Source organism: Photobacterium carnosum, from assembly GCF_002849605.1.
Taxonomy (GTDB): Bacteria; Pseudomonadota; Gammaproteobacteria; order Enterobacterales; family Vibrionaceae; genus Photobacterium; species Photobacterium carnosum.
Window position 1 is genome coordinate 1 of the sequence record NZ_NPIB01000018.1, and the last position, 92,540, is coordinate 92,540.

Genomic DNA, 92,540 nt, shown 5'->3' on the forward strand with positions numbered 1-92,540 from the left:
TATATATTGCAGCATTACAACACTAAGCGGGGCCATAGTTATAACAACTATTTACCGCCAGTGGTGATGGAAGCAGCCGCTTAATTTAAACACCTATAAAGGTGTACAGTTTTACTTGACCACTTCACTCAGCCCAATAGCCGTCATCTCGGAAGTTGAGGCACGAGGCTATCCGTGATCTACTAAACGCGTAATCGAGCCTCAAAGACATCAATTAAACACATTAAATTTCGCAGATAAACATAAACACTACAACATATGGACAGGTAGATCTCCTATCGCCCTCACTGACATTAACTGTATGGAATGACGATAATCAGCCTTGATATAGCATAATGATTATCTATTTTTTAAAGAAAAAGTTATGGGTGTCCTATGTTCTTCAACTGATCCAATATGCCTTTATGTTAGCAGGGCAACTGACGTTGCCCTCACAACAAAAAGTTGTCCGTTTAACGGCACAACCCTTTTGTCCATGCTGTCAGCATGTCATGCAATTGGCGGGGATTTTTCGACCCAGATAAAAACGTAAAAAAATAAGGATAATGGCATTAACGCGTAATAATTAAAGAGGATCTAATTATAAATCAATGAATTAAATTAATTGGTTCACGCCAAGGATAACGCTCGACTTCTTTTCAGCATCACCCTTCATGACATTCACAATATTTACTTATATAAGGTTTGCTAGGGCTTGTCCAACACTTGAAGAGGTGTCGGCTGCGCGACACATATCCTTATTTGTTATATTTTTTTTACTGGGTGTTCATACTTTTCGTTTACATGTTTTTGATAATATCTAGATAATTTATAGGTCAGTTGATGAACATTGTAGATACAAGGAGCCCATGCTTCCATATCGGTGTTACCCAACTGTGCTAAACTTTGCAGTTGAGGGGATGTTATACTAAATGAGCAGTTTCTAATCTCATTAAGTACTTTGACTAAACCAGTGTCAACATATGGAAGATATCTCATTACCTCATCAATACTCTTCAAAGCAAAAGTCCAATTGTTATAACACTGATACCCAAAATCTCTTTGAAAAATCTGGGTTCCACCATTGTGGAATTGTTTTTGTATGAGTTTAGGGTTAAATGACTTACAAGCTTCCTTAAATTCCGCTTCTGTAAAGTTTGCAATATCAAACATCTTTTGACTTTCAATATGAATGTTATGAACTATAGAGTGGATTCTAGAAATAACAGAAGCCACATGCCTTTCTAACTCTGGAGATAGATCATTTTTCTTTTGTTGTTCGGGAAGATAGACAACAATTATATAAAAAATACAACTAACTAGAATACCAATCGACAAGTTAAACACTATACTGTTTCCAGATAACGAGTTAACAAACATAGGTTCAAGGAAAGTACCACTGAGACAGTTTAAAATTGGCTCATTAGCTGCCACTAAAATTAAAAGGAATGAAACAACCATTGCCAATGCAAATAAATATTTAGATAAATTTCTCATAACTCACTCAAAAAAATATAACAACTTATTATATTAACAACTTGCCCGAATTTGTTCTTTGAGCATGCGCCCGTATTTATCTCGCAATAATATAAAAACATTATAAATCAGATACTTTTTTACCTATAAATCCTGATAGTAATCACAAAATCGGGCACTACCATCTAGTTTCCAATTTTTCTACTAACAAGAACATAGGACAGCCATATCTTTACTTTATAAATTCAATACGCTGTGAGTAAATTCTCTATATCCCTCTCAATAATTCTCGATTAGAAATGACAGTAGGCAGATAAAAAATTATGGGTGTCCAGCTTTACTGGGTTCTTATTGGCGTCTTTAAGGCTCAAGCGCGCAATGATTAGATCACGGATAGCTCGTACCTTACTTCCGAGATGACGAATAATAAACCGTGTTATTTTTCAACAGAGCGTAATAACAAGTGATAGGAAATCTAATGATTTAAAAAATGGTCAGCTAATTATTAGGATTGATATAAATTTGAGTTTCAATAAATATACGCCCGACTTTACTTCGTATAGATTACAACTTAACCATTCAGTCAAAAGTGTAACTAAATAGCCTTATTATTTTAATTTTTTGCGAGCTAGGATACAAAACACCACTACTAATCGTTGTCTAATCTCACCCTATAAAAATATTTTAATAATCATACGATTGTATAGCTAGCGAAGATAGATATGAACAATATAACGATAGCACCATCACAAGCTACAATAGCATTAACAACAGATTTGCTTGTTGCTCAAGTAAACGCTGAACTGACCTTACACCCTCTTGATTTAGTCAAAATAAAAGGCTCATATTCACAATTTTTTGCTTATTTTCATGCCAAATTAGCACCGTCTATTGATGGTTGGGTTGATATGGTGAACCGCGATAAGACTACTTTGACAAACCTGAATAGTGACTATGGCTATTTTGCTTTTGCGCATTACCTCGCACGCCAGTATGATCCTACACGCTGGTCAGAAGAAGTGATGGTGATGACAAAGGGATTTATTAATATCACCGAGAATGAAATATCATTTAATACTATTAATATTTATCATATTTACGATTATCTGGTAACTGAATTACTGGATATTAATGATTTAAAACACCAGTTACGGCATTTATTGATTACCGATAATATTAACTATTTATACCGAAATACTCCGCCTTGTATCCACAGATATGCTATTAATGATTCAAAAAATATAACAAAACGTATTCAGCAGAATATCTGTTTCTTATTCATGTTATATATCAAGACAATCGCAACAACGACACAAACAATGATTAACAGTAAATAAACACTGATATCAATCTCCACATCATTCCTGATTTTGAATATTAATGAATGATGTGGTGATAGTAATCAATAACAGTCTTAACGGGGTTATCTTACAGTAGCTGTCTTAGTTTATGTTCAACTAATGGATCGTTAGGAACCAGTTGCTGCGCCATCTCTAGCAATTGAATCGCATCTTGTGGGTGATCATCTTGATGTTTCAAGGCAATATCAATCAAAGGTTGTACATCAATTTGAGCTTGATGCTCTTGTACATGCGCTTCTTTTTCATCAATCAAAATATTATGCGCTTTACTCAATAACCCTAATCGGTGCTCTGAATATGCATTGGCCTTACTTAGGCTTTGATAATAATCTTCTTTAAAGCGTAATGTTTTTGTTTGTTGACGAAACTGGGCAATATCAAGTTGCTGATGGCGAATAAAATCGACGGCAACCTGCTTATAAAAACCAAATTTATTGAGGTAAGTGGCATGCGTGCCATGTCCCATTCCAAACACACGTAAATGGGTCAATTCTGGATAACGTTTGGCGTGTAAGCGATCAATATTATTGGTGGGATCATAAATAATATAGCCTTTAGCTTTACCTAAATTAAGATCATGATAATCCCCTTCCCAATCAAATTGCTGCGCTAGTTCAGTACTAGAGCGATTATCCCACGGAGCTATGGTTTTATTCTTAGTACTCACTGGATGAAATAATAAAACTTGATCAAGTTGCAATAAATTGGCAAAAGCACCCACTGCGAAACCACCGCGACTTAGACCATAGCCTAAACGATAGCTAAACGATTCAAGTAACGTAGTTAACTGTTCAAGAAAGAAAATTAAGTTACGACTACGAAACAAATTACTCTTTCCTAAATGTTGAAAAGAGATAACATTCACGTTCTGTTTTTTAGCGAGGTGGAATCCCCAAGGTGCAAAATTCTCATCAATATCGTGCTGTTGTACGTTGGTTCCCGCAGGCGAAAATGTAAACAGTAGCGGCTTATTTATATCAACAAACTCATACTTAACAAACACATTATCAAGTAAGTCCCCTCCTGACATTGGAAGTTGCGCTTGCTGCTGTGAACGAGAGTGTGTTAGCCACTCATCTAACCAATACAATAATTTCATTTTACCTACCTTTAAAAACAACCGCGGGATTGTAGCAAAGATAGGAATTAAACGAAAATTTTAGTTAGAACACTAATCATTTAATTTAACTCGCTCGATTTTAAAGATAAAAATATTCCATACTATTTTTTACTTTTTAATGAAAAATAAACCAAATAATCTTGACCTGTCTATAGCTTTACACTTCATACTAGCCAAATATTAACAATACACATATACACATCGGATCCGTCATGTATTTGATTTCAGAATTAGCGACTAAAGCAGGAATATCACGTACCACGCTACTTTATTATGAGAAGCAAGGGCTCATTAAAGGCCACCGACTGGATAATGGATATCGTCATTACAGTGAAAGCGATTTGCAACGGTTATTTTTAATTAAACAACTTCAAAGCGCAGGCTTGACGCTAAAAGAATGTCAAAGCTGCTTAGAAGCAAAGTTGGATAAAAATATTTTATTCGAGCGATTAGCTCAGCTGACAGAAGACATTCAAAAAAAGACCCAAGCGCGTGAACTGTTATTAGGGTTACTTGGGGAACGATCACAGCGAGAATTACACAGTTCTTTAAGTAAAAGTGCACCCAATGTTCACCTTAACTGGCTCAACACGCAAGGCTATGATGAAAAAGAAGCTCTCAGACTAAAGTGGTTATCAAAAGACATGAATGAACACAATGCGTACATGAACGATTTTATGACAATATTTACACCATTAGAGCAATGGGCTCCGGGTAGTAAACAAGATACCTTAAATGCCATATCACTGATGCCTAATCAGCAAATGCGCCGTATTTTAGAAATTGGCTCAGGCAAAGGCGGATCGACAGTATTACTGGCTAATAATACCGATGCACATATTACCGCGGTAGATAATGAACCCGTTGCAATTGAACAACTTAATCAAAAAATCAAAGACTCACAATTGGTCGATCGTATATCACCTGTTTGCGCATCAATGACAGCTCTACCCTTTAAAGCCAAGAGCTTTGATGCTATTTGGGCTGAAAGTTGTGTTTATATTATGGGTATGGAAAATGCGCTTCAACAATGGAAACCGTTATTAAAAGATAATGGTATTCTGGTCGTCAGTGATTTGGTTTGGCTTACTGATATGCCTGATGAAAACGTTAAACAATTTTGGCTGTCCAATTATCCCGATATTCAAACGATACCTACAAGGCTCAAGCTATTTCAGGCTCAAGGTTATGACGTAATAGCGCACTTTTCTCTGGGAATTGAAGCTTGGCAAAATTACTGGTTACCACTTAAAGCAAGAGTTGAAGCATTACAGCCAACCATGCCAACCTCTCAAGCATTACTGGATGTAGAACAAGAAATTGGTATTTATGAAACCAGTGTTGCCAAAGATTTCACCTATCATTACTTTATCGTAAAACCGAGTAAATAAAGCTTATGAGCACACCATCATTAGTTGATTTAGGTTTACGTCCCTTTTTCCAACAACAATTATCGTTAGAAGAAGTCGCAAACTGTTTCCTTGGACGAATCATTGAACAACATAAATCCGACGTGATTATCTTAGCTGGCGATGATGCACTAAGGTATAAGCTACCACCAAATTTTGAGGCAATATGTGTTGGCGACTGGGTGGTTTTTAATCAAAACAGATTGGTTCGCGTTCTTGAAAGGCAATCCCTTTTTCAGCGAAAAGCCGCAGGCAGTGGCCGAGACCGCCAACTTATTGCAGCAAACCTCGATGTGGTATTTATCATTAGCTCACTTAACGACGATTTTAATTTAAATCGAATCGAACGTTATTTAGCGCTGGTAAAAGAAACCCATGCCGAGCCTGTTGTGATCTTAACCAAAGCTGATTTATGTGATGACGTAGAAGATATTCGCCAACAAGTTCAACAGTTAGACTCACTATTAAGTGTTCATTGCGTTAATGGGCTTGCCCACAATAACCTCTCCGCATTAAAAAGTTATTGTCAGCGTGGTAAGACCGTCGCCTTTTTAGGTTCATCTGGCGTGGGTAAATCGACACTGGTCAATAATCTACTTAACCATAATGAAATGGAAACCAATGCGATTCGAGAACAAGACAGCAAAGGACGTCACACAACAACCTACCGTACTATAAAATGGCTACCTGAAGGCGGACTGTTGATGGATACCCCAGGAATGCGAGAACTACAACTTAGTGATGTAAAAGAAGGGATAAAACTCACATTTGCTGATATTGAATCTCTTGCCACTGAGTGTCGATTTAAAAATTGTCAACATCAAAATGAACCGGAATGTGCAGTAATCAGTGCCGTTGAAAGTGGTGCATTATCAGCTAGAAGACTGGATAACTTTCAAAAGCTATTACGCGAAGACGCACACAATAGTGCGACATTGGCACAAAAAAGAGCAAAAGATCGCACCTTTACTAAAATGGTCACCGCCATTCAAGATCAAGCGAGGTCGATAAAAAAATTCAAATAAAGAAAAAACAGCATTATCAGCTTGACCTTCCCTGTAGTGGAAGCTTTATATTGTCATTCTAATAATAAACACACATCGAGCTCATCATGAAAAAATTATCTTTAGCTATTGTTTTGTCAGCACTACTTTCTACCACTGCATTTGCAAGTGAAAATGTAGCCGATCACAGTAATGTAATGCCAACTAAAACTATCATTAGTCTACAAGCATCACAAACGATGATGACAGACTCTATGGCGGCAATGGCAGGTATGCATACGTTAAAATTAACGGGTGATCCTGATTTAGATTTTGTGGCGGGTATGCTTCCTCACCATGAAGGTGCGATTGTGATGAGTGAATCAATTCTACCAACACTGACTAACCCTGCGGTGCATAAATTAGCGCTTAATATTATTAAATCACAAAAAGAAGAAGTGGTTTATATGAAGCATTGGCTAGCAACACACAAAGAAATACCACTAGCACAACGTGATATTGCTAACTCACAAGAAATGATGACCAAATCAATGAAAATCATGCACAACATGATGGAAGTTAAATTAACTGGTCATCCAAATGTTGATTTCGTTGCAGGTATGATCCCTCACCATGAAGCAGCAGTAGAAATGGCAGAAGTCATCATGCCTTATCTAAAAGATCAATCAACAAAGACTTTCGCACAAAATATTATCAAATCACAACAACAACAAATTAGCTTTATGAAAACATGGCTAAAAGATAATACACCAGCGGCAGTGCCTGCGAAGTAAATAAGATCACACTTATTTATACATAAATCCGACTTAAATAAGTCGGATTTATTTTATTTGTTTTTAATCAATCGAAAACTCTCGATATTGACCACGTTCAAGCCCAGCTACCGATAAATACCCTACCGACACACGATGCAGTGCTAATACTTCATTTTGAAAAAAGCCAAACATACGTTTCACTTGGTGGTACTTCCCTTCAACCAATGAAAGCCGAGCTTGATACTCTGAGACGATTTCTAAATGCGCGGGCTTAGTGGTGATATCTTCATACCTAAAATAAATACCCTCTTTAAACACGGTAATATATTCCTCAGTGACAGACTTTGATAAAGTCACTTCATATACTTTTGCGAGTTTGGTTTCAGGTAAACTTATTTGACGTGACCATGCGCCATCGTTAGTTAACAACACTAATCCTGTCGTATTAAAATCTAACCGTCCAACAATATGTAGCTCATCTTTTTGAGGATGATCAATTAAATCTAATACAGTTGTATGCTTAGAATCTTTGGTCGCACTGACAATACCTTGCGGCTTATTCAACATAATATAAATCGGTTTATTATCTTGAAGGCTGTGACCATCTAATTCAACATGCATAAATTGAGTCACTTTTTGATGCGTTGAATGTGCGACATCTCCATCCACGATGATTCTTTTCTGAGCAACCAAAAGACGAGTGTCTGACATGGAATAAATACTATTTTGACTAATAAAACGATCGAGCCGAGTGGTAGAAGATTTCATAACATAACGATATCCACAGAACGTAAAAAAATTATTTAAAAAATACACTTTTTAATTGATGAACATTTTTACATATAACAACAAAAATAGAACAGCTATATTTTAAAAATTAATGTTCAGGTGTGCTTGATGTTATTTACTTTTAATAACAATTTAAATATTGATTAATTATCATGGGCTAAATATGATATTATTCTGTTAAATATTTCACCATAGAGTTAATTTTTGAAATTCTCACTCTTACAATATAAGCGTCAAACACTCGCTTCATGGTCACTGATTTTAGTGAGTATTGTGCTATTGGTGTGTATTTCTCAAAATTTAGGCTTCTCTACATTATGTTCTTTAACGCCGACAACTGACGCAACTGAACAGCTTCAATCTCATCCACAAACGCACTCAGAGATAGACACGCAATGCAGTAATAGTGAGCATCTTGTTAATGCCAACACGATTAACATTGATTTTGCGATTCCGATGTTTATCCTCGCCCTTGTTGTTATTGCAGCGATATTAAAGCAATCGGGTGTTAAGTACTTCCCTCCTGAGCCAACAACCTCCTATGGTGTACGGCGACATTTAGCTTTTTGTACCTTTCAAGAATAAACACAATCAGGGTCTGAAGATCGAACATTATTACGCCTTAAAAAACCAAGGTATCATAGTGTGATAACAGCCCCTCCTAATACTTATATCTTTTTATATAATTATTCACGGAGCAACATTGTGTTTAAAAATCAAATTATTAGTACTGTTTTATTTACGGTATCGTTAGTATCAGTGCTATTTCTAGCGACGATCCCTGTCGCTACGCCATCGCTAAAAACAAGCATGTTAACCCATCCACCAGCACAACTCTGTTTAATGCTAACGGAATTACTCAACCACGATACGGCGATGCAAACACTAGAATTTGGAAGGGGAAAATAATAATGACAACTAAAAAAAAACAATCTAAAAAAGCGACCAATGTAGCAACTAAGCTATGGCTAAAAGCAAAAGAAATCATAAAACTGGTGCTTATTTTATCACTCTTTTTTATCGCTATAGATGCTTGGCGCAGTAAAGATATGCCATCAGACGTGATCCCTACATTAGCGGCAAATACACTGGATCAGCAATGGGTTGATATAAAAAAGATGAGTCATGAAAAACCCGTATTACTCTATTTTTGGGCGACATGGTGCTCAGTGTGTAAACTGGTTAGCCCTAGTGTTGATTGGCTTGCGGATAATCATCAAGTGGTATCGGTTGCGGTTACATCTGGCGAGAATCAACGGGTTGCCCAATTTATGAAGTATAAAGAATACAATTTCCCAGTCATCAATGATCCAACAGGTAAAATTGGGCGAGAATGGGGCGTTACTGCGACACCTTCAATCATAATCATTAAAAATGGTCAGATTTCATCAATAACAACCGGTGCAACAACCCCGATAGGCTTGTGGTTACGGCTGATTTTTGCTTAACCACGCTATAAATCAGTTCATTGTTACTACCAACGATGGATGTTGGTAGTAACTTATGCAATAACTATTGTTGTAAAATTAACCGTTAAAAAACAGCCTGATTAACGCTTAAATTTATCGGCCCATTGAGGCCATATAACCGCAAGATCCATGTATTCTTCGATAGTATCAGCAATACGATCAATGCCTTGTTCTCGAATTTCATCAAAATCAGGAGTTTGGGTCGCTTCTAAACCAGCCCAACGTAAAATAGCATCACATGCACCTTGTTGTTCGAAAATACCATGCAAATAGGTGCCAAACACTTGATCATCACAACCTAATTGGCCATCAGGACCATCGGTTAACTGTAATGGTGCATTGGCACTCACACCTTGAGTAACACCCGCATGAATTTCATAACCTTTAACGGTAACAGGCATTTGATTAGGCATGGTTAGTGTGCCCTCTGTTTGTTGCAGGCATTTGTTTTTCTCAATGGTGGTAGCAATAGATAAATACCCTAAACCTTGGCTAACCCCCGCTTCACCTTCAATGGCATGTGGATCAGCAATGGTTTCACCTAACATCTGATAACCACCACAAATACCCATCACTTTGCCGCCTAAACGCAAATGACGTTGGATCTGTTTATCCCAACCTTGTTCACGTAAGAATGCTAAATCACTGCGAACACTTTTAGTGCCTGGAATAATGATCAAATCGGCGGCAGGAAAAGGCTGACCTTTGCCGACAAACTGCAAGTTAACTTGAGGATGCATGCGCAAGGGATCAAAATCAGTATGGTTACTCACGCGGGTTAAAACAGGCACTACCACCTTTAATTGATGATCAGCTGCTTCAACTTGCTGACAATTAATCGCATCTTCGGCTTCTAACATTAAGCCATGCAGATACGGTAAGACACCAAGTACGGGTTTACCTGTTTTCTGCTCTAACCATTCTAAGCCCGATTCCAGTAACTTGATGTCACCACGGAAACGGTTGATAACAAAACCTTTGACGCGTGCTTGTTCTGATTCAGACAATAACGCTAACGTGCCATAAATATGAGCGAACACCCCACCGCGATCAATATCGGCAATGATGATCACGGGCACATCGGCTTTTTCAGCAAAGCCCATGTTCGCCACATCATTTTCACGTAAGTTGATTTCAGCAGGACTACCCGCACCTTCAATAACAATGGTTTGATACTGTTGTTGCAACAGTCCGAATGATTCCATAATCGGCGTCATTACCACTTTCTTGTAGTTATGAAAACCCACGGCATCCATATCAGCTAAAGCGTGGCCTTGTACGATCACTTGTGCACCAACATCAGTATTGGGTTTAAGCAAGACAGGATTCATATGCACGCTAGGCTCAATACCACAGGCTTGAGCTTGAACGGCTTGTGCTCGCCCAATCTCACCGCCATCTTTGGTCACAGCGCTGTTTAATGCCATATTTTGTGATTTAAACGGTGCAACACGAATACCTCGGCGTGCCAACACGCGACATAATCCTGCCACCAGCACACTTTTACCTGCATCTGACGTCGTACCTTGTACCATTAATGCACGTGTTGTCGATTGTAATGTATCCGTCATTTCCTAATTCCATGTTGATATAATAAGGGAGAGTAACCACAGATGATGGCTATCTATAAGTCGCCAATCATCTTAGCAACTGATCATGTGGATAATAAATCATAAAAAATACGTTTGAATAATCATCAATCTGGTGTATATGATAACGATTATCATTTTTTATCACTTCTTTTTTATGAATTATCTTATTTTACCGACCATGTTGGTATGGCTATTGTTGGCAATTAGCATCGGTTGTGCGTTAACAAAAACAACGTCTTGGCGCATACCGCTACTACTGACCTTGATCACCGCAGTGATGTTGAACATCTTAACGGTGATTGGCGCTGCCATTATGGTCAGTGGTATCGTGATTGCCCGTTTTACCGCTCAACAACAATCTAAGCCACTGATCTATGCAGGTCATATGGTTGTTGTTTTGTGGATCATTGGGTTAATTCTGCACTTGTACCCTGGTATCAATAATTTATTGGTACTTGATCACGTCAATAGTGGCCCACTTAGTCGACCGTTTACGCTTTACTTTAATATCGATAAACCCATGCTTATTTTTGCACTGCTACTACTCGTGCCCAATATAGTAAGCAATAACGAATATAACTGGCATCATCTTTCGCTCTCACGCATGCAAAAAAGTATTATTGGTGGCGGATTAATCACATTACCGTTATTAGCATGGGCATTACAACTGGTACAGCCTGAATTCACCTTGCCGTCATGGTGGTGGATCTTTGCGATTAATAATTTGATATTTACGTGTGTTGCCGAAGAAGTGCTTTTCCGTGGTTATATTCAAAGACTGCTATGTAAGAAATTAGCACCACCGGTGGCGATTATTATTGCGAGTGTTTTATTTGGACTTGCGCACTTTGCTGGTGGGCCATTATTTATCATTATTGCGACATTGGCTGGCATACTTTATGGTTTAAGCTATTATTGGACTAAGAAGATAACGGTCGCAATCGTGGTTCATTTTGCATTTAACTTACTCCATTTAATCTTTTTTACTTACCCTCTGCCCTTGTAATAATGCAAAATAAAAAGGCTTTTCACCTTACTTTGAACACCGCCACACAATCTTCATCAACATAAAACAGGGATAAGGAACAGGATGAATGTCAAAAATATTGCTCATAAATGTCCTCAACAATCCTAATATATTACTGAATGTTGATGAAAAAATTAGTTATCAAATTATTACTGAAGCTCGTCACCTATCGTTATTAGGGCAATTAAAGGCGTGTTGTGATCGAGCGCACATCGAACACGATCTTCCTCTGCACACCCAGCAACAATTATTGTCTGGGTTTCACAGCTATCAAAAACAACAACAACAATTATTACTTGAACATCAACATCTCACTGAACAATTACAAGGGGTTATTAGCTCATGGCGTTACTTACGCGGTAGCGCACTACAGTTCCTTAATAACGATATGTTTGCTGGCAGAATCAAAAATAATATTGATATTTACGTTCCACAACAACATGTTGCTAACGTTGAAAAAACGCTATTAGATAACGGCTGGCGTTATAAAAATATCGCTGATTATGAAGAAACGTTTTATCGTCGTTGGGCACAGCAAACCACGCCATTGATCCACAAACAACGCCGTACTGAGCTGGCGATTCACTTTCAATTATTACCCAAAACATTGATCAATAAACTCGATCCAACGCCTTTGTTACACCACCATTTATCGCCGCCATTGTGCGAGCCTGCAACATTACTATCGCCAGATGCGATGGTGCTTCATCAAGCGATTATGTTATTTCATCAAATTGATTATCATTATGGCTTACGGGATATTTACAGCTTATATTTACAGTTTGTTTATTTTAGTAAAGACGCGACTTTTTGGCATAATTTAATTCAACTTCACCAACAAGTCGGCAATGATAATAGCCTTTATCTCGCCGTTAGTTTATGTCAGCGTTTATTTAATTTAACTGTTCCTGAAAATGTATTAACCTATTTTAAACAACAAAAATCACATCAATTATCCTATTGGCTCTATCAACAACGGTTTATTGATGCGTTTATTTACCAATTTCCTTTGCACCGCAACATGGGTTATCGTGATGCGGTTAAATCACTGCGGTTTCGTGGCCGTTTAAAACAAATGCCGATCTACTCTATTGTGCCGCATATTATTAAACGATTAATTGTTAATAGTATTCCGCATGACGATGAAGAAGTGATCAACTAAATACGACTAACTTCCAATTATCATTATTTGATACCTAATAAGACAGGCGCGCGTAAGAATTCTCATGTTACTATGCTAAGCCATTCTCAAGGAAGGAAGAAGAATTTGGATAACATGCTGTTTTACAAAACATACCCTCATAAACAAAGTAAAGAGTGGGTCGTATTTGTCCATGGTGCGGGGGGAAGTTCTGCTATCTGGTTTAAGCAAATAAGAGCCTACAAACAGCATTTTAATTTACTTTTATTAGATTTGCGTGGTCATGGTAAATCTAACACCATGTTTCAAGATGTAATGGATAACCAATATACATTTAAAATGGTGACCAAAGATATTATCGATGTGCTTAATCACCTTAAGATTGAATCAGCCCATTTTGTCGGCATGTCATTAGGTACCATTATTATTCGTCATCTAGCAGAACTTGCGCCAGAACGGGTACAAACAATGACATTAGGTGGCGCGATAACGCGTTTAAATACACGATCTCAAGTGTTAATTAGTTTGGGCAATCTGAGCAAACATATCCTGCCTTATATGTGGTTATACCGTATATTTGCTTATGTCGTTATGCCACAAAAAAACCAACGTCAATCTCGCCATTTATTTATTCGAGAAGCTAAAAAACTCTGCCAACAAGAATTTAAGCGGTGGTTCAAATTAGCGACAGATGTTAACCCGATTATGAAATACTTTAAGGAAAAAGAACTTGTCATCCCAACCCTATATTTAATGGGTGAGCATGATTATATGTTTATTAAATCCGTTAAAGAGATGATTAAACGTCATCAAAATAGTGTGTTAACCCAATTATCAAATTGTGGTCATGTGTGTAATGTCGAACAACCAGAAGCATTCAATCATCATTCAATTGAATTTATTCAACTGCACAGCCAACCACCACTAGCGCACTAATAAAATAAGCCACAGTGAGGCATTGCACACTCACTGGGCTTAGAATCTGAATGTTACGCAGGTAATACTTTACTTAAAAAACGCTGTAATTGTTCAGTCACAAATTGCGGTTGTTCAAGGTTACTAATGTGCCCTGCATCAGGAATAAGCACATATTCACTGCCATCAATCGCATCATGCATTAATTGTGCTTCAAGTGGTGGACGTGGATTATCTTCCAAGCCTGACATAATTAATGTCGGAACGGTAAGCTGCTCGATATCATCAAACGTATCACGACGCCCAAACACCATACGTCCCATATCAGACACTGCCACTGCGCGATCACCTTGTAACTGTGCAAGAGAATGACGGAATGCACTGACTAACTGCGGATTATGCAAGTGACCATCACGACGGAAAAATAATGGTGCAATCATATCAATCAATGGCGCAGGAACATGTTGCTGATCGCGTAAAGTATCTAACATCGCAAAATATCTCGCGTGCATTACTTCTGGCTCATAGCCTAAGAAGGTATCCATTAGCACTAATGCCGTCACTCGCGCAGGCGCTTTAAGGGCTAATTCTGCACCCCACATGCCTCCCACAGACAAACCAATCACAGCAAATTTTTCAATCTCTAAGTGATCCAATAATGCCAACACATTATCAGCATAATCACGTAATGTACGTGTTGCTGAAGGCGCACTGTCAGATCCACCATGCGCCCAAAAATCTGGCACAATACAACGATAATGTTGGCTTAACTCCGCGATCTGCGGTGCCCACATTGCACTATCCCATAAGTAGCTATGACCAAAGACAAGCACAGGACCTGTTCCTTGATCACGGTAAGTCATCTGCTGACCATCAATAGCGAATGTTTGCATTGCCGGTATCCTTTCTTGGTTAACACGTGTAGTGAATGTTACTTCGTTATTTTATTATTACGCCCAAATAATACATCTGGGATATCGCACATTATCATAACCGTTACGCCATTGATGTAACTCGGTATTTATTTCGAATGTTGGTTAACCCTTGACGGTAAAACACCCAAGCACAGAGTCCAGCGGCAATATTACCTAACATTGCACCAGTGAACAGCCCCGACAAACCCGAGTAATGCGCACCAATCCATAATACGGGTAAATAGCACACAAATAATCGTAATGCAGAAATCAACAACGCACGCATCGGTAATCCCATCGCATTACAGACGGAAACCATCAGCATGCAAATACCTAATGCACCAAGGCTAATAGGCACTCGCGTTAAGTGGATCATTAAAATTTGTTGTACTGAGGTATTGGTTGTTAATAACTGGGCTAACGGTTGAGCACTTAAAAAGAGTATGACGGCAATAACAACTTGCCAAACCAAGATAAAACGCACCGCAATCATGATCAATTTTTCAATGCTGACAATATCTTTACGACCAAGTAAACGTCCCACCATCGGTGGCATCGACATGGTTAATGCAAGCACAATCACTAATGAAAAGAACTCTAATCGCGAGCCTAATGCCCAAGCAGCAACGGTTGCCGCACCAAAACCAGCCACCAGCTTTGTGGCTAAAATAGCAGAAACAGGGGGTAATAGTTGGCTTAGCATTGCTGGTGCCATAATGTGAACTAATTCTTGAATCGCTTTATAAACCGCAAGCCCTCGCCAATCAAAACTCAACCATTGACGTTTAATCAATAATGGAAACACAACTAGCATACCAAGGCTGAACGATACAATCGTCGCCCATGCCGCACCATTGATACCCATATTAAAGGTAAACATAAACAGTGGATCTAAACCAATATTAATCACACTGGTGATCACCATCATAATGCCGGGTAACAAGGTATTACCGTTGGCACGGCAAATACTGTAGGCAAAGTATACCATCGAGCCACACCATGCACTTGTTAGCCATACGGGCCAATAGCTATCAATAACACCAAAGACATTATCAGGCGCACCAAGTAACCATAACAACTGATGACGACCAAACCAGATTGCCGCACACAGCGCCATGATGCCAATATCACCAAGAATCACCACTACCCCGCCTAATTGACGCGCTCGATGATGATCATTATTACCTAATACCCGTGAAATTAAGGCGGTAGTTGCAATCCCTAATCCGACTTGTAATCCAATAACAAGCATTTGCATCGGTAATGTAAAACCTTGCGCGGCAAGAGGTAAAATTCCAAGCTGACCGATAAATGCACTATCGACTAATTGAAAACTCATCAGTGACAATACACCGAATAACATTGGCCATGTCATGGTGAATAATTGATGCGCTAAGCTGTGAGAATGTGAGGCCGTGATTGTTTTTGCGTTCATAATAATAGCTTAAATAAAACGTTAGCAAAAAGCACCGAGCATCTGCTTCAGCCTTGTACTTCATACCAATAAAAAATCCCCGCCATATAGCGAGGATTCAAAGAAATGACATTATAACGTAAATTAACGAATAACTAATTTAACAAGATCGGCAGGACGATAATAAACAGATTTTAAGACTTTACCGGTACGGATCAGCTTGCCATTAACTTCAACATCTTGTGCACATTTAGCAATGATATAATCGCCTTTAGTACTCGCCATTAATGCAACACCTTGCTTGGCGTAAAAAGCATCAGTCTCGTCATATTGTTGCTGGTTGCAGCAGACTTTACTCATATTACTTGAGTGGACTTCATTCCAGCAATCAATGAACGTAAACCCTAAGCGCTCAGACATCTGCAATAAAATATCAATCAAATAACTAATACCAATATTATCAGTGATTTTTTTATCGCCTAAATGCACCAAACGTCCCATAAGAACATAAACAGAATCAACAATCGCATCGGCTTGTTCAACCAATGAATCCGCTTCTGCAAGCTCTGTCATCTCTTCAACGGCTAAAGAGGTATGTAACGCATCAGCTTGAGCATCTAAACTGGCTGGATTTTCAATATCTAAGTCAAAGGTGGAACGAAACTCTCGAATATCGCTGTAAAGGTGATCGAAAAGGGGTTGGTCTAGCGTAGAAAGTTTCATTCGAATATCCTTGTTTCAGATTTAAGGGGCAAACGTTATTTTATCATTCACAAGCGCAGTGTTATTCTCAATAAAATGACGCAACGGGCGAAGATATTAATCCAATCCGCCACCAGATACAAAACCAATTACTTAAAAATAGTCGGCTTGACGACAAAATAGACTAACCATTGTTGGCATACGCTAAAACACAACAATTGAGATATCATTATCCGTATTTAAACACTTGCGAATTAAAGTAAAGCCAATAAAATTTCACCCCTAACTCTCTATGTTGAGAGAATAATATGTAGGTTGGAGAAGTGATGATTGCAGGTCACCGTGGCGCGCGCGCAGTCGCCCCAGAAAACACATTAATATCTATGAAAGCAGCTGCTGATGCTGGCGCTACATGGATTGAAACCGATACTCAACTTTGCGAGGATCTAATCCCCGTTGTTATTCATGATAAAAGTGTTCGGCGCTGTACCAATGGTTCAGGAAGTGTTCGTCATAAACCACTCGCTGAATTAAAACAATTAGATGCAGGAAGCTGGTTTGGTACTGAGTTTGCAGATGCAACTATTCCAACGCTAGTCGAGTTACTGCAAGCTTGTGATGATTATGGGTTAAGTCTCAATCTTGAAATCAAAGTCCATTATGAAGAAGAGGTAGAACTTCAAGTTCGTAAGACTATTGAAACAATTAAAGATTATGGTTTTGATACTAATAAACTGATCCTTTCTAGTTTTTCTTATAATGCGGTTAAATACTGCTTAAAACTGTGGCCTGAAGTTCGTCGAGGGCTGATCATTGAAGATTGGGTACCAGACATTGAGCGCTTAGATGAAAAACTTGATCTCTACAGTATTCATTTAGATCATCATTTACTGAATGAAAAATTGGCTAAAGAAATTACCGATTCAGGAAAAGTGCTTCAAATATGGACCATGAATGATCCTCAACAAGTGGATAAATTTACCCGTTGGGGTGTTAGTACTATTATTAGTGACAATCCTGGTTTATTAATTTCAGCTGCAAACAAATAATACTCATTATTTAACTGCTGTATTTACGAGTTGATAGCTTGCTTATATTGACTCGTAAAAGCTTATTTTAGCTTTCTCTCCGTGAATTCTAATCTTCTTTTCTCGCATTAATCGCTGCATTTATAATCGCCAAAAACGGAACTTTACATTTCAAAACAATATAAACAATTTATGTTTGATATCATCGAAATATAAAAATATATTTATAGAGAATATAATTTACACTTAGTTTATTTATAACTCTCTTTTATTACACATAACATCAGATAATTATGCCAACAACAGTCACACGACAACTTATTTGATACCTAGTGGAGCACAGTATTCATGTCAGCTTATGACACCGTCTGTATAATGGCAGCCATTGCAGTCTTTATCTCAATGATTAACCACCGTATAGGTAAATTTCAACCGACCATTGCTATCACGGCCTGGTCAATAGCAATTTCATTAATTCTCTTAATATTAAGTAAGTTAGGCTATATTCCTCGCAATGATGAGCATGAAGTTATTCAGATGGTACAGGCGGTCAACTTTGATGACTTCTTACTGAAAGGTGTTCTAGGCTTCCTTCTTTTTGCTGGTGCATTAAACATTAAATTGCCTCACCTTAAAGATCAAAAATTTGAAATTACATTTTTAGCACTGATCGGTACCCTCTTTTCAACCTTCTTTATTGGGATTGTGTTATGGGCATTGTTTAAACTTTTAACCATTGATATTGATTTTATTTACTGCTGCTTGTTTGGTGCTTTAATTTCACCCACCGATCCTATCGCAGTATTAGCCATTGTCAAAAAGCTCAATGCGCCACAACGTATTTCAACCCAAATAGAAGGCGAATCACTGTTTAATGATGGTGTTGGCTTAGTTATTTTTGTTACTTTGTTTGAAATTGCATTTAGTAAAACCGCCCCAACAATCTCTAGCACCGCGCTATTATTTGTCCGTGAGGCTTTAGGCGGCATTGCGTTTGGTGCAGTCATTGGGGTGGTATTCCACTTCTTAATTAAAAGCTCACATGACAATATGTTCCGCTTAATTTTAACTATATTAATTCCAACATTTGGTTATGTAGTTAGTGAACATATTGAAGTCTCAGCGCCACTTGCAATGGTGGTTGCGGGTATTATTATTGGTAACTGGACTCGTAATACAATTTCAAAGGAAGCCTCTCATCAAATATCACATTTATGGGAACTTGCAGATGAAATTTTAAATGCGGTTTTATTCTTATTGATCGGTTTGATGATGGTTACTTTCACTTTCCATGCGATTGATATCGTAGCAGTTGTGATAGCTATACCATTAGTCCTATTAAGCCGTTACCTCAGCGTTAAATCTGCTTATCAAATATTTAACCGCTACCGCACCTATAACCCATTATCGATTAAAATATTAACGTGGGGTGGATTACGTGGTGGCCTAGCTCTCGCGATGGCGATGGCAATTCCAAGTGGGATCCCAATTGGTTTTAGTCCTGACATTGATGTGAAAGAGATTATTGTATTAATGACTTATTCCGTGGTTATTTTCTCAATTATCATTCAAGGTTCAACAATCACACCAATGATTCATAAAGCCAAAGAAGAACAAGCAAAAATGGATCAAACGGCAACCAATGCTACATCAGAAATAGCTGCTTCTAATACCACAACAGAAACAACCAATAATTAGCATCACACCGACGCTGGTCTAAATTACACAATCTAATAGCCACTGTTTATTACGGTGGCTATTTTTTTATGCTGTTATTTATAATAAATAAATATGTAACAAAAATATTGACCGTCGCTAAATTAATCATATGATGATCATTACCTATTGATTAATCGTTATGATGCTTATGCGCAAAAATTACACTCTTATTGAATGGAGTAAAGATCGAATTTGGTATTGTGATATGCCATACCGCGTAGCAGGTGCGCCTATGGGTCACCGAATGACGATTATTCGATTAGATAACAACAAACTCTTCATCCATTCCCCCATTGAAATAACACCCACCTTACAGCAGCAAATTAGCCAACTAGGTGAGATTGCTTATGTCGTTATTCCTAATAAAAGTCATCATATTTATCTCTCCGATTGGTGGTTAGCCTATCCTCAGGCTTACTTTTATGCGCCACCTGGGCTCATCCATAAGCGTAGCGATCTTACCTTTGATGATGCGCTTGGTAATAAAACGCCACTTCATTGGCAAGGGCAACTACTGCAAACAGTGATCCGTGGTAGTGACAGGATGGAAGAAATTGCTTTTTGTGATCCACTCTCAAAAACACTGATTGTCGGTGATGCTTTAGCATGGATGATAGACAGTCATCATCCTCTTACTTTCACTCTTTCTGTTATTAATGGCTGTTATTTTAAGCCAGCAATGCCATGGTATTGGCGGATCACCTTTAACAATCACACCCAACTACGCCAATCAATTCAAGAGATCCTAACATGGCCTTTTGAGCGTATTATTTTGTCTCATGGAAGAGTGATAGATAACAATGCAAAAGCATATTTTTCTGCTGCATTTCAGTGGGTAATACCCCATAAATTAAATATCACAACCGTTCAATAAATAGACAAAAACACATTTATTAGCTATTTAAATGTATAAGCATTAATTTATGTGCAAGATCAATATTGCTCTTATTTTGAAGGCGCATAGTAATAAAACCACGGGGACAAATCACCCTTATTTACTCTTTTAACAATAACAAACCGTCGAGGTTAGGAGTTAATTAATGAACCTTTTTAAACTTTATTCTCGAGACATTCTTGGACTTAGTGTCGTCGGATTTTTTATATTAAGTATTCTCGGTGTTATTTTTGGTACGATTGCATTATTAAATTATGCTAGCGGTAATACCGTATTAGCCGCATCAAATATACATCTTGCGTTGTCACATATCCTCTTTGTCATTCCCGCATTGATCATTGGTCATTATATCAACCGCCCTTCTTGGGTCGCAGCCGTTGATAAAATTAAATTTACACGTGAAATAAATAATCATTCATAGTATTTAACATCGAAATCACCCTATTTATGATTGATCTGCAAATTTCTCACGTAACAACGTTACCATTGCGCGCGTTTTTTCAGGTAAAAAACGCCGTGATGGATACACAACGGTCATCATAATATCTGAGAAATTAACATCCGTTAACACTTGTACCAACTTTCCTTGTAATAAAGATTCTTGCATTAGAATATTCGGTAATAATGCAATACCTTGTCCAAACACTGCCATCTGCTGAATCATATTAATATCTTCAGACATTAACCGTAACCGCGTCCCCTCTTGTAACAAGGTTGAATTATAACGACTGGCTAATAACCAATGTTGTTGTAATTCTGCGATTGTTTTTGGCTCACTATGCTGTTTTAAATATTCTGATGATGCAAATAAACCATTACTCGAGGTTAAAAAAGCTTGTTGTACATAATCTACATTAATAATTTCAGCCATATTCGGTAGTAACTGTAGATCAATATTTTCTCTTTCTAAATCAACGCTTTTCTGTAGATAGAGTAACTCTATTCGCACCAATGGAAACTGGTTCGCGTAAGCATCTAATACTTCAGCAAACATCGGTGATGAAATAAACGATGCTGTCGCAGCTAAGCGTAAAACGCCTTGTAAACTATTTTGCTGACTTTCAAGTAAATTAACCGCGTGATTCACTTCCGTTAATGGCTGATTAATATGCTGATACAATAAGCGTCCATTTTCGGTTAATTCTATATGGCGCGTGGTACGAATTAATAACTGGCAATGAAGCGCTTTTTCTAATTCTTGTAAACGACGGCTAATTTTAGATCGTTGTAATCCATGTGCTGTTGCAGCGGCACTGATCCCGCCATGTCGTACTGTTAGCATAAATAAATACAAATCATCCATTGATGCTTTCATTAGTCCTCCTTACATTGTCCTATATTTAGCGCATAAGTGTGACACTTGTCGCAGTATTCAATCAAGTTAATTCTTCTTATACTGATCAGCTTGATTGTGATCACTGGAATATCTCATGCCTAATTCTCATACTACTTTTCAACATTGGATGCGATGTCTAATTGTTATTTTTATTCTACTTATGGCCTACATTGTTATTGCTGATAGGTATGTACCGTTAACCAGTGAAAGTCGTGTGCAAGGTTATGTAGTACAAATTGCCCCAGAGATTTCAGGTACGATCACACAAGTTAATATTAAAAATAATCAAATGGTAACTAAAGGTGAACGACTATTTCGGATTGATGATCAAAAATACCTTTTAGCCGTCGATCAAGCACAAGTGGCTTTAGAGCAAGCCCACCAACAAGAACAAGCGCTGTATGCCCAAGCCAGTGTTGCTCAAGCCAATATTGCCACCAGCCAAGCTAATTATAATAATGCTCATAATGACTTTAATCGAATAAACAAATTAGCCAAAAAGAAACTGGTTTCTGCATCAATGCGTGATAGTGCTTATGCTAAAAACCAAATAACCCAAGCTAATTTAGCGGCAGCGAAACAACAAGCGGTGGTAGTACAAACCCAGTTAGGGCCTAAACACGGTCAAAGTACTGTTGTACTTGCGGCTGAAAACACCTTAGCCCAAGCCAAACTGAATTTAGCCCATACACAAGTAATAGCACCAAGTAATGGCGTGATCACTAACCTTCAAGTTGATGTAGGCACAATGGCAAATGCTAATCAGCCAATGTTAACCTTTATTCCAACCGATTCAATGTGGGTAGCAGCAGACTTTAGAGAAAAATCTATCGCTAAATTTCATTCTCATTCTATGGCTTATGTCGCCTACGATGCATTACCGGGTCAAGTATTCCCATTAACCATTAATAATCGTGACTTTGGTGTAGCCGCAGCACAACAAGTAGCGAATGGACATCTAACAAGTATTGAAACCAGTAACCGTTGGGTACGTGATGCACAGCGAGTACGCGTCAACTTCATCAGTCAGCAACCTTTACCACCACAGTTATTTGTTGGCTCACGTGCCACCGTTGTTGTCTACCCGAAAAACAATCCGATATGGCAGTTGTTAGCTAAAATAGAAATCCATTTAGCCAGTGTGCTGCACTTTATTTACTAAACCAATATCAATAAGTAATGCGATAAGTAATGCGATAAGTAATGCGATAAGTAATTAATTTTCGGAGTCATAACTTATGAAAACAATGCGACTTTGGTTTGGCTGTGTCGTAGGCTTAGCTGTCAGTATGATCTTTGGCTGGTCATATGGTTTTTTTATTGCCTTATTACCCATTAATATCATGATGAATTCCGATCATTGGCACTGGGATAGCTACGTACAATTAGTAGTGGGTGTTATTTGGGTTACACTTGAAGTCAGCTTTATTAACGGTTTTTTCCAATCATCCCCCCTACTTTTAACGATTATTGTTGGCATATTCTTTCTTGAAAAATGTATCGCGATGAGCCATAAAAGTAGTTATTTATTTGGCTTTATTGGCCTTCTCGTTGGTTCGATAGCGCTTAACTTTGCCAGCTACAGCAGTTTTGATTTAGAAGACTTTTCAATAACGTTATGGTGTAGTGCGATTGTAACAGTCCCTATCTGTGCGCTGGCTTATTACTTTTTCCCAGAACCCACAACTGAAGCAACAATAGATGCCGTAAGTGACACCACCAATAATGTTCAACGTTACGATCATATCGGCATGATAAGACAAACCGCACTGGGTTGGATCATCGCTATGTTGGCGTTTTTGGTATTTCAATTTGGCGATCTGAATGATTCATTATCAGCGCAAGCATCAATATTAATCGTACTGTCACCGATGACATTAATTGGCTCACTGGCGGCATCAAAAATACGAATTATAGGCACGTTTCTTGGATGTTTAGCCGGGTTATGTATCCAAATAGGGCTCTATTCATGGTCTGATAATGGCGTACTTTTCATTATGGCTTATGCTATTGCGGCGGGATTTTTTTGCTCTTGGCTTGCCCTTGGCACCATCAAATCGAGTATTGCCTTCTCAGCGATGTCAGCACTAACTGTACCATTAACAACGTCTTTAATTCCCGATCAAAAAGATGCCGTATTTGCTATTTTTTATCGCTTTAGTTCTATTTTGGTTGCCGTTATTTTAACCTCAATGGCTATTTGGATTATTCATCATTTTCTAGTACGAGTGATCAAATCACCCAATGAACATTTTAGTCACGGCTAAGATTTGTTGATACAACCATAAAGTGATATTGCCTCTTTTTATACCTGAAGTGGATTATAAATTGGATCACAACGTTAACGTTCTGGGTAATTCAAATTGCGAGGGGGGGGAATCAGCTTCTCACTTTGGACATTTTTTAGTTAGCCGTTCTGACTAACTAAAAAGTGGACAGAAATGAGTTAGAGCCAAGCCTTATGATAACGAAATTCGAATTAGCTTAGTTGGTTTAGCTCACTAAAATAGACTGTCTAATAGTATGACCGTTATCTGTTTTGTAACATCAAAATCAACATCTGACAATATGACTTTGATATCATAACGCAAACTATATATACAAAAAGGACGTTGGCGATATGGCTAAATTAACAAAACAGCAGAAACGTGATAAAAAGAAAAAAGCAGCACTAAAAGCAAAAATCACTCAGCAACACCAAGAAGCATTTGAAAAGAAACAACTCAAAAATATCTTTGCAAACGGACGCCAAATTACTCGTCGTCAGTTTGATGCTTACTTCTACTCAAGAATGCCACTGGTTCGATTCCAAGCCATTGAAATTGAATGGTATTCGTTCTTAAATAACACTCTCCTTGGTATTGTCTTCCAAGATATAACAGACCGTGATTATGGCTTTGCTATTATAGGTAGAGATACACGTAATCTGTTTCGCTGGATAGACGGAAGTACGGACTTTCATACTACCCCATCCAAAGCCAGAGAACACATGGCTGTAATTATCAACTCAAAATATGCAAAAGACCCACAAGACACCTATCCACAAGGCGATGAAGTAGATCCAACAATGGATCTGTTCAATGCAATCATTCCAGAAGATAAACAACATCATGGATATAAAATCATCGCTAATGAACCTCGCTTTGAAGCGGGACGAAACATCATTAACGAAATTGCGAACTCGTTTATTGATAATGACGGTCACTTTGTCCGTGAATTCCAATCAGTGAACTTCAATGCTCGTCTTTGGGAGATGTACTTACACGTGTATTTGCATACTCAAGGTCTGCAAATACATAACAATCATGCTGCACCAGATTTTGAAGTTGATTATTTCGATGAGAAATTCTTTATTGAAGCGGTCACCGTTAATCCATCTGGCAACCCTGCTCGTCCAGATCTACCACCACCAGAAGATCACAAAGACATTGTTGAGCGACTAACCGACTACATGCCAATCAAATTCGGCAGTCCATTGTTCTCGAAGCTACAGCACAAGTATTGGGAACAAGAACATGTTAAAGACCATTCTCTGATTTTTGCTATACACGACTATCACAACGACAACTCAATGACTTGGTCACGAACAGCGTTGTCTGAATATTTGTATGGCGCAAGAGCACAGATTGTAGACGGAAAGCCAGAGCTTGAAAAAATTGAGTTCCACGAGTGGAATGGTAAAAGAATTCCGTCTGGATTCTTTAATCAAGAAGGTGCTGAGAATATTAGTGCCGTTCTATTTAGCAACCAAGCAACAATACCTAAATTCAACCGTATGGGTAAAATTGCAGGTCTCGGTAGTAAAGATGTAACAATGATCAGACAGGGCTTTCTGTATAATCCAGAGGGATTACAACCAATTCCATTTTCGAAAAATGTGACCGACCCTGACTATGAAGAATCATGGTCTGATGGATTGGTTATGTTTCATAACTCTAACGCTGAACACAAAGTTAACCCTGATGCGTTCTCGGATATCAGCCATATTTTTTACTCAGAAGAAGAAGGATTTACTGGATTCCACCAACCTTATGATGTATTGAACTCCATGACGGTTGTCGTGACAAAAAAGTCAGAACCTGAAGTAGACGCCGCTTAATTGCCTGTATAGAGGTGCAGTCTCGCACCTCTATTAAATGGCTTGTATGAATAATTCAAATTACATAGAGCAAGTCATGCTGAAAGTTATGATTATTTTAAGTAGCCCAAAACTTGTATCGAGGACATGTAAGCCTAATATATCCAAAACAAGCTTTGAGACAGCTAATAAGCTAGCCAAGATAGTTAGCTCATTTTTGGACAGAAACTGCTTAGATTATTTGCTCTACTCTGGTGAGTAGATATTAGGAAATGTATGGATAAGTGTCGGCTACGCGACACATATCCTTATCTGTTATAACTACTATTGTGTGTTGCCTCTTGGTTTACAGCGCATCTCTGGTATTGTGCCAAGTGGGTCACTTCTCCCAATAAGTAATCTAAAGTCATTTTTACCATTATCAATTAGAAATTCAGGTGAAATAGGTAGACCTTTAAAATCCTCAATAGCAGCCCAAAGCAACTCCTCGGCTTCTGCCGCAAAATCAGTCTCAATCTCCAAGTCATCTGATGCAGCCAGCTGTTTCCCTTTACCTGCATGTTTTAAAGAATTGTAAGCTTGCTTATTGAACCTCATTGCTCCGCTAAATACATCTTTTCGTTCTTGTAGACTGAGTTCACGACCCAAGCCATATTCTCGTATTCGTATAACATTCTCAGCTGATTTTTCATGGGCAGTTAGCTTTTGGTTTTCAGAAAGCAACGGGTTGGTAATACCTATAGATGCCCCTGCTAATAATATTGACTGGATGAAATCTAAGTCACTTTTTGCCGTCTTAAATTTATTTATTGCTTCTTCTAGCATATCTGCAGCAATGAGTCGTTTATCGTATTTTTGTTGCATATTCCGTCCTTGTAGTTATAACGCCCTGTTATACGAGTCTGCAATATTGTTCGATGAATTCCTTTGGTTCGCATACAACTGTTGAAGAACACACATATGCATAACATGCTTTGGCTTTTTTGACGAAGTTTTTGTCATCAGAGATAAGGAAGCTTGCACCTAATGGAATATAGGACAGCCATATCTTTACTTTAAAACTTCAACGCGTGGTGAGCAGATCCCCTATCACCCTCACAGACATTTACTGTAAGGAATAACAGAGGGTTAAGCTCAGCATTCATCGTCTGGGATGACGATAATCAGCCCAGACAATAATATTGATTCTTATCTGTTTTCTAATGGGAAAATTTGGGGTGTCCTATTTTGATGATTAAACAACGTGTCGTTACTTCTAACATATGACCTTAGGTACTCACGGAGTTGCAATTGAGGCATTGTATTTTTGATTTCATCTGGAATTTCTGTTAATTGATCTTCTATCAGTTCATCTAAATGCTTATCCATGTACTTCTGAAAGAAATCATTAGAAGCAACACCACTCATTACTGGTTTAAATTCAACCGGGTCATTAAACGCAATTGGTGGTGAAAAACGAATCGATTGATTCTTTAAAACATCTATTCTATCGGGATGCAAATATTTATATAACTTCAAAATATTACCTATGATTTATAACGCCGCAATAACACGCTATAATGATCGAATAATCAACCTAATTAGAGACCACTATGACTACTAGAATTTTAGCTGATGTTGCAGCAAGCATTACTGAGTTTAAAGCTAACCCAATGAAAGTTGCTTCAAGTGCTTATGGCGAGGCTGTTGCTATACTAAACAGAAATGAGCCTGCATTTTATTGTGTACCAGCAGAAGCTTATGAACTATTGATGGATCGAGTTGAAGATCTTGAACTATTATCTCTTGCCGCGGAACGTGAGAATGAAGAAACTATTTCGGTAAACATCCATGACTTATAAGTTAAATTTTAAAAAGAGTGCATATAAAGAATGGAATAAACTTGGTGCAACGCTTCGTGAGCAATTTAAGAAAAAACTATTAGAACGCTTAGAAAATCCTCACGTTCCTGCGTCAAAACTATCAGGTGCTGATAATTTATACAAAATTAAGCTACGACAATCTGGTTACCGATTAGTATACAAAGTTGAAGATGATGTAATCATTGTTACCGTTTTAGCTGTCGGCAAAAGAGAACGCAGCGACGTATACAAAAAAACAATACACAGGATTTGATCATGGCGGTTTAACAACTTACCCGTATTTGTTCTTTGAATATACGCCCGTATTTATCTCGCAATAATATAAAAAACATTATAAATCAGATGCTTTTTTACTTATTCATCCCGACAGTAATCACAAAATCGGGCACTTACCATCTAGTTTCCAGTTTTTCTACTAGTAGTCATCAGCAGAATATAGGGCAACCATATCTTTACTTTAAAAATTAAACGCGCTGTGAGTCGATTCTCTATCACCTCCGCGGGCATTCACTGTAAAGAATAACAGAGGGTTAAGCTCAGCATTCATCGTCTGGGATGACGATAATCAGCCCTGACAATAATATTAATCATTATCTGTTTTCTAAAGGGAAAGTTTTGGGTGTCCTATTTTGGTTACATTGAAGCCTTTTGCTTGAGCTAAATTAATAGCTCTTTTGCCATTTAAAATATCGCTGATCACGCTTTGAGGCGCGATATGTTTTAAATCAGATTGTTTAAGCTCCTTAATATCCATCAAGCCCTTTAGCATTTCTACAGCAGGAACTTTAGGCATAATTAAATGGTTCGTTTAAAATTCTTCGATGCGGTCTGAAATTTAATGTACCACTACAAATAGACTCTTTAAACCCAAAAAGCCTCCACTGCGGGAGGCTTGGTATGATGCAAATACTGACTATTACTTACAGAATACGCGAGCTTGGCGTGGTGTATAAACACCAAATGTAACAACACTCAATAGACCATTAACAAACGTTTGTTGTACTTCAACTTTAGCCACGTTATCGGCACCACACATAGCTTCGCAGCATCAACAGTTTTATGTTGACCAATACCTGACACGAAAAATGGCTGTGATTTATTTAATTCAGCTGTTTTTGTTTGTGATGCTGATAATATTATAAATCACACTGTTATTTATAATATATTAAGCTAAATCATCTTTTGTGACACTGACACCTTTTATCTGAGCAAACACCTGATCACCGACTTTAAGTGCTAATTCATCTGCTGCCCATGCAGTAATATTGGCCCACAAATGGGTTTCACCAATACGTAATTTTACTTCCACTCGCTCGTCTTCAGCATGATGAATTTTATCTATCCTTGCCGCAAGAATATTACGAATACTGCTCGCTTGAGGATAATGGCGAGCAATGGATACATCATTAGAAAAAATACGGACGCGTATCCATTCTCCTCGCTGATGAGGTAACTGTGTCACCCATAATGAAGCATCGTGACTCAACATCACTTGGGTTAATGCATAACGGGGATGGTTAATATTGACCCGCGCACTTAATAATGAACTCTGCTCTTTTACGGGCAACCACGGCCGCATTTCAGGAGAACTCCACACAGAATTAACATGCCCTGAAATCAATACCTTACCTTGATTAAGCATCACCATTGAATCAGCTAAGCGTAAAATTTCATCTAAACTGTGGGTCACATAAATAATCGGTGTATTAACCTCTTTGGCTAACTTCTCCAAATAAGGCATCAGTTCTTGCTTGCGTGGCATGTCTAATGACGCTAAAGGCTCGTCCATTAATAACATATCAGGCTTGGTCAATAATGCTCGCCCAATGGCAACTCGTTGCTTTTCACCACCAGATAACGAAGCGGGATACCGTGATAATAGTGGCGCAATACCTAATAGATTAACCACATCATCAAAATGTTGTTGATCGGCATGTTTAACGCCGTAATTCAAATTACCTTTTACCGTGTAATGCGGAAACAAACGCGCATCTTGAAATACATAACCAATGTTGCGTTTATCAGCACTTAACGCTATACCTTGCTGACTATTAAATAAGACACGATCACCAAGCTGTATATAGCCATCATCAGGATGACTTAACCCGCTTAGCACATTCACTAATGAGGTTTTTCCTGCGCCAGAGCGTCCAAAAATAGCCGTAATACCCTGCATAGGAACATCAAGATCAATCGCTAAAGCAAGATCACCTAATTGTTGGGTAAAGCACATTTTTAATCTTTTTTGCGCTGTTTTAGTGCTCATTACGCTGCCCCCAACCGTTTTCTGGCAATACGGGTCAACCATTCAGACGCAAACAATGATAATAATGCGATCACAATAGCGACGATACATAGCCTTGCCGCTTCACTTTCCGCACCAGGGGTTTCAATAAAGGAATACATTGCTAAAGGAATGGTTTGAGTTTGCCCCGGAATATTAGACACAAAAGTGATCGTCGCGCCAAACTCACCTAAGGCACGCGCAAAGGCTAGAATTGTCCCCGTAAGAATGCCAGGGATCATTAATGGCAAAGTGATCGTCATAAATACTCGAACCGACGATGCACCTAAAGTAAACGCGGCTTGTTCTAGTTTCTTATCAACGCCTTCTAATGCTAACCGAATGGAACGTACCATTAATGGAAATGAAACTACCGCGACCGCTAATGCAGCACCTCGCCAACTAAAGCTAAAGGTAAAGCCAAACCATTCATAAAGCCATTTACCAATAGTACCTTGACGACCCATGGTGATCAGCAATAAGTAACCAATAACCACCGGTGGTAACACTAATGGTAAATGAATCAGTCCATCTAATAATGATTTACCCCAAAACTGACGTCGAGCCAATAACCACGCACAACCAATACCTAACGGTAAACTGAATATCACCGCGACACTGGCAATTTTCAAACTTAAAAATAACGCTTCTAATTCATATTCAGTTAGCACTAACCACAATCCTGTAAAACTTTTATTCGTTATAGCAATAGCATAGGTACTTATTTACTGGCAGTCAGTAACGATTTAACGCCTATGCTTTATTTGCTGTTTTTTAACATAATACCGAATAAAACATAAAAGGTACTAAGCTTTCACTCAGTACCTTATCATTGACTCATTAGTAATATGTATTTAACAACCTACGCTACTATTTTGTTACTTGATCAAAACCATAAGATTTAAAAATCGCAGCGGCTTGAGGCTGTTGTAAATATTGATAAAAGCCTTTTGCAGCTGGCGTCACATTGCCTTTAACTAATGCCATTGGGTACACAATCGGTTTATGCGAATCAGCAGGAAATTGATACACTGTTTTTACTTTTTTAGAAATTTCAGCATCTGTTTTATAAACAATCCCCAGTTGGGCTTCCCCTCGCTCAACTAACACCAGCGCTGAACGCACATTATTAGCGCTGGCTAATAATGGTTGTGCTTGTTTCCATAATCCTAAAAATTCTAATGCTTGTTTTGCATAAATACCAGCAGGTACATAGTTAGGATCACCAACCGCTAAACGGGTACCGTCTAATGCTTTGGCTAAATTCCAATTGGCACTTACTTTGATTTTATTTTGTGGATACGCCAAAGGAGCAACCATCACTAAGCTATTTCTAACGATGTCTTTACGGGTATTGGCCGCGATGGCCCCTTGCTGCTCAGCATAATCCATCCATTTTTCATTGGCTGATAAATAAATATTGGCTGGCGCACCTTGGCTAACTTGACGCGCTAAAGTCGAGGATGATGCAAAGGATAATGTTGTTTCTACACCTGTTTTTTGTTGGTACTTAGCAGCAATCGCGTTTAACGCATTCGTAAGTGACGATGCCGCAAACACCGTCACTTTTTCAGCTGCTAAAGCGGGTTGTGCAAACAGAGATAATACAGCAGCGGTGATGACAGCAGATTTAAATGACATAACAGACTCCATAATATTTCGATATATAGTAATGTATATATCGCTATTTACCAACTATATTTTTATGCCAAAAAGTAATATTTATAAATAAGATCAATCTACCGTCAAAGATTAAATATGCAAAACTCAAACAAGCAATCGATTTCTATTTCTAAAATTGAGCGTTTTTATGCCATTTATGCGTTAATTTTATTACATCAACAAGATCTTGATCACAAATAGAAGTAATCAATAAAATAGTTATTTTCATTCATTTATTGCACTGTATTATCGGCGAAAATCCATCGTTTCGGTAATTCACTATGTTTAAAAAAACGTTACTTGCTGTTTCTCTAGCTGCAACTTCGCTTATTAGCACATCAGCCTATGCAATCGAAAATGTTGATTTGTTAATAAAAAATGCGACTGTGCTCACCATGGATCAAGACAAAACTGTATTTGATAATGGTTTAGTCGCAGTAAAAGGCAATAAAATTTATGCCGTTACTGATGGTTCAAATATAAGTGAATACAAAGCAATTAAAACCATTGATGCTGATGGTGACATTGTTATGCCTGGTTTAATTAACGCTCATACTCACGCATCAATGACTGTTTTTCGCTCAATGGCCGATGACGTGCCCGATCGTCTACACCGTTATATTTTTCCGCTAGAAAAGAAACTGGTTTCGCGTGATATGGTGCGTATTGGCGCACAACTTGGCAACGTAGAAATGCTTAAAGGTGGCGTAACAACTTACGCTGACATGTATTACTTTGAAGATGAAGTAGCTAAAACTGTTGATCAAATTGGTATGCGTGCCATCTTAGGCGAAACCATTATTCAGTTCCCAGTGGCAAGTGCTAAAACCCCAGAAGATGGTATTAAATATACGCTTAATTTTATTGAGCAATATAAAAACCACCCGCGTATCACACCAGCCTTTGCACCACATGGCCCATATACTAACTCAACAGAAACACTACAAACCATTGCCAAATTATCAATCAAGTATGATGTGCCTGTAATGATGCACCTTGCTGAATCTAAGCGTGAGCGTGAAGTTATTGCCAAGCGTTCAGGTGGCCTATCTCCAATTAAATATATGGAATCAATTGGCGCACTAAATTCAAACTTCTTAGCCGCGCATGTGATCGATGCTAATGATGAAGACATCGCTATTTTGAAAAAGCATGATGTCGGTGTTGCTCATAACATGAGTGCTAATATCAAGTCAGCTAAAGGCGTTGCACCTGCATTAAAAATGTTTAATGACGGTTTACGTATAGGTTTAGGCACTGACGGCCCAATGTCAGGTAACACATTAAGCACCATCGATGAATTTAACCAAGTTGCTAAAGTACACAAACTCGTTAATAAAGATCGCGCAGCAATGCCCCCTATCAATGTGATTGAAATGGCAACCATTGGCGCTGCACGTGCATTACACATGGAAGATAAAATTGGCTCTTTAGAAGTGGGGAAACTGGCTGATATTATCGTGATTGATACTAAAGCACCCAACATGATCCCTGTTTATAACCCATACTCTGCATTGGTGTATTCTGCTTATGCGACCAATGTTAAGCACTCAGTGGTTGACGGTAAGTTGCTTATGGAAAATCGTAATATTCTGACGGTGAATGAAAAAACAGTGCGTGATGAAGCATTAAAATTTGCTGATGTCGTACGTAAAACTGTCGTTGAAAGTGGCGAAATCGTACAATAATACTTGCGATAGTTATTTAGAGAAAAGAGTGTTCAGTACTCTTTTCTCTTTTTTATGCTTATCTAACATGTAAGCGATATCGCGCTAATTACTCAGGTGCTATACGCGCAATACCTCTAATGGTTGGCTGCACGACGGCGATCATTTTTCGCATTTTTTCATATTGAATATCTTCAATCACAAAGCCTGCATCAATGATTGACTGCTCTGTATTTCGGTTAAGATGGCAATTATCTGCAACTCGACGCCAAATAAAATTAAGCCGTTGTTGCCAATGATAACAACGAGAATTTGGCTCTGCAGCAACATGCTCTAAAAAAATAAAGCGCCCAGTCGGTTTAAGAACTCGTTTAATTTCTTGTAATGATGCCGCCACATCTTTAACCGAACAACACACTAATGACACGAAAACATAATCAAAAAAGTCATCATCACTGTCAATATTCTCGGTTGAACAAGATAAAACTGTCGCCTTAATATTAGGTTGTGAATGCAATTTTTTCTCCAATTGCATCCGCATATGTGAGTCAGGTTCAGACAAATAAAGCGCTAATGATGGTTTTTGTGGATAAAGACCCAAACTAGCCCCCGTTCCTGCACCAATTTCCAGCACATTACCCTCTACATTTTCAAGCAATGTTCGCCGCCATTCAACCAAACAAGCTTCTTCCGTATATTTCATTACATTATCGTAAAAAAAAGCAGTAAAAAAAGACATTAAAATGCTCCAAAATTATATATAGTCACCATATCATTTTAAAAGTCACAATCAGAGTTTTTAGCGAATCTTTATGATTAACAATAAAATAAAAGCATAAAAACGTAAAAACTTGCTAATGATTGACCACACAGATAATATTAACAATAGTCATCCGTAGTCATGTGAAATTAAATGAGCATTAAGCAAAGAATAACCAGCGCTTACCGTTATATTGAACCGAATTTATTTTTTATCGGGCTATTTGGTAGTATAGGTTTCCCTGCTTATTATTTAATCTGGACTTATCTCTTTCCGCAGCCTTATGAAAACTTACCATTACGCTTAGTCTGCGCATTCCTCTTTTTGCCCTTTGCTATTAAATCTCAGATGCCGAGCTTATTTTCTCGTTATAAAGAGAAACATTTTGTTTTTACTATCTGTTTTTGCTTACCTTTTTTCTTTTGTTATATGATGATACGTAATGAATGGTCAGTTGAATGGATAATGTCTTTTATGGCTGCCATCTTTTTATCCATTATTATTATCTATGACTGGTTACTTATCCTGATATTTACCACAATAGCAGCAAGCAGTGCCGCTCTACTCGGTTATATGGCAATGGGAAATATTGGAATTGGTTTCCATTCCTCATATCTTATTGTATTCAGCTTTTCTTATTTCACTGGTATTTGCTTTAATTATCGCAACCGAATAGAAATTGAAAGTAAGCAATTATTTTCACGTTCATTCAGTGGTGGTATCGCTCATGAAATGCGTAATCCTCTTAGTGCGTTATATGCTTCTCAAGAAGTACTCTTAGAGCTGTTACCTGAAAATTTAACCGCAGATCCTCAGCAAAATCGTCTGATCTCAAATGCTGAAATACATAAATTACGCACTATTATTAAAGACAATATTTCAATCATAAACAATGGTCATAACACCATAAATCTGTTGTTAAGTTCAATTGACAGTCAAAAAATATCGCCACAATCGTTCAATAACTTGTCGATTAATGATGTCATTCATAATGCACTTAATGTATATGGCTACCAACAGAAAAGTGACAGAGCATTAGTGTTTTTTCAAATAAACAAAGATAATACTTTTTTTGGAAATGATATTTTACTACGCTATGTTTTCTTTAATTTATTAAAAAATTCTTTTTTCTATAAAGAAAAAGCCAATTTTAAAATTATCATTTCTGTTTATAGTAAAAAGAATGAAACAGTTATAAGCATAAAAGATTATGGTAAAGGCATACCATCATCATCAATTAAAAATATTTTTACTGAATATTATACATCAGGAAAAGAAAACAACACTGGTTTAGGTTTATCTTTCTGCAAAAAAGTCATTAATGCCTTTTCTGGAACCATTGAATGTTATTCAACTGAAAATATATCTACAACATTTATTATTAGATTACCGATGATCACCTCACCGATAATCGATAAAATGCAATATGACCTAATGAGCACTAAAAAAATATTACTTTTAGGTGATAATAGCAAAATTTTAACAGATATGAATCATCTCGCTTTCTTTTATAATTTCACATTTAATAATCAAAAAATAACCTCTTATAATACTATAAATAACGAAAAAAATAGTTATGACTGTATTATCATTGATATTAATGAAATCGATAGTGAATTATTAGTTAAAATATATAACCATATAGCGACTACAACTATAAAAATCATACTGATTCAGCATCAACATAACGCTAAAAAAATCACACTCTCAAAAACACATAAACCATATTTATTAAATTATAATCATATAGATACATTACAAAAAAAATTAATAACCCACATTTTCACCCAAAGAATACCAACCAATATTTCACAGAAAACAGTTCATTCAAATAGAGCTAAGATTATGATTGTTGATGATAATATGTCATTAAGGTTATATTCAGGTATTCTATTAAAAAATTCAGGTTATGATGTTGTCGAAGCAGATAATGGACAAACAGCCCTTGATTATTTACAAGAAACAACGGTTGATCTCATTTTAATGGATTCTCAAATGCCAATCATGTCAGGCATAGACGCAACCAAAGAAATAAGAACTAATAATAAATATAAAGCACATCAACATATACCTATCATCTGTTATTCTGGTTCATTAGATAATACGCATAAAAAAGAATTAATGAGTATTGGCATTAATGATTTCCTTCTAAAACCATCTTCTAAATCAACATTGTTAGATATTGTTAACAAATGGTTGGAATAATAAAACCAGAATAAAGAGTAGGTATCATCTTATTATATACCTACTCTTAAATTATTATTTAACTACAAATTTTCATACTAATTATATTAGTGATTATTATAATTCTAACTCACAACGCATTGATAAACACGCATCTAAAATAATATCTATCTCTTTATCTGTTAATTCACTATTAACAGAAAATCGAATCAAATTTTTATTTTTTGGCGTTGCGGGTGAACAAAAAACAGAACCAAAAACATTCATATCCTCTAAATGATCCCGCATTATTTCTGTATTGGTTGCATTACCTGTTTCAAGAGCAATTATTTGTGATTGGCTTTGAATATTAAATCCAAGCTTAACTAATCCATTACGTAATTTATCAGCTTGCTCAGTTAAGCGAAAACGACGATCATCACTGTTTTTAATGACTTCTAATGTCGCCTCTAATACCGCTATTTCATGGGGTAATAACGCTGAACTAAAAATAGCTGGACGTGCAACAAACGGTAATGCTTGTCCTATTTTGTTACTACATAATATCGCCCCTGCACGATAAGCAAATGCTTTCGCTAGACTAACCGTTATAAAATCAACATCATCAGTTAAACCTAATTGAGCAACTAACCCTGCACCTTTTGGTCCATGAGTACCTAAAGAATGTGATTCATCAACCAAAATAGCACAGCCATAATGCTTAGCGAGCGCGACAATCTCAGTCAACGGTGCAACAGTGCCTAATGTACTATAGACAGAATCAACGAGAATAAGTCCCGGTCCATTACGCTTTATTAATTTCTCTAAATGGCGAATATTATTATGTAAAAAGCTATGAATCTGAGCTTCTGCAATTCGAGCGCCTTCCCATAATGACATGTGTGCAAAAAAATCAATATAGACAGGTGTATTTATAGGTAAGATTGTCTGAATTAATCCAACATTAGCCGCCCATCCAGATTGAGACAAAATACAGTGTTCAAAGCCAGTATAATCAGCGAGTTGATGTTCAAAAGAATGATCGTCTTCTTTATGTAAAAATATCGCAGACATAACAATATCTTTTTTATTATTGCTTAATGCCTCTATATGAATGTCTCGAATATATTCATGATTTGATATAGCAAGATAGTCATTACTCTGTAATAAAACACCATTTTCTGTCGGTTTTTTTCCTAAAACTAAATGTTGTTGATTTTTTCGAGGATAAATAAGCTCTTCTAGATGAAATTCAATTTTTTTTTATAAACTCAGGTAATGGTTTAGATAAATTATGCATGTTCATTGATATTTTCCTTTTAATTAATAATCATGTTATTTACATATTTATAAATAACGGTGATATATTATTATTAAATTAAAAATACACAACAAATTATTCTATATCTGTTTTATAAAAAAATACTAATAACATTTCCATTTGCTATAAATGATCTATTTTAAAGATTAATATTATGAGAAACTGTATTATAAAATAATAACACTGAGAATATAATGAAATACAATGCAGCAATTTTTGATATGGATGGATTATTGCTTGATACTGAAAAAGTGTGTATGACCGCATTTAAACAAACATGTATTGAAATGAATATTCCATTTAAGCAGGATGTCTACCTTTCTATCATTGGGCGTAATCAGGCAGGTATTAAGCCAATTATCGAACAAGGCTATGGTGAGCTATTAGATTATAGTGTATTTCATCCACGTTGGATGCAGCGTTACCTTGCCGTTGTTGAACATCAAGCTATTCCAGTGAAGCATGGTGTTATTGCTTTATTAGAATGGTTACAAACACACAATATTCCCATGGTCGTAGCGACATCGACTCACAATGCATTAGCACAAAAAAAACTTCGTCTCGCTGGCCTCAACCACTATTTTTCACATATCACCAGTGGTGATGAAGTTACTCATGGGAAGCCAAACCCTGAAATATATCTTCTTGCTGCACAACGTCTGAACATTGATCCTAAACTATGTATTGCCTTTGAAGATTCTAACAATGGTGTAAAGGCTGCGGTGTCTGCCAATATGGCCACACTACAGATCATCGATTTAGTCGAACCAGACGCTGATACTCGCGCTTTAGGGCACCATATTTTTAATACTATGGATGAAGCATTAACGTTTTTACAATCACACTAATAGAACATACCAATCTAGAGTGTAAAACTAACAATATTATTACTTGGGATTACCACATTAACAGAAACAAAAAAGCCCACAGGCTATTAACCTGTGGGCTTTTTTTAGTGAATAGACTTTACTTCACTGCATTTGCTATTTGTGTCGTTAACTCACCAACAGCCGTTGATAATGCTTCTACTTGAGCGCTATAACCATCTTTTACTAATGGCACGCTAAACTCAAACGGATGCACTGTTTGCAAATCACCACTTGCACCAATGACCATCCACTCACCAGCAACCTTAGCGACACCGGTATATACACCATTAAATTGGTTAATACGAACCTGTAATCCAGGCGCTCCCGCAGTTGATAGTGTCGGTGTTAACTGTGTTGCCCATAATTGATGCTGCTTTTGGCGTAAATCATGAGTAATACGACGGGTTAGCTGTTTTGATAATGCCTCCCCCCATAAGTTTTGCTGTGCTTCAACCATCTCTGTTGCTGATGTTTGATAAACTAAACCAGTTCCAGATAAATGTGCAGCAACTTCAACCGGACGTACAATCAATAATGGTTGATTATTGACATGCGATACCATTAACGTCTTACCTGCTGGTAACAAGAAGGTATTAATTCCTTCAGGCGTACTACTACAACCTGTTACAGCTACAGTAGCAGCAGCGATAATTAACCATTTTTTCATTATTAACGACCTCCAACAGGTACAGGATCTTTTGTTCTCTCATCACCAAATACAAGGGAATTTGGTTTTTCATTTAGTTGGCGTAACACAGGTTTAAGTTCAGTCATCACTGCTTCAAAACGTGTTAATGCACCTTCAAGATTCTGATATGGCGCAGCATTAGGACCAAAGCCACTTAATGTTGATTGAATCTGCTTTAGACTCGCACGAACATCACCAGGCAATGCTTGGGTATCTTTTTGTTTTAATAAGTGATCTAAATCATTGATCGTCGTTTGCATCGTTGCCATGGTTTTTTCAGATGCTTTTAAGGTTGCCGTCATTGAATTTAATGTATCCTCAACAGGCAATTTATTAAATTTATTCAATAAATTTGTTAGCTGTTTTTGTACTTCAGCTAAATCACCCGCTTTGGTTGGGAAGATATCATAACCATCATATTCCAATGTCTTAACTGGCTTTTCACCTTTATAGACATCCGTGCCAACATACAATGCACCAGTCAGCAAATTACCCGTTTTTAATGTTGCCCGTAGGCCTTTCTTAAATTCTTTTTCAAGGTTTGCATGTAATGACGTTAACGTACCTTCATCGGTATGATCATAAACACGCCCAAGGTCAATTCGTATTAATACTGGAATCTGCTTGCTCGTAAAACCTTCTTGGCTTGTTGGTAAACGCAATGGCACTTTTTGTACCGTACCAATTTGAATACCACGATATTCAATTGGAGCCCCCGCTTTTAAGCCGCGAATGGATTCACTAAATAACATAACAAAATCAAGATGTTGTTCAAACATTTTTTCACGAACTTCAGCCGCATTCTCATATAGACGATAATATGATTTTTGTTTTAATTGTGAACTGCCTTGATCATCTGCAGGTGTCGTAAAGGTTACACCACCAGTAATTAACGATTCTAATGAGCCAATCTTAACATTGAAACCTTCGGCACCCATTTTAACTTGGACACCAGAACTAAGAACAAAATGGCTGCTAGTACGAACTAAACTATCATAAGGTTCAAAGATAAATAATTGATAATTAGCCCGTTTACTGTTGATATCAAAACTTACTTGCTCAACACGACCAACGGTAAAACCATCATAAAGCACAGGATCACCCACGCCTAATTTACCCGCTTGACGGCTAGTTAAAATAACGCGTAACCCTTTTGCATCCGCAGGTGCAACCGGCGGTACATCTAACGCAACGAAATGATGCTTATCTTCTTTACCTTCACCTGGCTGCATTTCAATATATGAGCCAGAAAGCAACGTATCTAAACCAGAAACGCCACCTTTACCAATGCGCGGCTTAACCACCCAGAATAAGGTGTCATTTTTAAGCATGCGCCCAGTATCATTGTCCATTTGAGCCGTAACAGTAATATAACTATAGTCTTTACTTAATTGGACTTTTGTTACTACACCAACTTTAACATTTAACGATTTAATCGCGGTTTTTCCAACTTCAATACCCGAAGCATTTGGCAACCGAATAGTAATCGTCGGTCCTTGGCTATTTAAATATTGAATAAACATCCAAAGACCAATACCTAACGCAACCAATGGCACAATCCATATTGGTGATACTTGTTTCAAATGTTGTACTTTAGCCTCTGTCGGCTGGTTATCACTCATCATCTGTTTTCTCATTTATGTACACTAGGCACTACTGAATTAGATTCAACAGTATCTAACTCTGAATCTTGTTTGTAAGATTTACGCTTAGGCGTCCAAAATACACGCGGATCAAAACTCATGGCGGATAACATTGTAAATATCACTACAATAGCAAAGCATAACGCTGCAGGGCCGGGTGAAATTGCCATTACATTTTGTAATTGAACTAAAGCTACCAAAATAGCAACCACGAAAATATCAACCATAGACCAACGACCAATAAGCTCGGTTAAACGGTATAATTTTAAACACTTAATTGCTATCTGGGTAGAATCATCTATTCGTTTACCTGCACAAAAATATAGCCATGCTAAAGTAAACATTTTAGCCATCGGAATAAAAATACTGGCCATAAAAATGACCAAAGCAATGGGCCATGAACCCATTTTCCAGAGTAGAACTACCCCCCCTAGAATCGTAGATCCTTCCGTTTGACCTAAACTCACGGTGTACATCATTGGATATAAGTTAGCGGGAATATAAAAAACGATGGATGCAATCAAATACGCCCAAGCATATTGTAATGAATGGTTAGCATCAAAGACGTGTAATCGGCTATCACAACGTAAACAACGCGCATGATGTGTTGTTGGCATTGGATTTATTTGATTACAAGCATGACATCCAACATGGTTATGATCCATATGCGTATCACCATCATGAACCCCATCAACTGGCACCATAGCAAAAAACCGATCCCACAACCATGTTCTATCAACTAATGAAACACATTTAATAACTAGTACACTATAAAGGCAAAAAGCCCAAAACGAATTGCCTAAACCAATATGTGCTAATGCTGATATTTTAACAAGGCTCACTAAAACGCCCACTAAAAACACATCAACCATTAGCCATGGTTGGATTTTAAATAACATTCGACATAAAAATTTAATCCAGCTGCGAGCATGGATAACATGACCAATATTCTTTACTTTGTTAGCGCGGTAATAGAGATATAAAACGAGCACTATATACATAGCAGGAAAAATAATTACCGTCGTCATTAACAAAACAGCTAACACGCTATTTTCAAAATGTTGTAATGTTTCGGCCGCATTTAAGAGTGTAATTTGGTGCCCCATTCCATTTACAGTAAAAGATAAAAATGGAAATGAAAGACTTAATGTTAACATGATTAAACACGCTATGCCGTAAGCAACAGGACGTTGAAAGGGCAAACTAACGGCTTTTATTAAAGTATGACTACAACGAGGACACGTCGCTTTTTCACCTTCATTTAAATTAGGGATATCAACAACCAACCCACACTCTTCACACGCAATCATCATTGATTGTTGCACGTCAACCGCCTTTCGTGCGAGTTTACTTTCTTTACTCAACGTACATCACCTATGACAAATAAATCTGATAGTATAGTTTACTAACATATTAAAAATCATTTCAAAAAATAAACACATGCCCAACGAATTATCGTCGACCAACCCAAACTACGTTATAAATAAAACTCATGGTTATATACAGCGTTTATTATGTTTACTCACGCATTATTACCATGTGTTATCTCATGACGAGACTTTATTTTGAACGGTATACATTATAACAGTATTCTTACTTAATACCGCATTACATTTAATCGCCATTCATTTTCACGTTTCATCAACACTCAGAAGGAATAACATAAACCAATGAAAGTATAACCATTCAATAAATCGTCCTTTACTCTTTAAAAATATTGCATATTACAGCTTAAATCAGTGGTTATCGCTACGTTTAGTTTAAAGTGTAATTTTTTATTACAAATAGATACTACTCATAAGTATTTGAAGAAATGTAAAATGGCTATCCATATGTATAAATACATTATCTGATAAAAAAAGACACCATTGAATGAACAGTTAGCCATAGTATTATCAAAAATTCTTCATTAGATAATAATCAATAAAAAAGCCCCTAATACTCTTTCAACTGGAAAGATATTTATTAGAGGCTTTTATCAAACTATTCTGTTTTAATCTTGTGATACTTCAGGTATTGGAAATAAGCGATCATAAGCAATGTTATAAACATATGCATAAATAAGATAAAAAAGCACCATTCCAATATCAAGTACAAAAGCTTCCCACAACGTAACTTTGAGTACCCAAGACAAAATAGGAATAGTAACAACAAGAAGTCCAGCTTCAAATCCAATACTATGAATAATGCGGATAATAGAGGTTTTCGTAGCGGTTTTATAGCGACGATAAAGCATACGATCAAACCATATATTATAGATATAGTTCCAACCGGTTGCTAAAATTGAAAACGCAATCCCAACAACACCAACATGACTACCATCAAACCCAAATTGACTTAATACAAGCACCATTAAAATTAAGCCAATAATTTCAAAACAAATCGCATGGCGAATACGATCCAACCGCGTTCTCATCAAAAATTTCCTCAGTATATTTATTTTTATAATAGATAGCTTTATATGCATATAACTATAAATGTTTTTTTGCTATTAACAAGCTAGAACCCATCCGAAAAACAGATAGACAAGCTATTTATCTAACAACTCAGAAGCCTTACAACACCGTTGAGCTATAGCAATTGTTGAGGCTAACATCTTTGAGTCCATTGATTGCTGCAATGCTTTTTTATCTGCTTTTAATTGCATAACTTGCTGACGAAGTTGGTCTATAACCAATTGAGAATCATGTTGTTTTTTTACTTTTTCCTCTAATTTTTGAAATAAAGCCTCGACATCAACAACACTGTTCTCTATACCATCATCTGATATTGTCAATGCCTGTTGTCGCTGTGTTGCCTCTGCTGCAAGTTGCTTTACAAAGGATCCCATTTCATCGGCAGATCCAACGAGACGATTAAATATAAGCAAAAATGAACAAATTTCTGCATCAGTAGAAAAATTAGGATAACGTATTTTATGATCGATCTCGGTCCACGCTTCTTCAAAAATAGTTCTTACCTGTACTTCCGTAAAAACACACCGTTGTTGTAACTGAGTACCAAATACATAATGTAACGATCGATAACCTGCAGGATGTATTTTTACTTTAATATCCGCAGGTAATTTAGTTGAAACTTCATCATCACCATTTCTTACATAATAAACAGGTGGCTCTTCATACTGCCACTTACTCATTAAATAATCATGGATAACTAATCCATCATCTTTAAATAAATGTAGAGCCCGCACACCAATCAGATCAGTGACAATGGCATCATAGTTATATTGATTAATACCAAGATATTTAGTTTTGAATGTCGCAATATTAGGCTGTGTTTTTCTAACGATTTTTTCCATTAAATGCTGTGGTTTTTTTACTCGCCAGCGCACAGAATGGACATGTGAACATTGCTGAATAATACGTGCATATGATTCAGCGGTAACATTTAGTGCTTCAGTTCGTTGTTCGTGGCACAAGCCGATTGCTTTTAATTCCGACCACGTAATCTGACTGGCTTGCCACTGTTGTTGACTAATCCGATTTTGGTGCAGAAATTCATCTTCTGTCAAAAAAGCAATACTCATTTTAGCTCACTTATTAATAAAGAATATTTATCTATAAATATTAACAATCAATTAAATATTACATCGTTTATCAAATTTATAATTGAACATAAATTATGCTTTTCATCTATGTATTTCAACTTAATACAAACTTTAAAATGATAACAAAGTTACCACTAATGGCATTACTGCTTTATTGAATAATTTATCTTAATCACCTGTCGATAATAATCATCAACCGAGTTTGCTAACGAAAAATGATAAAAAGCATACAGTGATACATTTGTGTATACCGTATATTCTCCACCATCATCAAAATTAATATACAGACAATCATTAGTTGCATCATGTCCTATTTTCTTTATTGAATCAGAATTAACAACAAACCAATTAATCATTCATATTCACCCGTTATTCATTGAATAATTAATCATGCCAAAAACGCTATAATATACCTACATTTTTTTGCTTTTCATTATTTTTGCAGTCAAAAACGGCACTTAACTAACGCTTCACCTAGTTGTACTAGTCACTTTAAGGCCGCTCACGTAAACTGACCTCATTATTTTGGTACTTAATCGTTTAGGAATTGAGTAAAAACATGAAACGTATTCCAACAAATATTATTACTGGCTTCTTAGGTGCCGGAAAAACCACCGCTATTCTTTCTTTGCTCGCTCGCAAACCTAAACATGAAAAGTGGGCTATTTTAATTAATGAATTCGGTAATATTGGCGTTGATGGTGCCCTTCTAGAACAACAAGGAGCTATCATCAAAGAAGTTCCTGGTGGCTGTATGTGCTGTGTTGCAGGCTTACCCATGTCTGTAGGTATTAATGCGCTATTAGCTCAGAAACCTGACCGCTTATTACTTGAGCCAACAGGTTTGGGTCACCCAAAAGAAGTCATTCATAAATTAACATCAGAAAGCTACCGCAACTATGTCGATTTGCGCGCAACAATCACCGTGGTTGATCCTCGCCATTTTGCAGAGAGCATTTATACTGATAACGTTAATTTTCAAGATCAACTCGCATTAGCCGATGTCGTCGTTGCCAATAAAATTGATCAATGTGATGACTTTGATTTATACACGTTCCAAACAGCAATGGAAAAAGCGGAGCCTAAGAAAGCTCTTATTGCTGAAGTTGAACATGGCCGACTTGAACTTGAATGGCTTGATATTGAACGTACAGATCGTCAGGCACAGCATAGCCATCATCATGGTCACGACCAAACAGAACCACTACCAGAATTAGAATTAGCGCCTGGACAACAATTTATTCGCAAAGAAAACCATGGTCAGGGCTATCACAGTTGTGGCTGGTTCTTTGCCGCTGATCAATTATTTGAATTTTCAAAATTATTCAGTCTATTTTCAAACCTCAGTGCTAATCGTATTAAAGCGGTAGTGAATACTGAAAATGGTTGCTTTGCTTTTAACGTTGTTAATCAAGTTGTGTCAGTGAATGAACTCTCACTAGAAGGATTTGAATCGCGTATTGAAGTTATTGATAGTGAGATCTTACCGTGGGATGAACTGGAAAATATTCTATGTTCAATTACTGAAAATACGGTAGCTAAATAATCCAATTAATCCGTCGTTATAGATTCATCGCTCATACCAATTGCAGTAATAGTGAGAAATTTTATCACTTTACTGCTAGGTTATAAAATAGAGCTCATAAAAAGAAGGGAGCACAAATGCTAAACCCTAATACTGCTAAAACAGTCATTGATCACGCACTATTTCTTGGTGCTGATTTTGCTGAATTATTTATCGAGCACCATCAATCAAGCTCGGTTCAACTTATTTCATCTGAAATTGATAAAGTCAATTCAGGCATTGATTTTGGTATTGGTATCCGTCTATTTTTTGGACATAAAGTTCTCTACGGTTACACCAACAGCACTGATGAAGAAGAATTAAAACGCGTTACATCTTTACTTGCCGCTAAAGATAAGCGTGAGCAAATATTAACCGCAGGCACGCTTAACTTAAATCGTTATGACAATAAACATAGCTGTCAATTACCGCTTAGCCAAGATACCAATATGGCGGCTAAAATTGCATTTTTACGTCAAGCCGATCAAGCCGCTCGCGCCGAAAATGAAAAAATAGCCCAATTTATTGGTAGCGTTGCACAACGTGAACAACAAATTGAGATTTTCAACTCAGATGGCCTTCATATTGGTGACACGCGTCATTACACTCGAATTTCTGCTAATGCTGTTGCACAAAATGGCAGTGAGCAATCAACAGGTTATGAAGCACCGGGGGCATTTACAGGTTGGGAATTAAATACTCACCTTGACGCACAAAAACTGGGCCATGATGTTGCACAGCAAGCAATGGTTAAACTGTTTGCAGAAGCCTGCCCGTCAGGTAAAATGCCCGTCATTATAGGAAATGGTTTTGGTGGTGTTATCTTCCACGAAGCCTGTGGTCACTTACTTGAAACCACTTCTGTTGCTAAAAAAGCGTCGGTTTTTTACGATAAGATGGGCGAAATAATTGCTAATTCCGTTGTTAGTGCTGTTGATGATGGCACCATGACCAATCAATGGGGTTCAATCAACATTGATGATGAAGGCATGGAAACCCAACGCACTCAACTGATTAAAGACGGTCAACTAACCAGCTTTATGGTCGATCGTATGGGGGGCTTAAAAACAGGCTTCGCACGTACAGGTTCTGGTCGTCGTGAATCTTATAAGTTCGCCCCTACTTCACGTATGCGTAATACCTTTATTGAGCCAGGTACAAGCACTCTCGATGATATGCTTGCAGGTGTTGAACGTGGCATTTACGCAAAAAAAATGGGTGGAGGCTCAGTACAACCAGGTACAGGTGAATTTAACTTTGCTGTCCAAGAAGCGTATTTAGTTGAGAACGGTAAAATCACTAAACCACTAAAATCAGCGACATTAATCAGTACTGGTCCTAAAGTATTGAAAGAAATTAGCATGATAGGTAATGATTTCGCACTTGCCGCTGGCATGTGTGGATCGGTAAGTGGCTCCGTGCCAACAAGCGTCGGTCAGGCTGCATTGAAAGTTGATAATATTCTTGTGGGAGGTGGCAACTAATGACAGATCAAAACGCACTACAACAGGCCATCGATTACGTACTTGATCGTGTTAAAGCACAAGATGCTGCTGCCGATGTTATTGCAAACCGTAGTAACAATTTTTCATTAAAAGCTAACCAAGGTGAACTTGACGAATACAAAGTAACGTCAGGTCAGGTGATTGGTGTACGTGTAATTAAAGATCAACGTACCGCTACCAGTTATTCTGAATCACTGGATCTCGCAAGCCTTGATTTAATGGTTAATAATGCATTAATCAATGCTCAGTATTCTCAGCAAGATCCCCATCAAAACATCAGTTGTCTTGATAGCCGATTGGCGACAATAGACCCTGAAGTTTATCAAATCGAAACCGCTACCGTTGATGAAAAGATTGCTCTTGCATTGTCCCTAGAACAAGGTGTCGTTAGTAAACCTCACGCAACTAGTGCGCCTTATAATGGTTTTGCTGAATCTGATAGCCATGTCATTTTAGCTAACACTCAAGGGACATTGTGTAGCCATAATGAGCGGTCGACTTATTGCTATGCTTATACGCTGTATGAAAAAGACGGTAAACAAGCCATGCATGGTGGCATGTCATCAGGACGTGTCTTTAGTCAGTTAGATCCTAACTATTGTATTAACCACGGTTATGAAATGGCACAAGCACTATTAGACGGTGCTCCGATTGCCAGTAAACACTATTCAGTGATCTTTACACTCAGTGCATTAAGTAATTTATTCTCAGCTTATGGCATGTGCCTGTCAGGACAAGCCGCAATGAAAGGGATAAACCCTTGGCGTGACGCACTTTTTACGCCAATTGCAAGTTCGCTACTGACCATTACAGATACTGCCTATGTCAATGGCGGCTTTGCGATTAAAGCATTTGATAGTGAAGGATTTGCAACCCGTGATACTTTATTAATTAGCGAAGGTAAATTACAGAGCTTATTGCACAATAGCCATACAGCCAGCTACTTTGGCATTGAAAATACTGCCAATGCTTCACGCTCAGCAAAAGGGGGCTTAGGTGTTGGTGGATCGCATACCGTTATTCAGACAGGAAATAGCTCAGAAGCAGAAATCACTGCAGGCGAATACCTTGAGCTAGTCGAGCTACAAGGTGTACATTCAGGTGCAGATGCCGTTAGTGGTGATTTTTCATTTGGGGCTAGTGGTTTTCTATGTCGTGATGGACAACGTCTACAAGCCGTACGTGGTATTACGGTTGCGGGTAATTTTTACCAAATGATCAAAGAAATTGATGCCGTAGGTACTCAACTCGATAACGATTATAGCCGTAGTTTCTATGCGCCTAAAATCCGCTTTACGCGTTTGAATATTGCCGGAAAATAATACACTTATTAATGATAAACCTTACTGATACTTATATTCAGTAAGGTTTTTTTTGCGCTAACTCAAATACTTGTCTATTTTCATCTTCACAACTAACAATCTTTATTATTAGATTTAAGATCTTCCACAAAATGCGATAACATAGAAAAAACACCTAATAAGAATAAGACTATGAATCTTACCGCCATTGCAACACTGCAAATGAATAATAAAATGTTTGCTAACCCACGTCGTATCGCACTATTAAAAGCCATTGATGTAACAGGCTCTATCAGTCAAGGCGCTAAATTAGCAGGCATTAGCTATAAAGCAGCCTCTGATGCGATTAAAGATATGAATACTAACAATGAACAGCCGTTAGTTAACTGTGAGAAAGGCGGTAAAGGCGGCGGTGGTGCAACACTGACGCGATTTGGTCAACGTCTAATCCAGATGTATGATCTTTTAAATAAAATTCAAGACATGGGCTTACAAGCGCTTAATGATGATAATGCACCACTTGATAGTTTACTCGGTGTTATGAGCCGTTTTTCATTACAAACCAGTGCGCGTAATCAATTATTTGGACATATATCTGCCATTGAAACCCATGATTTACATGATATCGTCACGATAGCTATTACAGACAATCACCATATCCAAGCAACAATTACTCATGGTAGTACCCTGCGCTTACATCTAGAACAAAATAAAGATGTAGTAACCTTAGTCAAAGGTCCTGCTATTACAGTTTGTAGTGAAGAAAATTTAATTCATGGTAAGCGTGATCGGTTTGATAACCAATTACTAGGTACACTGACTGCAATGAAACAAGATCGTCAGTCAACAGAAATTACTATTAGTTTAAACGATGAGATAAGTATTTGTGCTTTCGTTGATAATCAAGATTTAATGGATGAAACTTTACGTTTAGGTATGCCGATTTACGCCTTATTTCATTCAACTCACGTGATTGTTGCAAGTATGTGTTAAATAGCTAATTTACACTCAATAATAGCCCTATGCTCAACGGAGTGAGCTGATTATTATCATCAATTTTTTTATAAGCCTAAGCTACATTCTTCTGAAAAAGCATTGTAGTTAAAACCTTGTCTTATACAATCAGTAAAATGAGCATAGTCTTCATATTGCTGAATAATAATCAAACCACAAGCAATAAATACAAAAACGAGAGTGACCATATTCAACCAAATCTTTTTCTGTTTTAGTGAACATAAAAAAAGTGTAACTGATAATGGCACACAAGCAATGCTTACAAACCAAAGTGTCGCTGATGAAAATACCATTCTTATATAACCGTTAAAATACAATTAACACTACTAGCATTTTAACGCTTTTTTACTCAAATATGAGTTTTAATTTAAAAAATATACTTATTTGGCAAAAAAATAACACAAATAAAGATATATTTAAAAATAACGTTGCTTATATGAACGTTTCTCTATTGCATATACATCATTATACCTATTGGCAATAACTGCCAATAAGCACAATGATTATAAAATAATACTGAATTTAAATTAATAATTAAATAACAAGACCGCCATCCACTTTCAATACTTGTCCCGTAATAAAGCTCGATTGAGCACTCGCTAAAAATAATGCACTATTAGCAATATCTTGCGCCTTACCCATTCGTTTTAATGGCGTTTTCGACGTCATATGCTTAATAACTTTTTCAGGTAAATCAACAGTCATCGGTGTTTCTACAAACCCTGGAGCAATACAATTCGCACGAACTTGCGCGCCCTTACGAGCAAACTCTTTCGCCCATGATTTCGTCATCGCAATCACGCCAGCTTTGGTTGCGGCATAGTTAGTTTGACCAATATTACCATCCGTCCCCACAACTGAAGACATGGTAATAATGGAGCCAATACCCGCTTGCATCATCACAGGAGCGATCGCTTGGGTCATATTAAACACACCTTTAAGATTAACATCTATGACGAGATCCCAGTCAGACTCTGTCATTTTATCAATCAAATTATCACGGGTGATGCCAGCATTATTCACTAATACATCAATATGTCCATATTGCTCTGTAAGCTGCTTTACCGCTTTTGCAACCCCTTTTCGGTCACATACATTAAGCTCTAATGCGGTAACATTTGGGAACTGCTGCTCTAAATCAACCATCGTTCCCATATTCATATCACAAGCGATAACACGTGTTGCATTTTGACGTGCAAATGTTTCAACAATACAACGACCAATTCCCTGGGCTCCACCTGTTACAAGACAAACCTTACCTGTTAGCATATCCTTCCCCTTAATATTATCGTCCTACAATAAAATCAAAACTTTAGCGCTCAATATTTAGTTTAGATAACTCTCGCTTGAATACTTATCTCAATATCACAAGACACAATTGCAAAAATGAAACAACACAATCAAACTCAATTATAAACAAATGCAACACAGCGCATAATCAGTATACTCTAATCATTATTAATGAATACAAATTAACCAATTAATACAGGGGAAATAATGTTAGATAAGATTATTTTTTCTTAATATTGTTTGATATCAGTCAGTAACAGAAGCCGCGAAGCAATATGGAATTTCAACATCAATGGGACCAGTTTGATTTTTGAACAAAATGGCGAATATAATTCAATACAAATTTCACGTACGGTTGAAATTGATAACAGGGAGATTTAAAAGAATATCGCACTTACAGGAGGGGGAATTGCTTATTTACCCTATAGTAAAATTCAAGATTACTTACAACAAAATAAATTAGTGTCAGTGCTTAACAACTATATTAGCAGCGAATTTGAACCTAAGCCGTAATGTTATCAAAAAAAACACACAAAAAAGCCAGACTTTCGTCTGGCTTTTTTATCACACTAGCGCAAATTATGCGTCAGTACGAGGCTTACGGTCGCCAGCTGGACGCGCTGCAGCAGCAGCACCATCACGGTTACCACGGTAGCCACCACGAGTGTCGTTGCCACGGTTGCGATCGAAACGACGTTCGCCACCACGTTCACCACCACGGTTGCTATCACGGCTACCACGATGACCAGTACGCTCGCCACCATCACGGTTGCCAGCAGTACGTGGACGATGTTCACGCAATACTTCACCTTCAACAACAACTGCTTTAACGTCATTCTGGCGAATACGTAGTTTCTGCAATTGCGCTGTAACTTCTGCTGTCATCTTCTTAGGAAGTTGAACAAAAGTATGTGAAGGTGCAAGTTTAATCGCACCGATGAACTCTTTGCTTAAGCCAAGTTCGTTTGCGATTGCGCCAACGATATCTTTAACTTGAACACCTTGCTCACGGCCAACTTGTAATTGGTAAGTATCCCAATCAGCGCTGTTGAAAGTGCGACGTTCGCCACGATCACCACCACGTTCGCCACCACGTTCAGGACGATCGCCACGACGTTCGCCACGATCAGGACGGTCACCACGGCGTTCGCCACGATCACTACCACGATCATCACGGTCACCACGACGCTCACGACGTTGTGATTCACGCTCAATAGCTGCTAGCATTGGATCTGGACCTTTATAGAATAAAGGACGGTTACCTTGCTGGCGCTGAAGAAGCATTGCTGCTAGCGTTGCTGCATCAACATCAATTGATACTTGTAGTTTTTCTATAAGCTCAACAAATGCTTCAACACTTGTTTGTTCTTTCTGTGCAACTAATTCTTCGCCTAACTTATTAAGACGAGATGCTGCAACTAGATCACGTAGAGGAAGTTGAATTTCTTCCATACGAGACTTAGTTACACGCTCAATAGTACGTAGCATGCGGATTTGGTTAGTACGAACCAATAGGATCGCTTTACCTTCACGTCCAGCACGACCAGTACGACCGATGCGGTGAATGTATGATTCAACATCAAATGGGATATCGTAGTTGAATACGTGTGTAATACGTGCAACGTCTAGGCCACGTGCTACAACGTCAGTTGCAACTAGAATATCAATCACGCCACGTTTGATATGATCAACAGTACGCTCACGTAGCGACTGAGGAATATCACCGTGAAGTGCCGCAGCTTTAAAGCCACGAGCAGATAACCAATCAGCTAGACGCTCAGTATCTTGACGAGTACGAACGAATACGATTGATGCATCTGTATTTTCAGTTTCAAGAAGACGACTCATTGCTTCGTCTTTCTCTACGCCCTTAACAATCCAAAATTGTTGAGATACTTGAGCAACAGTACGGTTCTCACCAGCAACGTCGATGCGTGCTGGATCACGTAGGAAACGATCAACGATTTCTTTAACGATTGGAGGCATAGTTGCAGAGAAAAGTACACGTTGTGCAGTTTCTGGTGCTTGTTCCATGATCCAAGTAACGTCGTCAACGAAACCCATTTTTAGCATTTCATCAGCTTCATCAAGAACGAAAGTAGATACTTCGTCTAGGTGAAGTTGCTTACGTGTAATAAGGTCTTTAACACGACCCGGAGTACCAACAACAATGTGAGTACCATTTTTTAGTGCACGCATTTGATCAACGATAGAAGCACCACCGTAAATCTCAAGAACCTTAAGCCCCTTGATGTTTTGACCAAGTACTTTAATTTCTGCAGCAACCTGAATTGCAAGCTCACGTGTTGGAGCCATAACAATAGCTTGTGGCTTATGCTGAGAAAGATCTACTTTATTCAGTACAGGCAACGAAAACGCTGCTGTTTTACCAGTACCCGTCTGTGCTTTACCAAGCGCATCCGTACCAGTTAGAAGTAGAGGTATTGCCGCCGCCTGGATAGGTGTAGGCGCAACAAAACCCATAGAATCTAGTGCGGATAATAGTGTGTCGGCCAACTTCAGTTGGCGAAATTCTGTAACAGTTTCTTGCATTGGGATCCCAATATATGATCAACTTAAAAACGGGGCCCCTTTGCTACAGAGGGTTCTGCAACAGCAACCACTAGCACGGGCCTCGACTAATAGGGGCATATTGTGGGCTAATACTTGATAAAAAGCCAGAAAAAATTGAGCAACGTCACAAAATAACTCACAAACACCCATTTATTGAACAAATAGTACGTTGGATAAACATTTCACGATCTTACATAGATTATCAATTGACTATGTTGTTGAAAATACGAGCAATACTATAATGTAAATCTAGTCTTGCTGCCTTAAACTCGCTTTTGTTATTAGATTAGGGTAATCATTTGTTAGTATTTTTATATTGATTGTTATCTTCTCTGCTCTTTATAGAAGTTAGTTTTTTATTTTTACTTTTTTATTTCTTTCTTTCCTAAAAAAAACATTGTTACTAATTGTTTTAAAATGATTTTTAATAAAACAAACACCTCTTTATCCTGTTCTTTTCGTTAGCCGTGAACAACAAAAAGTAAAATATAGCAGTTTAAAGTTATTTTTTGTTTCTAATTAATATTTTTACAACGTTTTATATTTATCGTCATATTTTGTCATTAATTATTTATTTAATGACATAAAACATAAAAAATTAAATATAACTAATTGATTTTATGAAAAATACCAATACTGAAGAAAATTAAAACAGTCAAATCTTGGTTTTATATGACCAAAAACGTATAGTGTCTATGTCGATAATCTGAGACCAGACATAATGTTTCAAGATAACCCGCTGTTAGCACAGCTAAAAAAGCAAATACAAGAAACACTTCCTAAAAAGGAAGGTTATATCAAAGCAACAGATCGTGGCTTTGGCTTTCTAGAAACTGATAACAAAGAAAGCATCTTCATTCCGCCAACATATATGAAAAACGTTATGCACGGTGATCGTGTTATTGCCGTTCTTCGTACTGAAAAAGAGCGTGAAGTTGCTGAACCACAAGAGCTTGTTGAGCAAGCAATTACACGCTTTATTGGTCGTGTGAAACTGATCCGTAATCGCCTACATGTCATTCCAGATCACCCTCAATTAAAAGAAGCGATTAAAGCACGTACCATAAAAGGCCTTAATCCCGAAACATTAAAAGAAGGTGATTGGGTTGTTGCTGAGCTTACTCAACACCCTCTAGCCGCTAGCAATCAACCATTTTTCTGCGAAGTGAATCAAAAAATCACTGACAGTAATGACAAAATTGCACCTTGGTGGGTTACTCTTGCGCGTCATCAACTACCGAATGCAGAACCTGCACCTCAAGATAGTTGGACCATGCTTGATGAAGGTATTGAACGCCAAGATTTAACTGATTTGCCCTTCATTACTATTGATGGCGAATCAACTAAAGATATGGATGATGCTTTATATACTGTTGCTAAAGATGACGGTAGTTTTGAGATCACCATAGCGATTGCTGATCCTACATCTTATATCGCTGTTGGTGATAAGATGGATGATGAAGCACGTGAACGTGGGTTTACCATTTATCTTCCTGGCCGTAACATCCCAATGCTGCCACGCGAGCTAAGTGACGAATTATGTTCGCTTATCGAAAATGAAAAACGCCCTGTTTTATGCTGTCATGTTTCTATTGATAATACGGGTGTTATTCAAGACGACATCACGTTCTTTGGTGCATGGATCAAATCTCAAGGCCGCTTATCTTATGACAATGTTTCCGACTTCCTTGAAAACGGTCATTGTGATAATTGGACGCCAAACGCAGCGATAGAACAACAAATTGTTGCTCTACAAGGTTTTGCAACGTTACGTGCTGATTGGCGTATGGCAAATGCGGTGGTATTCCCAGATCGTCCAGATTACCGTTTTGAGTTAAGTGAAGATAACGACGTAGTGGCGATTCATACCGATTTACGTCGTATTGCTAATCGCATGATCGAAGAAGCGATGATCACTGCCAACATTTGTGCGGGTCGAGCTTTAAAAGAAAAGTTTGCGACAGGTGTATTTAACGTTCATAGCGGCTTCCATCCTGAAAAGCTTGATACTGCGATGGAATTTATTACCAATGCAGAAGCACCGTTTACTAAAGAAGAAATTGTTACTTTAGAAGGCTTCAGTGCATTACGTCGTTGGTTAAATACCTTAGATAGTACTTATCTTGATAATCGTTTACGTAAATTCCAAGCTTACAGTGAAGTGGCTAATACACCAGCACCACACTATGCAATGGGTCTGGATGTTTACGCGACATGGACATCACCAATACGTAAATACGGCGATATGATCAATCACCGTTTACTTAAAGCACTCATCACAGGTAATGAACCAACACAACAGCCAGATGACAGCGTAGGTGATGAAATTGCTAATCATCGTCGTCATCACCGCATGGCTGAACGTGATGTGTCTGATTGGCTATACGTTCGTTTACTTAAAGATGCAGTGAAGAAAGAAACTATCTTTAAAGCTGAAATCTTTGATATCAACCGCGCAGGTATGCGTGTACGCCTACTTGAAAATGGCGCTGCAGCCTTTATTCCAGGCTCGCTAATTGTTGATAATAAAGAACGTATTGTATGTAGTGGAGATCTTGGCATTATCAATATTGATGGTGTTAAAGAGTACCAACTTGGTGATACCTTTGAAGTGAAGTTAGCGGAAGTTCGCACTGCAACACGTCAATTAATCGCAAGACCTGTACAACAATACCCTGCACCAATCGTTACTTCAGCGCCAGAACAAGCAACAGACGCTCAAGAAAAAGCATAACGATTTTAATCGGCTTTACAGCAATAAAAGGCCAGTATTTACTGGCCTTTTTTACATCTTTCACACTATTATTCCAATATAAATAATTCAAAGAAGTCAGCATTTAATGTCAAATAATAATTCAAAAAACAATAATCCAGAAAGTAATACGCCAGAAAAACGCCAACTTATTGAGCAGCAAGTAAAACAATGGCTTGAAGATGTCGTTATCGGGCTAAATTTGTGTCCCTTTGCTGCTAAGCCTAATCGTAATAAACAAATCAGAATATTTGTAAGCGAAGACGATAATGAAAATGATCTGCTTGAAACCATTTACATGCAGTTCAAAGAGTTAGATGAAACACCACCAGAAACGCTTGAAACCATTTTGGTCGTAGCACCTTACTTATTTGAAGAATTTGATGATTACAATCAATTCCTTGATCTTATTGAAGGGCTAGTGGTTCAATTAGGTAAAAGTGGCACCTACCAAATTGCTAGTTTCCACCCTAATTACTGTTTCTATGGTGCAGAACCTGATGATGCAGAAAACTTGACCAACCGTTCACCATACCCTGTATTTCATCTTATCCGCGAAGAAAGTATGGCGAAAGTAATCAAACATTACCCAAACCCTGAAGCTATTCCCGAGCGTAATATCGAATGTGTTGAAAATTTAACACCAGAACAAATGCGTCAGTTATTTCCCTACTTAATCAAATAACTATGTGTTTTCTTTTCGTTATAATTACGTGAAGCAATAACAATAAAATGACGGCAATATCCAATTATTGTCGTTATTTATTTGTTATATTAATGTCCTACTACATTTTCTGTTGAGGGCTTATTATTAAATGTTGTTATTGTCACGTTTACACTCACCAAATACTCGCTTTATACTGCCCTTTGTTATCACCACTCTAATGATTCTTAGCTATCCCCTATTGACGCCTTTCATAACGACATATGCCCAGCTCTGGATTAAGCTTCCGTTTATCTTATTGGGTACGGTTGTTATTTTAAATTACAAACTGCCTCAAGCTCAAAGTGGATCTATTGCCATTGTTATGTTGATCGCTTACAGCGTTATTATTTATTGGTTACAAACCTCGTTAGCCAATACTGATACTAAATTAATTTTTTGTCTTTTAGCTACATTATTACCACTTAACCTTTTGTTACTACGCTTTATTTATCTACCAAAGCTATTTTCAGTTGCTACAACAATACTCTTACTCGGGCTTAGTCTTCAATATGGCATTACCGCCACTATCTGTTATTTCTATCAGGTGGCTTTTTCAAACTGGCAACAAACCCACCTTTTTACTTATCACAACATCTCATCACTACCACTCATTTTAATTATATTTAATCTTGCTATAAGCTGTGGGGCGGGCGCACTAACAGTCAAATACCATCGTCGTATTGATCGTCATATTTTCATATGCAGTTTATTAGCAACAACGACATTTATCTTTTTCCATTATCCTTTTATCTCAAGTACTACTTTTATCATCTGTGCCCTCTTTCTATTAACCGATCTTGGTTATTGCCGCTATCAACAAAACCTCTGTGATCCATTAACTCAATTGGCGGATCATCGAGCCCTTTCGCTATCCTTATCTCAGTTACAGCAAGATTACACTATCGTCGTCATTGACATTGATAATCAGGCTAAAATCATTGCTAAACATCACCCACAAGCCATTAATGATATTCAGCGTTCCATTGCGGCACAATTAGCACTACAGTCTCAACATTCAGAACATCTCTATTTTGTATCACAGCAATTTATTATGATTTTTGAAGATAGAAAAATAGTTGAATGTCAGTCAATAATAGAACGATTACAACAAGATATTGGTGCAGAAAAATATATTATAGAGCCAATTATTATTGAACCACTACCCGATCAAACTGAAACAAAAGCAAAAAAAGGACGCAAAAAAACAATAAAAGTCACGGTAAGCGCAGGAATAAGCACTTCTCATGTAGATCAATCAGCTCTCACGGTTGTACAACAAGCAATTGATGTCTTACAGGCCGCACAACAAGCTAAAAAGAAGAAAAACAATCAAATCTATGTCTCAGAAACCAACAACACATCAAGCTAACAATAAAGATACCTATCTATAAATGGAGAATCTCTATCATTAATACAAGCTTAAATGAATCAAATAGCGTCAATCCACTATTTGATATTTTGGTATAAAATAAATAAGAGGTAATAATTAATAGTCAGTCACTAACTGGGAGAATTAAAATGAACAATCAAGATAGAATTGAAGACATGGAACAAAAAATATCCATTGCCTATCAAGAAGGTCATTTTGAGCAAGCTAAAGCCCTTGAGAAAACACTTAAACGTATTCGTGGGCATCATAATTTATATGATGAAAACGATCCATACTCCCTTGAAGGCCGAATTTTTAACGATGATGAATAGCATATCAATGGATAAGTAAAGCAAAATACGTTTACTTATCCATTGCATAGTTTACTGTAAATGAATAACAACAATATAAGCAATTAGCCATGACTATTGTATCTCTGTACTGTGCATTTTTTCATGTAAAATAATACCCGTGTATAAATCCATTTCTAGCTCAACAGCTTCGCCCACTCTATTACGTGCTTTTACTGCAATTTCATTATGCTTTCGTTCGATCTTTATCATTCTAAAATCATAATAACCGTCAGATTCAAGTTGTTTCATTGCATTAGGTACGCTTAACATACTAACTGCACTGGTATCTACAGGATCAGCATAAGCAATATAGCTCTGTAATAAGTAACACATACTGCTGCTAATAAATAACACCTTAACACTTCTGATCACTTGTCCCCCTTAATAGCACACTGGCTAGCGTTAATATTAACCATATAAATATTCTCTCTTTTATACAAAGCAAGAATTAAGCCAATAATTAACATAAAACAACGCTATTTTATCTTAATTAGACCATAAAAATACAAATGATAACGTATTCGAAAACTATGATATCAATAAAAAACCACACAGACAGTGGCCTATAATAACTTATCGCATTATGGTAATTACTAATAAGAACACCATTGCCATACATGTTGCCGTTATGGAGCATCATCAATTTAAAGGATAGCATTATGTCAGTATTACATCGTATCGAAACTGATAGCATGGGTGACATTGAAGTCCCGCAAGACGCGCTTTATCAAGCCCAAACACAACGCGCAATCAACAACTTTCCTATCAGCGATTTAACCATGCCAAGTGCATTTATTCAGGCACTCGCCTATGTAAAACAAGCGGCGGCGCGTACTAACCTTGAGCTACACCTGATTGAGAATAAAACAGCGCATGCCATTATCGATAGTTGCCAGCTTATTATTGATGGCGCTCACCATGATCAATTCCCTATCGATATATTCCAAACAGGATCTGGCACCAGTTCTAACATGAATGCCAATGAAGTTATCGCAACGTTAGCCTCACAGCAATTAGGTACAACAATTAGTCCTAATGATGATGTTAATCGCGGCCAAAGCAGTAACGATGCCATTCCAACGGCTATTCAAGTCAGTGCCGTCGTAACCTGCCACCAGCAATTATTGCCAGCTTTAAAATATTTAGAACGGGCGCTAGAAAATAAAAGTCAGCAATTAAAGGATTGTGTAAAAACCGGTCGTACTCACTTAATGGATGCGATGCCGATTACGTTTGGACAGGAATTAGGCGGATGGCAAAGTCAAATTGAGCATGCTCGATATGGCATTGAACAAGCATTAGAAAATGTTTCTGCATTAGCACAAGGTGGAACTGCAGTTGGAACGGGTATCAATACTCATCCGCATTTTGCAGCTATATTTGCTAAAAATATTGCTATCGCAACCGCAGTACCGTTTACGACTAGCAGTAATTTCTTTTATAGCATGAGTAGCCAAGATGCTGTCGTTGCTTTATCGGGCCAATTAAAGACCCTTGCCGTCGCCATCATGAAAATATCCAATGATTTACGGTGGATGAATTCAGGTCCATTAGCGGGTTTAGGTGAGATTGAATTAGAACCATTACAACCAGGCTCATCCATTATGCCAGGTAAAGTAAACCCTGTGATCCCAGAAGCGGCAGCAATGGTTGCCGCACAAGTAATAGGTAATGACGCAACCATTACCGTTGCTGGTCAATCGGGTAACTTTCAACTCAATGTTATGCTACCCGTTATTACCTATAACTTACTGCAAAGTATCAGTTTATTAGCCACAACCTCAATGCAATTAGCCGATAAAGCAATTACAACGTTTACAGTCTGTGACGAACACTTAAAACAAGCACTGAGTAAAAATCCGATTCTTATCACCGCGTTAAACCCAGTAATTGGTTATTTAAAAGCAGCCACTATTGCCAAAAAAGCCTATAAAGAACAACGTCCTATTATTGATGTTGCAGAACAAGAAACTAATTTAAGTCGCGCAGAGCTTGAATCATTATTAGATCCTAAAAAGCTAACTCAGGGCGGTATTGCAAAATAACGACCATCCTAATATCAGAATATAAAACATTGTTCAATTTTTAAACATTGATATAATAAACGCTGGTATTCAGCAATAAAACACCACCATTACTTGTTCAATCGTAAAACTGGATGTAACGTATAATATAAATAAACGCCAGTTCAATACCTTGGGCTGGATATCTCTTACAAGCAAAGAGCATTATTAATGAAAAAATTTGTTTTAGCCGCAGCTATCGCATCAACACTTTTTTTAGCAGGTTGTAGTGATAAAGTTGACGAGTCCACAATTACTAATGTTGTTCAAACAAGCCAGTATGAACAACCTAATCTAGGTATTACTGCAAAAACGACACCTTTTGAAGTGAAAAACCTTAAGATTACTAAAGTATTACTTGATACTAAAACAGATTACAAAGCAGAAGTAAGCTACGATTTAGTTGCTAATAAGAGCTTAGACGAGTTTAAAACCTCAATGAAAGCACTAGCAGCAAAACCAAAAGCACCAGATACTGCCGCTGACACCACAACAGATGATATGTCATCAGCATTACATACCCTAAAGAACAATCTTGCGGCTGAAGTAATGGTTGTTGCATTTAGTGCTAAATACGGTGATTTCAAAGCAGGACAAACAGTTGATACTGTTAATGAGACTGTATCAATGCAAAAAGTAAATGATCAATGGATTAAAGATTAATTATTTGATCATAAAGCCAAAAAATAGAATAAAAACCGCCTCTCTGATTGAGGCGTTTTTTTTTAAAAGCGCTTAGTATGAGAGAGTGACATTTAAAGCTAGAGAGAAGCAATAAACTCAGTTACAGTTATTAAATAGATGAATAGGTATTATAAGGAAGAATATACGATGAATCTTACTCAAGCGGTGTTGACAGTACCCTCACATATGGTACCGGGCGGCATACCACAGCCTGATCTCAAACAATTAGGATTCAGTAATTATGAGCATTGTTCGATCATCGATTCAACAAAGCTAACTCGCTTTACATTCTCACACCCCACCAAGCATGCAACCGAAGCACAATTTGACGACGCTATTGAGCAATTTATTTGGTTATTTGCCAAAGGCACTCCCTATGTTATCGATAAGAGCTTTACTGGAAAAACCCCCGATAGCCGTCATCGCTACTACTACACCAATAACAAACGTATCTGCGAAGCGATTAACTAATCTATTTCTCTTTAATGGCCAATCTATCGTATTCATCCTAGACTTTCTGTAACTAGATTGGCCAAAAATAACAACTTATAACATTATAACTTTGCCAATGTTCCACTGTCAGATTGTATCCGTAGCCAGTCACCATCATCTTTTAATAATAATAAAGTACCGTCAATATTGACTGATTTTTCCGTTAAGTGATTAAGCTGATGAATATTATTTCTAAACACACGCTTTAAATTTGTGCCTAAAAGCGTATTCATATAATGCTGTAACGCGGCATCTTTTTGAAATACTACAGTCGTGTTATTCGCTAATTGAATCTGGATTTGTTCAATATCCGTCACAACAACTTGCTGCTGGGCTAATTCAGAAGCAAGATCCAGATCGTTGATACAATTTGTTGTAATAGTAACGATAGTATTAGTCATTGGTATTCCCTTCTAAAAAGATATACATCGTATGATTTAAGTTACACCCGTCGTTACAGAAAAGACATAAGATCATTTTTATATTGCAACAACCTCTCTTTACCACAGGTATCTCCTTCGCCTAATGTAGTAAAAACACCATTAAAACATCATAAAAGTGTCATCATTATTTTCTACCCTAAGGCTCTGCTGTGGCTTAATAAACTTACACACATTAACTATAGATATAACAACAAAAAATAAGGAATCACCCTTGCCATCTACAACTCAAACAATAATGAATACCAAAATAACAACGCCATCTTATCTTGCTATTTTTGACTTAGATGAAACGCTAATCGCTGCTGATTCAGCCAGTCTATGGAATCATTTCCTTGTTGAAAAAGGGCTTGCTCCTGTTTCATTACTCACACATGAACACGCCATGATGACCGCCTACGCTAAAGGCACGCTTGATATGACGAGTTACATGACAGCAACGCTTGAACCACTAAAAGGGAAAAAACCTCACATAATAAAACAGCGGGTTGATGACTTTATTCATGAGGTTATTACTCCAGCAATATACCCCCAGGCACTTGATCGTATTGAATGGCATCGAAAACGTGGTGATCATATTTTAATCATTTCAGCAACTGGCGAACATCTGGTTAAACCAATAGCCGCAGTCCTTGGCATCAATAATGTTATTGCGATTAATTTAGAACAAAAAGAAGGAATATATACGGGGAAAACAACTGGCATATTAAGTTTTAAAGAGGGAAAAGTTGAACGCTTAAAGCTCTGGTTACAACAACAAAATCATAGCTATAAAGGTAGTTATGGTTACAGCGACTCCATTAATGACTTACCGTTGCTTAACTTTGTTAATAAACCGTTCGCCGTTAATCCTGATCCCATGCTAGCGATGCATGCCCAAATGCAAGAGTGGACGATCATGGATTGGCGTCATGCTAACAATATTCTTCGTTAGTCATTCACTACTCACTGTTGCAATATATCGCTCTCAATTAAGCAACCAGATCACTATAATTCACTCTTTATTAATGAGAACATGTTAACAAACGATAAATATATTCTTTAACTATACTTGATAATACATTTTCAGTACCCATTTACAGATAGTAACAAACTAAATAAAATTTATTGTAGCAAACTATAGATGTAGTACAGCGAACGTAATACAGTATTCGCGCATTCTATTTCGATTTACAGATTATAAAGGTGCATTCATCACCTGTTCAATGTCTCTATGAGAATACTATAATTTGTAAGCAATCTTATTTAGCAAGGATGATGTTAGATAAAACAACATCAACCAAGCAACGGTACACCCTACCAATGACAGGGTATTGAGAAGGTAATAATCATGACTCCACAAGAAAAAGAACTGATTCAAAGCGTTGCTGCTAAGCTGCAAAAAAGCCCTGAAAGCAAAAAAGATGCAGACGCAGAGCAATTTATTAACACTGAAATTGGCGCACAGCCAGATGCTATTTACAAACTAACACAAGCCGTACTTGTGCAAGAAATGGCATTAAAACAACTAAAAGAAAAAAACGATTACTTAGAGAAGAACGCTGAGTATTACAAAGAAGAATCAAACCGCGGCCCAATGAGCCGTATGTTTGGTGGTTCTCGCCAAGCACCACCTCAACAGCCACAACCGCCAGTTCATCAACCAAGTGCTTTCGGTGGTTTCATGCAAACCGCAGCTGGCGTTGCAGCCGGTATGGTTGCAGGTAGTGTGATTAGCAATATGATATTTGGTGATAAACCAGCAGAAACAGCAGCGGCAGATCCAGCAGCTGATGCAACTCCCGCAGCAGATGCAGCAACGGATACAACAGACACAGCACAAGCAGATGCTGCGACAGATGCAACGACTGATCCACAAGCTGATAATGAAAGCTTCCTTAATGATGACTCAAACAGCTTTGCGTCTGACTACACTGGCGGTTTTGGTGATTCAGGCTTCGGTAGTGATAATAATAGCGGTTTTGGTGATTCAGGTTTTGGCGGTGATGATAGCGGCTTTGGTGGTGACGATACCTTCGCTAACAATAGCGGTTTTGGTGACACTGATGGCGGCTTTGGTGATGATTTCGGTGGTGACGACGACTTCTAATCTCGTTGTTACTCGTCACACAAAAAGAGCGCTTATGCGCTCTTTTTTAATTGTAAGACTTAATAATCAACGTCTCGATGCTCTTATTTAATGAAGCATATCACTTTGCGATTACTACTCTCTTTATTTTAAAATTTCCATAGTAACGTTTAATACACCAGTACGAGGGTTACCAATAGCTTTAAATGCCGAGCTTGATAGATCAATTATACGTCCACGAATAAATGGACCACGATCATTAATAGTAACAATGACGCTTTTATGATTATTGATATTAGTTACTTTTACTTTGGTACCAAAAGGCAATGTACGGTGGGCTGCGGTAAGCTTACCTTGATCAAAAATTTGTCCATTGGCTGTCTTTCTCCCTTGGAACATATTGGCATAATAAGACGCTTTACCATCAATAACCTTTGACTTTGATGTTGCCGTTGATGTTGGCACAGAGATAGGTTTAACTTCTTTTTTATACTCAACTGGCTTGATGATTAACACTGGCCGTTGCGTATCCGCGGTTACGGTTTCTTTAGCAACCTCAGGACTCACACAGCCTGATACGACAATCAGCATAACTGAACTTAAACTCAAATTTCGTATCACAGATCCATTCATACCAACGACCTCCACCGAATATTATAATTTAGCTGTTTAATATGCCTCAATAGCAAACAGACAATAATTGTTAAATTCTATCACTAAATGTAACTTAAAATAAAAATAATCCTGATATGCTATTTTAAAGACAAAAAAAACCGACATCATTAATAATATCGGCTACAAAAAGGAAATAATTAAACATACTGTTCTCGCTCCATCTTTTACTTCTACTTCCATTGTAAAAATAAGCAATGACAATATAGACAAAGCAAGTTATATACCAACATCAAACACTCAAAACATATTAATATATATCACCAAATAATACCTTTCCATCCCACATTTATATATTAATATCCTTTTTTGGAATATTTACCCGTTAATAAAAAACAATTGTTATAGCAAAATGCATTGCATATCTCTGCGCATTATTGAAACAATGTAAATATCAATTACGTAAATTTACTCTAGTCGAATACAAAAAATCCCTTTAAAATACGTATTTCCAATCAGTACAGAAATTTCACATGTTTAAATTATTAACCTCAATGCCACCACTGGTTGCATTAGCCATTGCCATCATTTTTGAAGTCATTGCCACATCATTTATTCCTAAAGCAGAGCAATTTACGAAACTCGTACCCAGTGTGATTATTATTACTGGTTATGCGATTGCCTTCTTTTTATTGTCTGTCACCGTAAAAACCATGCCAGTGGGTATTGTATATGCAATCTGGAGTGGTTCAGGCATTGTTCTGGTCGCAACCATTAGCTATTTTGCTTATGATCAGCGTTTAGACTTACCCGCCATGATTGGTATTGGATTAATTATTGCGGGTGTATTAGTGGTTAACCTTTTATCAAAAACTGTTTCGCACTAACCATCCCCAATGAAGCCTTTATCGTTGTTTTCATTTAAAGCTAAACAGGAGAAGCCTTTACTTCTCCTTTGGTTATTAGCGCCTACCTATTATTAGCACCTACATTGCAAGCATCAACAGCGTAGTCATTAATACCCGATAGAAGCAATAAAGTTATGCAGCCATTGCTGTCCTAGCGGTGTAAATACAAGAATAAAAACACTGATATTAATGAAAATTGTTAACCATAAAATCACTTTAAACGGTTGTTTTTGAGATTTATGGCGTAATATTTTCTGCGCCCATAACGCACCAGGCCAACCACCTACTAATGCTAATAAATGTAAGCTCGCTTCTTTGGTTCTCCATGCCTCTTTTTGTGCTGCTCGCTTATCATGGGCATACACAGCAAAGGTTACAATACTCAAACAGACATAACCAATTAATACCCAATACGGGCATCGAGCTAACCACACCCAGCCAGCGACCAGAGCCAGAAATAACACGCTAAACCCTTGCGCTTTACTCATTGGCGCGGTGTATTTATCAAGTCCTGAATGTGCTTTAACAAACATGACTGATTTCGCTGACTTTTTACTTTTATTATCAACGCTTAGCTCATAAGAAACACGTTCATTCATCCGCGGTCGACTTTGACGATCACTCAACGCACTAATATGAAAAAATACATTCTCACCACCCGCTTGAGGTTGAATAAAACCAAAGCCTTTTTGATGATTCCATTGCACAACAGTGCCTTTATATTTCATATATTACCTATTGTTTTACACTGTAAACAGAATGGATCGTTATTGACAATAAAGAACAAATAACACCATGATTTATTAATGTTTTATTATAACGACCATCAATCGTTATTCTATTTAATTGTGGTTATTACAACATTGCATTGCCATAACCTTTTTTTTGCTATCAAGTTAATACTTTCATCATTAAAAATATCACAATTGTTGAGTCTGATTAAAGTAATGCATACAATAACAACACTTTTTCTTCCATTATTGTTATTAAATAATCGTCGTTAACCACGGCATAATACTCATCTCTACTTTCCGTTAATTTGCTTATTGCGCCTTTCATCAACTTAGGTGAACCATGCTTAAACGCTTTTTAAAACGCTTTGAAAATTTCACAGAAGCATTTCCGAAACAAGATCCTGAGCAACCACCACAGGGTATTATCGCTTTTTGTCGCTACTATAGCCGTGGTTTTGAAAAGCCATTGATTATTATGGCATTCCTTAGTGCTACGGTTGCTATTTTAGAAGTGGCACTGTTCGGCTTCATGGGAAAATTGGTTGATTGGCTGACAGAAAGTGATCCACATACCTTTCTGGCTCAAAATGGCACCAGTTTATTTTGGTTAGGATTAGTGATTTTAGTTGTCATGCCAACACTGGTATTGATTTCATCATTAATCACCAACCAATCGTTGCTGGGTAACTACCCTATGTCGATTCGCTGGCTCGCGCACCGTTATTTACTCAAACAAAGTGTGTCGTTCTATCAAGATGATTTCGCGGGTCGTATCGCGACCAAGGTTATGCAAACCTCGCTTGCGGTGCGTGAAACAGTAATGAAAACTGCTGATGTGTTTGTTTATGTTGCAGTTTACTTTACCTCATCGTTAGTCATTTTAGCGCAGGCTGATTGGCTGTTAATGTTACCAATGCTGTTTTGGTTAGCCGCTTATATGTGTATTCAACTTTATTTTGTACCTAAACTTAAGCACATTGCAGCAGAACAAGCAGACGCACGTTCAACCATGACGGGTTCAATTGTTGATAGCTACACCAATATTTCAACAGTTAAATTATTCTCTCACGATCAACGTGAAACTGAATATGCTGAAAAAGGCATGAAAGGCTTTTTAAGCACTGTACATCAACAAATGCGGTTAGTGACGGGGTTTAACTTCTGTGTTCAATTAACTAACTATACCCTGCTGTTTGCGATTTCTGCGATCTCAATTTATTTATGGATGCACAGTGCAATTCAAGTCGGTGCCATCGCAATAGCTATCAGCCTTGCGTTGCGGATCAATGGTATGTCAATGTGGATCATGTGGGAAGTCGGCGCATTATTTGAAAACATCGGTACGGTAGTTGATGGCATGAAAACCTTATCAAAGCCAATTGCGATTGAAGATGCCCCTGATGCTGAACCATTAGACGTCACTCAAGGTGGCATTGAATTTGATGATGTTAGCTTCCATTATGGCGAGAACAAAGGCGTGATCAGCCATCTTAACCTCAACATTAAGCCCGGTGAAAAAGTCGGTTTAGTCGGTCGCTCTGGCGCAGGTAAATCAACCTTGGTTAACCTATTATTGCGCTTCCATGATGTTGAAGGTGGACAAATACGCATTGATGGCAAAGACATTACCTCTGTCACTCAAAACTCGTTACGTTGTAACATAGGTATGGTCACCCAAGACACTTCATTACTGCATCGCTCTATTCGTGAAAATATTCTCTATGGCGCGCCTGATGCTGGTGAAGAACGATTATTAACGGCAACACACCAAGCACATGCGCATGAGTTTATTGAAACGCTAACTGATTCCTTTGGTAACGTCGGTTATGATGCTCAAGTGGGTGAACGTGGCGTTAAACTGTCTGGCGGTCAACGTCAGCGAATTGCTATTTCACGGGTCTTACTTAAAAACGCACCAATATTGATTTTAGATGAAGCTACATCAGCGTTAGATTCTGAGGTTGAAGCGGCCATTCAAGAAAGCCTCAATAAATTGATGCAAGGTAAAACCGTAATAGCGATTGCACACCGTTTATCGACCATTGCCGCGATGGATCGCTTAATCATTCTCGATAAAGGTCAAATCATTGAGCAAGGATCCCATGCTGAGTTATTACAGCAACGCGGTATTTACGCGCAATTATGGGCGCATCAGACAGGTGGGTTTATTGGCGAGCAGAATATTTCAGTTGCTGCTGATGATTTGAATCAGAATATATAGCTGCAGTGCCACTATAACGAAGCCGCTGATTTAGCGGCTTTTTTTTGTTATGTGCTTTATGGTGATGTTTTTAAATTGGAATTGAGAAAAATATGGGTGTTATATATTTTTTCATTTTTCTCTAGCCTGTCCAACTATAGTTACTCTCCCGACAACACCTGCCAATGTCCAAACTTTGTCATTCCCTACGCGAGGGCGATAAGGAATCTATTCACAGCGTGTTGTAGAGTTATTTTTTCGTTGGTGTCTGTAATGCTCAAACGTGTAGTGAATAGATTACGGGTAGCCCTCATTTCCCTATTTTCAAAAACATATGGCTGTTTTATGTGCAGATGATTACCTGGTAAAAACTAGCAATGAGTTTTAGTGATTCTCCAATTAAAGTTGCACAAGATGATATTAAAGTAATTGCTCTTGTTGAGATGGCAATTAATAAACAATAAGTTAAAAAATGTATGAGACAGGTATGTCTCATACATTATCAATAATAATATTTTTTAAAAGCTCTTTAATTATCTCTTAAATGAAACTGTATAGTTAGAAACTATATCAATCCCTCTTAATTTATAAGCTGTTAATTTCTCTCTGATAGCAGCTACATCCTTCATTTGATTTGTTGTTACTATAGATCGAATAAAATCATGAACATTTTTTCTTAATTTATTTAAGCATTGTTCATTCATAATTCGTACATCCTGAGCTGGTGATGCTGCATATTCAAAAATTACACTAGGGTGAACTATTATAGGTGTATAGTTATGATTTGAATCATATTGCTCATTAAACCATAGAGTTGATCCAGATAATTGATTGCAATAATATTTAGTTATTTTATCTGACGTTGCTTCATTTTTACATTCAATTACTAAATATTGATTATTACCTAGAGCCCAAAGATTATCAGGTCCTTTACCATAATCTTCTTCTGGTCTTTGTCCTCGAAAACCCAAAATATTTGCTAAAGTATTAATAGAGAATTCGAATTTTTGATAAGAATCAGGTATAAATCGTAAATTATCTAAAATACCATCAACACCTATTATTGCTTTATTTGCAATAATAAATGTTGATGTTAAATAATTGGAACAACAAATAGCTTGTTCGTGAGTAATTTCATTTATCCTTTGATATTGCATACCATCGATAGGCTTTAATAGCCGAGCATTCAGACTGTTAGCAGCATGTAATATTTTCTGTGACTCAATTTTATCTTGAATATTTACATATTCTGAAAGAATTTGTTTCATATATCCTTCAGATTTTTTCTCCTTACAACATTTCACAGCTGTATCTAATACATCAATAGCACTTGAAATATTCCCTCTATTGGTTGCATTATATGCAGACAGAATAGATAAAGTTAATGGATTTGTACTCTCTGTTTTTTCATATTGTAATGAAGATAAATTACCCCTAGTAAATGTTATCCAATCTGTTTGTTGGTTAAAACAATAATCCATAACGCTAAGTAGTTCTGATATTGGTTTTCCTTGTATCTGCTCTGATATACTTTCAGACATCTCAACTTGTTTTAGCGTAGCCGGAGAGAAGTGTTTTTTTGCATTGTCAACATAAAGCATGCTAGTCAGCTCTTTCCCTGTTAATAATACAACACAATAATCATTATTAGATCTTACACCTCTTCCCATTCCTTGTTCTATTGTTTGAATATATCTTGCTGCATGTAACCCACTAGATAGTAAATATCCCTGTTTAACTTTATCAATAAGCCGACGCGTATTAGGTATACCATCTAAGACTAATAAACGGCATGCATTATGCGGTAAATCTATACCATCATATCTATTAATTAAAACAGTTAAGCCTACATGTTCTCTATTCAAACGTTCAATGCCAGCTTCTATATTATTAGCATTTAATTTTAAATCAACAACATCATCCCAATGCTTTGATCTATACTCAGATGGTACAATAATAACAACGTTTTTATTTAGTGAAATTTGTTTGCATAGGGATTTTATATCATTATCTGTTATTTCAGGGTTAATTACTTGCGGCATCAAAATCATTCTATCGCCAGCATCACCTGCATTATCAGGAGTTATAGTATTTGATATAAATTGAGGATCCACACCAAAATGAGTAGATAATATCGTATCATCAGCTAATGTTGCAGTCATGAAGATCTTTCTTTTCGCTTCCTGCAAAGATGGTATTACTGATATAGGAATACAATGTGGTGATATTTCAATATAACTTGAATGCACAACACAGTTACAAAGCTTTAAATTATCTTTCATTAATGGATAACTAAATAATAAATCATTATGTTTTCTATTTTTCACAAGGATTTCTGTTATTTCTTCTTGTTTATCTTGCCATGTCCAAAATGGTAATTGTAAAAAAGCAGAATAGTCACCTTCAACAATCTCATTATAACGACTAAAATTTTGTTTTTTTAACGATGGTGTAAAAAGAGTCATTAATTCTTTATAAGCTTCACTACCATTATTTATTTTTATTGTAAATTGATCTTCAACTGTATTAATACATGCATGTGCATCATCAATAATAATACTACCTATATTGATTTTAATACCATCATCACCAACACCAAATTTTGAACGGCCATTTACCAATTTATGTATATTTATAACAAGTATGCTTTTCCCTGATAAAAAACTTGGGCATGTTTCATCTTTAGTAGTTTTTATACCTATTTCGTCAGCTTCATTTATAACTTGTTCAACTAAATAATTATCAGGCACAACGTAAACAGCAGGTGCTATTTTTTCATTTAAACAACTTTTTAAAGTAAGCAATCCTACTATTGTCTTTCCACCACCAGTATTCATCTTAATAACTAAGTTTTCAGTATTCCTAATATCAAACCACTTTTGCCATACTTGTGATTGTACGTCCCGTGGATATTGATATTTTTGCTGGCTTATTTTTGGTAAAGCTTGAAATATTTCACGTGGTGGTAATGCTGTATCATACGTTTGTCCACCACCTAACTTACTAAAATCAATCATTTTTTATCTACTTTTTAAAACCTCCTTTATACGCCACCAAGTGAATATCTGTCTAAGAAACTATAAAATAATATAGACTTACATTATTTTATTTTATTTTGCCATTCAATATTCAGTCATTATTGTCCCTTACTTCACAATATTTAACCTTAAAGAAAAACATGGGACAAAGAGAAACATGGGACAGCCATATTTTTGTTGTAGGGAATGACAACATTTGGACACGGGCATGTGTTGTTGAGAATGGCAGCAGCGAGAGAAAAAGTTATGGGTGTCCATTATTTTTTAGGCATTGTTATATCCAAATAAAAGCCAATACCTTATTCACTTTCGACTAAGAGTATTGGCTTTATTCGTATGATGGTTGTTACGATTTTTTAAAGTTTACAGACCGTAAGATGCTAGCAAGTTATGGAAATATAATGAGATACTTGCCCAGGTTCGAGTGAACCAACCGCCTTGTTGAACGCTGTTGAGCGCGACAAGTGGCTTTGATTGAATAACTTTGTCTTTATAGGTTACGGTAATTTCGCCTAATTTCTCACCCTTCTCAACCGGTGCTTTGATATCACGGTCAATTTGAAGCTTAGTTACCAGACCTTTCTCATCAACACTGGAAGGAAGAACCAAGGTTAGTGGCTTATCAAGGCCTAGAGAGACAGTATCTTGTTTTCCTCCCCAAACGTTTTGTTCAGAAAGCTTACTGTTTGCTGCATACAAGGTGTCTTGCTTGAAGAAGTGAAAGCCGTAATTGAATAGTGCCTTACTTTGAGCGGCAACATCATTCAGTGATTTTGTACCTAGAACAACGCCAACCAACTTCATTGGGTTATTGGGTATCTCAGCAGAGCTTACCAGCGAGTAGCCCGCAGCTTCTGTACTGCCTGTTTTCATGCCCGTCGCATATTGATAAGTGAACAATAAGCGATTGAAATTTGGTTGGCGGATATGATTGTATTCAAAATACTTTTGACTGAAAAAATGAAAGTATTGAGGGTAGTCGTTCATGATGTGCTGTCCGAGCAGCCCAAGATCATAAGCGGTTGAGAAATGTGCTGGCGCAGGCAGACCCATGACAGTGGTAAAGTGGGTATTGTGCATACCTAACTTAACGGCTGTCGCGTTCATCATTGCAACGAATGAAGATTGCGAACCCGCTATGTAGTTTGCCAGTGTTACAGCGGCATCATTGCCCGATTCAACAATCATACCTGAGATAAGATCTTTCACTGAAACAAAAGAGCCAGGCTTTAAGAACATTCTTGAGCCACCCGTGCGCCACGCGACTTCTGGTACTTGTACTTTTGAGTCGAGTGAAATTACACCGTCGGCCAGTTTTTGTTCAACAATGTACATGAGCATTAACTTGGTGGTGCTGGCTGGGGCCATACGCATGTTGGCATCGTTAGCGGCAATAATCTGTCCCGTGTTAGCATCCATTAAAATGAAAGCGCGTGCTTCAACTTGAGGTGAGAATATTCCTGCCTGAGTCCATTTTTGCACCAGCGTTTCTGGGATACCATTATTGCCACCAGCTTCTACTGGTGCAGCAGGCACTTGTATATTTTCTGGAATACTGGTTTTTACATCAATAGCACCGAAACTATTGAGTGGAGCTTGAGCTGCTTTGTATTGCGTTGCCGCGAAGTAATCACTATTAGGCATAGTGTTCATTGCATTGTTGCTAGGTGTGGCAAATACTGTACTAGAGGTAAATAATGCAGCGATGGTTGCTGCTAATGAAAGCTGTTTGATTATTGTCATAAGAGTATTTTATTTATAGTTACTTACTAAAAGCGCGGTATAAAAAAGCGACTAGATAGGATACTGACTTCGCTGAGTAATTAATGTCCTGCAGAGTCTATCCATCACTACCACAAAAATGGTGAGTGCTTTTTCGTTCTTGATTAGTATTGCAATGACTTTGGTTACAAATCGCATTTATATAATGATGTTCCGATCATTATGCACATGTAACCTTTATCCCGTTAATAGCAATAACCAAATGATGATTAAGTCCTGCTTTCTCAGCGGATCATTTGAACCTCATGTTGGTTATAGCCTTTTGTATATTGTCTGTTTCCATCTTACCAGCAGATCCTTTATAGAAACCTGAACGGTAATGATGTTTATGCGGTATAAATCAAACATTGAATGGAACAAACATAGGACAGCCATATCTTTTGCTTTTAAATTGAGTCCCTAAAAAACAAACCATTCCACCAGCAATAAACTCTCGAATCTGAAATTTACAGCTCATTGTTTATAATTCTTCATTAAATCGTTTCTGTTACCATATTTCAGGATCAACAAAACCTACAATCCTGACGGTTATTGCAGTGTTTTCATCTAATTATAAGAAACTATGTTTAATTAGGGTGTAGCTGGTGACTCGCCGACTTTCCTTTACACCAATGCCCACCTGCATGTTGCTTGAAGGCACACATTCGGGACCATTTACCGCTTATATTGGCATAATGTTCCATAAATTGTTCACTGTGCTCAAGCCAAGCATCTGATGTTATTCCCATTTGCTGTAAAATCTTTGGCTGATTAGGTGCTATAAAGCCTTTTTTATCATTTCGAATACATCGGCCAGTCCAGTCAATCAGTTCAAGGTAATCGGCAAAAGCAAAGTTTATACCTGCGGTTTTAGCTTGATGCTCAGCACCAACAAAGGGTAATAACTGAAAATAAGAGTTACTTGATGATGATTGTTTAGATGAGGTTTTTACTTGTTGATATTCACGAATACGTTGCTGAATAGAGGTAAAATCTGACTGTTCTAGTGACGGTGTAATGCCTGCTCTAATAGGATTTAAATCAACGTACATCATGCAAGATAATAACGCTTGCTCGTCCAGTAGTGCCTGAGACTTAAATCGTCCTTCCCAAAACGCCCCTTTACATTGATCTTCTTTATTGGATTTTCGTGCTATTTCTTCATTAAGACAGCGCATGAACCAGCTAATACTGCCTAATCGTTGCTGCCATTCAGCCACTAAGTCTGATAATGTTTGTTGTTTATCCGAGCTAATTTGACCCTCTTTTAAAAAATCGACAGCGATAGGATGACCACTAAATAACTGTAACCAACGTGATATCACCGCTTCAGGGGTTAGCTTTTGCTGCTGCTCGGTATCTATTTTTAGCACTAAATGATAATGATTACTCATCACGGCATAAGCGCACACATCAATACAAAAAATAGCGGCTAATTGTTTGATTTTATTTACTATCCAACCACGACGGTGTTGATAGTTTTTGCCATTATACGGATCATCCCCACACAAATATGCACGACGTACACAACGATTAATTACATGATAAAAAGGCGTAATTTGAGGCTCTATCAATTTTCGTCTTGAGATTGTCATTTATTTCACCATAAGCAACTTGAAGATTAAGTGTAGTAGCTCATTATTAATGTACAAGGTTATGGCTGTCCTTTATTGCTCGCCTATTGCTTGGTGCTTGGTTGCTCTTTGTAAAAGTTATGGCTGTCCCATATTCTTCTTCATATTCCTTACAGATAAAGACCGCCTTGATAGACGGTCATTCTTTGTTAACGTTACTTGTTTGACTCACGAACGGTGTATTGATATCTCACATTTACAATAGCTTGATAACTAACCGTACCATTCTGGGCATATAATTCATCAATAGTCATAGACGTATTTTTTAGCTTGGTAGAATTATATGTATTTCGCCATATATTAAGTTTTTTACTTAACTCCAGACTGTTTAAGGTGTCTAAATTATCTCTAATGTTATTACCCGCGACCACTGCTGCGCTTTTATCTTGCATAACTGCAGTTTTAAGTTGTTTGTCACCTAAACGGTCGGAATTATTCCCTATATTTTGTGCAAAAATAGAAGATGAGAATAAAAAGATTAAAGTGGCTAAAAATATTTTTTTCATAATTTGAGTTCCGCTTATTTATAATTACTTGTTTGCTACTGATGATTTATTAATGCACCAGAGTATGATTTATCCAAACTAACTGTTATCACAAAGTTGCTATTGCGATTTATGAGGTAATAATTTTTTATTGTGTTCAACAACCATTATTGCAATGGCTAAAAATAGAATATCTTTAACTAAGAAGAAGTTTGCAATAGGAACGCCATCGACTATTTTCCAAGTATTTGGTGTAGTAAATAAGAAACTGAGTGTCACTATAAAAATAGCACTGGCAACAATACCTGAGATATAACCGACCTTAGGGTTAAAGAAACCATAAAAAAGTCCAATCGCCACGACTATCTCACTAAATCCTACAAGATTAGAGACGGTTTGAACTGAGAAAAAATGGTATGTCCAACCCATTAAGGGATGATTTTTAATAAGAGGTTCAATTGCTGCCGCTTCTGTTGGCGTAAATTTAAAAATACCAATCCACAATAAAACTAACACAACCCCAAAAACACCGACTTTATACCCTATTGTTGTCGTTGATAGCGCTAACATGTTTTTTCTTAAAATATCCACATCTATCCCTATATGATTGAACTAAACTGTTTCGTTTAATCTATAGTGAAGAGCAGCACCTGTCAATAACTTTAAACTAAACTGTTTAGTTTATTTTAGCCAAAAAACACTTCTATAAGTTAATAGCGAGTAAATAACAAAGAAAGCGATTGAATATCATTACAAGTAAGGGCATATCCACTAAAGGTGAAGCCATTACTTTCTAAGCGTTTCACTATGCGAGAGATTGAGGAGAAACTTTGGCTTGCTCAAATAGCTGACTATCAAGATTATTAGACAGACTTAAACTATAAAAATAAACGTATCTACAGAATCAAGAATTGAAGTAATCCGCTAAAAAGTCAATAAAAGAACGAATACGTTGAGGTTGCTGTTCTGCGTCTTTATAGACCATATACATGGGTAATTTTTGGGTTTCATATTGTGTCAGTAATAAAATCAACGTGCCAGATTGTAGATCTTGTTCTACCATCCATCTCGGCATTGCCGCTATACCCTGACCGAGTTTAGCCATTTGAACTAACATCTCAGGATTATCACTTCTAATTTGTTCATTAACTTTTATTTTTACGATTTCTTTGCCCGTATTGAAACGCCATAGATTTGATGGTGTCGATAAAGAATAAGTTAAACATTTATGCTGACGTAAATCGTCAATATCAACAATGGCTGGAGTCGTTTTTAAATAATCAGGAGATGCAAAATACACCAATTCATTATCCAATAACCATTTGGCTTTTAAACCTGAATCTTTAAGATATGCAGCACGTATGGCTATATCAATATTACCTTCAAGTAAATCAACAAATTTATCAGACACTGAAACATCAACGGTAACTTGCGGATGTAAATTTAAAAATTGATTAAGAGGCTGAGACAGTAACTGGGTGCTAAAAGCACTTGGCACTGATAGCTTTAGTACCCCCGAAATAGTTGCCTGTTCTTGGCGTAAATTAGATTCAAAGCAATCCATTTCATGGGTAATATTTAACGCTAAACCTAAATATTGTTGCCCACTCTCAGTGAGGCTAATCGCACGGGCATGTCGATAAAACAAGCTCACGCCTACTTGTTTTTCTAACCAAGCGATTTTCTTACTTACCGCACTTTGCGTCGTATTGAATTCATTCGCTGCAGCAGTAAAACTCCTTAAATGAGCAACTCGAGTAAATACTTTTAAACAATCAAATTTATCCACGACACATTCCAGTTTGGAATCATAATAAGCGAAATACTACCCTCCTTAATCTCCAATTGGAATGCTTTAATAAGCTTATCGTTTACCAAGGAGTTTACATCATGCTATTTATTCAAGGTCTACTCATCGCATTTTTCTTATTCACAAGTTCAGTTAAGATGTTTGGCTGGGTAAAAGTCATCTTTGAACCGCAATTGACCTTTTTTCGTCGTTATGGACTTAACCGTAGCATAATGTTTATTGTCGGTATTATTGAAGCAACAGGGGCAATAATGCTGTTAATCGGAATGATCATGGTCAGCCCATTAATCAGTACTATCGGGGCCACTTTTATTATATGCGTATCAACGGGGGCAATGTTCTTTCACTTTAGATTTGATACCGTAAAAGATGCTATCCCTTCAATAATAACGTTAATATTATCTGTTATTGTCGCCATGCCTATGATTTTAGGATCGATTTAGCATCAGACATTATATGAGTAAAAATAACCAAAAATTAATGCAGCTTATTATTAACGGTTATCAAAGCACCACTTAAATAGGATTTATTGGGCTGGCTTAAATCAATCATCAAATCTGCAAGATCTGATGGATGTACCCAAGTAGCAGGATCGGCATCAGGCATAGCTTCACGATTTATAGCAGTATCAACAATCGTAGGTAAAACGGCATTTACACACACATTTGATGATGCCCCTTCTGCGGCCAAGCTCTCTACAAATGCATTCAATGCAATTTTTGAAGCCATATAAGGTCCAAATCCTGCGGGTATATTACGTACGGTATCTCGAGCTGATACAAACATTAAGCAACCGTCACCTTGAGCTTCCATTAATTTAAACACTTCACGTCCAAAAATGAATGCGGTCATAAAATTCACATTAAATAGATCCACTACTTTATTAACATCAATATCTTTCCAATAGCTCCATGTATATATTCCAGAGCAATGAAAGTAAGCATCAACATGGCCCAAAATATCAGCTGCTTTTGCTACTAATGTTTGACTTTGCTGTTCATCAGTAAGATCTCCCAATAAAACCGTAATCTTTCCCGAGTATTTACGTTCTAAATCTTTAGCTCTATTTTCATCACCAATGCGGCCAATCGCTACGATATGGGTTCCTGTCGCGGTCAGTTTTTTAATTAATTGTTGTGCCGTTACAGAAAAGCACGATGCAATAATAGCGGTATTTATAGAATTCATTTTGTTCTTCTCTCAATTAATCAGAATCTGCATATTAATGAGAATAACTAGAGACATGAACCAACGATCAGACAATATAGTTTTGCTTTAAAAGCAATTATGTAAGCGTTAATGTTTAAAAAGTGGATCAATAATATAAGATAAGCATGTACTATCTTGGTGATGAACGGTATTCATCCCCTAAAATAATCAATTTTATTATATGAGTCATTAATATGAGTCTTTTCACTCGCCTTGCTTATTTCAATTGTGTCGTAGAACAAGGTTCCATATCCAAAGCAAGCCAAGTTTTCGATGTTCAACCCTCATCTATTTCAAGACAGCTTTCTGCTTTAGAAGCAGAATTAAATGTTCGAATATTAGATCGTACAACACGTAATGTTGGCGTAACTGAAGCTGGATTGGTATTTTATCAATATTCCAAACGTATCATCGCTGAATTTGACGAGGCGAAACGTGCGGTAAATATTGTACACAACTCACCTAAAGGTCGACTTAAAATCAGTGCAACGGTGGCGTTTGGTGAAAATAAAATACTGCCCCTTCTACCTTTATTTAGAGCCGCATTTCCTGACATAAAAGTTGAGATTGAAATTACTGAAAGGATCGTTGATCTAATTGAAGAAAATGTCGATGTCGCTATTCGTAGTGGCCGATTACCCGATTCTAATTTAATCGCTAAAAAACTCATGAATAATCATTTTATACTTTGTGCTAGCCCAAGCTATTTAGCACATCGAAGTATACCTAAAACAACCGCAGATTTAGCCCAGCATGATTGCTTAGTCTATGGATTTAAAGGTTGGCATGATTGGTATATCTTAAATAATAAACCATCAAAAATAGAGATCCCTTATTACATGGAGGTCAACTCTGTTAATGGCCAAAAACAACTCATATTAAACGGAGGTGGTATCGCTCTACTGCCACAATGGGCTATTGATGAAGAACTTAACAACGGCAAACTGGTACAACTGCTCCCTCAATCGACGTTCAGTCCGTGTCACTATGAAACAAGCACTTATGCGATTTATCAACATCGGCAATTAGTTTCAAGTAAAGTTCGCGTCTTTTTGGATTTTCTGAGTGAACATTTCAATTAAACACCGCATCTGATATTTAACGTTAAATAACAATAATTCTACTTAATTCCACATTTAATCACGAAAAATAATAAATTATCGTTATAATTAATCAACAAATAATCAAACTGATGTGAGTAAACCTTAATCGTGCATGAATAAGCTTTTGACTTAACACACCTAAAAAAAAATCTAATGTTGCAATAGCATAACTTGAACACTTTTGCAGTCAGATGTAACATGTGCACACCATTATTTGAGAGGACACCGCTTTGAACACACCCAGTCGGTACTGGAATGAGATTTTTCTCCGTTAATCTGTCCTCTTCTGCTTTTGTATGTAAGTTGACAATGTTTAACTGTCAGCATGCACTATTCCTTATATTCGTTGCTTCTGCTTAAAATCTTATTATTCCAGTTTTGCATTGGTCGACGCTGTTTTTATCAGCCTCAAATCGTGTTTTAAAGTGTTCTTTATATCATCGCCATTAGTGGAGATATAAGACATGCTGAACGCATACGCATTAAACGATTTACGTTTACAACGTTTAGATTTAGAAGCCAAAGATCCCATTTCATCAGCATTATGGGTTGATCTTATCGAACCCAATGAAGCAGAACGCGAACGTGTTCAACAGGAACTAGGACAAGGCCTTGCAACTCGCCCTGAACTAGAAGACATTGAAGCCAGTGCGCGTTTTTTTGAAGATGAAGATGGCTTACACATTCACTCATTCTTTTATTATGAAGATATGGATGATTATGTAAGCAATGCAACAGTAGCTTTTACCATTAGAGATGGTCGCTTATTTACCTTACGCGAACGTGAATTACCCGCATTTCGTCTTTATCGCATGCGTGCTCGTACACAGCGTTTGCAGCAAGGCAATGCTTATGAATTATTACTCGATCTATTTGAAACGAAAATAGAACAACTTGCCGACGTTATTGAAGATATTTATAGCGAACTAGAGTCGATTGGTAAAACTATTTTAAGTGGTAATAAACCCGGTGCCAATTTTGATCAAGCCTTATCGCATCTAGCAAAACAAGAAGATGCTGGTTGGAAAATACGCTTGTGCCTAATGGATACTCAGCGAGCATTAAGCTTTTTAGTTCGCAAAGCGCGTTTACCTGAAATTGAATTAGAGCAAGCTCGTGAAGTGTTACGCGATATTGATTCTTTATTACCGCACAATGAATCTTTATTCCAAAAGGTTAACTTCCTAATGGACGCGGCAATGGGCTTTATTAATATTGAGCAGAACCGCATTATTAAAATATTCTCAGTGGTATCAGTGGTCTTTCTTCCGCCAACATTGGTTGCCTCTAGTTACGGAATGAACTTTAATTTTATGCCTGAACTTCATTGGGAGTTTGGCTACCCCTATGCGCTAGGGCTGATGATATTGGCAGGTTTCGCCCCTTATCTGTTCTTTAAACGTAAAGGCTGGCTATAAGCTACTCTTTATCCTATTTATACGACGGATTATTTACAAAAAAAGAACCCTACTTCAAAAGCAGGGTTCTTTCTTATTTATAACCAATCATCACTGACTGGTAGTCTAAAATAACTGTTATTTGTTAACCGTTATAATTGTGCTTTAACACCTAACTTTTCTAATACTAACTTAAAGTTGGCTTGACGCTCTTTAACGTTATGCACTTCACCACTTTCACAAACAGTGTCAGGACAGCCACGGTTTACAATACCTGAAACGTCATCAATAAATTGCGTACCTTTCAGGCCACCATCAACGTATTTTTTAATTTCGTTGTAGTAGTTCCAATCGGCATATTGACCACCTTCATTTGAGTATTCTTGTACTGATGTTACCCAGTAGAATAAACCTGCAATCCACTTAATTTCTTTGTTCTCTTCAGAGCTACAAATCAAGCCTGGATTCGAACATAAATCAAGATCTGCATATAATGGATTCGCCGGTGGAGCTTCAACCGTTACACCATCAATCGTTTTACCAATCGTTGCAGGATCAACGTGTGAACGGCCTAAGTAATGGTTAAGGGTACCAAAGTTCTGACGACCCGTAGTTTGAATTACACCACGACCCCACCAGCCACAACCTTCAACACTTTCTTGACTGCTACCATCCCAAAGGAATGTACCCGCTTTTTGGCCAACGTAAGTTTTACATTCATCACGTTCCCATACTTGCTTTGACGTATCTACATTTTCTGGCACATCATTACAGTGACCGCTGTTCGTCCAACGACCAACATGACCATTAACCAGCAAACCGCGCTCTTCTAATACAGCGTTAGGCGCTGCAAAGACTGGAGCTGGCGCGCCATACCATTTAGCATGCGTTAGTGCACTGACTTCCATCTTGTTATCACGAGGGCAAGAGTAAGCGTAATCTAAGCCAGAATCAGGGTTTACACCGTAATCTGCGTATTTCTGACCTAACTGACCACAACTTGCTGACATTGGATAATCGGCTGGTGCACCATATTTTACTTCAGACCAGTTATTTTCATCACACGCGTTGTAACGAATGGTTTCTTGCATACTTTGTGCTAAGAAAGCAGCAATCGCAACTTTGGCATAAGTGATGTTAGTTGCATCATCTGCTTCATCATTTAATAACCAGAACTTATTGCCTGCAACACCAATGTTATGCATCGCATTTAAGCCATCAAGGAAATCATTCCACTTATAAACAGTCGATGGGATCCACTGTGATTGTGGTGTTTCATATAAGAATGCTTCATTGTCCATCACATTTTCTGCGTTTGCTAACGCTTTATTCAACGCTTCAATACGTGTTAATGAACCTTTTTCTAACTCTTCACCCACATAGTACAATGGTACTTTTACCGCTTGATACTGTTCAATTTTATCGGTTAAAGTAGCCGTATCTTTGTTAAACAAAATAGCAAAAATATTACTGAAAGCCGCTTTACGAATTTGCGCTTTATGCGAGCTATCACCCATAAAGTAGTTAGCAGCTTGATCTGTTGGCATATCCGCTAACATTGCAGGAACTTTAGCATAATCAGTTACTTGCTTAACATACTCTAGTGCGTTATGCCATTGTTCATTTGACAACATTGCCGTTGTTTCTGGCTTAGTAAATGTAATAAAGTCAGCTTTAGTTGCACTGTCTGCTTTATAAAGCGCAAGCTTATTTAATAACTCGGCGGTGTAATTAGACGCCGCATTCCATACAGATTGACGACCAGAATGAGGATTATAAGCAAAATCGCCAATACTTAGAGACCAACCAAACGTCGCTTCTGGTGCAAGTGTCGATATAATCAGGTTATGAGCTTGTGCCCAACCTTTTAGATCATTGCTAAGTGCATTGATCGCATCAATATCAATTTTGCTGCCAGTACTATCAACCGCTTTAATTAGGGCTTCTTTAACGGCAATCTTCTCTGAAGACAATCCTTTATCTTGCGTTGCTTTATCAAGCACATCACTATTAATAATAATAGATGAAGAACTTGCTTGTGCAGCCATTTCAATCATTGATACAAATGTAGCGGTTAGCTTATCTACATCAGCTAAATCTGCACTATTACTCGTTTCAATCGTTAATGTTGCAGGAGCAGTTAAAGATGGGCTTGCAACCACAAAGGTATTTGGCCAACCCGCGACTTCCAGACGTACAGGATCCATCGGATTTGGTAATGAAAGAAGCGGCGCCGTGCCAGGTTCTGAACCATCACAATTTAGATGTAAAGCCCATGTACTGTCACTACCCGGTTTGCTTTGTGTCCAATAAATTGCAGAATAAGCAATATTGTTATTAACCATAATATCACCAGTGGTTGCATGATCGCCACGCGTCCAGTCTGGGTAAACATTAAACTCTTCACACAATCCACCCGGAGGCGTTACTGGCGGCTCTACTGTTTCTTCTTTAACGGTAATACTTAAACTTGTGCTAGAAGAAAGAGCTTGTGCATCAGTTGCGATAGCGCTCAGTGTTACGCTACCTGTTTGAGTCGGTTGCCAATCACAACTAAATGTATTTGCTACAGCCGCATCAAATGTACAGATTTGTTGGTTATTCGCATTAACAACCAATGTCGTTAAGTCTTTATCTGCATCTGATGCATTAATAGAAATAGAAACAGTGTCAGTTTTATTAACAGTTGAACCATTCGTTGGTGAAGTAAATGTCACCACTGGCGCGGTAAAGTCGTCATTACCTTCAGCTTCTACTTTTACAGAAACAGATTTTTGTTCGATTTTTTGATTATTTTTATCAAACACAAAGATATTAATCGCTGCACTACCTGCTTCACTTGGCGTCCAAGTTTGCGAATAAAGTAGATTACTTTGATCAATGGCTTTTTCAGCTAATTTAGTATTATTAACCCAAAACTCAACTTTAGTTGCCAATTCACCATCAATGCGGGCTTTGATTACAATCGCTTCATTAACTTTCAATAACTGGCTAGCTACTGGAGATAAAATTGATAATTCTGTCACATCAGGTTCAGGTGAAGGCTCACCAGAACATTCAGTCAACGCCCAGAACCATGAACTAGCACTTGGTGCTTCCCATAGACCAGGATTATTTTGAGCAATAAAGCACTGTCCGTCATATGACACAACATCGCCATTTTTGACTTGGGTTGTACCCGGAATGAAAGGAATAATACCACCTAAATCTGGGTTTGGATTCGGCTCTGGTTCAGGTTCAGGTTCTGGCTCAGGATTTGGGTTTGGATTTGGTTCACCTGAACATTCAGCGGCATCCCAAAACCATGAATCAACACTTGGCGATTCCCATACCCCTGGGTTATTTTTTGCAACGAAACATTCGCCATTATAGGAAACCATGTCTCCATTCTGAACTATTGTTTTGCCAGGAACAAAAGAAACGACATTAACATCAGAAGCATATGCATTGCCGCTGATCATAACGCTGAATAGAGCCGCTGTTATTTTATTTGTTTTTTTCACTTAATTTCCTAAGTATGTCCACTCGCTTCAACAGACCTAAATATTTCATCCTCTATGATTCTTATATAGTTGCATTCCATACAACCGATCTATATTTAATGTTTTGTTTTCACTAATGAAGTGTTATTAACCAATATGGTTTCATATATTATATAACTAAATATTATGGCTATCACCACTCTAGCTAATAGGTTTATGTAACAAACAATTAAAAGATACCGAAAGATGTAACGAGTGATTAGAAACCGTAAGGATTTGTGAGAAGTGTAATAATTCGCGCCTTCATTATGACAGTGACGACTCGAATTCAATACTTAGTATCATGCAGTCATATATAACTGATTATTTTAGATTAAGGCTTTTTGTCGGTCTGAAATAAGGTAACATAGCAACATGAATGCTAACGTATTAGATAGCACATTTTTTAGATAAGAATAGGTTAAAATCAATGGATTACCAACATTACTATGAAGCTATGATCGAAATTTTAGTTGATAATTTTGATACAGATATTGGTGAATACAATGGTGAAATTGAATTGTCTATCGATGAATATAACGACAGCTGCACGATTGCCACAGAATTTAATGTCGCTTATAACCCAGAACATACAGTATTAGAAGTATTACGCAGATCAACACCTGAAGTGGCTGAAATCACCTCTTACATTGTTTCTGCGCCAGCATTGGGATGTTTGGTGGATTACTTAGAAGACGAGCTAATTGTTGATTTTGAAGATTAATTTTCTTTACTAATATTTTACATATAAAAAAAGCTAATAGTTATCGCTGTTAGCTTTTTTATTAAAAACAGCTTTAGTCTGTATTTTTACAACGATTATTCCAATTAACGATATGTTGTGACTAATATTTTGTGCTAAAGGTATTAATTATGGTAAATATCAATTGAAGATTACTTAATGTTCGATACCATAAGACAACTAATCACTCATAATAGCTATTCCATCGCAAAATGGTATGAGGTAAAGGATGCAACCCAAAATATATATCAAACTAAAAGAGACTATTTGGAAAGTCACCATTAATGGTCAATGGTTACCGATAGATAAAGCTGAAGTTATTGATGTTAAAGTCCCTTTTATTGATGAATATACGCATTTTAACGATATTATCAGCCTTCATTTTAATGAAAGTGAAATTTTGACCAATTTAGGATAGCGCTATATCCTGCATGACGGCTTAATATTGAGATCATACTCACTGTCATCACAGCGAGTATGATAAACATCATCTCTCTTCTTTACTGCCACTAACACCTCAACTATAAAACGTAATACTTATTTAAAAATCACAAAGAATAGCCATAAGTCTAAGCTCAAGATTGCTAATCAGCTCAATTACGTCATTATTACAAAAAAAACTAACGCTTAGCCATTTCAGAAAATTTATATTGGCACAACAAGATGACAGGTATAACACAGATTGTGGTGGTAATAATGTCAGTTAATGTATGGTACTTCTGATGCATCATTAAAGCAGCATAACCGACCATTGAAAGTACCATCACTCCCCTTAATTTGGGACTGTATACAAGAAAGTAACCAATAAAGACTAAGGCAATAGCAGTGTGAGTACTGTAATCCAAATTAAACGCAGGCCAAATACCAACTGAATTATCGAGAAACATAACCGCATAAATAAAAGCCGTTGAAAGCAATATGCCACTCAGCGCGAATAACCCACTTCTCAACCCCTGCTCACGTCCTAATAACACCATGCTAATAACGCACATAACGACAATCATTGGGGTATAAAGATCAGCAATAAAAGCCCATTGTTCAAAACTCATTATTATTATTTTCCAAACAAATAACGTCTATATTCACATAGATAACGGGTTATTTCATCTTTTTAAGGTGCAAAGATTTGAACCCTGCTGTAAGTTTACTGTACTTTTGTTTAAACGTAAAAAAGCCGCTAATAAATAGCGGCTTTTTAATGTGTGGCGGAGTTGATTTGGGCATTAGTGGATGTGAACCCGCTTTTATTGCACCAATTAAATACATCACTATTTTATTCAGACGAAAAAAAGCCAACATCTAAATGTTGGCTTTTTAGTAATTTGGCGGAGAGATAGGGATTTGAACCCTAGATACGCTATAAACGTATGCTGGTTTTCAAGACCAGTGCTTTCAACCGCTCAGCCATCTCTCCATGGCGCGTATAATACAATTCACATTAGCTGCTGTAAACTCAAAAACGATCAACTGATTAATTTTAAAACGTTTTTTAATGTATTTTACCTAACAGATACAGTTAGATAACTAAAACCATTCATCTGTGGTTATTAAACAAACACTTTCTATGTTTCTCTTTTAGCGTCACTATCTTTATTTTCGTTATATCAGCAATGATCCGTTATAATAGAAACAGTTACCTCATTATTAAATTGAAAAAAACATGGCGAATAAATCAGACTTTACGGATGAAGAATATCAAGCTTTTGCTCAGCTAATGGATTCCTACAATCGAACCTTTGCAATTTCACTCACCACCCTCCTTTTATCTATCCTAGGTTTTATTGTTGCTGAAACTCAAATAGGTTACGCCATCACTGATACTATCCGTTGGATATTTGGCTTATTGGTTGTATTACCTTTAACGATTACGGTTATTGGCTCAAAACGAGATTTTAATAGTTTGGCATTTAGCATGCCAAAAACGATTCTCTATTCAGTACTCAATGCAGTGAGCCTGATTACTATTATTGTGCTGGTTTTTAATCTTAATTAACACCTCTGCTGATTATCATTCTCACCTCTCATTATTTTCTTCCGATCATGAACCGCCAACACATTGACGGTTCAAAAACAAATTTAAACATTAATCAATTGATAACAAACAAATAAATTATAACATGCATTTTAAATACCCCTTTACTGTTGACAGAATCCACCCCTCGACATAACATGTATTCAAAATACAACTTAAAGCGTTAAAGGAATTTAAAAATGGCTGTTCATGTTAAAAACAATATTACTTGGGTTGGTCAACGTGATTGGGAAGTGCGTGATTTTCATGGTACCGAATATAAAACAACCCGTGGCACAAGCTATAATAGTTATTTAATTCGTGAAGGCAAAAATGTACTCATCGATACAGTTGATCACAAATTCACATTAGCTTTCCTACAAAATTTAGAACAAGAAATTGATCTTAATGATATTGATTTTATCGTTATTAACCATGCTGAAGAAGATCATGCTGGTGCTCTAAGTGAATTAATGAGCCGTATTCCTAATACACCTATCTATTGTACTGAAAACGCAATTGACTCAATCGTTGGTCATCACCATCATCCTGAGTGGAACTTTAACACCGTCAAAACAGGCGATACGCTTGATATTGGTAATGGTAAAGCATTAGTGTTTGTTGAAACACCAATGTTGCACTGGCCTGATAGCATGATGACTTACATGACAGAAGATGCGGTTCTATTTAGTAATGATGCTTTTGGTCAACATTACTGTGATGAGCGTTTATTTAATGACGAAGTCGACCAAAACGAATTGCTTGATCAGTGCCTACGTTATTACGCAAATATTTTGACACCATTTAGCCCACTGGTTACTAATAAGATTAAAGAAGTTCTCGGCTTTAACCTTCCAGTAGACATGGTTGCAACCTCACACGGTGTCATTTGGCGTGATAATCCAACTCAAATAATTGAGAAATACCTTGAGTGGGCCGATCAATATCAAGAAAACCGCATCACTATTTTCTATGATTCGATGTCAAATAATACCCGCATGATGGCAGATGCAATTGCACAAGGGATCACTGAAGAAGATAATCAAGTCATTGTGCGTATTTTCAATGTTGCTCGTCATGATAAAAATGAAATTATTTCCAATATGTTCCGCTCTAAAGGGATACTTGTCGGCTCATCAACAATGAACAATGTCATGATGCCTAAAGTTGCAGGCTTACTGGAAGAAATCACTGGCTTACGCTTTAAAAATAAAAAAGCGGGTGCATTTGGTAGTTATGGTTGGAACGGTGGTGCTGTTGATCGTATTCATGCACGCTTAACTGATGCTGGCTTCTTTACTACCATTGGCCTTAAAACCAAGTGGCGTCCAGATGGTAAAGCACTACAAGAATGCCGTGATCATGGTAAAAAGATCGCTAAAGAATGGGCTCAAACTGAACGTCCTTATGATCATTACGCACCTTTCACTACCAAAGTAACACCAGCAGCAACACTACAAGTCGCGATTGATATTCCTGAAATAGTAGAACAAACAGGCGTTGTTGAAGTAGAACCCGCAACAGATACAAAAACCACATGTTGTACACAAGCAACCAGTGGTCAAAAAATGTTATGTACTGTTTGTCAATGGGTTTACGATCCTGCACTTGGTGAACCGAATCAAGATGTTACCCCTGGTACTGCTTGGGAAGATGTGCCTGATAGTTTCCTTTGCCCAGAATGTGGTATTGGTAAAGAAGTATTTGAACCTATCAACTAAATGAAATGAGAGCTAACAATGTCAAATCCAATTATTGTCATTGGTAGTGGCTTCGCTGCTTACCAATGGGTGAAATCGTTTAGAAAACTGGATCAACATACTGCCATTACTTTAGTAACTGCGGATCAAGGTGCTGATTATTCTAAACCAGAACTAAGCCATGTATTTAGTCGTCATCAACAAGCGACAGATCTTATTAAACAAACCGCCGCTGAGTTTGCAGCAGAATATAATATTAAGTTAATAACAGAAACGGTTATTAAGGAAATTAATACTACGCAACAATGGGTATATTTCAATCAACAACAATTGCAGTATTCTTCGTTAATTATTGCAACGGGTGCTATATCATTTATACCGAAGTTTGCAGGTAATGCGACCGATAAGATCATAACCTTAAATAGTCTGTCTGAATTACAGCAAAACCAATTACAAATAAATGCCGCAAAGCATATTACTATTTTAGGCGCGGGTTTAATTGGTACTGAAATAGCCATTGATTTAGCTACCGCTGGTAAACAAATTACATTGTGCGATAAAGCCGCTGCCATGATGCCCGCTTTACTGCCAGATTTTATTGCCGCAGAGCTACACCAAGTGTTAAGTCAAAAAGACATCGACCTTCAGTTAAATGCCACAATCAGTGAAATTAACACTGATGGTGAACAGATGATAATTTCACAGCAGGGAAAAGAGGATATACATACAGATATCATCATTGCTGCTATGGGATTAGCACCAAGGCTTCAATTAGCACAACAAGCTGGAATTAGTACTAATCGAGGAATTATTGTCAATAATATGCTACAAACCTCAGCCACTAACGTCTACGCTATTGGCGATTGTGCTGAGATCAACGGTAAACTTAGTGCATTTATTCAACCCATCATGTTATCAGCGATAGCACTGGCTAAAACATTGGCAGGAACACCAACACCGTTATCATTACCACCAATGTTAATTAAAGCTAAAACACCGTGGTTACCATTAAGTTTAGCTGGGATCACAACCGCATTGGATATCCATTGGCAGATTGAACGAGATCATGACGGTTATATTGCTAAAGCACATACAGCAGATCAAACGTTAATTGGATTTATCGCTTCTCATAATAAACAAAAACAAGTATTTGCATTGTTAAGACAGTTGCCTCCTGCATTATAAAAATATCGATATTATATATATCTTTAAGCCCACTTTTACGGTGGGCTTTGTCATTTATTGATACTCTCACAATAAATATTTAATGATCTATCACTCAATCATCCATTCTATTTTTTATAAAATATTAAAATAAATAGTTTATCAATTTAAATATCTTTTTATTTTAATATATTTATTCTATCTATACTTTCTCAAGATCAAACTTATCATTGCAATGTAATGATTCAAGCATTTCGCTATGAGGTAGACCATGATACTCAACATGATAAGAGCGTTTATGCTCATCAAGATGATTTTCTAGATTTTTTAACATTAGAAGTGCTGTGTTTCGACTACAGAAAAATGCATCAACAAAAGTAAGAAGTTCGCCACATTTAAGTTTTATCAGACATAATGTAAGCGAAGGTAACTTATCAATCATTTTTTTTATTGAATCGTTATAATCATCACTAATCGCCGTTTTTACATCATAAATATGTATCTCTGGAAATAGTATCGTATCTTTTCCAATTTCTTGTTCAAATAAATTTTCTATAATAAAAGCTGCATCATTAACATATACAGTTCTTAAACATTCATCGAACTCAGATAAATAGTGCATTAATTTATTGGGTTCTTTAACAAATGAATGAATACAGTCTAAAGTATCATGGTGGGTATGATTAAAATTTTTCATCATGTTGTCCTAATATTATTGTTTTTATATTAAATACCTATATTTAATGAATTGATAGTCACTAAAATGAAAACTTCCTTTATGAAAAAAGAAGACATACAACGATTTCAATCTATACCAAAAATCATTAAATACGAATAAAAAACACCAACGGAGCTAAGAGGGAATTATATGGTGATAAGATCCAGTACCCTGCACTCTCGAAAGCTATTTTTACTGAATTTCAAACGTAAAAAAGCCCGCAATTGCTTGCGGGCTTTTCTATTTGGCTCCCTCTACTGAAGTTAAACCAATGATATGTGAATTAACAGTCCGCCAAGCTTCTAATAAAAAGAAACCAACTGAACTAAGAAAGAATTATATGGTGATAAGATCCAGTACCCTGCACTCTCGAAAGCTATTTTTACTGAATTTCAAACGTAAAAAAGCCCGCAATTGCTTGCGGGCTTTTCTATTTGGCTTCCTCTACTGAAGTTAAACCAATGATATGTGAATTAACAGTCCGCCAAGCTTCTAATAAAAAGAAACCAACTGAACTAAGAAGGAATTATATGGTGATAAGATCCAGTACCCTGCACTCTCGAAAGCTATTTTTACTGAATTTCAAACGTAAAAAAGCCCGCAATTACTTGCGGGCTTTTCTATTTGGCTTCACTCTACTGGACTTGAACCCGTGATACACGGATTAAGAGTCCGCTAATCTTCCCAATAAAAAGCACCAACTGAACTAAGAGGGAATTGTTTAGTGATGAGATCTGATATTCTGCACTCTCAAAAACTATTTTTACTGAATTTCAAACGTAAAAAAGCCCGCAATTGCTTGCGGGCTTTTCTATTCTTCTTCACTCTACTGGACTTGAACCAGTGACATGTAAATTAACAGTCCGCTAATCTTCCCAATAAAAAACACCAACTGAACTAAGTGAAGTGGTCAAGTAAAACTGTACACCTTTATAGGTGTTTAAATTAAGCGGCTGCTTCCATCACCACTGGCGGTAAATAGTTGTTATAACTATGGCCCCGCTTAGTGTTGTAATGCTGCAATATATA

Annotated in this window: 83 protein-coding genes, 3 tRNA genes and 3 pseudogenes; 46 read left to right on the forward strand and 43 right to left on the reverse strand. The window is 37.2% G+C overall.

What is annotated here, in order from left to right; all coding sequences use genetic code 11:
* Positions 1–380: 380 nt before the first annotated feature.
* Positions 381–524: pseudogene (locus CIK00_RS21755) on the forward strand (IS91 family transposase); the annotation flags it as partial.
* Between the two features lie 220 nt (positions 525–744).
* On the opposite strand, the gene CIK00_RS13895 reads toward CIK00_RS21755, so the two are convergent.
* Positions 745–1,476 carry a cyclin family protein gene (locus tag CIK00_RS13895; RefSeq protein ID WP_101769436.1) on the reverse strand — a complete coding sequence of 244 codons (732 nt, stop codon included), beginning with the start codon at positions 1,474–1,476 and terminating at the stop codon, positions 745–747.
* A 701-nt stretch (positions 1,477–2,177) separates the two neighbouring features.
* Between CIK00_RS13895 and CIK00_RS13900 the strand changes: the two genes are divergently transcribed.
* Positions 2,178–2,792, forward strand: a complete 615-nt coding sequence (locus CIK00_RS13900; RefSeq protein ID WP_101769437.1) for a hypothetical protein — start codon at positions 2,178–2,180, stop codon at positions 2,790–2,792.
* Positions 2,793–2,883: 91 nt separating this feature from the next.
* On the opposite strand, the gene CIK00_RS13905 is transcribed toward CIK00_RS13900, so the two are convergent.
* Positions 2,884–3,915 (reverse strand): cytosolic protein, encoded by a 1,032-nt coding sequence (locus CIK00_RS13905; RefSeq protein ID WP_101769438.1) that lies wholly within the window; start codon positions 3,913–3,915, stop codon positions 2,884–2,886.
* Between the two features lie 233 nt (positions 3,916–4,148).
* Between CIK00_RS13905 and CIK00_RS13910 the strand changes: the two genes are divergently transcribed.
* The 3 genes from CIK00_RS13910 (at position 4,149) to CIK00_RS13920 (ending at position 7,122) form a co-directional block, all read left to right on the forward strand.
* Complete coding sequence (locus CIK00_RS13910; protein WP_101769439.1) at positions 4,149–5,327, forward strand: MerR family transcriptional regulator; 1,179 nt, start codon at positions 4,149–4,151, stop codon at positions 5,325–5,327.
* A 5-nt stretch (positions 5,328–5,332) separates the two neighbouring features.
* Entirely contained in the window at positions 5,333–6,370 is a 1,038-nt protein-coding gene (gene rsgA / locus CIK00_RS13915; protein ID WP_101769440.1) for a ribosome small subunit-dependent GTPase A, read from the forward strand.
* Positions 6,371–6,456: 86 nt separating this feature from the next.
* The gene (locus CIK00_RS13920) at positions 6,457–7,122 is read left to right on the forward strand and encodes a DUF305 domain-containing protein (protein ID WP_101769441.1); all 666 of its coding nucleotides are present in this window, start codon (positions 6,457–6,459) and stop codon (positions 7,120–7,122) included.
* Positions 7,123–7,185: 63 nt separating this feature from the next.
* Here CIK00_RS13920 and CIK00_RS13925 read toward each other — a convergent pair whose 3' ends face one another.
* Positions 7,186–7,872 carry a pseudouridine synthase gene (locus tag CIK00_RS13925; protein ID WP_101769442.1) on the reverse strand — a complete coding sequence of 229 codons (687 nt, stop codon included), beginning with the start codon at positions 7,870–7,872 and terminating at the stop codon, positions 7,186–7,188.
* Positions 7,873–8,097: 225 nt separating this feature from the next.
* Between CIK00_RS13925 and CIK00_RS13930 the strand changes: the two genes are divergently transcribed.
* From CIK00_RS13930 to CIK00_RS13940, 3 genes are all read left to right on the forward strand, one after another.
* A complete protein-coding gene (locus CIK00_RS13930) occupies positions 8,098–8,478 on the forward strand; it encodes a hypothetical protein (protein WP_101769443.1) in 381 nt (126 codons plus the stop codon).
* 120 nt (positions 8,479–8,598) lie between these two features.
* Complete coding sequence (locus tag CIK00_RS13935; RefSeq protein WP_101769444.1) at positions 8,599–8,802, forward strand: hypothetical protein; 204 nt, start codon at positions 8,599–8,601, stop codon at positions 8,800–8,802.
* A gap of 2 nt (positions 8,803–8,804) precedes the next feature.
* A complete protein-coding gene (locus tag CIK00_RS13940) occupies positions 8,805–9,341 on the forward strand; it encodes a protein disulfide oxidoreductase (protein ID WP_101769445.1) in 537 nt (178 codons plus the stop codon).
* Positions 9,342–9,442: 101 nt separating this feature from the next.
* Here CIK00_RS13940 and CIK00_RS13945 read toward each other — a convergent pair whose 3' ends face one another.
* Positions 9,443–10,933: a cobyric acid synthase gene (locus CIK00_RS13945; protein WP_101769446.1), complete on the reverse strand. Its 1,491-nt coding sequence runs from the start codon at positions 10,931–10,933 to the stop codon at positions 9,443–9,445.
* Positions 10,934–11,072: 139 nt separating this feature from the next.
* Between CIK00_RS13945 and CIK00_RS13950 the strand changes: the two genes are divergently transcribed.
* From CIK00_RS13950 to CIK00_RS13960, 3 genes are all read left to right on the forward strand, one after another.
* On the forward strand, positions 11,073–11,960 hold the full coding sequence (locus tag CIK00_RS13950) for a CPBP family intramembrane glutamic endopeptidase (protein ID WP_233426567.1): 888 nt from the start codon (positions 11,073–11,075) through the stop codon (positions 11,958–11,960).
* An 88-nt stretch (positions 11,961–12,048) separates the two neighbouring features.
* A complete protein-coding gene (locus tag CIK00_RS13955; RefSeq protein ID WP_045038674.1) occupies positions 12,049–13,143 on the forward strand; it encodes a nucleotidyltransferase family protein in 1,095 nt (364 codons plus the stop codon).
* A gap of 114 nt (positions 13,144–13,257) precedes the next feature.
* Entirely contained in the window at positions 13,258–14,058 is an 801-nt protein-coding gene (locus CIK00_RS13960) for an alpha/beta fold hydrolase (protein ID WP_045038684.1), read from the forward strand.
* Between the two features lie 53 nt (positions 14,059–14,111).
* On the opposite strand, the gene CIK00_RS13965 is transcribed toward CIK00_RS13960, so the two are convergent.
* The 3 genes from CIK00_RS13965 to CIK00_RS13975 all read right to left on the reverse strand — a co-directional run bounded on the left by CIK00_RS13965 (position 14,112) and on the right by CIK00_RS13975 (position 17,088).
* Positions 14,112–14,930, reverse strand: coding sequence for an alpha/beta fold hydrolase (locus CIK00_RS13965; protein WP_101769448.1), 819 nt, complete (start codon positions 14,928–14,930; stop codon positions 14,112–14,114).
* A gap of 103 nt (positions 14,931–15,033) precedes the next feature.
* The gene (locus CIK00_RS13970; RefSeq protein WP_101769449.1) at positions 15,034–16,386 is read right to left on the reverse strand and encodes an MATE family efflux transporter; all 1,353 of its coding nucleotides are present in this window, start codon (positions 16,384–16,386) and stop codon (positions 15,034–15,036) included.
* A gap of 123 nt (positions 16,387–16,509) precedes the next feature.
* Positions 16,510–17,088: a nucleoside triphosphate pyrophosphohydrolase family protein gene (locus tag CIK00_RS13975; protein WP_101769450.1), complete on the reverse strand. Its 579-nt coding sequence runs from the start codon at positions 17,086–17,088 to the stop codon at positions 16,510–16,512.
* A 305-nt stretch (positions 17,089–17,393) separates the two neighbouring features.
* Between CIK00_RS13975 and CIK00_RS13980 the strand changes: the two genes are divergently transcribed.
* From CIK00_RS13980 to CIK00_RS13995, 4 genes are all read left to right on the forward strand, one after another.
* On the forward strand, positions 17,394–18,116 hold the full coding sequence (locus CIK00_RS13980) for a glycerophosphodiester phosphodiesterase family protein (protein WP_101769451.1): 723 nt from the start codon (positions 17,394–17,396) through the stop codon (positions 18,114–18,116).
* A gap of 327 nt (positions 18,117–18,443) precedes the next feature.
* Positions 18,444–19,793 carry a cation:proton antiporter gene (locus tag CIK00_RS13985; protein ID WP_101769452.1) on the forward strand — a complete coding sequence of 450 codons (1,350 nt, stop codon included), beginning with the start codon at positions 18,444–18,446 and terminating at the stop codon, positions 19,791–19,793.
* Between the two features lie 169 nt (positions 19,794–19,962).
* Positions 19,963–20,688, forward strand: coding sequence for a DUF4336 domain-containing protein (locus tag CIK00_RS13990; RefSeq protein WP_101769510.1), 726 nt, complete (start codon positions 19,963–19,965; stop codon positions 20,686–20,688).
* Positions 20,689–20,854: 166 nt separating this feature from the next.
* Positions 20,855–21,130 carry a hypothetical protein gene (locus tag CIK00_RS13995; protein WP_101769453.1) on the forward strand — a complete coding sequence of 92 codons (276 nt, stop codon included), beginning with the start codon at positions 20,855–20,857 and terminating at the stop codon, positions 21,128–21,130.
* Positions 21,131–21,154: 24 nt separating this feature from the next.
* Here the strand turns inward: CIK00_RS13995 and CIK00_RS14000 are convergent, their stop codons facing one another.
* On the reverse strand, positions 21,155–22,024 hold the full coding sequence (locus tag CIK00_RS14000) for a LysR family transcriptional regulator (RefSeq protein ID WP_101769454.1): 870 nt from the start codon (positions 22,022–22,024) through the stop codon (positions 21,155–21,157).
* 115 nt (positions 22,025–22,139) lie between these two features.
* On the opposite strand from CIK00_RS14000, the gene CIK00_RS14005 reads away from it, so the two are divergent.
* From CIK00_RS14005 to CIK00_RS14015, 3 genes are all read left to right on the forward strand, one after another.
* On the forward strand, positions 22,140–23,207 hold the full coding sequence (locus tag CIK00_RS14005) for an HlyD family secretion protein (RefSeq protein WP_193435474.1): 1,068 nt from the start codon (positions 22,140–22,142) through the stop codon (positions 23,205–23,207).
* A 76-nt stretch (positions 23,208–23,283) separates the two neighbouring features.
* Entirely contained in the window at positions 23,284–24,312 is a 1,029-nt protein-coding gene (locus CIK00_RS14010) for a DUF2955 domain-containing protein (RefSeq protein WP_101769455.1), read from the forward strand.
* A 353-nt stretch (positions 24,313–24,665) separates the two neighbouring features.
* Complete coding sequence (locus tag CIK00_RS14015) at positions 24,666–26,144, forward strand: hypothetical protein (RefSeq protein WP_233426568.1); 1,479 nt, start codon at positions 24,666–24,668, stop codon at positions 26,142–26,144.
* Between the two features lie 303 nt (positions 26,145–26,447).
* Here the strand turns inward: CIK00_RS14015 and CIK00_RS14020 are convergent, their stop codons facing one another.
* A complete protein-coding gene (locus CIK00_RS14020; protein WP_101769456.1) occupies positions 26,448–26,987 on the reverse strand; it encodes a hypothetical protein in 540 nt (179 codons plus the stop codon).
* A 324-nt stretch (positions 26,988–27,311) separates the two neighbouring features.
* Complete coding sequence (locus CIK00_RS14025) at positions 27,312–27,641, reverse strand: hypothetical protein (protein WP_101769457.1); 330 nt, start codon at positions 27,639–27,641, stop codon at positions 27,312–27,314.
* 74 nt (positions 27,642–27,715) lie between these two features.
* On the opposite strand from CIK00_RS14025, the gene CIK00_RS14030 reads away from it, so the two are divergent.
* On the forward strand, positions 27,716–27,964 hold the full coding sequence (locus CIK00_RS14030; protein WP_045037887.1) for a type II toxin-antitoxin system Phd/YefM family antitoxin: 249 nt from the start codon (positions 27,716–27,718) through the stop codon (positions 27,962–27,964).
* Complete coding sequence (locus tag CIK00_RS14035) at positions 27,954–28,238, forward strand: type II toxin-antitoxin system RelE family toxin (protein WP_101769458.1); 285 nt, start codon at positions 27,954–27,956, stop codon at positions 28,236–28,238. Before CIK00_RS14030 ends, CIK00_RS14035 begins: the two co-directional genes overlap by 11 nt.
* A 348-nt stretch (positions 28,239–28,586) precedes the next feature.
* Here CIK00_RS14035 and CIK00_RS14040 read toward each other — a convergent pair whose 3' ends face one another.
* The 5 genes and pseudogenes from CIK00_RS14040 to modA form a co-directional block, all read right to left on the reverse strand.
* Positions 28,587–28,778, reverse strand: a complete 192-nt coding sequence (locus CIK00_RS14040; protein WP_101769459.1) for a hypothetical protein — start codon at positions 28,776–28,778, stop codon at positions 28,587–28,589.
* 123 nt (positions 28,779–28,901) lie between these two features.
* Positions 28,902–29,083: pseudogene (locus CIK00_RS14045) on the reverse strand (Bor family protein); the annotation flags it as partial.
* A gap of 67 nt (positions 29,084–29,150) precedes the next feature.
* Positions 29,151–30,251, reverse strand: coding sequence for a molybdenum ABC transporter ATP-binding protein ModC (gene modC / locus CIK00_RS14050; protein ID WP_101769460.1), 1,101 nt, complete (start codon positions 30,249–30,251; stop codon positions 29,151–29,153).
* The gene (modB, locus tag CIK00_RS14055) at positions 30,251–30,940 is read right to left on the reverse strand and encodes a molybdate ABC transporter permease subunit (RefSeq protein WP_101769461.1); all 690 of its coding nucleotides are present in this window, start codon (positions 30,938–30,940) and stop codon (positions 30,251–30,253) included. Before modB ends, modC begins: the two co-directional genes overlap by 1 nt.
* Before the next feature lie 199 nt (positions 30,941–31,139).
* Positions 31,140–31,910 carry a molybdate ABC transporter substrate-binding protein gene (modA, locus tag CIK00_RS14060; protein ID WP_101769462.1) on the reverse strand — a complete coding sequence of 257 codons (771 nt, stop codon included), beginning with the start codon at positions 31,908–31,910 and terminating at the stop codon, positions 31,140–31,142.
* A gap of 302 nt (positions 31,911–32,212) precedes the next feature.
* Between modA and CIK00_RS14065 the strand changes: the two genes are divergently transcribed.
* Positions 32,213–33,619, forward strand: a complete 1,407-nt coding sequence (locus tag CIK00_RS14065) for an amidohydrolase (RefSeq protein WP_101769463.1) — start codon at positions 32,213–32,215, stop codon at positions 33,617–33,619.
* An 88-nt stretch (positions 33,620–33,707) separates the two neighbouring features.
* Here CIK00_RS14065 and CIK00_RS14070 read toward each other — a convergent pair whose 3' ends face one another.
* Positions 33,708–34,337, reverse strand: coding sequence for a class I SAM-dependent methyltransferase (locus CIK00_RS14070; protein WP_101769464.1), 630 nt, complete (start codon positions 34,335–34,337; stop codon positions 33,708–33,710).
* A 174-nt stretch (positions 34,338–34,511) separates the two neighbouring features.
* On the opposite strand from CIK00_RS14070, the gene CIK00_RS14075 reads away from it, so the two are divergent.
* Positions 34,512–36,563: an ATP-binding response regulator gene (locus CIK00_RS14075; protein ID WP_101769465.1), complete on the forward strand. Its 2,052-nt coding sequence runs from the start codon at positions 34,512–34,514 to the stop codon at positions 36,561–36,563.
* Between the two features lie 96 nt (positions 36,564–36,659).
* Here CIK00_RS14075 and cqsA read toward each other — a convergent pair.
* A pseudogene (gene cqsA, locus CIK00_RS14080) lies at positions 36,660–37,827 on the reverse strand (alpha-hydroxyketone-type quorum-sensing autoinducer synthase).
* Between the two features lie 209 nt (positions 37,828–38,036).
* Between cqsA and CIK00_RS14085 the strand changes: the two are divergent.
* Positions 38,037–38,690: an HAD family hydrolase gene (locus tag CIK00_RS14085; RefSeq protein WP_101769466.1), complete on the forward strand. Its 654-nt coding sequence runs from the start codon at positions 38,037–38,039 to the stop codon at positions 38,688–38,690.
* Positions 38,691–38,808: 118 nt separating this feature from the next.
* Here CIK00_RS14085 and CIK00_RS14090 read toward each other — a convergent pair whose 3' ends face one another.
* From CIK00_RS14090 to CIK00_RS21710, 6 genes are all read right to left on the reverse strand, one after another.
* Positions 38,809–39,378: a PqiC family protein gene (locus tag CIK00_RS14090; RefSeq protein WP_101769467.1), complete on the reverse strand. Its 570-nt coding sequence runs from the start codon at positions 39,376–39,378 to the stop codon at positions 38,809–38,811.
* Between the two features lie 2 nt (positions 39,379–39,380).
* Positions 39,381–41,021 carry an intermembrane transport protein PqiB gene (pqiB, locus tag CIK00_RS14095; protein ID WP_101769512.1) on the reverse strand — a complete coding sequence of 547 codons (1,641 nt, stop codon included), beginning with the start codon at positions 41,019–41,021 and terminating at the stop codon, positions 39,381–39,383.
* Positions 41,022–41,032: 11 nt separating this feature from the next.
* Positions 41,033–42,355: a paraquat-inducible protein A gene (locus CIK00_RS14100; RefSeq protein ID WP_101769513.1), complete on the reverse strand. Its 1,323-nt coding sequence runs from the start codon at positions 42,353–42,355 to the stop codon at positions 41,033–41,035.
* 680 nt (positions 42,356–43,035) lie between these two features.
* The gene (locus CIK00_RS14105) at positions 43,036–43,458 is read right to left on the reverse strand and encodes a PACE efflux transporter (protein ID WP_101769468.1); all 423 of its coding nucleotides are present in this window, start codon (positions 43,456–43,458) and stop codon (positions 43,036–43,038) included.
* A gap of 114 nt (positions 43,459–43,572) precedes the next feature.
* Entirely contained in the window at positions 43,573–44,568 is a 996-nt protein-coding gene (locus tag CIK00_RS14110; protein ID WP_101769469.1) for a RelA/SpoT domain-containing protein, read from the reverse strand.
* Positions 44,569–44,732: 164 nt separating this feature from the next.
* Positions 44,733–44,945, reverse strand: a complete 213-nt coding sequence (locus tag CIK00_RS21710) for a KTSC domain-containing protein (protein ID WP_101769470.1) — start codon at positions 44,943–44,945, stop codon at positions 44,733–44,735.
* 203 nt (positions 44,946–45,148) lie between these two features.
* Between CIK00_RS21710 and CIK00_RS14120 the strand changes: the two genes are divergently transcribed.
* From CIK00_RS14120 to CIK00_RS14135, 4 genes are all read left to right on the forward strand, one after another.
* Complete coding sequence (locus CIK00_RS14120; protein WP_101769471.1) at positions 45,149–46,135, forward strand: CobW family GTP-binding protein; 987 nt, start codon at positions 45,149–45,151, stop codon at positions 46,133–46,135.
* A gap of 116 nt (positions 46,136–46,251) precedes the next feature.
* Positions 46,252–47,637, forward strand: coding sequence for a TldD/PmbA family protein (locus CIK00_RS14125; RefSeq protein ID WP_101769472.1), 1,386 nt, complete (start codon positions 46,252–46,254; stop codon positions 47,635–47,637).
* Positions 47,637–48,980 carry a TldD/PmbA family protein gene (locus CIK00_RS14130; protein ID WP_101769473.1) on the forward strand — a complete coding sequence of 448 codons (1,344 nt, stop codon included), beginning with the start codon at positions 47,637–47,639 and terminating at the stop codon, positions 48,978–48,980. The genes CIK00_RS14125 and CIK00_RS14130 overlap by 1 nt, the downstream gene beginning before the upstream one ends.
* A gap of 171 nt (positions 48,981–49,151) precedes the next feature.
* Positions 49,152–49,952, forward strand: a complete 801-nt coding sequence (locus CIK00_RS14135) for a TOBE domain-containing protein (RefSeq protein ID WP_101769474.1) — start codon at positions 49,152–49,154, stop codon at positions 49,950–49,952.
* A gap of 68 nt (positions 49,953–50,020) precedes the next feature.
* Here CIK00_RS14135 and CIK00_RS21335 read toward each other — a convergent pair whose 3' ends face one another.
* The 3 genes from CIK00_RS21335 to CIK00_RS14155 all read right to left on the reverse strand — a co-directional run bounded on the left by CIK00_RS21335 (position 50,021) and on the right by CIK00_RS14155 (position 53,816).
* Positions 50,021–50,161, reverse strand: coding sequence for a hypothetical protein (locus tag CIK00_RS21335; RefSeq protein ID WP_167388565.1), 141 nt, complete (start codon positions 50,159–50,161; stop codon positions 50,021–50,023).
* 346 nt (positions 50,162–50,507) lie between these two features.
* Positions 50,508–51,242, reverse strand: coding sequence for a 3-oxoacyl-ACP reductase FabG (fabG, locus tag CIK00_RS14145; RefSeq protein ID WP_101769476.1), 735 nt, complete (start codon positions 51,240–51,242; stop codon positions 50,508–50,510).
* Positions 51,243–51,842: 600 nt separating this feature from the next.
* Positions 51,843–53,816: a DEAD/DEAH box helicase gene (locus CIK00_RS14155; RefSeq protein ID WP_101769477.1), complete on the reverse strand. Its 1,974-nt coding sequence runs from the start codon at positions 53,814–53,816 to the stop codon at positions 51,843–51,845.
* Between the two features lie 742 nt (positions 53,817–54,558).
* Here CIK00_RS14155 and CIK00_RS14160 point away from each other — a divergent pair.
* The 4 genes from CIK00_RS14160 to CIK00_RS14175 all read left to right on the forward strand — a co-directional run bounded on the left by CIK00_RS14160 (position 54,559) and on the right by CIK00_RS14175 (position 58,996).
* Positions 54,559–56,571 carry an exoribonuclease II gene (locus CIK00_RS14160; RefSeq protein ID WP_101769478.1) on the forward strand — a complete coding sequence of 671 codons (2,013 nt, stop codon included), beginning with the start codon at positions 54,559–54,561 and terminating at the stop codon, positions 56,569–56,571.
* Between the two features lie 106 nt (positions 56,572–56,677).
* The gene (locus CIK00_RS14165; RefSeq protein WP_101769479.1) at positions 56,678–57,274 is read left to right on the forward strand and encodes a DUF1415 domain-containing protein; all 597 of its coding nucleotides are present in this window, start codon (positions 56,678–56,680) and stop codon (positions 57,272–57,274) included.
* A 130-nt stretch (positions 57,275–57,404) separates the two neighbouring features.
* Positions 57,405–58,664: a nucleotidyl cyclase domain-containing protein gene (locus CIK00_RS14170; RefSeq protein WP_101769480.1), complete on the forward strand. Its 1,260-nt coding sequence runs from the start codon at positions 57,405–57,407 to the stop codon at positions 58,662–58,664.
* A 149-nt stretch (positions 58,665–58,813) separates the two neighbouring features.
* Positions 58,814–58,996 carry a hypothetical protein gene (locus tag CIK00_RS14175; RefSeq protein WP_045029599.1) on the forward strand — a complete coding sequence of 61 codons (183 nt, stop codon included), beginning with the start codon at positions 58,814–58,816 and terminating at the stop codon, positions 58,994–58,996.
* Between the two features lie 93 nt (positions 58,997–59,089).
* Here CIK00_RS14175 and CIK00_RS14180 read toward each other — a convergent pair whose 3' ends face one another.
* Positions 59,090–59,389 carry a PepSY domain-containing protein gene (locus CIK00_RS14180; RefSeq protein ID WP_233426569.1) on the reverse strand — a complete coding sequence of 100 codons (300 nt, stop codon included), beginning with the start codon at positions 59,387–59,389 and terminating at the stop codon, positions 59,090–59,092.
* Between the two features lie 287 nt (positions 59,390–59,676).
* Between CIK00_RS14180 and CIK00_RS14185 the strand changes: the two genes are divergently transcribed.
* The 3 genes from CIK00_RS14185 (at position 59,677) to CIK00_RS14195 (ending at position 62,235) form a co-directional block, all read left to right on the forward strand.
* Positions 59,677–61,062: a class II fumarate hydratase gene (locus CIK00_RS14185; protein ID WP_101769482.1), complete on the forward strand. Its 1,386-nt coding sequence runs from the start codon at positions 59,677–59,679 to the stop codon at positions 61,060–61,062.
* Between the two features lie 189 nt (positions 61,063–61,251).
* Positions 61,252–61,743, forward strand: coding sequence for a hypothetical protein (locus CIK00_RS14190; protein ID WP_101769483.1), 492 nt, complete (start codon positions 61,252–61,254; stop codon positions 61,741–61,743).
* A 168-nt stretch (positions 61,744–61,911) separates the two neighbouring features.
* Positions 61,912–62,235: a hypothetical protein gene (locus CIK00_RS14195; RefSeq protein WP_101769484.1), complete on the forward strand. Its 324-nt coding sequence runs from the start codon at positions 61,912–61,914 to the stop codon at positions 62,233–62,235.
* Positions 62,236–62,318: 83 nt separating this feature from the next.
* On the opposite strand, the gene CIK00_RS14200 is transcribed toward CIK00_RS14195, so the two are convergent.
* Positions 62,319–62,657, reverse strand: coding sequence for a hypothetical protein (locus CIK00_RS14200; RefSeq protein WP_101769485.1), 339 nt, complete (start codon positions 62,655–62,657; stop codon positions 62,319–62,321).
* 253 nt (positions 62,658–62,910) lie between these two features.
* Between CIK00_RS14200 and CIK00_RS14205 the strand changes: the two genes are divergently transcribed.
* Together CIK00_RS14205 and CIK00_RS14210 are read left to right on the forward strand one after the other, a co-directional pair.
* Positions 62,911–63,630: an HAD family hydrolase gene (locus CIK00_RS14205; RefSeq protein WP_232579457.1), complete on the forward strand. Its 720-nt coding sequence runs from the start codon at positions 62,911–62,913 to the stop codon at positions 63,628–63,630.
* Between the two features lie 396 nt (positions 63,631–64,026).
* Entirely contained in the window at positions 64,027–64,785 is a 759-nt protein-coding gene (locus CIK00_RS14210; RefSeq protein ID WP_101769487.1) for a DUF2076 domain-containing protein, read from the forward strand.
* Between the two features lie 123 nt (positions 64,786–64,908).
* On the opposite strand, the gene CIK00_RS14215 is transcribed toward CIK00_RS14210, so the two are convergent.
* Entirely contained in the window at positions 64,909–65,397 is a 489-nt protein-coding gene (locus tag CIK00_RS14215) for a septal ring lytic transglycosylase RlpA family protein (RefSeq protein WP_101769488.1), read from the reverse strand.
* 533 nt (positions 65,398–65,930) lie between these two features.
* Here CIK00_RS14215 and CIK00_RS14220 point away from each other — a divergent pair.
* Complete coding sequence (locus CIK00_RS14220; protein ID WP_193435476.1) at positions 65,931–66,263, forward strand: DMT family transporter; 333 nt, start codon at positions 65,931–65,933, stop codon at positions 66,261–66,263.
* Between the two features lie 128 nt (positions 66,264–66,391).
* On the opposite strand, the gene CIK00_RS14225 is transcribed toward CIK00_RS14220, so the two are convergent.
* Complete coding sequence (locus CIK00_RS14225) at positions 66,392–67,012, reverse strand: DUF1294 domain-containing protein (RefSeq protein ID WP_101769490.1); 621 nt, start codon at positions 67,010–67,012, stop codon at positions 66,392–66,394.
* Between the two features lie 346 nt (positions 67,013–67,358).
* Between CIK00_RS14225 and CIK00_RS14230 the strand changes: the two genes are divergently transcribed.
* Positions 67,359–69,239, forward strand: a complete 1,881-nt coding sequence (locus CIK00_RS14230) for an ABC transporter ATP-binding protein (RefSeq protein ID WP_101769491.1) — start codon at positions 67,359–67,361, stop codon at positions 69,237–69,239.
* Between the two features lie 512 nt (positions 69,240–69,751).
* Here CIK00_RS14230 and CIK00_RS14235 read toward each other — a convergent pair.
* From CIK00_RS14235 to CIK00_RS14260, 6 genes are all read right to left on the reverse strand, one after another.
* Positions 69,752–72,235, reverse strand: coding sequence for a DEAD/DEAH box helicase family protein (locus tag CIK00_RS14235; RefSeq protein ID WP_101769492.1), 2,484 nt, complete (start codon positions 72,233–72,235; stop codon positions 69,752–69,754).
* 384 nt (positions 72,236–72,619) lie between these two features.
* Positions 72,620–73,999: a D-alanyl-D-alanine carboxypeptidase family protein gene (locus CIK00_RS14240; protein WP_101769493.1), complete on the reverse strand. Its 1,380-nt coding sequence runs from the start codon at positions 73,997–73,999 to the stop codon at positions 72,620–72,622.
* A gap of 605 nt (positions 74,000–74,604) precedes the next feature.
* Complete coding sequence (locus tag CIK00_RS14245) at positions 74,605–75,612, reverse strand: transposase (protein WP_101769494.1); 1,008 nt, start codon at positions 75,610–75,612, stop codon at positions 74,605–74,607.
* 194 nt (positions 75,613–75,806) lie between these two features.
* Entirely contained in the window at positions 75,807–76,157 is a 351-nt protein-coding gene (locus tag CIK00_RS14250; RefSeq protein WP_101769495.1) for a DUF3316 domain-containing protein, read from the reverse strand.
* Positions 76,158–76,256: 99 nt separating this feature from the next.
* A complete protein-coding gene (locus CIK00_RS14255; protein ID WP_101769496.1) occupies positions 76,257–76,706 on the reverse strand; it encodes a DUF417 family protein in 450 nt (149 codons plus the stop codon).
* 334 nt (positions 76,707–77,040) lie between these two features.
* Positions 77,041–77,925: a LysR substrate-binding domain-containing protein gene (locus CIK00_RS14260; protein ID WP_101769497.1), complete on the reverse strand. Its 885-nt coding sequence runs from the start codon at positions 77,923–77,925 to the stop codon at positions 77,041–77,043.
* 101 nt (positions 77,926–78,026) lie between these two features.
* Here CIK00_RS14260 and CIK00_RS14265 point away from each other — a divergent pair, with 101 nt between their 5' ends.
* The gene (locus tag CIK00_RS14265) at positions 78,027–78,389 is read left to right on the forward strand and encodes a DoxX family protein (RefSeq protein ID WP_101769498.1); all 363 of its coding nucleotides are present in this window, start codon (positions 78,027–78,029) and stop codon (positions 78,387–78,389) included.
* A 34-nt stretch (positions 78,390–78,423) separates the two neighbouring features.
* Here CIK00_RS14265 and CIK00_RS14270 read toward each other — a convergent pair whose 3' ends face one another.
* Positions 78,424–79,134 carry an SDR family oxidoreductase gene (locus tag CIK00_RS14270; protein ID WP_101769499.1) on the reverse strand — a complete coding sequence of 237 codons (711 nt, stop codon included), beginning with the start codon at positions 79,132–79,134 and terminating at the stop codon, positions 78,424–78,426.
* Positions 79,135–79,349: 215 nt separating this feature from the next.
* Here CIK00_RS14270 and CIK00_RS14275 point away from each other — a divergent pair, with 215 nt between their 5' ends.
* Complete coding sequence (locus CIK00_RS14275) at positions 79,350–80,237, forward strand: LysR family transcriptional regulator (protein ID WP_101769500.1); 888 nt, start codon at positions 79,350–79,352, stop codon at positions 80,235–80,237.
* Between the two features lie 485 nt (positions 80,238–80,722).
* A complete protein-coding gene (gene corA / locus CIK00_RS14280) occupies positions 80,723–81,676 on the forward strand; it encodes a magnesium/cobalt transporter CorA (RefSeq protein ID WP_101769501.1) in 954 nt (317 codons plus the stop codon).
* A 131-nt stretch (positions 81,677–81,807) separates the two neighbouring features.
* On the opposite strand, the gene CIK00_RS14285 is transcribed toward corA, so the two are convergent.
* Entirely contained in the window at positions 81,808–85,158 is a 3,351-nt protein-coding gene (locus tag CIK00_RS14285) for an Ig-like domain-containing protein (RefSeq protein ID WP_167388566.1), read from the reverse strand.
* Positions 85,159–85,606: 448 nt separating this feature from the next.
* On the opposite strand from CIK00_RS14285, the gene CIK00_RS14290 reads away from it, so the two are divergent.
* Both CIK00_RS14290 and CIK00_RS14295 read left to right on the forward strand, forming a co-directional pair.
* On the forward strand, positions 85,607–85,900 hold the full coding sequence (locus CIK00_RS14290; RefSeq protein ID WP_101769502.1) for a hypothetical protein: 294 nt from the start codon (positions 85,607–85,609) through the stop codon (positions 85,898–85,900).
* Between the two features lie 247 nt (positions 85,901–86,147).
* Positions 86,148–86,336: a hypothetical protein gene (locus CIK00_RS14295; protein ID WP_101769503.1), complete on the forward strand. Its 189-nt coding sequence runs from the start codon at positions 86,148–86,150 to the stop codon at positions 86,334–86,336.
* 202 nt (positions 86,337–86,538) lie between these two features.
* Here the strand turns inward: CIK00_RS14295 and CIK00_RS14300 are convergent, their stop codons facing one another.
* Together CIK00_RS14300 and CIK00_RS14310 are read right to left on the reverse strand one after the other, a co-directional pair.
* A complete protein-coding gene (locus tag CIK00_RS14300; protein WP_101769504.1) occupies positions 86,539–86,967 on the reverse strand; it encodes a hypothetical protein in 429 nt (142 codons plus the stop codon).
* 274 nt (positions 86,968–87,241) lie between these two features.
* Positions 87,242–87,332 (reverse strand) — tRNA-Ser (locus CIK00_RS14310).
* Positions 87,333–87,578: 246 nt separating this feature from the next.
* Here CIK00_RS14310 and CIK00_RS14315 point away from each other — a divergent pair.
* From CIK00_RS14315 to norW, 3 genes are all read left to right on the forward strand, one after another.
* A complete protein-coding gene (locus tag CIK00_RS14315; protein ID WP_101769506.1) occupies positions 87,579–87,911 on the forward strand; it encodes a hypothetical protein in 333 nt (110 codons plus the stop codon).
* Positions 87,912–88,129: 218 nt separating this feature from the next.
* A complete protein-coding gene (gene norV / locus CIK00_RS14320) occupies positions 88,130–89,650 on the forward strand; it encodes an anaerobic nitric oxide reductase flavorubredoxin (RefSeq protein WP_101769507.1) in 1,521 nt (506 codons plus the stop codon).
* 18 nt (positions 89,651–89,668) lie between these two features.
* A complete protein-coding gene (norW, locus tag CIK00_RS14325; RefSeq protein WP_101769508.1) occupies positions 89,669–90,814 on the forward strand; it encodes an NADH:flavorubredoxin reductase NorW in 1,146 nt (381 codons plus the stop codon).
* Positions 90,815–90,995: 181 nt separating this feature from the next.
* Here the strand turns inward: norW and CIK00_RS14330 are convergent, their stop codons facing one another.
* The 3 genes from CIK00_RS14330 to CIK00_RS21340 form a co-directional block, all read right to left on the reverse strand.
* Positions 90,996–91,490: a hypothetical protein gene (locus CIK00_RS14330; protein ID WP_101769509.1), complete on the reverse strand. Its 495-nt coding sequence runs from the start codon at positions 91,488–91,490 to the stop codon at positions 90,996–90,998.
* Positions 91,491–92,136: 646 nt separating this feature from the next.
* Positions 92,137–92,228, reverse strand: a tRNA-Lys gene (locus CIK00_RS14335).
* A 103-nt stretch (positions 92,229–92,331) separates the two neighbouring features.
* Positions 92,332–92,421: transfer RNA gene (locus CIK00_RS21340), tRNA-Asn, on the reverse strand.
* Positions 92,422–92,540 lie beyond the last annotated feature (119 nt).

Bases quoted from the DNA above. Each gene is read 5' to 3' on its own strand.
- CIK00_RS13970 (WP_101769449.1), bottom strand. From the start codon at position 16,386: ATGAACGCAAAAACAATCACGGCCTCACATTCTCACAGCTTAGCGCAT.
- CIK00_RS13905 (WP_101769438.1), bottom strand. From the start codon at position 3,915: ATGAAATTATTGTATTGGTTAGATGAGTGGCTAACACACTCTCGTTCA.
- CIK00_RS14215 (WP_101769488.1), bottom strand. From the start codon at position 65,397: ATGAATGGATCTGTGATACGAAATTTGAGTTTAAGTTCAGTTATGCTG.
- CIK00_RS14155 (WP_101769477.1), bottom strand. From the start codon at position 53,816: ATGCAAGAAACTGTTACAGAATTTCGCCAACTGAAGTTGGCCGACACA.
- CIK00_RS14255 (WP_101769496.1), bottom strand. From the start codon at position 76,706: ATGTTAGCGCTATCAACGACAACAATAGGGTATAAAGTCGGTGTTTTT.
- CIK00_RS14065 (WP_101769463.1), top strand. From the start codon at position 32,213: ATGTTTAAAAAAACGTTACTTGCTGTTTCTCTAGCTGCAACTTCGCTT.
- CIK00_RS21335 (WP_167388565.1), bottom strand. From the start codon at position 50,161: ATGGTCACTCTCGTTTTTGTATTTATTGCTTGTGGTTTGATTATTATT.
- rsgA (WP_101769440.1), top strand. From the start codon at position 5,333: ATGAGCACACCATCATTAGTTGATTTAGGTTTACGTCCCTTTTTCCAA.
- CIK00_RS14235 (WP_101769492.1), bottom strand. From the start codon at position 72,235: ATGATTGATTTTAGTAAGTTAGGTGGTGGACAAACGTATGATACAGCA.
- CIK00_RS14030 (WP_045037887.1), top strand. From the start codon at position 27,716: ATGACTACTAGAATTTTAGCTGATGTTGCAGCAAGCATTACTGAGTTT.
- CIK00_RS14195 (WP_101769484.1), top strand. From the start codon at position 61,912: ATGAATCTTACTCAAGCGGTGTTGACAGTACCCTCACATATGGTACCG.
- CIK00_RS14010 (WP_101769455.1), top strand. From the start codon at position 23,284: ATGAAAACAATGCGACTTTGGTTTGGCTGTGTCGTAGGCTTAGCTGTC.
- CIK00_RS13940 (WP_101769445.1), top strand. From the start codon at position 8,805: ATGACAACTAAAAAAAAACAATCTAAAAAAGCGACCAATGTAGCAACT.
- CIK00_RS14225 (WP_101769490.1), bottom strand. From the start codon at position 67,012: ATGAAATATAAAGGCACTGTTGTGCAATGGAATCATCAAAAAGGCTTT.
- CIK00_RS14275 (WP_101769500.1), top strand. From the start codon at position 79,350: ATGAGTCTTTTCACTCGCCTTGCTTATTTCAATTGTGTCGTAGAACAA.
- CIK00_RS14240 (WP_101769493.1), bottom strand. From the start codon at position 73,999: ATGACAATAATCAAACAGCTTTCATTAGCAGCAACCATCGCTGCATTA.
- CIK00_RS13990 (WP_101769510.1), top strand. From the start codon at position 19,963: ATGCGCAAAAATTACACTCTTATTGAATGGAGTAAAGATCGAATTTGG.
- CIK00_RS14230 (WP_101769491.1), top strand. From the start codon at position 67,359: ATGCTTAAACGCTTTTTAAAACGCTTTGAAAATTTCACAGAAGCATTT.
- CIK00_RS13895 (WP_101769436.1), bottom strand. From the start codon at position 1,476: ATGAGAAATTTATCTAAATATTTATTTGCATTGGCAATGGTTGTTTCA.
- CIK00_RS14075 (WP_101769465.1), top strand. From the start codon at position 34,512: ATGAGCATTAAGCAAAGAATAACCAGCGCTTACCGTTATATTGAACCG.
- CIK00_RS13945 (WP_101769446.1), bottom strand. From the start codon at position 10,933: ATGACGGATACATTACAATCGACAACACGTGCATTAATGGTACAAGGT.
- fabG (WP_101769476.1), bottom strand. From the start codon at position 51,242: ATGCTAACAGGTAAGGTTTGTCTTGTAACAGGTGGAGCCCAGGGAATT.
- CIK00_RS14185 (WP_101769482.1), top strand. From the start codon at position 59,677: ATGTCAGTATTACATCGTATCGAAACTGATAGCATGGGTGACATTGAA.
- CIK00_RS21710 (WP_101769470.1), bottom strand. From the start codon at position 44,945: ATGATTAATTGGTTTGTTGTTAATTCTGATTCAATAAAGAAAATAGGA.
- CIK00_RS13950 (WP_233426567.1), top strand. From the start codon at position 11,073: ATGATAACGATTATCATTTTTTATCACTTCTTTTTTATGAATTATCTT.
- CIK00_RS14090 (WP_101769467.1), bottom strand. From the start codon at position 39,378: ATGAAAAAATGGTTAATTATCGCTGCTGCTACTGTAGCTGTAACAGGT.
- CIK00_RS14175 (WP_045029599.1), top strand. From the start codon at position 58,814: ATGAACAATCAAGATAGAATTGAAGACATGGAACAAAAAATATCCATT.
- CIK00_RS14015 (WP_233426568.1), top strand. From the start codon at position 24,666: ATGGCTAAATTAACAAAACAGCAGAAACGTGATAAAAAGAAAAAAGCA.
- CIK00_RS14200 (WP_101769485.1), bottom strand. From the start codon at position 62,657: ATGACTAATACTATCGTTACTATTACAACAAATTGTATCAACGATCTG.
- modC (WP_101769460.1), bottom strand. From the start codon at position 30,251: ATGAGCACTAAAACAGCGCAAAAAAGATTAAAAATGTGCTTTACCCAA.
- CIK00_RS14270 (WP_101769499.1), bottom strand. From the start codon at position 79,134: ATGAATTCTATAAATACCGCTATTATTGCATCGTGCTTTTCTGTAACG.
- CIK00_RS14170 (WP_101769480.1), top strand. From the start codon at position 57,405: ATGTTGTTATTGTCACGTTTACACTCACCAAATACTCGCTTTATACTG.
- CIK00_RS14005 (WP_193435474.1), top strand. From the start codon at position 22,140: ATGCCTAATTCTCATACTACTTTTCAACATTGGATGCGATGTCTAATT.
- modA (WP_101769462.1), bottom strand. From the start codon at position 31,910: ATGTCATTTAAATCTGCTGTCATCACCGCTGCTGTATTATCTCTGTTT.
- CIK00_RS14100 (WP_101769513.1), bottom strand. From the start codon at position 42,355: ATGATGATTGCGTGTGAAGAGTGTGGGTTGGTTGTTGATATCCCTAAT.
- CIK00_RS14290 (WP_101769502.1), top strand. From the start codon at position 85,607: ATGGATTACCAACATTACTATGAAGCTATGATCGAAATTTTAGTTGAT.
- CIK00_RS14265 (WP_101769498.1), top strand. From the start codon at position 78,027: ATGCTATTTATTCAAGGTCTACTCATCGCATTTTTCTTATTCACAAGT.
- CIK00_RS13910 (WP_101769439.1), top strand. From the start codon at position 4,149: ATGTATTTGATTTCAGAATTAGCGACTAAAGCAGGAATATCACGTACC.
- CIK00_RS13975 (WP_101769450.1), bottom strand. From the start codon at position 17,088: ATGAAACTTTCTACGCTAGACCAACCCCTTTTCGATCACCTTTACAGC.
- CIK00_RS14220 (WP_193435476.1), top strand. From the start codon at position 65,931: ATGCCACCACTGGTTGCATTAGCCATTGCCATCATTTTTGAAGTCATT.
- CIK00_RS14330 (WP_101769509.1), bottom strand. From the start codon at position 91,490: ATGAAAAATTTTAATCATACCCACCATGATACTTTAGACTGTATTCAT.
- CIK00_RS14125 (WP_101769472.1), top strand. From the start codon at position 46,252: ATGCTAAACCCTAATACTGCTAAAACAGTCATTGATCACGCACTATTT.
- pqiB (WP_101769512.1), bottom strand. From the start codon at position 41,021: ATGAGTGATAACCAGCCGACAGAGGCTAAAGTACAACATTTGAAACAA.
- CIK00_RS13960 (WP_045038684.1), top strand. From the start codon at position 13,258: ATGCTGTTTTACAAAACATACCCTCATAAACAAAGTAAAGAGTGGGTC.
- CIK00_RS14295 (WP_101769503.1), top strand. From the start codon at position 86,148: ATGCAACCCAAAATATATATCAAACTAAAAGAGACTATTTGGAAAGTC.
- CIK00_RS13980 (WP_101769451.1), top strand. From the start codon at position 17,394: ATGATTGCAGGTCACCGTGGCGCGCGCGCAGTCGCCCCAGAAAACACA.
- CIK00_RS14105 (WP_101769468.1), bottom strand. From the start codon at position 43,458: ATGAGAACGCGGTTGGATCGTATTCGCCATGCGATTTGTTTTGAAATT.
- CIK00_RS14160 (WP_101769478.1), top strand. From the start codon at position 54,559: ATGTTTCAAGATAACCCGCTGTTAGCACAGCTAAAAAAGCAAATACAA.
- CIK00_RS14245 (WP_101769494.1), bottom strand. From the start codon at position 75,612: ATGACAATCTCAAGACGAAAATTGATAGAGCCTCAAATTACGCCTTTT.
- norV (WP_101769507.1), top strand. From the start codon at position 88,130: ATGGCTGTTCATGTTAAAAACAATATTACTTGGGTTGGTCAACGTGAT.
- CIK00_RS14000 (WP_101769454.1), bottom strand. From the start codon at position 22,024: ATGAAAGCATCAATGGATGATTTGTATTTATTTATGCTAACAGTACGA.
- CIK00_RS13965 (WP_101769448.1), bottom strand. From the start codon at position 14,930: ATGCAAACATTCGCTATTGATGGTCAGCAGATGACTTACCGTGATCAA.
- CIK00_RS14040 (WP_101769459.1), bottom strand. From the start codon at position 28,778: ATGCCTAAAGTTCCTGCTGTAGAAATGCTAAAGGGCTTGATGGATATT.
- CIK00_RS14085 (WP_101769466.1), top strand. From the start codon at position 38,037: ATGAAATACAATGCAGCAATTTTTGATATGGATGGATTATTGCTTGAT.
- CIK00_RS14165 (WP_101769479.1), top strand. From the start codon at position 56,678: ATGTCAAATAATAATTCAAAAAACAATAATCCAGAAAGTAATACGCCA.
- corA (WP_101769501.1), top strand. From the start codon at position 80,723: ATGCTGAACGCATACGCATTAAACGATTTACGTTTACAACGTTTAGAT.
- CIK00_RS14070 (WP_101769464.1), bottom strand. From the start codon at position 34,337: ATGTCTTTTTTTACTGCTTTTTTTTACGATAATGTAATGAAATATACG.
- CIK00_RS14190 (WP_101769483.1), top strand. From the start codon at position 61,252: ATGAAAAAATTTGTTTTAGCCGCAGCTATCGCATCAACACTTTTTTTA.
- CIK00_RS14300 (WP_101769504.1), bottom strand. From the start codon at position 86,967: ATGAGTTTTGAACAATGGGCTTTTATTGCTGATCTTTATACCCCAATG.
- CIK00_RS14110 (WP_101769469.1), bottom strand. From the start codon at position 44,568: ATGAGTATTGCTTTTTTGACAGAAGATGAATTTCTGCACCAAAATCGG.
- CIK00_RS14135 (WP_101769474.1), top strand. From the start codon at position 49,152: ATGAATCTTACCGCCATTGCAACACTGCAAATGAATAATAAAATGTTT.
- CIK00_RS14020 (WP_101769456.1), bottom strand. From the start codon at position 26,987: ATGCAACAAAAATACGATAAACGACTCATTGCTGCAGATATGCTAGAA.
- CIK00_RS13955 (WP_045038674.1), top strand. From the start codon at position 12,049: ATGTCAAAAATATTGCTCATAAATGTCCTCAACAATCCTAATATATTA.
- norW (WP_101769508.1), top strand. From the start codon at position 89,669: ATGTCAAATCCAATTATTGTCATTGGTAGTGGCTTCGCTGCTTACCAA.
- CIK00_RS13900 (WP_101769437.1), top strand. From the start codon at position 2,178: ATGAACAATATAACGATAGCACCATCACAAGCTACAATAGCATTAACA.
- CIK00_RS14250 (WP_101769495.1), bottom strand. From the start codon at position 76,157: ATGAAAAAAATATTTTTAGCCACTTTAATCTTTTTATTCTCATCTTCT.
- CIK00_RS14120 (WP_101769471.1), top strand. From the start codon at position 45,149: ATGAAACGTATTCCAACAAATATTATTACTGGCTTCTTAGGTGCCGGA.
- CIK00_RS14035 (WP_101769458.1), top strand. From the start codon at position 27,954: ATGACTTATAAGTTAAATTTTAAAAAGAGTGCATATAAAGAATGGAAT.
- CIK00_RS13985 (WP_101769452.1), top strand. From the start codon at position 18,444: ATGTCAGCTTATGACACCGTCTGTATAATGGCAGCCATTGCAGTCTTT.
- CIK00_RS13925 (WP_101769442.1), bottom strand. From the start codon at position 7,872: ATGAAATCTTCTACCACTCGGCTCGATCGTTTTATTAGTCAAAATAGT.
- CIK00_RS13920 (WP_101769441.1), top strand. From the start codon at position 6,457: ATGAAAAAATTATCTTTAGCTATTGTTTTGTCAGCACTACTTTCTACC.
- CIK00_RS14315 (WP_101769506.1), top strand. From the start codon at position 87,579: ATGGCGAATAAATCAGACTTTACGGATGAAGAATATCAAGCTTTTGCT.
- CIK00_RS13995 (WP_101769453.1), top strand. From the start codon at position 20,855: ATGAACCTTTTTAAACTTTATTCTCGAGACATTCTTGGACTTAGTGTC.
- CIK00_RS14210 (WP_101769487.1), top strand. From the start codon at position 64,027: ATGACTCCACAAGAAAAAGAACTGATTCAAAGCGTTGCTGCTAAGCTG.
- CIK00_RS14130 (WP_101769473.1), top strand. From the start codon at position 47,637: ATGACAGATCAAAACGCACTACAACAGGCCATCGATTACGTACTTGAT.